106 protein-coding genes, 1 tRNA gene and 2 riboswitches (2 of these 109 running past the window's edge) are annotated in these 113,804 nt (G+C 69.7%); of the genes, 39 read left to right on the plus strand and 68 right to left on the minus strand.

Annotated elements, in window-relative coordinates; all coding sequences use genetic code 11:
• The 13 genes from Q9R13_RS02220 to Q9R13_RS02280 form a co-directional block, all read left to right on the plus strand.
• Positions 1-346, plus strand: the 3' portion of a protein-coding gene (locus Q9R13_RS02220; RefSeq protein ID WP_310963416.1) for a hypothetical protein. Its footprint begins 317 nt before the window's first position; only the last 346 of its 663 coding nucleotides appear in the window; the start codon falls outside the window, past its left edge; the stop codon is at positions 344-346.
• Between the two features lie 77 nt (positions 347-423).
• Positions 424-1,026, plus strand: a complete 603-nt coding sequence (locus tag Q9R13_RS02225; protein ID WP_310963417.1) for a CDP-alcohol phosphatidyltransferase family protein — start codon at positions 424-426, stop codon at positions 1,024-1,026.
• Positions 1,023-1,901: a DUF881 domain-containing protein gene (locus Q9R13_RS02230; protein WP_310963418.1), complete on the plus strand. Its 879-nt coding sequence runs from the start codon at positions 1,023-1,025 to the stop codon at positions 1,899-1,901. Before Q9R13_RS02225 ends, Q9R13_RS02230 begins: the two co-directional genes overlap by 4 nt.
• Complete coding sequence (locus Q9R13_RS02235; RefSeq protein WP_310963419.1) at positions 1,898-2,230, plus strand: small basic family protein; 333 nt, start codon at positions 1,898-1,900, stop codon at positions 2,228-2,230. Before Q9R13_RS02230 ends, Q9R13_RS02235 begins: the two co-directional genes overlap by 4 nt.
• The gene (locus Q9R13_RS02240) at positions 2,227-2,979 is read left to right on the plus strand and encodes a DUF881 domain-containing protein (protein WP_310963420.1); all 753 of its coding nucleotides are present in this window, start codon (positions 2,227-2,229) and stop codon (positions 2,977-2,979) included. Before Q9R13_RS02235 ends, Q9R13_RS02240 begins: the two co-directional genes overlap by 4 nt.
• Before the next feature lie 53 nt (positions 2,980-3,032).
• Positions 3,033-3,419, plus strand: coding sequence for a glycine cleavage system protein GcvH (gene gcvH / locus Q9R13_RS02245; protein ID WP_310963421.1), 387 nt, complete (start codon positions 3,033-3,035; stop codon positions 3,417-3,419).
• A 185-nt stretch (positions 3,420-3,604) separates the two neighbouring features.
• Positions 3,605-4,105: an FHA domain-containing protein gene (locus Q9R13_RS02250; protein WP_310963422.1), complete on the plus strand. Its 501-nt coding sequence runs from the start codon at positions 3,605-3,607 to the stop codon at positions 4,103-4,105.
• Between the two features lie 2 nt (positions 4,106-4,107).
• A complete protein-coding gene (ftsR, locus tag Q9R13_RS02255; RefSeq protein ID WP_310963423.1) occupies positions 4,108-4,836 on the plus strand; it encodes a transcriptional regulator FtsR in 729 nt (242 codons plus the stop codon).
• Positions 4,837-4,886: 50 nt separating this feature from the next.
• The gene (locus tag Q9R13_RS02260) at positions 4,887-5,369 is read left to right on the plus strand and encodes a bifunctional nuclease family protein (protein ID WP_310963424.1); all 483 of its coding nucleotides are present in this window, start codon (positions 4,887-4,889) and stop codon (positions 5,367-5,369) included.
• A gap of 245 nt (positions 5,370-5,614) precedes the next feature.
• Entirely contained in the window at positions 5,615-6,157 is a 543-nt protein-coding gene (locus tag Q9R13_RS02265) for a MerR family transcriptional regulator (RefSeq protein WP_310965017.1), read from the plus strand.
• A gap of 17 nt (positions 6,158-6,174) precedes the next feature.
• Positions 6,175-6,297, plus strand: a riboswitch (glycine riboswitch).
• 71 nt (positions 6,298-6,368) lie between these two features.
• Entirely contained in the window at positions 6,369-9,233 is a 2,865-nt protein-coding gene (gene gcvP, locus Q9R13_RS02270; RefSeq protein WP_310963426.1) for an aminomethyl-transferring glycine dehydrogenase, read from the plus strand.
• On the plus strand, positions 9,230-10,000 hold the full coding sequence (locus Q9R13_RS02275; RefSeq protein WP_310963427.1) for an alpha/beta fold hydrolase: 771 nt from the start codon (positions 9,230-9,232) through the stop codon (positions 9,998-10,000). The genes gcvP and Q9R13_RS02275 overlap by 4 nt, the downstream gene beginning before the upstream one ends.
• A gap of 20 nt (positions 10,001-10,020) precedes the next feature.
• Positions 10,021-11,322 (plus strand): serine hydrolase domain-containing protein, encoded by a 1,302-nt coding sequence (locus Q9R13_RS02280; protein WP_310963428.1) that lies wholly within the window; start codon positions 10,021-10,023, stop codon positions 11,320-11,322.
• Positions 11,323-11,545: 223 nt separating this feature from the next.
• On the opposite strand, the gene Q9R13_RS02285 is transcribed toward Q9R13_RS02280, so the two are convergent.
• From Q9R13_RS02285 to Q9R13_RS02305, 5 genes are all read right to left on the minus strand, one after another.
• Complete coding sequence (locus tag Q9R13_RS02285) at positions 11,546-12,925, minus strand: metallopeptidase TldD-related protein (protein ID WP_310963429.1); 1,380 nt, start codon at positions 12,923-12,925, stop codon at positions 11,546-11,548.
• 4 nt (positions 12,926-12,929) lie between these two features.
• Complete coding sequence (locus Q9R13_RS02290; protein ID WP_310963430.1) at positions 12,930-14,447, minus strand: TldD/PmbA family protein; 1,518 nt, start codon at positions 14,445-14,447, stop codon at positions 12,930-12,932.
• A 67-nt stretch (positions 14,448-14,514) separates the two neighbouring features.
• On the minus strand, positions 14,515-17,502 hold the full coding sequence (locus Q9R13_RS02295) for an SMC family ATPase (RefSeq protein WP_310963431.1): 2,988 nt from the start codon (positions 17,500-17,502) through the stop codon (positions 14,515-14,517).
• Complete coding sequence (locus tag Q9R13_RS02300) at positions 17,499-18,653, minus strand: exonuclease SbcCD subunit D (RefSeq protein WP_310963432.1); 1,155 nt, start codon at positions 18,651-18,653, stop codon at positions 17,499-17,501. The genes Q9R13_RS02295 and Q9R13_RS02300 overlap by 4 nt, the downstream gene beginning before the upstream one ends.
• 48 nt (positions 18,654-18,701) lie before the next feature.
• Positions 18,702-19,532 carry a formate dehydrogenase accessory sulfurtransferase FdhD gene (locus Q9R13_RS02305; RefSeq protein WP_310963433.1) on the minus strand — a complete coding sequence of 277 codons (831 nt, stop codon included), beginning with the start codon at positions 19,530-19,532 and terminating at the stop codon, positions 18,702-18,704.
• A 22-nt stretch (positions 19,533-19,554) separates the two neighbouring features.
• Here Q9R13_RS02305 and Q9R13_RS02310 point away from each other — a divergent pair, with 22 nt between their 5' ends.
• Positions 19,555-20,142 (plus strand): hypothetical protein, encoded by a 588-nt coding sequence (locus Q9R13_RS02310; RefSeq protein ID WP_310963434.1) that lies wholly within the window; start codon positions 19,555-19,557, stop codon positions 20,140-20,142.
• A gap of 35 nt (positions 20,143-20,177) precedes the next feature.
• Positions 20,178-20,609, plus strand: coding sequence for an OsmC family protein (locus Q9R13_RS02315; RefSeq protein WP_310963435.1), 432 nt, complete (start codon positions 20,178-20,180; stop codon positions 20,607-20,609).
• On the opposite strand, the gene Q9R13_RS02320 is transcribed toward Q9R13_RS02315, so the two are convergent.
• From Q9R13_RS02320 to Q9R13_RS02330, 3 genes are read right to left on the minus strand one after another with little or no spacing between them, the layout of a single operon-like run.
• Positions 20,593-21,324: a peptidylprolyl isomerase gene (locus Q9R13_RS02320; protein WP_310963436.1), complete on the minus strand. Its 732-nt coding sequence runs from the start codon at positions 21,322-21,324 to the stop codon at positions 20,593-20,595. The two genes, Q9R13_RS02315 and Q9R13_RS02320, sit on opposite strands and share 17 nt — an antisense overlap.
• Before the next feature lie 49 nt (positions 21,325-21,373).
• Entirely contained in the window at positions 21,374-21,697 is a 324-nt protein-coding gene (locus tag Q9R13_RS02325) for a lipopolysaccharide assembly protein LapA domain-containing protein (protein ID WP_310963437.1), read from the minus strand.
• Positions 21,698-21,740: 43 nt separating this feature from the next.
• Entirely contained in the window at positions 21,741-21,962 is a 222-nt protein-coding gene (locus Q9R13_RS02330) for a hypothetical protein (RefSeq protein WP_310963438.1), read from the minus strand.
• Between the two features lie 97 nt (positions 21,963-22,059).
• Between Q9R13_RS02330 and Q9R13_RS02335 the strand changes: the two genes are divergently transcribed.
• From Q9R13_RS02335 to Q9R13_RS02345, 3 genes are read left to right on the plus strand one after another with little or no spacing between them, the layout of a single operon-like run.
• Positions 22,060-22,377 (plus strand): ArsR/SmtB family transcription factor, encoded by a 318-nt coding sequence (locus Q9R13_RS02335; protein ID WP_310963439.1) that lies wholly within the window; start codon positions 22,060-22,062, stop codon positions 22,375-22,377.
• 14 nt (positions 22,378-22,391) lie between these two features.
• Positions 22,392-22,892, plus strand: a complete 501-nt coding sequence (locus Q9R13_RS02340) for an SRPBCC domain-containing protein (RefSeq protein WP_310963440.1) — start codon at positions 22,392-22,394, stop codon at positions 22,890-22,892.
• Positions 22,893-22,913: 21 nt separating this feature from the next.
• Entirely contained in the window at positions 22,914-23,690 is a 777-nt protein-coding gene (locus Q9R13_RS02345) for a class I SAM-dependent methyltransferase (protein WP_310963441.1), read from the plus strand.
• Between the two features lie 125 nt (positions 23,691-23,815).
• Here Q9R13_RS02345 and Q9R13_RS02350 read toward each other — a convergent pair whose 3' ends face one another.
• On the minus strand, positions 23,816-24,193 hold the full coding sequence (locus tag Q9R13_RS02350; protein WP_310963442.1) for a PNPOx family protein: 378 nt from the start codon (positions 24,191-24,193) through the stop codon (positions 23,816-23,818).
• Positions 24,154-24,861 (minus strand): GrpB family protein, encoded by a 708-nt coding sequence (locus Q9R13_RS02355; RefSeq protein WP_310963443.1) that lies wholly within the window; start codon positions 24,859-24,861, stop codon positions 24,154-24,156. The genes Q9R13_RS02350 and Q9R13_RS02355 overlap by 40 nt, the downstream gene beginning before the upstream one ends.
• A gap of 90 nt (positions 24,862-24,951) precedes the next feature.
• Between Q9R13_RS02355 and Q9R13_RS02360 the strand changes: the two genes are divergently transcribed.
• On the plus strand, positions 24,952-26,130 hold the full coding sequence (locus Q9R13_RS02360; protein ID WP_310963444.1) for a cyclopropane-fatty-acyl-phospholipid synthase family protein: 1,179 nt from the start codon (positions 24,952-24,954) through the stop codon (positions 26,128-26,130).
• A 125-nt stretch (positions 26,131-26,255) separates the two neighbouring features.
• On the opposite strand, the gene Q9R13_RS02365 is transcribed toward Q9R13_RS02360, so the two are convergent.
• The 4 genes from Q9R13_RS02365 to Q9R13_RS02380 are packed head-to-tail and all read right to left on the minus strand — an operon-like array spanning position 26,256 to position 30,034.
• Positions 26,256-28,673 (minus strand): excinuclease ABC subunit UvrA, encoded by a 2,418-nt coding sequence (locus Q9R13_RS02365; RefSeq protein WP_310963445.1) that lies wholly within the window; start codon positions 28,671-28,673, stop codon positions 26,256-26,258.
• Positions 28,674-28,714: 41 nt separating this feature from the next.
• On the minus strand, positions 28,715-29,167 hold the full coding sequence (locus Q9R13_RS02370; RefSeq protein ID WP_310963446.1) for a pyridoxamine 5'-phosphate oxidase family protein: 453 nt from the start codon (positions 29,165-29,167) through the stop codon (positions 28,715-28,717).
• Position 29,168: 1 nt separating this feature from the next.
• Positions 29,169-29,579 (minus strand): VOC family protein, encoded by a 411-nt coding sequence (locus Q9R13_RS02375; RefSeq protein WP_310963447.1) that lies wholly within the window; start codon positions 29,577-29,579, stop codon positions 29,169-29,171.
• A gap of 5 nt (positions 29,580-29,584) precedes the next feature.
• Positions 29,585-30,034, minus strand: coding sequence for a helix-turn-helix transcriptional regulator (locus Q9R13_RS02380; protein ID WP_310965018.1), 450 nt, complete (start codon positions 30,032-30,034; stop codon positions 29,585-29,587).
• 118 nt (positions 30,035-30,152) lie between these two features.
• Here Q9R13_RS02380 and Q9R13_RS02385 point away from each other — a divergent pair, with 118 nt between their 5' ends.
• A complete protein-coding gene (locus tag Q9R13_RS02385) occupies positions 30,153-31,619 on the plus strand; it encodes an MFS transporter (protein WP_310963448.1) in 1,467 nt (488 codons plus the stop codon).
• A 10-nt stretch (positions 31,620-31,629) separates the two neighbouring features.
• Here Q9R13_RS02385 and Q9R13_RS02390 read toward each other — a convergent pair whose 3' ends face one another.
• Both Q9R13_RS02390 and Q9R13_RS02395 read right to left on the minus strand, forming a co-directional pair.
• Positions 31,630-32,685 (minus strand): ROK family glucokinase, encoded by a 1,056-nt coding sequence (locus tag Q9R13_RS02390; RefSeq protein WP_310963449.1) that lies wholly within the window; start codon positions 32,683-32,685, stop codon positions 31,630-31,632.
• A 56-nt stretch (positions 32,686-32,741) separates the two neighbouring features.
• Positions 32,742-33,098: a DUF5709 domain-containing protein gene (locus Q9R13_RS02395; RefSeq protein WP_310963450.1), complete on the minus strand. Its 357-nt coding sequence runs from the start codon at positions 33,096-33,098 to the stop codon at positions 32,742-32,744.
• A 146-nt stretch (positions 33,099-33,244) separates the two neighbouring features.
• Here Q9R13_RS02395 and Q9R13_RS02400 point away from each other — a divergent pair, with 146 nt between their 5' ends.
• Positions 33,245-34,771 (plus strand): helix-turn-helix domain-containing protein, encoded by a 1,527-nt coding sequence (locus Q9R13_RS02400; protein ID WP_310963451.1) that lies wholly within the window; start codon positions 33,245-33,247, stop codon positions 34,769-34,771.
• A gap of 23 nt (positions 34,772-34,794) precedes the next feature.
• Here the strand turns inward: Q9R13_RS02400 and Q9R13_RS02405 are convergent, their stop codons facing one another.
• Positions 34,795-35,055, minus strand: a complete 261-nt coding sequence (locus Q9R13_RS02405; protein ID WP_310965019.1) for a TFIIB-type zinc ribbon-containing protein — start codon at positions 35,053-35,055, stop codon at positions 34,795-34,797.
• 42 nt (positions 35,056-35,097) lie between these two features.
• On the opposite strand from Q9R13_RS02405, the gene Q9R13_RS02410 reads away from it, so the two are divergent.
• The 3 genes from Q9R13_RS02410 to Q9R13_RS02420 all read left to right on the plus strand — a co-directional run bounded on the left by Q9R13_RS02410 (position 35,098) and on the right by Q9R13_RS02420 (position 37,878).
• Positions 35,098-35,925 (plus strand): glycerophosphodiester phosphodiesterase family protein, encoded by an 828-nt coding sequence (locus Q9R13_RS02410; protein WP_310963452.1) that lies wholly within the window; start codon positions 35,098-35,100, stop codon positions 35,923-35,925.
• Entirely contained in the window at positions 35,922-37,325 is a 1,404-nt protein-coding gene (locus Q9R13_RS02415) for an MFS transporter (protein WP_310963453.1), read from the plus strand. The genes Q9R13_RS02410 and Q9R13_RS02415 overlap by 4 nt, the downstream gene beginning before the upstream one ends.
• Positions 37,326-37,497: 172 nt before the next feature.
• Positions 37,498-37,878, plus strand: a complete 381-nt coding sequence (locus tag Q9R13_RS02420) for an RNA polymerase-binding protein RbpA (RefSeq protein ID WP_310963455.1) — start codon at positions 37,498-37,500, stop codon at positions 37,876-37,878.
• 44 nt (positions 37,879-37,922) lie between these two features.
• Here Q9R13_RS02420 and Q9R13_RS02425 read toward each other — a convergent pair whose 3' ends face one another.
• The 7 genes from Q9R13_RS02425 to kdd all read right to left on the minus strand — a co-directional run bounded on the left by Q9R13_RS02425 (position 37,923) and on the right by kdd (position 44,883).
• The gene (locus Q9R13_RS02425) at positions 37,923-38,372 is read right to left on the minus strand and encodes an FxsA family protein (protein ID WP_310963456.1); all 450 of its coding nucleotides are present in this window, start codon (positions 38,370-38,372) and stop codon (positions 37,923-37,925) included.
• 7 nt (positions 38,373-38,379) lie between these two features.
• The gene (locus Q9R13_RS02430) at positions 38,380-39,168 is read right to left on the minus strand and encodes a polyprenol monophosphomannose synthase (RefSeq protein ID WP_310963457.1); all 789 of its coding nucleotides are present in this window, start codon (positions 39,166-39,168) and stop codon (positions 38,380-38,382) included.
• 392 nt (positions 39,169-39,560) lie between these two features.
• On the minus strand, positions 39,561-39,968 hold the full coding sequence (gene kal, locus Q9R13_RS02435) for a 3-aminobutyryl-CoA ammonia lyase (protein ID WP_310963458.1): 408 nt from the start codon (positions 39,966-39,968) through the stop codon (positions 39,561-39,563).
• Positions 39,965-40,717 (minus strand): lysine 5,6-aminomutase subunit beta, encoded by a 753-nt coding sequence (kamE, locus tag Q9R13_RS02440; protein ID WP_310963459.1) that lies wholly within the window; start codon positions 40,715-40,717, stop codon positions 39,965-39,967. The genes kal and kamE overlap by 4 nt, the downstream gene beginning before the upstream one ends.
• Positions 40,714-42,288 (minus strand): lysine 5,6-aminomutase subunit alpha, encoded by a 1,575-nt coding sequence (gene kamD, locus Q9R13_RS02445; protein ID WP_310963460.1) that lies wholly within the window; start codon positions 42,286-42,288, stop codon positions 40,714-40,716. The genes kamE and kamD overlap by 4 nt, the downstream gene beginning before the upstream one ends.
• On the minus strand, positions 42,288-43,817 hold the full coding sequence (locus Q9R13_RS02450) for an amidohydrolase (RefSeq protein ID WP_310963461.1): 1,530 nt from the start codon (positions 43,815-43,817) through the stop codon (positions 42,288-42,290). The genes kamD and Q9R13_RS02450 overlap by 1 nt, the downstream gene beginning before the upstream one ends.
• A gap of 4 nt (positions 43,818-43,821) precedes the next feature.
• Positions 43,822-44,883, minus strand: coding sequence for an L-erythro-3,5-diaminohexanoate dehydrogenase (gene kdd, locus Q9R13_RS02455; protein ID WP_458295161.1), 1,062 nt, complete (start codon positions 44,881-44,883; stop codon positions 43,822-43,824).
• Between the two features lie 151 nt (positions 44,884-45,034).
• On the opposite strand from kdd, the gene Q9R13_RS02460 reads away from it, so the two are divergent.
• Both Q9R13_RS02460 and Q9R13_RS02465 read left to right on the plus strand, forming a co-directional pair.
• A complete protein-coding gene (locus Q9R13_RS02460; protein WP_310963464.1) occupies positions 45,035-46,441 on the plus strand; it encodes a KamA family radical SAM protein in 1,407 nt (468 codons plus the stop codon).
• An 88-nt stretch (positions 46,442-46,529) separates the two neighbouring features.
• Complete coding sequence (locus tag Q9R13_RS02465; RefSeq protein ID WP_310963465.1) at positions 46,530-47,564, plus strand: DNA topoisomerase IB; 1,035 nt, start codon at positions 46,530-46,532, stop codon at positions 47,562-47,564.
• Between the two features lie 7 nt (positions 47,565-47,571).
• Here Q9R13_RS02465 and Q9R13_RS02470 read toward each other — a convergent pair whose 3' ends face one another.
• Positions 47,572-48,009 (minus strand): Lrp/AsnC family transcriptional regulator, encoded by a 438-nt coding sequence (locus Q9R13_RS02470; protein WP_310963466.1) that lies wholly within the window; start codon positions 48,007-48,009, stop codon positions 47,572-47,574.
• Between the two features lie 53 nt (positions 48,010-48,062).
• Here Q9R13_RS02470 and Q9R13_RS02475 point away from each other — a divergent pair, with 53 nt between their 5' ends.
• Entirely contained in the window at positions 48,063-48,986 is a 924-nt protein-coding gene (locus tag Q9R13_RS02475; RefSeq protein ID WP_397218847.1) for a 5'-3' exonuclease, read from the plus strand.
• A 33-nt stretch (positions 48,987-49,019) separates the two neighbouring features.
• On the opposite strand, the gene Q9R13_RS02480 is transcribed toward Q9R13_RS02475, so the two are convergent.
• From Q9R13_RS02480 to Q9R13_RS02545, 14 genes are all read right to left on the minus strand, one after another.
• Positions 49,020-51,749, minus strand: a complete 2,730-nt coding sequence (locus tag Q9R13_RS02480) for a DEAD/DEAH box helicase (RefSeq protein WP_310963467.1) — start codon at positions 51,747-51,749, stop codon at positions 49,020-49,022.
• Entirely contained in the window at positions 51,746-52,621 is an 876-nt protein-coding gene (locus Q9R13_RS02485; protein ID WP_310963468.1) for a diacylglycerol/lipid kinase family protein, read from the minus strand. Before Q9R13_RS02485 ends, Q9R13_RS02480 begins: the two co-directional genes overlap by 4 nt.
• Positions 52,622-52,648: 27 nt before the next feature.
• Positions 52,649-53,428 carry a twin-arginine translocase subunit TatC gene (tatC, locus tag Q9R13_RS02490; RefSeq protein ID WP_310963469.1) on the minus strand — a complete coding sequence of 260 codons (780 nt, stop codon included), beginning with the start codon at positions 53,426-53,428 and terminating at the stop codon, positions 52,649-52,651.
• Positions 53,429-53,507: 79 nt separating this feature from the next.
• A complete protein-coding gene (tatA, locus tag Q9R13_RS02495; protein ID WP_310963470.1) occupies positions 53,508-53,765 on the minus strand; it encodes a Sec-independent protein translocase subunit TatA in 258 nt (85 codons plus the stop codon).
• Positions 53,766-53,849: 84 nt separating this feature from the next.
• Complete coding sequence (locus tag Q9R13_RS02500) at positions 53,850-54,827, minus strand: helix-turn-helix transcriptional regulator (protein ID WP_310963471.1); 978 nt, start codon at positions 54,825-54,827, stop codon at positions 53,850-53,852.
• Positions 54,824-55,792: a helix-turn-helix transcriptional regulator gene (locus Q9R13_RS02505; protein ID WP_310963472.1), complete on the minus strand. Its 969-nt coding sequence runs from the start codon at positions 55,790-55,792 to the stop codon at positions 54,824-54,826. The genes Q9R13_RS02500 and Q9R13_RS02505 overlap by 4 nt, the downstream gene beginning before the upstream one ends.
• Positions 55,793-55,861: 69 nt before the next feature.
• On the minus strand, positions 55,862-57,223 hold the full coding sequence (gene pafA / locus Q9R13_RS02510) for a Pup--protein ligase (protein WP_310963473.1): 1,362 nt from the start codon (positions 57,221-57,223) through the stop codon (positions 55,862-55,864).
• 25 nt (positions 57,224-57,248) lie between these two features.
• On the minus strand, positions 57,249-58,031 hold the full coding sequence (gene prcA, locus Q9R13_RS02515) for a proteasome subunit alpha (protein WP_310963475.1): 783 nt from the start codon (positions 58,029-58,031) through the stop codon (positions 57,249-57,251).
• 456 nt (positions 58,032-58,487) lie between these two features.
• A complete protein-coding gene (gene prcB / locus Q9R13_RS02520) occupies positions 58,488-59,351 on the minus strand; it encodes a proteasome subunit beta (RefSeq protein ID WP_310963476.1) in 864 nt (287 codons plus the stop codon).
• Positions 59,352-59,555 carry a ubiquitin-like protein Pup gene (locus Q9R13_RS02525; protein WP_310963477.1) on the minus strand — a complete coding sequence of 68 codons (204 nt, stop codon included), beginning with the start codon at positions 59,553-59,555 and terminating at the stop codon, positions 59,352-59,354.
• Between the two features lie 54 nt (positions 59,556-59,609).
• Positions 59,610-61,124, minus strand: coding sequence for a depupylase/deamidase Dop (dop, locus tag Q9R13_RS02530; RefSeq protein ID WP_397218853.1), 1,515 nt, complete (start codon positions 61,122-61,124; stop codon positions 59,610-59,612).
• A 44-nt stretch (positions 61,125-61,168) separates the two neighbouring features.
• The gene (locus tag Q9R13_RS02535) at positions 61,169-64,618 is read right to left on the minus strand and encodes a glycosyltransferase (protein ID WP_310963479.1); all 3,450 of its coding nucleotides are present in this window, start codon (positions 64,616-64,618) and stop codon (positions 61,169-61,171) included.
• A 19-nt stretch (positions 64,619-64,637) separates the two neighbouring features.
• The gene (locus tag Q9R13_RS02540; protein ID WP_310963480.1) at positions 64,638-65,423 is read right to left on the minus strand and encodes a glycosyltransferase family A protein; all 786 of its coding nucleotides are present in this window, start codon (positions 65,421-65,423) and stop codon (positions 64,638-64,640) included.
• Complete coding sequence (locus tag Q9R13_RS02545; RefSeq protein WP_310963481.1) at positions 65,420-67,123, minus strand: hypothetical protein; 1,704 nt, start codon at positions 67,121-67,123, stop codon at positions 65,420-65,422. Before Q9R13_RS02545 ends, Q9R13_RS02540 begins: the two co-directional genes overlap by 4 nt.
• Before the next feature lie 107 nt (positions 67,124-67,230).
• Here Q9R13_RS02545 and Q9R13_RS02550 point away from each other — a divergent pair, with 107 nt between their 5' ends.
• Positions 67,231-69,267 carry a phosphoadenylyl-sulfate reductase gene (locus tag Q9R13_RS02550; RefSeq protein WP_310963482.1) on the plus strand — a complete coding sequence of 679 codons (2,037 nt, stop codon included), beginning with the start codon at positions 67,231-67,233 and terminating at the stop codon, positions 69,265-69,267.
• 78 nt (positions 69,268-69,345) lie between these two features.
• On the opposite strand, the gene Q9R13_RS02555 is transcribed toward Q9R13_RS02550, so the two are convergent.
• From Q9R13_RS02555 to Q9R13_RS02570, 4 genes are all read right to left on the minus strand, one after another.
• Complete coding sequence (locus Q9R13_RS02555; RefSeq protein ID WP_310963483.1) at positions 69,346-70,785, minus strand: hypothetical protein; 1,440 nt, start codon at positions 70,783-70,785, stop codon at positions 69,346-69,348.
• 217 nt (positions 70,786-71,002) lie between these two features.
• Positions 71,003-71,758, minus strand: coding sequence for a glycosyltransferase family 2 protein (locus Q9R13_RS02560; protein WP_310963484.1), 756 nt, complete (start codon positions 71,756-71,758; stop codon positions 71,003-71,005).
• The gene (locus Q9R13_RS02565) at positions 71,755-74,745 is read right to left on the minus strand and encodes a hypothetical protein (protein WP_310963485.1); all 2,991 of its coding nucleotides are present in this window, start codon (positions 74,743-74,745) and stop codon (positions 71,755-71,757) included. Before Q9R13_RS02565 ends, Q9R13_RS02560 begins: the two co-directional genes overlap by 4 nt.
• On the minus strand, positions 74,732-75,679 hold the full coding sequence (locus Q9R13_RS02570; RefSeq protein ID WP_310963486.1) for an NAD-dependent epimerase/dehydratase family protein: 948 nt from the start codon (positions 75,677-75,679) through the stop codon (positions 74,732-74,734). Before Q9R13_RS02570 ends, Q9R13_RS02565 begins: the two co-directional genes overlap by 14 nt.
• On the opposite strand from Q9R13_RS02570, the gene Q9R13_RS02575 reads away from it, so the two are divergent.
• Complete coding sequence (locus Q9R13_RS02575) at positions 75,620-76,564, plus strand: methyltransferase domain-containing protein (protein ID WP_310963487.1); 945 nt, start codon at positions 75,620-75,622, stop codon at positions 76,562-76,564. The genes Q9R13_RS02570 and Q9R13_RS02575 overlap by 60 nt on opposite strands.
• A gap of 42 nt (positions 76,565-76,606) precedes the next feature.
• On the opposite strand, the gene arc is transcribed toward Q9R13_RS02575, so the two are convergent.
• The 5 genes from arc to metH form a co-directional block, all read right to left on the minus strand.
• Positions 76,607-78,349, minus strand: coding sequence for a proteasome ATPase (gene arc / locus Q9R13_RS02580; protein WP_310963488.1), 1,743 nt, complete (start codon positions 78,347-78,349; stop codon positions 76,607-76,609).
• A 168-nt stretch (positions 78,350-78,517) separates the two neighbouring features.
• The gene (locus Q9R13_RS02585; RefSeq protein WP_310963489.1) at positions 78,518-79,477 is read right to left on the minus strand and encodes a tRNA (adenine-N1)-methyltransferase; all 960 of its coding nucleotides are present in this window, start codon (positions 79,475-79,477) and stop codon (positions 78,518-78,520) included.
• A complete protein-coding gene (locus Q9R13_RS02590) occupies positions 79,474-80,634 on the minus strand; it encodes a site-2 protease family protein (protein WP_310963490.1) in 1,161 nt (386 codons plus the stop codon). Before Q9R13_RS02590 ends, Q9R13_RS02585 begins: the two co-directional genes overlap by 4 nt.
• 9 nt (positions 80,635-80,643) lie before the next feature.
• A complete protein-coding gene (locus Q9R13_RS02595) occupies positions 80,644-81,336 on the minus strand; it encodes an HAD family hydrolase (protein WP_310963491.1) in 693 nt (230 codons plus the stop codon).
• Positions 81,320-85,048, minus strand: coding sequence for a methionine synthase (metH, locus tag Q9R13_RS02600; protein ID WP_310963492.1), 3,729 nt, complete (start codon positions 85,046-85,048; stop codon positions 81,320-81,322). Before metH ends, Q9R13_RS02595 begins: the two co-directional genes overlap by 17 nt.
• A 14-nt stretch (positions 85,049-85,062) precedes the next feature.
• Positions 85,063-85,132, minus strand: a riboswitch (S-adenosyl-L-homocysteine riboswitch).
• Positions 85,133-85,214: 82 nt separating this feature from the next.
• Between metH and Q9R13_RS02605 the strand changes: the two genes are divergently transcribed.
• The gene (locus tag Q9R13_RS02605; protein WP_310963494.1) at positions 85,215-86,078 is read left to right on the plus strand and encodes a PAC2 family protein; all 864 of its coding nucleotides are present in this window, start codon (positions 85,215-85,217) and stop codon (positions 86,076-86,078) included.
• 12 nt (positions 86,079-86,090) lie between these two features.
• Here Q9R13_RS02605 and mshC read toward each other — a convergent pair whose 3' ends face one another.
• The 4 genes from mshC to Q9R13_RS02625 are packed head-to-tail and all read right to left on the minus strand — an operon-like array spanning position 86,091 to position 89,455.
• Complete coding sequence (gene mshC / locus Q9R13_RS02610) at positions 86,091-87,320, minus strand: cysteine--1-D-myo-inosityl 2-amino-2-deoxy-alpha-D-glucopyranoside ligase (RefSeq protein ID WP_310963496.1); 1,230 nt, start codon at positions 87,318-87,320, stop codon at positions 86,091-86,093.
• Positions 87,321-87,343: 23 nt separating this feature from the next.
• Positions 87,344-88,144 carry an SCO1664 family protein gene (locus Q9R13_RS02615; RefSeq protein ID WP_310963497.1) on the minus strand — a complete coding sequence of 267 codons (801 nt, stop codon included), beginning with the start codon at positions 88,142-88,144 and terminating at the stop codon, positions 87,344-87,346.
• Positions 88,108-88,725 (minus strand): DUF3090 family protein, encoded by a 618-nt coding sequence (locus Q9R13_RS02620; protein ID WP_310963498.1) that lies wholly within the window; start codon positions 88,723-88,725, stop codon positions 88,108-88,110. The genes Q9R13_RS02615 and Q9R13_RS02620 overlap by 37 nt, the downstream gene beginning before the upstream one ends.
• A 10-nt stretch (positions 88,726-88,735) precedes the next feature.
• Positions 88,736-89,455, minus strand: a complete 720-nt coding sequence (locus Q9R13_RS02625; protein ID WP_310963499.1) for a histidine phosphatase family protein — start codon at positions 89,453-89,455, stop codon at positions 88,736-88,738.
• Between the two features lie 50 nt (positions 89,456-89,505).
• Here Q9R13_RS02625 and corA point away from each other — a divergent pair, with 50 nt between their 5' ends.
• Positions 89,506-90,486, plus strand: coding sequence for a magnesium/cobalt transporter CorA (gene corA, locus Q9R13_RS02630; protein WP_310963500.1), 981 nt, complete (start codon positions 89,506-89,508; stop codon positions 90,484-90,486).
• A gap of 6 nt (positions 90,487-90,492) precedes the next feature.
• Here the strand turns inward: corA and Q9R13_RS02635 are convergent, their stop codons facing one another.
• The gene (locus Q9R13_RS02635; RefSeq protein ID WP_310963501.1) at positions 90,493-91,320 is read right to left on the minus strand and encodes an undecaprenyl-diphosphate phosphatase; all 828 of its coding nucleotides are present in this window, start codon (positions 91,318-91,320) and stop codon (positions 90,493-90,495) included.
• A 74-nt stretch (positions 91,321-91,394) separates the two neighbouring features.
• Between Q9R13_RS02635 and Q9R13_RS02640 the strand changes: the two genes are divergently transcribed.
• Entirely contained in the window at positions 91,395-92,351 is a 957-nt protein-coding gene (locus tag Q9R13_RS02640; protein ID WP_310963503.1) for an aldo/keto reductase, read from the plus strand.
• Positions 92,348-92,590 (plus strand): DUF5703 family protein, encoded by a 243-nt coding sequence (locus tag Q9R13_RS02645; RefSeq protein WP_310963504.1) that lies wholly within the window; start codon positions 92,348-92,350, stop codon positions 92,588-92,590. Before Q9R13_RS02640 ends, Q9R13_RS02645 begins: the two co-directional genes overlap by 4 nt.
• A 54-nt stretch (positions 92,591-92,644) precedes the next feature.
• Here Q9R13_RS02645 and Q9R13_RS02650 read toward each other — a convergent pair whose 3' ends face one another.
• On the minus strand, positions 92,645-93,964 hold the full coding sequence (locus Q9R13_RS02650; RefSeq protein ID WP_310963505.1) for a M20/M25/M40 family metallo-hydrolase: 1,320 nt from the start codon (positions 93,962-93,964) through the stop codon (positions 92,645-92,647).
• Positions 93,965-94,018: 54 nt separating this feature from the next.
• Here Q9R13_RS02650 and Q9R13_RS02655 point away from each other — a divergent pair, with 54 nt between their 5' ends.
• Together Q9R13_RS02655 and Q9R13_RS02660 are read left to right on the plus strand one after the other, a co-directional pair.
• Entirely contained in the window at positions 94,019-96,853 is a 2,835-nt protein-coding gene (locus Q9R13_RS02655; protein ID WP_310963506.1) for a penicillin acylase family protein, read from the plus strand.
• A gap of 174 nt (positions 96,854-97,027) precedes the next feature.
• Positions 97,028-97,591 carry a M23 family metallopeptidase gene (locus Q9R13_RS02660; RefSeq protein WP_310963507.1) on the plus strand — a complete coding sequence of 188 codons (564 nt, stop codon included), beginning with the start codon at positions 97,028-97,030 and terminating at the stop codon, positions 97,589-97,591.
• Between the two features lie 14 nt (positions 97,592-97,605).
• Here Q9R13_RS02660 and Q9R13_RS02665 read toward each other — a convergent pair whose 3' ends face one another.
• Genes Q9R13_RS02665 through Q9R13_RS02700 form a run of 8 tightly spaced genes read right to left on the minus strand, consistent with a single transcriptional unit; the run spans position 97,606 to position 105,775 of the window.
• On the minus strand, positions 97,606-98,604 hold the full coding sequence (locus Q9R13_RS02665; protein WP_310963508.1) for an NADPH:quinone reductase: 999 nt from the start codon (positions 98,602-98,604) through the stop codon (positions 97,606-97,608).
• 16 nt (positions 98,605-98,620) lie between these two features.
• On the minus strand, positions 98,621-99,373 hold the full coding sequence (locus Q9R13_RS02670; protein WP_310963509.1) for an SDR family oxidoreductase: 753 nt from the start codon (positions 99,371-99,373) through the stop codon (positions 98,621-98,623).
• 32 nt (positions 99,374-99,405) lie between these two features.
• Positions 99,406-100,866: an aldehyde dehydrogenase gene (locus Q9R13_RS02675; RefSeq protein ID WP_310963510.1), complete on the minus strand. Its 1,461-nt coding sequence runs from the start codon at positions 100,864-100,866 to the stop codon at positions 99,406-99,408.
• On the minus strand, positions 100,863-101,498 hold the full coding sequence (locus Q9R13_RS02680; protein WP_310963511.1) for a hypothetical protein: 636 nt from the start codon (positions 101,496-101,498) through the stop codon (positions 100,863-100,865). Before Q9R13_RS02680 ends, Q9R13_RS02675 begins: the two co-directional genes overlap by 4 nt.
• A complete protein-coding gene (locus tag Q9R13_RS02685; protein ID WP_310963512.1) occupies positions 101,495-103,177 on the minus strand; it encodes a cytochrome P450 in 1,683 nt (560 codons plus the stop codon). Before Q9R13_RS02685 ends, Q9R13_RS02680 begins: the two co-directional genes overlap by 4 nt.
• Positions 103,174-103,965, minus strand: a complete 792-nt coding sequence (locus tag Q9R13_RS02690) for an SDR family oxidoreductase (RefSeq protein WP_310963513.1) — start codon at positions 103,963-103,965, stop codon at positions 103,174-103,176. Before Q9R13_RS02690 ends, Q9R13_RS02685 begins: the two co-directional genes overlap by 4 nt.
• A complete protein-coding gene (locus Q9R13_RS02695; RefSeq protein ID WP_310963514.1) occupies positions 103,962-105,194 on the minus strand; it encodes a cytochrome P450 in 1,233 nt (410 codons plus the stop codon). The genes Q9R13_RS02690 and Q9R13_RS02695 overlap by 4 nt, the downstream gene beginning before the upstream one ends.
• 2 nt (positions 105,195-105,196) lie before the next feature.
• The gene (locus Q9R13_RS02700) at positions 105,197-105,775 is read right to left on the minus strand and encodes a TetR/AcrR family transcriptional regulator (protein ID WP_310963515.1); all 579 of its coding nucleotides are present in this window, start codon (positions 105,773-105,775) and stop codon (positions 105,197-105,199) included.
• 78 nt (positions 105,776-105,853) lie between these two features.
• Here Q9R13_RS02700 and Q9R13_RS02705 point away from each other — a divergent pair, with 78 nt between their 5' ends.
• On the plus strand, positions 105,854-106,702 hold the full coding sequence (locus Q9R13_RS02705; RefSeq protein ID WP_310963516.1) for an LLM class F420-dependent oxidoreductase: 849 nt from the start codon (positions 105,854-105,856) through the stop codon (positions 106,700-106,702).
• Between the two features lie 11 nt (positions 106,703-106,713).
• On the opposite strand, the gene Q9R13_RS02710 is transcribed toward Q9R13_RS02705, so the two are convergent.
• Complete coding sequence (locus Q9R13_RS02710) at positions 106,714-107,724, minus strand: aldo/keto reductase (protein WP_310963517.1); 1,011 nt, start codon at positions 107,722-107,724, stop codon at positions 106,714-106,716.
• A 9-nt stretch (positions 107,725-107,733) separates the two neighbouring features.
• Positions 107,734-107,880, minus strand: a complete 147-nt coding sequence (locus tag Q9R13_RS02715; RefSeq protein ID WP_310963518.1) for a hypothetical protein — start codon at positions 107,878-107,880, stop codon at positions 107,734-107,736.
• A gap of 29 nt (positions 107,881-107,909) precedes the next feature.
• Here Q9R13_RS02715 and Q9R13_RS02720 point away from each other — a divergent pair, with 29 nt between their 5' ends.
• The gene (locus tag Q9R13_RS02720) at positions 107,910-108,752 is read left to right on the plus strand and encodes a helix-turn-helix transcriptional regulator (protein WP_310963519.1); all 843 of its coding nucleotides are present in this window, start codon (positions 107,910-107,912) and stop codon (positions 108,750-108,752) included.
• A 13-nt stretch (positions 108,753-108,765) separates the two neighbouring features.
• On the opposite strand, the gene Q9R13_RS02725 is transcribed toward Q9R13_RS02720, so the two are convergent.
• Positions 108,766-109,665 (minus strand): aldo/keto reductase, encoded by a 900-nt coding sequence (locus Q9R13_RS02725; protein WP_310963520.1) that lies wholly within the window; start codon positions 109,663-109,665, stop codon positions 108,766-108,768.
• A gap of 776 nt (positions 109,666-110,441) precedes the next feature.
• Here Q9R13_RS02725 and istA point away from each other — a divergent pair.
• On the plus strand, positions 110,442-111,671 hold the full coding sequence (istA, locus tag Q9R13_RS02730; protein ID WP_310962791.1) for an IS21 family transposase: 1,230 nt from the start codon (positions 110,442-110,444) through the stop codon (positions 111,669-111,671).
• On the plus strand, positions 111,671-112,486 hold the full coding sequence (gene istB, locus Q9R13_RS02735; RefSeq protein WP_310961737.1) for an IS21-like element helper ATPase IstB: 816 nt from the start codon (positions 111,671-111,673) through the stop codon (positions 112,484-112,486). The genes istA and istB overlap by 1 nt, the downstream gene beginning before the upstream one ends.
• A gap of 101 nt (positions 112,487-112,587) precedes the next feature.
• Here the strand turns inward: istB and Q9R13_RS02740 are convergent, their stop codons facing one another.
• The 3 genes from Q9R13_RS02740 to Q9R13_RS02750 all read right to left on the minus strand — a co-directional run.
• Entirely contained in the window at positions 112,588-113,223 is a 636-nt protein-coding gene (locus Q9R13_RS02740) for a hypothetical protein (protein ID WP_310963521.1), read from the minus strand.
• Positions 113,224-113,640: 417 nt separating this feature from the next.
• Positions 113,641-113,725: transfer RNA gene (locus Q9R13_RS02745), tRNA-Leu, on the minus strand.
• A gap of 54 nt (positions 113,726-113,779) precedes the next feature.
• Positions 113,780-113,804 carry the 3' end of a nucleosidase gene (locus tag Q9R13_RS02750; protein WP_310963522.1) on the minus strand. It continues 518 nt past the right edge of the window, so the window shows 25 of its 543 coding nt (coding positions 519-543); its start codon lies beyond the right edge, outside the window — the gene reads right to left on this strand; the stop codon is at positions 113,780-113,782.

Below are 113,804 nucleotides of genomic sequence, written 5' to 3' on the forward strand. Positions count from 1 at the left end.
CTTCGGTGCCTGGCTGGCCCGCATCGCGGCGGACCAGAAGGACGCGTCCAAGCGTCTGGCCGACACGCTGCTCGTGCTCGCCGACGCGGTGTCGCACAATGCGGCGACCGCGGTGGTCGCCCAGAACGGTGGGTCCCTCGGCGGTCCGGTCCAGCCGTGGGCACAGGGCGCCGTACCCGCTGCGCAGCGGGACCCGGGCTCGATCCTGGTGGTGGCCGGATCGGGCACCACCGTGCACCGCGCCGACTGTGACCTGGTGGCCGGGAGGGACGACTTGCAGCCGGCCGGTCCGCACGCTCCCGGGCTCACCGCGTGCCGTTTGTGCCACCCCGGATCGGGACGCTGAGGACGGTCGCACCGGCTCGTTCGAGTCGCCCTCGGCGGGGGCGATGACCGCTGTGGGCGGCGGATAGGGTGCGCTCTGTGAGCACAGCGGCAGGGGTCCGGCGCCAGGCGGCGATCTGGACGATCCCGAACGTCGTCAGCATGCTCCGGCTGCTCGGAGTGCCGCTGTTCCTCTGGCTCGTGCTCGGTCCCGAGGCCGACGTCTGGGCCCTGATCGTGCTGATGGCGTCGGGGGTCACCGACTGGCTCGACGGCTACCTGGCCCGGCGCCTCGACCAGGCCTCGAAGTTGGGGGAGGTGCTCGATCCGGTCGCCGACCGCCTCTACATCCTGGCCGTGGTCATCGGACTGGCCTTCCGCGACATCATCCCCTGGTGGGTCGCGATCGTGCTTCCGCTGCGCGACGCCTTCCTGTGGTGCCTGGTGCCGTTCCTGCGCCGCCGCGGCTACAGCGCACTCCCGGTCCACTATCTCGGCAAGGCCGCGACCTTCAACCTGCTCTACGCGTTCCCGCTGCTGTTCGTCGGCGACGGCGACAGCGTGATCGCCCACCTCGCGAAGGTGTTCGGCTGGGCGATCGCAATCTGGGGCATCGGACTGTATTGGTGGGCGGGCCTCCTCTACGCATGGCAGGTACGCAAGCTGCTGGCCGACCCGGACGCCAGGGCGCCCGAGCGATGACCGACCCGACGAGTCAGCGGGCCGACGTGCGACCCGGCGAGACCGGCGAGGGCGCCGTACGGCTGCACGACAGCCCCGCGACGATGGGGCTGCTTCCATACCTCACCGCGCACGCCCTCGACGACGGGTACGCCGAGGTGAGTGCCCGGACTCGCGGCACCCCACCCCGACGGTCGACAGCGGTGTGGACGATCCTCGCGCTCGCCGCCTTCGTGGTGCTGCTGCTCATGGCGGCGAGCCAGACCTCGAGCAACGCCGCTACCGACCAGCGCGAGCGCAGCGATCTGATCCACCAGATCCAGGCGCGCAAGGCCGCCGTGGCCAGCCAGGGTCGGCTGCTCGACAGGCTCCGCACCCAGGTCAACCAGCTCCGGGCGCGGGCGGTCGACAACGGCAAGCTCTCCAGCGGAACCCGTGACCAGCTGCAGCGCCTCTCGGTCCTGTCGGGCACGGTCCCGGTGCGGGGACCGGGAGTCGAGGTCAGGGTCGACGATGCGCCGGATGCGCCGACCGAGCGCGACAAGGTGCTCGACACCGACCTCCAGCAGTTGGTCAACGGGCTGTGGCAGGCCGGGGCGGAGGCCATCGCCATCAACGGACAGCGGCTGACCAACCTCAGCGCGATCATGGAGGCCGGCAGCGCCATCACGGTGAACTTCCAATCGCTCGACCGGCCGTACGTCGTCCGCGCCGTCGGCGATCCCGCGGCCCTGCCCGCGCGCTTCGCCGAGACCGCGGGTGGAGCGACGTGGTTGGATCTGCACCAGCAGCTGGGCCTGCAGTTCAACATCCGGGCCCAGACATCGATGACGCTGCCGGCGGCCGAGCAGCCGGCGCTGCACTTCGCCAGGAGTGCGGAGGGGAGAGCCTCATGATCGCGATCATCGGCCTGGTCGTCGGCGTCGTACTGGGCCTCGTCCTCAACCCCGACGTACCGCTGTGGATGGAGCCCTACCTCCCGATCGCGGTCGTGGCTGCGATGGACGCCGTCTTCGGTGCGCTGCGTGCCTTCCTCGATGGGATCTTCTCCGACAAGGTCTTCGCCGTGTCGTTCGTCAGCAACGTCCTCATCGCGGCACTGATCGTCTTTCTCGGCGACAAGCTCGGGGTCGGGGCGCAACTGTCCACCGGCGTGATCGTGGTGCTCGGCATCCGGATTTTCTCCAACGTCGCCGCCATCCGCCGACACCTCTTCCACGCATGACCGACACCGACACCGACCCGACACCGGCCGCGAGCCCGCTCACGAGGCTCCGGAGGTCACTGCTGCACCCCTCGCGTGCCCAGCTCGGGGTCGCCGCACTACTCGGCGTGCTGATGTTCGCCGCGGTCACCCAGGTCCGGCTCTACGGACAGAGCAACGCCTACTCGGGACTGCGCCAGTCGGACCTCGTCCAGGCGCTGAACGGACTCTCAGCCGCGTCGGCGCGCTCGGACGCCGAGATCAGCCAGCTGGAGCGGACCCGTGACGCCCTGCGGAACAACAGTGAGCAGCGCACCGCCGCGCTCGCCCAGGCGCAGAAGGAGCTGACCACACTGGGCATCCTGGCCGGCACGCTGCCCGCGCACGGGCCCGGGCTGGAGATCGTGGTCTCCGACCCGAAGGGCCAGTACCGCGTGAACCACCTCCTCGACGGCATCGAGGCGCTGCGTGACGCTGGTGCGGAGGCGATGCAGATGAACGGACAGGTGCGCATCGTCGCCCAGACCTCCTTCGAGGATGCCGAGGGAGGAATCGACGTGGACGGACGGCTGCTCACACCGCCGTACACCATCGATGTGATCGGCGACCCGACCACGCTCGCGACCGCGCTGAACTTCCCCGGCGGCTTCAAGGACGACGTCGCGCTCGACGAGGGGACAACCAAGGTGACCCGCAAGAAGGACGTCGAGATCAACGTGACCCGCACGCCGACGAACCCGCACTACGCCACACCCCAGGTGAACCAGTGACCGCACGCAGTAGCCTGCCACCATTCCCGACCGGAGCGCGCTAGGAGACGACCATGATCCCCGACGACCTGCAGTACACCGCCGAGCACGAATGGGTGCGTCAGCCCGGTGAGGCCGAGGGCTCGGTCCGCATCGGGATCACCGACTTCGCCCAGGACGCCCTCGGCGACATCGTCTACGTGCAGCTGCCGGAGGTCGGCCTGACGGCAGCCGCGGGCGATGCCCTCGGCGAACTGGAGTCGACGAAGTCGGTCAGCGACGTCTACGCCCCGGTGGGTGGCGAGGTGGTCGCCCGCAACGAGGCGCTCGACGCGACCCCCGAGCTGGTGAACTCCGACCCCTACGGCGCCGGCTGGCTGTTCGAGATGGTGCCCTCGGACAGGACGGAGGTCGACGCGCTCTTGGACGCCGAGGCATACGGCGAGGCGATCGGTTCCTGACCGGTTGCCGGGCGGTTCCCGAGCCCTTCCGAGGCTCGTTCGTTTCCCGGCGAGATGTGCGGACGGCTCTGGTAGGTTGGCGACAACCGTCAACCTCCACTGGTGCTTGAAGGTTTCTGAGGTCGCCTCGGCACCCGGGATCGGCGGTGGCACGGACAGCGAAAACGTTGGGGAGGCCGGAACAGATGTCGCAGTGTTCCCAGTGCGGAAGTCAGAATCCCGAGACGGCCAAGTTCTGCTCCCAGTGCGGCAACCGACTCGGTGAGGCGAACGCCGCCGAGACCACGGCCACGATCCAGTTCGGGTCGCCGGCGCGGGCCGACGGGGAGGAGCTGACCACCCTCAACGACAGCGATGCCGCTGCGGTCGAGGCGCTTCCGGCCGGCAGCGCCCTGTTGGTGGTCCTGCGCGGTCCCGGTGCGGGCGGTCGGTACCTGCTCGACACCGATGTCGTGACCACCGGTCGGCATCCAGACAGCGACATCTTCCTCGACGACATCACCGTCTCCCGCCGACATGTCGAGTTCCGCCGTGACGAGAGCGGCTACACGGTCCACGACGTCGGCAGCCTCAACGGGACCTATCTCAACCGCGATCGGATCGACGATGCTCGACTCACCAACGGTGACGAGGTGCGCATCGGCAAGTTCCGGCTGAACTACTTCGACAACAGCGCGGGCAACTGACGGTGCGGCAGTCCGCGACGACCCCGAAGCTGACCATCGGGCAGGCCATCGCCGGCCTGAAGGGAGAGTTCCCCGACGAGGACATCCGGCAGTCCCGGTTGCGGTTCCTCGAGGCGGAGGGACTGATCAAGCCCGAGCGCACACCGTCCGGCTACCGGAAGTTCTCCACCGAGGACATGGATCGGCTGCGCTACATCATCACCATGCAGCGCCAGTTCCACCTGCCGCTGAAGGTGATCCAGGAGCACCTCGACGCGATGGAGCGCGGCCTCGAGCCGCCGCCGGTGTACGACGGCCCGACGGTGCCCCGCTCCGACGGGGCGACCACGCCCGGCGCCGAGACCTTCCGCGCGCCGCCCGCCGACGTGCGGATCTCCCGCAAGGAGCTGCTGAAGACCGCGGAGATCACCGAGGACGTCCTCGACCAGCTCGAGACCTACGGGCTGGTCCGGATGCGCAGCGGCGCCAAGCACTACGACTCCGACGCGCTCCAGGTCGCCCGGGCCGCCGGGGAGCTGGCCCGGTTCGGGATGGAGCCCCGTCACCTGCGGGCCTTCCGCACGGCCGCCGACCGTGAGATCGGCCTCGTCGAGCAGGTGGTCTCGCCGATCCGCAGGAGCCGTGAGGATGGTGCGGCAGGCCGAGCGAACCAGGCGATGGACGAGATCGCCGCGCTGTCGGTCCACCTGCACGCGACCCTGGTCCGGGCCGGTCTGCGGTCGCTGCGCTGACCCGACGACAGGCCCGTCCTGCGGTGGGTCCCGGGGCGTAGGCTGGTGCCGTGCGTGAGGTCGAGGTCGTCGGGGTCCGGGTCGAGATGCCGTCCAACAGCCCGATCGTGCTGCTGCGCGAGTCGGGGGGCGAGCGCTACCTGCCGATCTGGATCGGCGCGGTGGAGGCCACCGCGATCGCGTTCGCGCAGCAGGGCGTGGTGCCGCCGCGGCCGCTGACCCACGACCTGCTCAAGGACGTGGTGGAGGCCACCGGCAACGCGGTCGCGGAGATCCGGATCACCGAGATGCGCGAGGGCGTCTTCTACGCCACCTTGGTGCTGTCCTCGGGAGTCGAGGTGTCGGCCCGGCCGTCGGACTCGATCGCGCTGGCGCTGCGCACCGGCTCCCGCATCGTCTGCGCCGAAGAGGTGCTTGCCGAGGCTGGCATCGCCGTACCGGACGAGCAGGAGGAGACCGTGGAGCAGTTCCGCGAGTTCCTTGACCACGTGACGCCCGAGGACTTTGAGGACGAGCCGGGCAGCACCGGCTGAGCCACCTCGGGGGAGAGAAGTAACCTTGAAGTGGAAGTTTAAGGTTGCGACACGCCGCTGGCGTCTTTGACCAACCCTCAAGCCGAGGTTTACCGTTCCAAATGTCTTCGCTGTAACTCTGGCCTGTCAGGGCCACTCCCCGAGGGTTACGCTGAGCGAAGGAGACAACGGAGGTCGCAGTGGCAGACAAGAAGATCGACGGCGTGACAGCCGCCGGACCCGACCCCCGCGAGGTTGAGGCCGGCATGGCCGCCGACGAGCAGGGCCTGCTGTTCGATGACGACGTCTCGCCGCTGCCCAACGATCTGGGCTACCGCGGACCCACCGCCTGCAACGCGGCCGGCATCACCTACCGGCAGCTGGACTACTGGGCCCGCACCGGCCTGGTCGAGCCGACCGTCAGGGGAGCGACCGGTTCGGGCACCCAGCGGCTCTACAGCTTCCGCGACATCCTGCTGCTCAAGGTCATCAAGCGACTCCTGGACGCGGGCATCTCGCTCCAGCAGATTCGCACCGCGGTAGCACACCTGCACGCCCGCGGCACGGACGACCTCACCCGGGTGACCCTGATGAGCGACGGCGCATCGGTCTACGAGTGCACCAGCAACGACGAGGTCATCGACCTGCTCCAGGGCGGGCAGGGCGTCTTCGGCATCGCCATCGGGGGAGTGTGGCGCGAGATCGAGGGCTCGCTGGCTGCGCTTCCCTCCGAGCGCACCGCCGAGGCGGACGCACCGGTCAGCGGTGACGAGCTGGCGGCGCGCCGGCGCTCCCGCGCCACGGGCTGATAGATTCTGCTTGCTGACAACCCTGCACGGGAGAGTCTCCGCGCTGCCGCCGTACCGCACCGGTGCGACGACCGCGACGGAGCGCCGAAGGGGCAACTCCTCCCCGACAAGCTCTCAGGCGCCCGGACCGTGCAGGTGAGGCAACTCTGGAGGGCCCCCGCGTCCGACTGAGGGGGAGGCGACCTTGTGACGCCTAGCCCCAGGATGCGTGATGACCGACCAGCCCGATGCCCGCAGCGCTGCCCGGACGGCCTTCGTCGACCGTCACATCGGCCCGTCGTCCGACGAGATCCAGCGGATGCTCCAGCAGGTCGGCTTCGAGAGCCTCGATGCACTGATGGCCGCCGCGGTGCCGGACCGGATCGGGTGTGCACTGCCCACCGATGCGCTGCCCGCTGCGGCGGGGGAGCGGCATGCGGCCGCCGAACTGCGGACGCTGGCGGCCGACAACCATCCCCTCGAGCCGATGATCGGTCTGGGCTACCACGCGACGATCACTCCGCCGGTGATCCGACGCAACGTGCTCGAGGACCCGTCCTGGTACACCGCGTACACGCCGTACCAGCCGGAGATCAGCCAGGGCCGGCTCGAGGCGCTGCTGAACTTCCAGACGATGATCGGTGATCTGACCGGCCTGCCGACGGCGAACGCGTCACTGCTCGATGAGGGCACCGCGGCCGCCGAGGCGATGACGCTGGTGCGCCGGGCACAGCGCGGCGCGAGCGGGGCCTTCGTGGTGGACGCCGACGCGCTGCCGCAGACCATCGACGTGGTGCGCACCCGGGCAGCGGCGATGGGCATCGAGGTCCTCGTCGCCGACCTCGACAGTGGGCTGCCGGAGGGAGATCTCTGTGGTGTGCTCATCCAGTACCCCGGCGCGTCCGGACGGGTCTGGGACCCGCGCGCGGTGATCGACGAGGCGCATCAACGTGGCGCACTCGCTGTGGTGGCCGCCGACCTGCTTGCGCTGACCCTGCTGGAGTCGCCCGGGACGCTCGGGGCCGACGTCGCTGTGGGCTCCTCCCAGCGGCTCGGCGTCCCGCTCTTCTACGGGGGCCCGCATGCGGGCTACATGTCGGTGCGCAGCGGCCTCGAGCGGCACCTTCCGGGGCGCCTGGTCGGCGTCTCGAAGGACGCCGCGGGGAGGCCGGCCTACCGGCTGGCGCTGCAGACCCGCGAGCAGCACATCCGCCGCGACAAGGCGACGTCGAACATCTGCACCGCCCAGGTCCTGCTCGCGGTCACCGCCTCGATGTACGCCGTCTACCACGGCCCCGCGGGCCTGCGAGCGATCGCGGAGGGCATCAACAAGCGGGCCGCCGGGTTGGCCGCGTGGCTGCGCGCCGGTGGCGTCGACGTGGTGCATGACGCTTTCTTCGACACTGTGCTCGCGCGGGTGCCGGGGCGTGCCGCGGAGACCGTTGCCCGGGCGCACGAGGCGGGCGTGCATCTGCGGCTGGTCGACTCGGACCACGTCGGCGTCAGCGTGGGCGAGACCGCGACGAACGCCACCATCGGGGCAGTGGGGAAGGCCTTCGATCTGCCAGAGACTGGCTGGCTCGCGAGCCAGACGATCCCGCCGGCGCTGGCACGACGTACCTCCTTCCTCACGCACGAGGTGTTCAACTCGCACCACTCCGAGACGGCGATGCTGCGCTACCTGCGCAGGCTGGCCGCGCGCGACTACGCCCTCGACCGCGGGATGATCCCGCTCGGCTCGTGCACGATGAAGCTGAACGCCACCACCGAGATGGAGCCGATCAGCCTGCCCGGCTTCGCCGACCTGCACCCGTTCGCTCCCGCAGAGGACGCCGTCGGCTACGCCCGGCTGGTCGCCGACCTCGAGGGCTGGCTGGCGACCGTGACCGGCTACGACGAGGTGTCCATCCAGCCGAACGCCGGCTCCCAGGGTGAGCTGGCCGGGCTCCTCGCGATCCGTGGCTACCACCGAGCGCAGGGCGACGAGCAGCGCGACGTGTGCCTGATCCCTTCGTCGGCCCACGGCACCAACGCAGCCTCAGCGGTGATGGCCGGGATGAAGGTGGTGGTGGTCCGGTCCACCGACCATGGCGCCGTCGACCTGGACGACCTGCGGGCGAAGTGCACCGAACACGGTGATCGGCTGGCCGCGATCATGGTCACCTACCCGTCGACCCACGGGGCCTACGAGGACACGATCACGGACCTGTGCGAGATCGTGCACGCGGCCGGCGGCCAGGTGTACGTCGATGGCGCCAACCTGAACGCGTTGCTCGGCCACGCCAGGCCCGGCCAGTTCGGTGGCGACGTCTCGCACCTCAATCTGCACAAGACGTTCTGCATCCCGCATGGCGGTGGTGGTCCCGGAGTGGGTCCGGTCGCGGTGCGATCGCACCTGGCGCCGTACCTGCCGAGCCATGCCTTCCACCCGGACCCGAGCCGGCGGGTCGGGATCGGGCCGATCAGCGCCGCGCCCTACGGCTCGGCGGGGATCCTGCCGATCTCCTGGGCCTATGTCCGGATGATGGGCGCCGAGGGGCTCACCGCTGCAACCAGCGTCGCCGTACTGGCCGCCAACTACGTCGCGTCCCGGCTCGACCAACACTTCCCGGTCCTCTACCGCGGCCACAACGGACTGGTCGCGCACGAGTGCATCCTCGACCTGCGCGAGCTCACCAAGAGCAGCGGCGTCACCGTCGACGACGTCGCCAAGCGGCTCATCGACTACGGGTTCCACGCCCCGACGATGAGCTTCCCGGTCGCGGGGACATTGATGGTGGAGCCCACCGAGTCCGAGGACCTCGGCGAGCTGGACCGCTTCTGCGACGCGATGATCGCCATCCGGGCCGAGATCGACAAGGTCACGACGGGGGAGTGGAAGGCGGAGGAGTGCCCGCTCCGTGGAGCGCCGCACACGGCCGAGGTCCTCGCCTCCGCGGACTACGGCAGCGCCGAGATGCGCACCGCCGCTGTCTTTCCGACAGGTTTCGACCCGGACAGGTACTGGCCGCCGGTGCGCCGGGTCGACCAGGCGTACGGCGACCGCAACCTGGTCTGCGCCTGCCCGCCCCCCGAGTCGTTCGAGACGGTCTCGTGAGCGAGCCCGACCTCCCCATCCAGCATTTCCGCGGCGATGACGGCGCCGTGCTGGCCTACCGCGAGATCGGTGAGGGCCGGCCCCTGGTGCTGCTGCACGGGTTCGTCTCCACCGGCTACGTGAACTGGATCAAGTACGGCCACGCGCGCCGGCTCGCGGAAGCGGGCTATCGCGTGGTGATGCCCGACCTGCGTGGGCACGGCGCCTCGGACCGCTCCCACGATCCGGGCGCCTACCCGCCCGACGTGCTCGCCGACGACGGCCTCGCACTCCTGGCTCACCTCGGCCTGGACCTGGCGGCCGGGGGGTTCGACCTCGGCGGCTACTCGCTCGGCTCGCGGACCACCCTGCGGATGCTGGTCCGCGGCGTCCGACCGGACCGGGCCGTGCTGGCCGGGATGGGGCTCTCCCGGATGCTGGACATCTCCGGGGCCAGCGCCTGGTACCAGCGGGTGCTCGACCACCTCGGCAGCTATCGGCACGGCGATCCGGAGTTCATGACCCAGGCCTTCGTGAAGACGGTGGACGGCGACCCGGCGGCGCTCTCGCTCGTGATCGGCGCCAGCGTGCCGATGTCGCGCTCCGATGTTGCCGGCGTGCCGACGCCGGTGCTGGTGTTGATGGGCGACCGCGACGACGACCACGGGTCCGGCCAGGAGCTCGCCGAGCTGCTGCAGGCCGGCAGCTACCGGCAGGTGCCCGGCAGCCACATGGCCGCGGTGGCCCGACCGGAGCTGGGCCGCGCGATCGCGGAGTTCCTCGACTGAGCCCTGGCTACGCTCGGCTCATGACTGGGCGCGAGTCACATTTCCAGGCGGTGGCGGACGCCTACCAGGCGGTACGGCGGCTGCCGACCTTGGTCGTCGGGGTGCTGGCGGAGGGGACCCTGGTCTGGCGCGGACAGGCGGGGGCCGCCGCCGACCCGGCCACGCAGTACCGGATCGGGTCGATCACCAAGACCATGACCGGGGTGCTGGTCATGCAGTGCCGCGACGATGGACTGCTGACCCTCGAGGACCCGTTGGGTGACGTGGTGCCGGAGTCGGCGTATCGCGCAGCTTCGCTGCGGCAGCTGCTCTCGCACACCTCGGGGATGCAGAGCGAGCCGGTCGGGTCGTGGTGGGAGCGGTCACCCGGCGTCGACTTCGAGCAGCTCAGCGCCGCGAACGACGTGGACAGGTCGGTGTTCGCGCCCGGCACGACGTACCACTACAGCAACCTGGGGTTCGCGCTTCTCGGCGAGGTCGTGGCACGGCTGCGTGGCCGACCCTGGCAGCAGGTGCTCGCTGAACGGCTGCTCGGGCCGCTGGGGATGGCGCGGACGACGTACCTGCCGGCGCCGCCCTACGCCGAGGGCTGGAGCGTCCATCACCTTCGCGGCACCCTGACGGCCGAGCCGGCCCGGGACACGGGGGCGATGGCGCCCGCGGGCCAGCTGTGGAGCACGATCGACGACCTCGCGATCCTTGCCGGCTTCCTGCGGTCGGGGAACCCTGCCGTGCTGTCGTCGCCGTCCCTGGCGGAGATGCGCCGGCCGGTGCGGGACGGCTACGGCCTGGCCACGATGGTGGCAGCACACCCCGGCGGCCAGCTGGTCGGCCACCTCGGCTCGATGCCCGGCTTCCAGGGCTCGATGCTCGTCGACCCGCGGTCGGGCGATGGCGTCGTGGCCCTGACCAATGCGACGACGGGCCTCGATGGGGTCGACCTCACCCATCGGCTCCTCGGGTCCGTGACGCCCCGGCCGGGGCCGGCGTGGGTGCCGACCGCGGTGGTGCCGGAATGGGCCGAGGAGCTGCTCGGCTACTGGCACTGGGGCAACTCGGCCTTCGAGGTGCGCTGGCACAACGGGCTGCTCGAGTTCATCGACCTCGCCCGGGGGCGGCTGGCCGAGCAGTTCACCCGTCGCGACGGTCGGTTGGTCGGGGTCGCGGGCTATCACGCCGGCGAGCCCCTGCACGTCGTACGCCGTCCGGGGCCGGGCGATGGCGCCGACTCCGTCAGCCACCTCGAGTGCGCCACCTTCATCTACACCCGCACGCCGTACGACCCCGCCGCCCCGATCCCCGGCGGCCACCCCCACCCCTGACCCCCATCCCTGACTGACCCCGCCGAGTGGTCACAAATGGCCGCCGAGTGGTCCCATCCTGCGCGCGAGTGGTCGCAAATGGGCGCCGAGTGGTGCCTCATAGCGGTGCGGGAGGCGCCATCTGCGACCACTCGCGCCCCATATGCGACCACTCGCGCGTCAGAAGAGACCACTCGCGGCCCATATGTGACCAGTCGCGCGTCAAAAGGGACCACTCGGCGGGTCAGAGGGCCTGGGAGACCGAGCTCATGTTGAAGTCGGGGACGCGCAGCGCGGGGGTGGCGGTCCGGGAGAAGTAGTCGTCGCCCCACTCGCGGGAGAAGCTGGGCACGGTGGTCGATGCGGCGGTGAAGCGACGCAGCAGGTCGACGGGGCTCTCGTTGAAGCGGAAGTTGTTGACCACCCCGGTGACCTCGCCACCCTCGACACGGTAGACCCCGTCGCGGGTCAGCCCGGTCAGCAGCATCGTCTGCGGGTCGACCTCGCGGATGTACCACAGGCAGGTCAGCAGCAGGCCGTCGTCGACGCCTGCGACCAACTCGGACTCGTCATCGGTCGCGCCGGCGATCTCGAGTACCAGGTTGTCGATCGCCGGAGTGATCGGCTGGCCGGTCATCGCCGCGGTATGCCGAGTTTGCAGCAGTGCAGCCAGCCGCCCGTCCGCGATCCAGTCGGTCTTGGAGAGTGGCAGGCCGTTGTCGTAGACACTGCTGGTGTTCGAGGAGGTTGCGTCCACGACAAACGGGGCAGCCTGCAGCCCGGCGTACGACGGGTCGGAGTAGAGCCGGACGTGCTCGTCGACCATCAGCTCACCGATCCGGGTGCCCCCGCCTGGCCGGGAGTAGACCGACTGCCCCTCGTGAGCCACCCGAGCTCCGGCACCCCAGTAGGCGTCGATCATCAGGTCGGCCACCGCGGTCGGCGGCAGCACTGTGTCATAGCGACCTGCCGGCAGGTCGACCGAGCGACCCGCCCAGCCGAGGCGGGTAGTGAGCCGGTCGAACATGTCGAGCGCAGAGACGTCGCCGAAGTCGCGGGTCGCGCCGCCGACCCAGGCGCTGGCGCTGAGATCCGCTGGCTTGCCGGTGCAGCCGTAGTGGCCCGTCGGCTGCTCGTGGCGCAACCGGAGACCCGTGGACGAGGCGAGGTAGGTCGTGGTGACGTCGTGGCTGACGAATCCATAGAGGATCCGGCGCTGGGCCTCGGCGGACTCGAATGCCTGACCGAGCTCGGTGGCGAACCTCTCGAAGACGGCGATGCCGGTCTCACCCGGTGCATCGGTCCAGTCCTCCGCGGCGGCCCCTTCGACCAGGGGAGCGACGTCCTCGGCCGGGCTCGCGTCCCGTACGGCGGCATCGGCTGCACCCACCAGGTCCGCGACCTGGTCCGGATTCCATGCACTGCCGCTGACGGAGGCGCTGCGTGGCCCGTCCAACGCGATGACCGAGACCTGCATGCCGTGCATCACGCCGTTGGTGGTGAGCGTGTTGTTGGCCCAGCGCAGGTTGGCAGCGTGGGTGTCGTGCACGATCACGATGCACTGCTCGGAGGTGGGGACGGCGAGCGCCTGCTCGGCCAGGTCCTGGGGCGTCGTCTGTGCCATCGACTCAGATCTCCTCGCGTGTGTTGAGAATGCGCACGCCACGGAAGACTGCGGACGGGCATCCGTGACTGACCGACGCCACCTGGCCCGGTTGTGCCTTTCCGCAGTTGAAGGCACCACCCAGCTCGTAGGTCTGCGGGCCCCCGACGGCGGACATCGAGCGCCAGAAGTCGGTCGTGGTGGCCTGGTAGGCGACATCGCGCAACTGGCCGGTGAGCCGCCCGTGCTCGATCCGATAGAAGCGTTGGCCGGTGAACTGGAAGTTGTATCGCTGCATGTCGATCGACCACGACCGATCGCCCACGACGTAGATGCCGCGCTCCACCTGGTCGATGAGGCCATCGGTGTCCGGGCCGTCGGGTGCGGGCTGCAACGACACGTTCGCCATCCGCTGGATCGGAACGTGGCTGGGGCTGTCGGCATAGGCGCAGCCGTTGGAGCGCCCGTCGTTGAGCTGGGCACCGTAGCTGTGCGCCATCGACCGGTCCAGTTGGTAGCCGACCAGGACGCCGTCTCGGATGAGATCCCACGACTGGGCCTGGACGCCTTCGTCGTCGTAGCCGACCGTGGCCAAGCCGTGCTCGACGGTCCGATCGCCGGTGACGTGCATCAGCTCGGAGCCGTACTGCAGCGTCCCCAGCTGGTCCGGGGTGGCGAAGGACGTGCCGGCGTAGTTGGCCTCATAGCCGAGCGCCCGGTCGAGCTCGGTGGCGTGGCCGATCGACTCGTGGATCGTCAGCCAGAGGTTCGAGGGGTGAATGACCAGGTCGTAGCTGCCGGCTTCGACGCTGGGCGCGGCGAGCTTCTCCGCGAGCAGCTCGGGGATGGTCGCCAGCTCGGCGTCGAAGTCGAAGTGAGCGCCGGTGAGGTACTCCCAGCCACGTCCGGCCGGGGGCGCGAGGGTGCGCATCGAGTCGAAGGCGCCGGAGGTCGGGTGTGTGCCGAAGGCCTCGACGTACGGCTCGAGGCGGACTCGCTGCTGGGTCGCGCGGGTCCCCGCCAGGTCCGCGTAGAACTTGTTCTCCTGCACCTGCTGGAGCGATCCGGCAGCGTGGTCGACCCCCGGGGCGCCGATCAGCCGGGATGTCCAGCCTGCGAGGAGCTCGACCTTGTCTGCGAGCGCCACGTCGAACGGGTTGACGTCGTACGACGAGCACCAGGTCACGTCGTCGTACACCGGTTCGGGTGCGAGCTGGACCGGTCGGCGGGTCATCGGCGCGGCGACCCGCGCGACGTTGATCGCGGACTCGGCCACGCGAACCGCCTCGTCGGTGGTCAGCACCACGCCGGCAGCGAACCCCCAGGCACCGTCGAGGAGGACCCGCACCGCGAAACCGAGGTCGTCGGTGTCCTCGGCGCCCTGGAGCTGGCCGTCACGGACGGAGACGTGCTGGTAGCGCACCCGCTCGAACCGGAAGTCCGCATGATCGACGCCGAAGTCCTGACAGCGGGCGAGGGCCACATCGGCCAGCCGACGGTAGGGGAGCGCGGCGAACGCCGGATCGATCTCGTGAGATCCCATGGACAGGACAGTAGCGAGCGGAGTCCAGCGAAATCGCCCGACCGGTCGCCGGACGGAGGAGCGGCGACTATCCCGCCCCGGAGACGAGCTGCAGCTGCGAGCCCGCCCTGCCCTTGTGTACGTCGAGCCGGGTGGTGATCCGATCGCGCAGCTCCGCGACGTGGCTGACCACGCCGACCACGCGCCCGCCCTCACGGAGGGTGTCCAGGGTGTCCATCACGTCCTCGAGGGTGTCGGCGTCGAGGGACCCGAACCCCTCGTCGATGAACAACGTATCGATGTCCGTGCCGCCGGCCTCGTCGCTGACCGTGTCGGCCAGCCCGAGGGCGAGCGCGAGCGAGACCACGAACGTCTCGCCCCCGGACAGGGTGGCCGGATCGCGGAGCACTCCGCTCCAGTCGTCACGCACCATCAGGCTCAGACCGCCGCGGCGGTCGCCGACCCCGCGTGCGTCGGAGTGCTCGAGGGCGTACCGCGCTGCGCTCATCCGCTCGAGTCGGGCATTGGCGGCCGCGACGACCTGGCGCAGGCGTTCGCCGAGCACATAGGCGGACAGTCGCATCCGCAGCGGGTTGTCGGCGCCCTTGCCCTCGACGAAGGCGGACAATGAGCTCGCCAGTGTCACTGCCTCGCGCAGCGGGGCCCACGCGGCGAGCTCGGCGTCGAGCTCGACCGCAAGACGGTCGAGTCGCTCGTGGCACCGGGCGGCGGATCGCGCGGCCACCAGCGCCTCCCGTCGGGCTGCCTCGGCTGCCTGGAGGGCGGCTGTCGCAGCCTCCAGGTCGGGAGCGTCGCCGTCGAGGGCCGAGACGACCTCCGGCTCGGCCAGGGTCGCGGTCACGGCGGCCTCGACCCGGGCACGCTCCGCCAGGTCGTGCTCGGTGGCGGCGAGCTCCTCGGGGGCCAGCACCGCGTCGCGCACCGCGTGGAGGCTCTCGAAGCCGGCATCGGCGGCGGCCGACCGGGCATCGGCCAGATCCGCCTGCGCAGCCTGAGACGCGTGATGGTGCTCGCCGAGGGCGTGGACGAGCGTGGTCAGCCGCGAGATCTCGGCCTCGTGTGCTGCCACGAGCGCGTCGATCGAGTCGAAGTCGCCGAGGAGCTCGGCGAGCTCGGTCTCGAGCCTGCCGACCCGGTCGGCCGCGGAGCGGGCGGTTGACTCGGCACGGACCAGCTCGAGCCGCGCGGCGGACTCGACGTCGCGGAGCTCCGCGGTCTCGTCGTCGAGGGCGCGCACCTCCTCGGCCAGATCGTCGGTCAGCTGGGCCTCCGCGCGTGCCGCCGCCAGCGCGGTGGACACGTCCTCCAGCCGAGCGGTCCATGCCGCGACAGGCTCATCCGCGACCAGCTCCGTCAGCGACGGGAGCCGGGCCTCGAGCGCAGCCAGGGCCTCCGCGCGAACCATCCTGACCGTCTCTGCGTCCTCGTAGGCCCTGCGAGCCAGCTCCTCCTGCTCGCGACTGCCGGTCCCGCTCGGGTGTGCGGGTGCGGGGTGGTCGAGGCTGCCGCACACCGGGCAGGAGCAGCCACTGGCCAGCCCGCCGGCGAGCTCGGCAGCCATCGCGCCGATCCTGGCCTCCCGTGCGTCCTGGTAGCGATCGCGCAGAAGCTGTGCCTCGTCGATGGACGTGCCCAGCGCCGTCCGGGCCGCCTCGACTCGCGAGCGCAGCACGACGAGCTCGCCGGCCGCTCGCTTGCCGGCGGTGGCCCGCTGCATCTCGACCTCGAGCTCGGGGAGCCGCCGGGCCGCCTCGCTGGCCCGGTGTTGCCGCTCGAGAAGGCGGCTGTGTCGCTCGGGGACGTCGGCCAGCCGGCCGCTCGCCCGGGCGAGGTCCTGCTCCAGCTTCGCGATGCATCCCTGGGCATCGTGCAGGGCGCGCCGGGCCTGCTCGAGCACATCCTGCCGGGGACGGGCGGCCTCCGCGCGCGCGACGGCGTCCGCCGCCTCGCGGCAACGTCGTTCGACCTCGCTCGACGACACCTCGGGTCCGATGTCCGCCGCCTGCCGCGCTCGCGCCAACGACTGTGTGGCCTCTTCGAGCCGGGCCCGTGCCGCGACGGCACGCTCGACGCGCACCAGCACGGGCGCGGCGCGATGGTGACCGGCGATCCTCTCGCCCATCGCCCGACCCAGGTCCTCGGAGTCCGCCAGCGCGGCCAGCCGCTGGGCGGCGTCGTGGCCACGGAGGCGGTGCTCGTCACGACGTCGATCGCTCTCGGCCGACGTCTTCGCGGTCGCGAGCGCCGCCTCGGCGTCAGCCAGGGCGGCAGCTGCCTCGGCGGCATCGGACCCGGCCGATACGGTCAGCGTGGCCGCCCAGGCGGCGAGTGCTCCGTCGCCTGCAGGGCCGCTGAGGTCGTGCAGGTCCCAGTCGGCCGGGACCTGGCACGTCGCTGCCTCCTGGATGCGGTGCACGAGCCCGGCGATGCGCTCCTGGCGGACCTGGCTGTCTCGGCGCAGGGTGAGCCGATGGTCGACCAACCAGCGTTCGACGCGTTCGAAACGGTCGGTGCAGAACAACCTCTGGAGTACGGCGTGCCGCTCCGCCGAGCTTGCCCGGAGGAATGCCTGGAACCGACCCTGGGGGAGCAGAGCGACCTGGGTGAACTGCGTGCAGGTCATCCCGAGCAGGCGGCTGATCAGCAGGCCGGCGTCGTCAAGTCGGGTGGTCAGGCCGATCCACTGGCCGTCGACGCGTTCCTCGACGACCACCCGCGCGGGCTGGCGGGTGGTTCCGGTGCCCCGTCTCTTGGGCCGCTCCCAGGCCGGGGATCGGGTCAGCCGCAGGGTGCGTCCGGCCACACTGAAGGTGAGCACGATCTCGGGCGCAGCCTGCGGGTCGGCGTGGTCGCTGCGCAGGTGTCGAGCGTCGTTGCGGTCGCCCGGCACCTCGCCGAAGAGGCCGAAGCAGACGGCGTCGAGCACGCTGGACTTGCCTGCTCCCGTGACGCCGGTCAGCAGGAACAGCCCGGTCTCGCTGAGGGCGTCGAAGTCGACCTCGACCGATCCCGCGAAGGGGCCGAAGGCGGTGATCGTCAGGCGGTGCAGTCTCATCGCACGCTCGTCAGGGTGTCGGCCTCGACGTCGTGGCAGCAGGAGTCGACCGCACGCTGGAGCAGCGCGGCCTCTGCGGCGTCGGCAGGCGTGCCCCGGACGGCCGCGAGGAACTCGAGGGCGAGGTCATGGTCGCTGCGGCCCGAGCTGCTCCCACGGACCGCGGCGGTCGGGCGGTCGGCGGGGGAGTAGCTCAGCGCGAGGGCATGCGGGAACCGCGCACGGAGCCGGTCCATCGCCTGGAGGGGCCGGACGGTGTCGGTCAGGGTGGCCTGTACCCAGCTGTGCTCGTGCACGGCGAGTGCGGCGTCGGTCAGCAGGGTCTCGAGGCTGCCGTTGAGCCGCGCGAGCGGCCGCGGCACCGGGGCCGCCACGAACTGTGCGGTGCATCCGGTCGCGCCGAGCTCCACCAGCCAGGAGCCCTTGGTGTGGCTCGCCTCGGAGAACGAGTAGGCCAGCGGAGATCCCGAGTAGCGGACCGACTCGCTGAGGGTCTGGGCGCCGTGCAGGTGGCCGAGTGCGGTGTAGTCGATCCGGTCGAACAGCGCGGTGGGCACCACCGAGATGCCGCCGACGGCGATGTCCCGCTCACTGTCGCTGGGCGCGCCACCGGCGACGAAGGCGTGGGCCAGCAGCACCGAGCGGGTGCCCGGCCGGGTGGCGAGGTCGGCCTCGACCCGCTGGAGGGCGGCTGAGAGCGCGGCATGATGCGAGCGGGTGGGAAGGTCCCAGGCGCGCCGGGCCAGGTCCGGGTCGAGGTAGGGGATGCCGTAGACGGCGACAGCGCCGTGCGCGTCCTCCAGCAGCACCGGCCGGCCGACGTCGCCGGCATCGGTGCGCAGGTGCACGCCCGCGTGGTCGATCAGCCCGGCGGCGAAGCCGAGTCTGCGCGCGGAGTCGTGGTTGCCGCTGGTCACCACCACCCGGGCGCGCGATGCGGCCAACCGACCGAGAGCCTCGTTGGCCAGCGCGACCGCGTCGACGGGCGGCAGCCCGCGGTCGTACACGTCGCCGGCGACGACCACCAGGTCGACCGACTCCTGCTCGACCACCTCGAGCAGGTGGTCGAGCCAGGCAGCCTGGTGGGTGAGCATCCCGACCCCGTGGAAGGCACGTCCCAGGTGCCAGTCGGACGTGTGCAGGATGCGCATGACGACAACGTATGAGAGCGCGCCGACACAACCTCCCGGCACACGCCGTCAGTCGATGAGCCGTTCGGCGCCGGCGTACACCACACACCTGTCGGGGCGGGTGAAGCCGATCACGGTCAGGCCCGCCTCGCGTCCCAGGCGTACGGCGAGCGAGGTGGGCGCGCCGACGGCCACTAGCACCGACACCCCCGAGACGGTCGCCTTCTGCACCAGCTCGAAGCCGATCCGCCCGCTCAGCACCAGCACCGGCGGGACCGGTGCGGAGGCGAGGATCCGGGACCCGACGACCTTGTCGACCGCGTTGTGCCGGCCGACGTCCTCGCGGACCACGACCGTGGTGCCGTCGGCCTCGAACAGGCCCGCTGCATGCAGCCCGCCGGTCCGGTCGAAGCCGCGCTGCTGGGCACGGAGCCGCTCGGGCAGCTCATGGACGAGGTTGCGGGCGATGCTCACCTCGACATCCGTGGTGTGACCCTCCAGCGCCTCCGACACGCTCTCCGCCCCACACACCCCGCAGGCGGAGCTGACCATCCGGGCCGCGGGCAGCCGCAGCGGCGGGGCCGCCAGCTCGACCGTCACGACGTTGAACTCCTGCTCGGGCGTCAGGTCGGCGTCGGTGCAGTAGCGCACCGTCCGGATCGTGTCAGGGGCGCAGATCCCCTCATGCACGAGCCACCCCGCGGCGAGCTCGAAGTCGTGGCCCGGCGTGCGCATCGTGACCGACAGCCGCTGTGCAGCCAGCGCCGGGGCGGCGAGCCGGATCTCCAGCGGCTCCTCGACGGCCAGGCGGTCCTCGTGCTCGAGCATCCGTCCGTCGCGAAGCTCGGTGACCCGCCCGCGGACGGACACGCCGGGACGGCGCGGCAGCGAGGTGGTCACCGTGCCACCGTATCCTCGCGAGGTGCGGGAACCACAGGCCCACGGCGTACGTCGAAGCGGTATGCGCACCGTTCTCGGCGTGACCCTCCTGCTCGTGCTCGGCGTAGTCGTCGCCGGTTGCGGTGACCGCGGCGCGCGCGGCCAGGCTTCCGCGGGACACGCGGCGCGATCCAGCGCCGTGCACGGGCACCCGGTGGCGCGCGCGGCTGTCCCCGGGGGAGGCGAGCGGCTACTGCTCACCCGGCAGCGGCACCCACGCGGCGGGCTGCAGTACCACCTGTACGCCGTCACCGGCTCCGGCGACGTCGAGCTGACCGACGCCGAGCACAACCCGGTGGTGCCGTTCATCGCGACGGACACCCGGCCCACGACGCGGGTCAGCGTCGACTGCACCGACGGCGGATTCGAGGTCACCGAGGCCGAGCCGACGAAGCCGTCCGGAGTGATGTTCGGCTGGGACGTCTACCGCACCAGCTACCGCCTCGATGCCGGCCAGGCCGTTCCGCTGCGCCACCAGAAGCTGCGCAGCAGCCTGCCGGACAAGAGCCTCGTGCGCGAGTTCCCGGTGCTGGACCGCGGCCGGATGCTCGCCTCCTGCGCCAAGCCCTGAGACTGCCCGTCGCCGCGCTCTGCGACAGTGGTGCCATGACCATCAGCGAGACCTTCCGCTCCGTCGAGCTCACCCGCATCGGCCGCACCCGCTACAAGGCGACCAACGTCCGTGGGGGAGTGCTCCCGATCGGCAGCGGTGACGATCCGGATTTCACCCCGGTCGAGCTGCTTCTCGCCGCCATCGCCGGATGCTCGGCGATCGACGTCGACCTGATCACCGGCAAGCGGGCGCAGCCGGAGGCCTTCGACGTACACGTCGAGGGCGACAAGGTCCGCGACGAGGGCGGCAACCACATGACCAACCTCAAGCTCGTCTTCGACGTCCGGTTCCCGGAGGGGGAGTCCGGCGACGCTGCGCGCGCGGTGCTCCAGCGCGCCATCGAGCAGTCCCGCGACCGGCTGTGCACAGTCAGTCGCACGGTCGCGCTGGGCGCTCCGGTGGCGATGACTACTTCACCGAGGTGATGGTCACCGGGCTCTTGGGTGCTCCGTCGCCCTGGGCGCCGTTCGCCAGTCCTGCTGCGGCGATCGAGCGTACGGTCTTCAGGCCGCTGGCATCCATCCGGCCGAACACGGTGTAGGCGTTCGGCAGGGGAGAGTCCTTGTAGACCAGGAAGAACTGCGAGCCGTTCGTGTCCGGCCCGCTGTTCGCCATCGCCACCGTGCCGGCGGCGTAGGTGCAGATCTGCTGTTTGCCGGTGGCGGTCTTGACCTTCTTGCACGGCTGCACGCGGGGGTCGTCCTTGATCAGCTCGTCGGCGAAGGTGTAGCCCGGCGTGCCGGTCCCGGTGCCCGAGGGGTCGCCGCACTGGAGGACGAAGATCCCGGCAGTCGTCAACCGGTGGCACGGCGTGTCGTTGAAGTAGCCCTGGCTGGCCAGCGACTGGAACGAGTTGACCGTGCACGGCGCCTTGTCCGCCTCCAGGGTCACGTTGATGGCGCCCTTGTTGGTGGTGATCGTGACCGGTGTCGGCTTCGTCGTGGTCGGGGTGGCGGGCGGCGTCTTGATGTCCTTGCGCGCGGCCGGTTGGTCGGAGCTCGGATAGGCGCACGGTCCGCTTGCCGCCTGGGTCGGTGACGACGAGCCCGAGGGCTTCGTGGTGGGGTTGCTGCTTCCGCAGGCCGCAGCGAGGACCAGGAGCGGGATCAGGGCGATGGCGGCGACGAAGGACCTCTTCACCCGGCCGAGGATAGCCAGTCGCGGATGATCCCTCGTCGTACGCCGCGCGTCAGCGTCGGCGGCGATTGTCCCGGGTCACCCTCCGACGCAGCTGGAGGATGCGCAGCGTCCCGGCCACAGCGGTGATCAGGATGGCGGCTGCGGCCGCGATCAGGAGGGCCACCGCCAGGGGAGCGTGCCCGGACCAGCCGAGGAAGGAGACCTGGACGGTCTGGGTGTTCTGGGCGATGAAGATGATCAGCAGCACCAGGATCACGCCGAACGCGAAGAGCGCGGCCCAGGTGCGGCTGGTGCGTGAGTGGCGAAGTGGGTCGTGGCGCACGCCGTGATCGGGCGCGTCGGTCGTTGCGTCGGTGCCTGGGTTCTCGCTCATGTTCGGATGCATACCCGCTTTCCGACGCGCTGTCACCCGCTGCTCAGCGCGAGTCGCTGAGGACGTCCTCGGCGAACACCCGGCCATGGGCGTCCTCGATGGCGTCGGCCAGGCGCGCGATGTCGGCGTCCGACAGGGTGAGGTCCGCCTCGGTCAGCCCACGCCGCAACTCGTCGGCGACGGTTCCCTCGGTGGCGCCGTCCTGGTACGACGTCACTCGGTCGACAACGGCCTGCAGCGTCTCGCTGGTGTCCTCGTGAGTCATGCGGGCGACGTACCCGGGCGCTACGAGGGGATGCATAGAGGGTCGCCCCTGTGCGTACCCTTGCGGATACGTACCCGTGTGGGTACATTGAGGTCTTGTGGACGCCGTACTCCAAGCGTTGGCCGACCCGAGCCGCCGCACCGTGCTCGAGATCCTCCGTGACCACCCGGCCACGGCGGGAGAGCTCGCGGCGGCGTTGCCGATCGCTCGACCCGGAGTGTCGCGGCACCTCAGGGTGCTGCGCGAGGCCGGGCTGGTCGACGTACGGCAGGAGGCTCAGCGTCGGATCTACAGCCTCCGCCCGGAGTCGCTCATCGAGCTGGACGAGTGGCTGGGGGAGTACCGCGCGTTGTGGCGCAACCGTCTCGACGCCTTGCACACCGAGATCGCCCGAGGAAGGAAGGCACCCAGATGAATGTCATCGGAGACATGAGAGCGCTCGACGAGACCCGCGGTGCGGTCCGCGTCGAGGACATCTACGACACCGACATCGAGGACCTGTGGGATGCGTGTACCCGGCCGGAGCGGCTGGCACGCTGGATTGCGCAGGTGGCGGGGGAGCCGCGGGTGGGTGACACCGTCGAGGCCGTGTTCACCAGCACCTGGTCCGGACCGGTGCGCGTGGAGGCGTGCGACGCGCCGACCCATCTGCTTCTGACGATGGGTCCGGAGACCGACGACGAGACCGTGCTCGAGGCGTGGCTCACCGAGGGGGCCTCCGGCACCAGGCTGGTGGTGGAGGAGCGGGGACTGCCCGTGGAGCGGCTCCACTTCTACGGCGCCGGCTGGCAGGTGCACCTCGAGGACCTCGCGCGCTCGTTCGTCGGTGACGCGCACCCTGAGGGCTGGTCGGAGTCGACACCGTCGACCGCATGGCATGCACGCTGGATCGCCCTCACGCCGACGTACGAGGAGGCCGCGGTCGGCTGATGGACGGCTAGGTTCTGTCTCGTGGCGGCCGACGTGCAGAAGACGACGAGTTCCCACGCGAGCAGCTCTGCCGATCCGAGCGCTGCGTGGCCGGAGCTCGCCTCGGACTACGAGCGCGCCCGAGGCAGGGAGGACTCGCTGGACCGGCTCGTCGAGTGGCCCGCGCAGCGCGACCTCCTGGGTGATGTCGCCGGACTGACCGTGCTGGACCTCGGTTGCGGCAACGGAAGCAAGATCGCCGAACTTGTGGATGCGGGTGCGACCGGCGCCGTGGGCGTGGACGTCAGCGGCAACTTCCTCGGCGCTCGGCCCGCCGGGTTGGAGCTGATCCAAGGCGATCTGAACGAGGTGGACGCCATGCCCGGGCTTGCGGGCCGCGCGTTCGACCGGATCTTGTTCCTGCAGTCGTTCGGCTACGCGAGGGATCCGGTCCGAGTCCTGCAAGCGGCACGCGCGATGCTCGCCGACGACGGGTTCATCCTGCTGACCCGGACCCAGCCGATCCGGTACGCCGTCGAACGGGCCGAGCGCAACGGCACTTCGTTGGGCGAGGAGTACTTCTCCAGGGCGTCGTACACCTACCGCACCAGTTGGAACGAGGAGATCGCCCTCACGAAGCGGACCTACACCATCTCGGACCTGCTGAACGTGTTCACCGCCGCCGGGCTGTGGGTGGAGACCGCGATCGAGCCACAGTTGTCCGAAGACGCCCGACGTCGCTACCCGCACAAGCAGGAATGGATGAACAAGTATCTCGGCATCCTGATCTTCAAGCTCAGGCCTCATCGCCGCCGTTGAGAGCGGGGTCCCGTGACTGCGTCAGGGGTCAGGTGGCGATGGGAAGCGTCCGGTGATTGACATAATGTATGTTATCGGCGGTTAACCGAGAGGCGGGGCTTTCCACGGAAACCGCCTGCCCCGGGCTACACCCGCGGACCGATGGTCGCCACCAGCGCCTTCGGCGCGGCGCGGACGTATCGCGCGCCGATCCCGGTGATGGCGATGAGCGCGCTGTCCACGACTCGCGGGTCCTGCAGCTCGTACGTGCGGCCCCGCCGCTCGATGATCCCACCGTCGGCGGCGAGGATGTTGCGGGCCCAGTCGGACCGCTCGCCGTAGAGCAGCGGGACGACGAACCCGTCCGCACAGACGAATCCCACGACAGGCGTCCGGAAAACGGTGCCGCTCCTGCGACCCGTGTGGCGCAGGATGGCCCACGGCGGCAGGACCCACGCCCACAGGCGCTGGACGCGGTTGTTGATCAGCTTGTTGAAGACAGCCACCGCGCGCGGGATCTGCATGATGCGAGGCTAGACCCTTTCGACCCTTTCACCACCCCGCGAGAGCAACGCTCCCCGCAGCCTTGGGTGCTCGCCTCTCGGCGTGCCAGCCGAGCCCGTGCGCGCCGCTTGATGTCCTCGATCACCTCTGTCTTGGCGTCGGCGTAGGCGTTCATGTCCGGCCAGTCCCGTGCGACCAGGTCCCGCTTGGTCGCCTCGTAGCGCTCACGGTCCGCAGCGTTGCCCCGTAGGTAGTCCCGTAGGAGCAGATAGTCCGCCGCAGCGGGATCGTCGGTCCCCAGGACATGGACATGCACGTCACGCTCCGCCGTACGGACCATCCGATGGCCGGGTTCGCGCACCCGCAGCACGTAGCCGGCCCGGACCAACGGGTCCAGATGGTCTTCCTCGGCTGTGATGTCGGGGACCGTGACGAGGATGTCGATGATCGGCTTGGCAGCGAGGCCGGGAACGGCGGTGGAGCCGATATGCTCCACGCCGATCGCAGCGCTCCCGATCGCAGCGCTCCCGAGCGCCGCGCGGATGCGGCGCTCGTGCTCGCGGTACCGGGTCGCCCAGGCTGGATCGTGCTCCACCAGCACCAGCGTGCGCTTCTCGACCCCGCCGATGAGCTCTGGTTCCTTGACGTCGTCGCGGCGGGGTACCCGGGTCTGGTGGGGCTCGTGCACCGATCGAGCCTACGTGGCGGTCTTTCCAGGGTCTGGTCGGGCGGGCACGCGGGTTCCTAGACTGGTTGACGGAGGCAAGGAGTGGACAAGATGGTGGTCGACCGGCTGCTGAGCCGGTTGGAGTTCGGACGCGTCGAGCTCACGTTCTGGGACGGCGAGACCCGCCGCTACGGCCGCGGTGGCCCCGAGGCCCACCTCAGGCTGACCGACCCTGCCGTCGTACGGCGTGCCCTGCGCAGCGCCAGCCTCGCGGTCGGTGAGGCCTACGTCGACGGCGACATCCAGATCCCCGAGGACGACCTGGACACACTCTTCTGGATCCTGGCGAGCAACCGCGCCCGGTTCCGCGCTCTGCGGCCGCTGCGGCTGCTGCACCGCACCGAGCCGAACCGGCGCTCGACCCAGCGCGGCCAGATCAGTCGGCACTATGACGTCGGCAACGCCTACTACCGACTGTTCCTCGACGACACGCTCAGCTACTTCTGTGCCTACTTCACCTCCGACGACGACACCCTCGAGACGGCCCAACGGCAGAAGATCGACCACACACTGGCCAAGCTGCGGCCCCTCCCTGGTCATCGCATCCTGGACATCGGCTGTGGGTGGGGCCATCTCCTGGTCGGCGCCGCCAAGGCGCACGAGGTCACCGGCGTCGGGATCACCCTGAGCAGCGAGCAACTCGCCGAGGCCAGGACGCTCGCCGAGCGCGAAGGGGTGGCCGACCGGGTCCGCTTCGAGCTGATGAACTTCCAGGACCTGGCGACGTGCAGCGACCCGGCACTGCGGGGGCCCTTCGACCGGGTCGTCAGCGTCGGCATGTTCGAGCACGTGGGCCGCCGGCTCCATCCGGTGTTCTTCGCGGCGGTGCGGGACCTGCTCGTCACCCACGGCATCGCGGTGATGAACACGATCACCGACCAGCGTGACCAGCAGGTCGACGCGTGGGTGGACCGGTACGTCTTCCCCGGCGGCCACCTGCCTACCGTGGCCAGGATCGAGCGGTTGCTCGCCGCGTCGGGCCTGTGGTCGGTGGACCGGGAGAACCTGTGGCGCCACTACGGGCGGACCGTCGGGCTGTGGCGGGAGCGACATCGTGCGCACCGCGCCGAGATCGTGGCGATGTACGACGAGCGCTTCTACCGCATCCGTGATCTCTGGTTGGCCGGGTCCAAGGCGGGGTTCGACTACGGCAGTCTCGGCCTGACCCAGCTCGTCTTCACCAAGGGCAAGCCCGCCGACTGGCCGTGGGTGCGTCCCGATGCAGGCTGACCCGCACGCGGTCGGATGTCGGCGTACTGGTCGGCGTACTGCCCGAGGCCTTCACACAGCAACGGACTCCTTCACACACCGACTCTCCTGTGTGAACGTGACCCTTGGGTGCTGAACCTGGGAAACTACCCCCCGACGTACGCCGCCAGGTGCTCGCCGGTCAGGGTCGAGCGGGCCTCCACCAGGGCGGCGGGGGTGCCCTCGAAGACGACCCGGCCGCCGTCGTGGCCGGCGCCGGGGCCGAGGTCGATGATCCAGTCGGCGTGGGCCATCACGGCTTGGTGGTGCTCGATCACGATCACCGACTTCCCGCCGTCGACGAGGCGGTCCAGCAACCCCAGCAGGTTGTCCACGTCGGCCAGGTGCAGTCCGGTCGTCGGCTCATCGAGGACGTAGACAGCAGGATCAGCAGAGCCCTTCTCTCCAAGGCGAGTGGCCAGCTTGAGCCGCTGCCGCTCCCCGCCGGAGAGGGTGGTCAGCGGCTGGCCCAGCTTGACATAACCGACGCCTACATCGACGAGGTGCTCCAGGATCCGCTGGGCCGCCGGGATCCGGGCCGCGCCCTCTCCGAACATCGCGAGTGCCTCCGAGGCCGGCATCTCGAGGACCTCGGCAATGGTGCGCCCGGCCAGCGTGAACTCCAGCACGGCGGCCTGAAAGCGACGCCCCTCGCACTCCTCGCACGGCGTCTCGACGGTGTCCATGATCCCGAGGTCGGTGTAGACCACGCCCGCGCCACGGCAGGTCGGGCAGGCGCCCTCCGAGTTGGAGCTGAACAGCGCCGGCTTCACCCCGTTGGCCTTCGCGAAGGCCTTCCGGATCGGCTCCAGCAGTCCGGTGTACGTCGCCGGGTTGCTCCGCCGGGAGCCCTTGATCGCCCCTTGGTCGACCAGCACGACGCCCTCCCTCCCGGCGAGCGCCTGCTTCGTCGGGACCGCGGACGAGGCGTCCCGGTGGGCTCCGTTGACCAGTGAGCTCTTGCCCGACCCGGCCACGCCCGTCAGCACGCAGAGCACGCCCAGCGGAATGTCGACGTCGACGTCACGCAGGTTGTGGGCCGAGGCGCCGCGAATCTCGAGCACGCCCGACGAGGGACGCACCGAGTCCTTGAGCCGGGCCCGGTCGTCGAGGTGGCGGCCGGTCACCGTGTCGCTGGCCCGCAGGCCCTCGATCGTGCCCTCGAAGCAGACCTCTCCCCCGGCGGTCCCCGCGCCCGGCCCGAGATCCACGACATGGTCGGCGATCGCGATCGTCTCCGGCTTGTGCTCGACCACGAGCACCGTGTTGCCCTTGTCCCGCAGCTGGCGCAGCAGCCCGTTCATCCGCTCGATGTCGTGCGGGTGCAGCCCGATGGTCGGCTCGTCGAAGACGTAGGTGACGTCGGTCAGCGACGACCCGAGGTGCCGGATCATCTTGGCCCGCTGTGCCTCGCCGCCCGACAGCGTGCCGGAGGGCCGGTCGAGCGACAGGTAGCCGAGGCCGATCTCGGTGAAGGAGTCCATCAGGTGCTGCAGTCCGCCGAGCAGCGGGCCGACCGCCGGCTCGTCGAGCGCGCGGAGCCAGTCGGCCAGGTCACTGATCTGCATCGCGCACAGGTCGGCGATGTTCTTGCCGGCGATCCGCGACGACCGCGCCTCCGCGGTCAGCCGGGTGCCTTCGCAGTCCGGGCAGGTCTGGAAGGTGACGGCCCGCTCGACGAAGCGGCGCACGTGCGGCTGCATCGCCTCCGGATCCTTCGACAGCATCGACTTCTGGATCTTGGGGATGACTCCCTCGAAGGTGAGGTTGACGCCCTCGACCTTGATCCGGGTCGGCTCGGCGTAGAGCATCGTGTCGAGCTGCTTCTTCGTGAACGAGGCGATCGGCCTGTCCATCGGCAGCCCCATCCCGGCGAAGAGCCGGCCGTACCAGCCGTCCATGGAGTAGCCCGGGACCGTGAGCGCGCCCTCCGAGAGGGACTTGGAGTCGTCGTACAACGCACTCCGGTCGATGTCGCTCACGCTGCCCATCCCCTCGCAGCGCGGGCACATCCCGCCCAGGTAGACAGCGTCCTTGACCACCTTCTTCTCGACCCGGCCGCCCTTCTCCGTGGTCATCACACCGCCGGCTCTGCGGGTCGGCACGTTGAAGGAGTACGCCGTCGGCGGACCGACATGGGGCTCCCCCAGCCGGCTGAACAGGATCCGCAGCATCGCGTTCGCATCGGTCACCGTGCCGACGGTCGACCGCGGGTTGGCGCCCATCCGCTCCTGGTCGACGATGATCGCGGTCGTCAGCCCCGCGAGCACATCGACCTCGGGGCGCGCCAGCGTGGGCATGAACCCCTGCACGAAGGCGCTGTAGGTCTCGTTGATCATCCGCTGCGACTCCGCTGCGATGGTGCTGAAGACCAAGGAGCTCTTCCCCGAGCCGGACACGCCGGTGAACACCGTCAGCCGACGCTTCGGAAGGTCGACGTCGACGTTCTTGAGGTTGTTCTCCCGGGCTCCGCGGACACGGATCAGATCGTGGGCGTCGGCGACGTGTGTCGTCGGGCTGGACATCGGGCTTCTCCTCACGGCGGCTTCCACGGGCACGCTCGACGCTAGACCAGCCACGTTCCGTCCCGCATCAGAGTGCGTCCGGCGAGCTCGTTGGCCTCGCGCCACGCCTGCACGCGTGTCGGACGCAGGACGTGGAAGAGGTAGCCGGTGTCCTCGCGCGGGTCCCAGTCGGCCTGGGCGGCGTACGCCGACCCCAGCTCGTCGTCGTCCTCCACCGGAACCACGCGCTCGAGCCGCGCATCGATCATCACCACGTCACGGGTGGGCCCCACCGCGAGCCGGGCGCGGCCCGACCCGGAGAGGTGGCGGGCAGTGACCGAGGCTGCCGGCACAGCGATCACGGCCCGCTGCGCCACCCACGCCAGCGAGAGCGGCACCAGGTGCGCCTCCCCCGCCGCTGACGCGGTGGCGACCCAGACGTCGATCCCCGGTGTGGCGAGCATCGCGAGCGCGTCCGCCTTGCGTCGGTGCGGGTCGCGTGCTGGGGCGACCAACTCACTGCGCCTGGTTGATGCGGATCATGTTGCCGGCCGGGTCGCGGACGGCGCAGTCACGCAGCCCGTAGGGCTGGTCGGTCGGCTCTTGGACGACCTCGACATCGCGGGCCTGCAGGGCGTCGAAGGTCGCATCGAGGTCGGCAGTGGTGAGCACGAGCATCGCGTAGGTGCCCTTCGCCATCATCTCCTGCACGGTGCGGCGCTCCTCGTCGGTGATCCCCGGGTCGACGGCCGGCGGGTGCAGCACGATCGAGGTGTCCGGCTGGCCCGGCGGGCCTACGGTGATCCACCGCATCGTCCCCTGTCCCACATCGAGGCGGATGTCGAAGCCGAGCGCGTCCCGATAGAACGCCAGAGACGCCTCGGGGTCCTCGTGGGGCAGGAAGCTGGAGTGAATGCGCAGGTCCATGGCGGTCACGCTAGCTGGCCGACCGGGACGGCCGCTTCTCGATTCCTGACCGGTCTGGTCACCTGCTTGACGACACAGCTGGGCAGCCCTGCGGCACCGCTGGCCGCCAGGTCCCGGTAGGCGCTCGGCGACATCCCGACCAGTTCGGAGAAGCGGGTGCTGAAGGTGCCGAGCGAGCCGTAGCCGACCGCGAAGCAGACCTCCGTCACGGATCGGTCGCCGCGCCGGAGCAGGGCCATCGCACGCTCGACCCGTCGCGTCATCAGGTAGGAGTACGGCGCCTCGCCGTACGCGATTCGGAACTGGCGACTGAGGTGGCCCGCGGACATGTGCACGTGACGTGCCAGCGCCTCCACGTCGAGTGGCTGCGCGTACTCGCGGTCTATCCGGTCGCGCACCCGACGCAGTCGGGCAAGGTCCGCGAGGCGCTGCGGATCGGCCGACCCGCTGCGCACCGCGTTGCTCCCCGCACTCCTCTCGGCACTGCCCACGGGGGCATCGTGCCACGGGGCACCACGCCCCCGGGAGCAGTGCCGGACGTTAGCGGGCACACATGGTCGGGCACGGGCAGGTGTGATCGCGCCGTGGCAGACCGTACGCACCCGGCTCACGGAGACCGTGGGTGGGCGGGCCCGGTTGCGCGTGATCGCCCTGCTGGCCGCGGTGCTCGCCCTGGACAGCGCCGACAAGGCGACCGTCGGCGCGGTCGCCGGGGAGCTAGAGGCCAGCCTGCACATCGGTAACACCGAGATCGGCCTGCTCGCCTCGGTCTCCACGGCGATCGCGATGATCTGCACCCTGCCCCTCGGCATCGTCGCGGACCGGGGCAACCGGTCCCGGCTGCTCGCCGTTGCGGTCCTGGTCTGGTCCGCGGCGATGGCGGTCGCCGGCGTCTCGACGTCCTACCTGATGCTGCTGCTGTGCCAGGTGGCGATGGGCGGCATCGCGGCAGCGGCCGGGCCCACGATCGCGTCCTTGACCGGTGACCTCTTCCCGGCGGGCGAACGGGGTCGGATCTACGGCTTCGTGCTCTCGGGCGAGCTGATCGGGGCGGGGGTCGGCTTCCTCGTTTCGGGCGACGTCGCGGCGGTGCTGTCGTGGCGATGGTCGTTCTGGGTGCTGGCCGTGCCGGGGATGGCCCTCGCTGCGGCGGTGTGGCGTGGCCTGCCGGAGCCGGCACGCGGCGGCCAGGAGCCGCTGCCGATCGAGGCGCCCGACGGTGCCGATGCCGAGCCCGAGCCGACCGAGGACCGGATCCGGGAGGCCGTCGACGAGAGCGACGTCGAGCCGCGGGGCACCGACGTACTGACCCGGGACCCGACCGGCCGTTCGCTGTGGTGGGCCGTGCGGTACGTGCTGTCCATCCGGACCAACCGGGTGCTGATCTTGTCCTCGGCGCTCGGCTACTTCTTCTTCTCCGGCGTGCGAACCTTCGCCGTGGTCTTCATGCGAGGCAAGTTCGGGCTCGACCAGGGCGTCGCGAGCAGCCTGCTCGTGCTGATCGGCTGCGGGGCGATCGTCGGGGTCCTGCTCACCGGACGGCTGGCCGACCGGCTGGTGGCACGGCACCACCTGACCGCTCGGCCGGTGCTCGCCGGCGCGGCCTACCTGCTCGCCGTGGTGATGTTCGTCCCGGGCCTGCTCGCCGGCAGCCTGCTGCTCACCGGTGCCCTCTTCTTCTTCGCCGCCGCGGGGGTCGGCGGTTCGAACCCGCCGCTCGACGCCGCTCGGCTGGACGTCGTCCACTTCGCGCTCTGGGGGCGGGCCGAGGCGGTCCGGAGTGTGTTCCGCTCGTTGCTCGAAGCAGTCGCGCCGCTGCTGTTCGGCTACGTGTCCACGCTCTTCGGCAGCAGTACGGCGAGCCTTGGCAGTTCCGGCGGCGTGACCTCCAGCAACGGCGTCGGCCTCCAGCAGACCTTCCTGGTGATGCTGGTCCCGCTGCTCGCCTCCGGGCTGCTGCTGTGCCTGCGCGCCCGTCGCAGCTACCCCGCGGATGTCGCAGCCGCGGTCGCCTCGGAGCGGTCGACGCCCGCGAGGTGAGCTCGAAGCGTCACGGCGAGGCGCGGAACCGGCGTACCGGTCGGTCGGGACGACGTCGCCGGGTCCGCCGGGACCGCCGCGCGGCGGAGCGAGCCATGTCGGCAGCACCGATGAAGCCCGCGTCCGGTCCGAGCCGGGCCAACAGCACCGGAGGCTCGGGACGGTGACCTCGGCCGGTCAAGGTGCGCGCGAAGGCCCTCCGCGTCGGCTCGAGCAGCAGGTCCCCTGCGGCGGAGACCCCACCGCCCACGATGACGCAGCTCGGGTCGAAGGCGGCGGCCATGCCGGCGAGGCCCACCCCGAGCCACTCCCCCACGTCGCCGATCAGCTCGATCGACAGCGGGTCGCCGTCACGCGCCGCCTGGGTGATCTGCGGACCGGTCAGCAGGCCGGGGTCCCCGCCGACGAGGTCACGCAGGTGGTGGGCGACCGGTGAGTTGGCACGGACGAGCTCGCGGGCCTCGCGAACCAGCGCGTTGCCCGAGGCGTACTGCTCCCAGCAGCCACGGTTTCCACACTCGCAGCGGTGCCCATCACGGACCACCTGGATATGGCCGAACTCGCCGGCCATCCCGTTGGCCCCGCGATAGACGCGGTTGTCGATGACCAGCGCTCCCCCAATGCCGGTCCCCAGCGTGGCGCAGAGCACGAAGCGCTGCCCGACCCCGGCGCCGAACCGGCACTCGGCCAGCGCCGCTGTGTTGGCGTCGTTGTCGACGACCACCGGGATCCGGACCCGGTCCGCGACCCGCGCCCGAAGCGGCTCGCGCCGCCAGTCCAGGTGCGGGGAGAACATCACCACTGAGCGGGACGAGTCCACGAAGCCGGCGGCGCCGATCCCCACGGCCGCGATGTCGTGTCGCCGCGCGAGGTCGTTGACGAGCTCGACAATGGTGTCCTCGACGAGGCGTACGTCGTGACCGATGGTCGGTCGGCGCTCGACATGGAGCACCTGACCGGTCGAGTCGACCACCCCGGCGAGCACTTTGGTGCCACCGATGTCGATGCCCACGGTCAGCGGATCCCACCGCATCATCCGCGTTCGACGCGGGGCGATCTCCGGCATGCTCCGAGACTAATGCCCGGCGTCTGCCCGACGGCGCAGGCAGACGAGATGCAAGGTCAGGACTCCTCGTCGATCACATGCACCGCGGCCTCCTCGGCGCTGGCCCCCGCGCCGTCGATGCCCTCGTCCTCGGCGTACATCTCGGAGTCGATGTCCTCGTGCCTGCCCTCGTCGGGTGCCATCAGCCGGCCCGCGCGGCGGTCGCCCACCTCGTTGTCGTCCAGGTCCTCGGCACCCTCGTCGGGCTGCTGGTCCCAGACCTCGGGCTCCTCGTCGGCGAGCCGCTCATCGAGGGTCTCGGGCCCGTCGCTGATCCTGGGCTCCCGGTCCGGCGGCGAGTACCCCTCGTCGAGGACATCCTCGACGCCGCGGTCATCGAGCGTGTCCTCCGGCTGCAACTGGTCCGAGCTCATCGGTCTCACTCCTTCGCCTTCGCGATCGCGTCCGGGGTGCATACCCGGGTCGCATCGTCGTACACCTCGACGCTACTCCGCCCCCCCGGCGCACCTCCTCCATCGCGGATCGCCGGCTATCTCATATGTGAGATACCGTGTCACCCATGGACTACCTCGGTCGGATCGGTCACCTCATCCGCGATGCACGCAAGCACCGTGGTTGGACGCAGGCGCAACTGGCGGAAGTGCTCAGCACCAGCCAGAGCGCCGTCAACCGCATCGAGCGGGGGCACCAGAACCTCTCCTTGGACATGCTCGCCCGGATCGGCGAGGCGCTGGACTCCCAGATCGTCAGCATCGGTTCAGGGCCCGCCCACCTGCGCGTGCATGGTCCGACCACGCTGCACGGGAGCATCGAGGTCAAGACCTCCAAGAACGCCGGTGTCGCCCTGCTCTGCGCCGCGCTGCTCAACCGCGGGCGAACGACGCTGCGCCGGGTCGCCCGGATCGAGGAGGTGAACCGACTGCTCGAGGTCCTCGACAGCATCGGGGTCGTCACCCGCTGGCTCAACGACGACAACGACCTCGAGATCATCCCGCCCGAGAACTTCGACCTCGACTCGATCGACGCCGATGCCGCACGTCGTACCCGTTCGATCATCATGTTCCTCGGCCCCCTGATGCACCGGCTGCCGGCCTTCGCCCTCCCGTACGCCGGTGGCTGCGACCTCGGCACCCGCACCGTCGAGCCGCACATGACGGCACTGCGCCGGTTCGGACTCGAGGTCAAGGCGACCGAGGGCAGCTACCAGGCAGAGGTCCACTCCGGCGTCTCGCCGACCCGGCCGATCGTGCTGACCGAGCGCGGGGACACCGTCACCGAGAACGCCCTGATGGCGGCGGCCCTCTCCCCCGGGACGACCGTGATCCGCAACGCGAGCTCGAACTACATGGTCCAGGACCTCTGCTTCTTCCTGCAGCGTCTCGGCGTGGGGGTCGAGGGCATCGGCACCACGACCCTCCGGGTCACCGGCAGGGACAGCATCGACGTCGACGTCGACTACGCCCCCAGCGAGGACCCGATCGAGGCGATGTCGCTGCTTGCCGCGGCGATCGTGACCGACTCCGAGATCACGATCCGCAAGGTGCCGATCGAGTTCCTTGAGATCGAGCTCGCCGTGCTGGAGGAGATGGGGTTCCGCTACGAGCTGTCCGAGGAGTACCTCGCCCAGAACGGTCACACCCGGCTGGTCGACCTCAGCACCCAGCGATCGGTGCTGCACTCCCCGATCGACAAGATCCACCCGATGCCCTTCCCTGGTCTGAACATCGACAACCTGCCGTTCTTCGCGGTGATCGCCGCCGCCGCTCAGGGCAAGACGATGCTGCACGACTGGGTCTACGAGAACCGCGCCATCTACCTGACCGAGTTGAACAAGCTCGGTGGCCGGGTCACCCTGATGGACCCGCACCGGGTGATGATCGAGGGTCCCACGCACTGGTCCGGCGCCGAGGTGATCTGCCCGCCGGCGCTGCGGCCCGCGGTCGTCGTGCTGCTCGCGATGCTGGCCTCGAAGGGCACCTCGGTGCTTCGCTCGACCTACGTCATCCACCGCGGTTACGAGGGCCTTGCCGAGCGCCTCAACGAGCTCGGCGCGAGCATCGAGACCTTCTACGACCACGGGGTCTGACCCCGGCCCTCGAGCCGTCTGGGTCAGCGGGCCTGCTTGAACAGGCTGTCCAGGAAGGACCGGCTGGACGGACGCGCGGGCGGCGGCTCGGTCATGTCCGCGGTGATCCGCGGCATCGGCTGGGTGTGGCTCGAGCGGTGGGCGTGCCAGTCGTTCTCGGCCTCGACCAGTGCGCCGAGATCGGCTCGGTCGAGGAACAGCCCCTGACAGGACTCACACTGCGCCACGGTGACGTCGGCGTAGGGGCGGCGCGTCATCGCGCCCTGGCACTTCGGGCACGTCATCTCGTCCACGATCCGACGTTACTCCAGTGGTTGACTGCAGGGATGCACGACACCCGAAGCGAGACCCCCAGCACCGGCTTCGCGTACCTCGACGAGGCACTGACCCCGCCCGGACCGCCCCTGGCGATGGCGCACCGCGGCGGGGGCAAGCACCCCGATGTGGTCGGGCTGGAGAACACGATGGCGGCCTTCCGGCACGCCGTCGGGCTGGGCTACCGCTACCTGGAGACCGACGTGCACGCCACCTCCGACGGGGTTCTGGTCGTCAACCACGACGCGAGTCTCAACCGGGTGGCCAAGCTCCCGGGGCGGATCGTGGAGATGACGGCGAAAGAGGTCGCCGGCGCCAAGATCGCGGGCCGCGAGCTGGTGCCGACCATGGCCGACCTGCTCGAGGAGTTCCCCGACTGCAGGTTCAACATCGACATCAAGGCTCCCGCCGCCGTCGAGCCGCTGGCCGCCCTCGTCGCGGCGACCGGCGCCCACGAGCGGGTGTGCGTGGGCGCCTTCGACCTGAGCCGCATCGAGTGGTTCCGCAGGCTCACCGGGGGTCGGGTGGCGACGTCGGCCTCGAAGACCGAGGCGATCCGGTTCCTGTCGATGCGGGACCGCGAGCGGGCCAGGGCGTATGCCCGGGGCAGGTTCGCCGTGCTCCAGCTGCCCCGGGTGCGCGGTCCGATCCCCGTGGTCACCGACTCCGTCGTACGCCGTGCACACGGGTCGGGCGTCCAGGTGCACGCCTGGACCGTCGACCGACCCCGGCACATGCGGACGATGATCGACCGCGGAGTCGACGGAATCTTCACCGACCGGACCGATTTGCTGAAGGATGTGCTCCGGGAGCGGGGACTGTGGAGGGAGCATGGATGAGCGCGGGAACGATTCCTGGGGGAGCCGGACCGGCTGACGGGTTCGCCGATCTGACGGCGGTCGACCGACGACGCCAGCAGCGGGCGTGGAACTGGTACGACTGGGCGAACTCCGCCTACTACACGACGGTGCTGTCGGTCATGTTCGGGCCGTACCTGGCGACCGTCGCCGGTCGGGCGGCCGGGTGTGCGAGCGGTGAGGACCCGTGCAGCCGGACCGTGTCGGTGCTCGGCATACCGCTCGCCGCGGGCTCGCTGCCGCTCTACGTGACGACGTTCGCCACCATCGTGAGCGCGTTCCTGCTGCCGGTGGTCGGGGCATTCGTCGACCGCTCGCCACGCAAGAAGATGCACATGGCCTGGACCGCCTGGGCCGGGGCGTTCTTCTGTGCGTTGCTGTTCTTCGTCAAGGGCGACGACTGGCAGCTCGGCGTGGTGACCGTGGTGCTGAGCAGTGTTCTTGCCGGCTGCTCGCTGGTCAGCTACTACGCGATCCTGGTGGACATCTCCACCGAGGAGGAGCGCGACGGTGCCTCCTCCCGCGGCTGGGCGTGGGGCTACCTGGGCGGCGGCATCCTGCTCGCCCTGAACCTGGTCCTCTTCCTGGGGCACCGCAGCTTCGGGGTCTCCGAGGGGATGGCGGTGCGGGTGTCGCTGCTGTCGGCCGGCCTGTGGTGGGCGGGCTTCACCATCATCCCGGTGCTGCGGCTGCGCAACTACGCGCCGCGCGGCGTGGTGCCCGCGCGGGGCACGCTGGTCGAGCGCAGCTTCGGGCAGCTGATCACCACGCTGCGCGAGCTGCGCGCCTTCCCGATGACCCTGACGTTCCTGGTCGCCTACCTCTTCTACAACGACGGCATCCAGACGGTCCTGTACGCGGCCGCCATCTACGGCGACAAGCAGCTGCACCTGTCCCAGACGGTGCTGATCGCGACGATCCTGATGATCCAGTTCGTCGCCTTCGGCGGGGCGCTGTTCTTCGGCCGGATGGCCGCCCGGCACGGCGCCTACCGGCTGATCCTGACCGGGGTGCTCATCTGGATGGTGGTGGTGATCGCGGCGATGTTCCTGCCGGCCCGGAACGCGGTGTTGTTCGCGATCCTGGCCATCGTCATCGGCGTGGTGATGGGAGGGACCCAGGCTCTGTCCCGGTCCTTCTTCAGCTTGCTGATCCCGCGTGGCCGCGAGGGCGAGTACTTCGCGCTCTACAACGCCGCCGAACGGGGCACGTCCTGGTTCGGGATGCTGCTGTTCGGGCTGGTCTTCCAGTTCAGCGGATCCTATCGGCCCGCGGTCGCGGCGCTGGTCGTATTCTTCGTGCTCGGCGCGGTGTTCCTCCGGCGGCTGGACCCCGAGCAGGGCATCCGCGAGGCGGGCAACGCCGTACCCGGAGCGGCGTGAGTCACATCGGGAATCCTCGGGGCTGCTGGATCGTTGTGCAGTCAACCGTCGTTTTCGCGTCACGATGCACTTGCCCACGCGTCCCTACGGTTGTACGCATGAGGTGAACGACGTCGGCTGTCGGGCCGGTGAGTTCCGCAGAATGACGACGCACGAGCCATGGAGGTGCTCAATGGGAGACCGGACGCTGCGCGGGGCCCGACTGGGAGGTCAGAGCTTCGAGGACGAGCGCGGGATAGAGTTCGCGGCTCGTCAGCAGGTGGGCTACGCCTGCCCCCAGGGTCACACGTTCGAGATCACGATGTCGGTCGAGGCCGACGTACCCGCGCTGTGGGAGTGTCCCCGCTGTGGCGCTGAGGCGCGGGCCACCTCCGGGATCGAGCCGGAGCAGAAGGCGGAGAAGCCCGTACGCACGCACTGGGACATGCTCCTGGAGCGTCGATCGATCAGCGAGCTGGAGGACATCCTCTCCGAGCGGCTGGAGCTGCTCCGGGGCGGCGAGATCGGGCCGGCGCACCTGCACAGGGCCCGCAAGAAGAAGTCCAAGGTCTGATGCGGGCGTCGGCTGACTGCCGGGTGTGATCGACGACTGTGCAGTCAGTCGACGACGGTCCCCCGGACGACGTCCTCGCCCGGCTGACGGGGCCCGGGAGACTGCGGCCCTCGCATGACCAGCCGCCGGCTGACGAAACCTGCCAGCAGACGTCGGCCCACGGGCCGGGTGAACGGCAGGATGCACAGCATCCCGAAGACGTCGCTGACGAATCCGGGACTGATCATCAGCGTCCCGCCGATCAGGATCAGGATGCCGTCGGCCAGCTCGCGCGCCGGCATCCGGCCCGCCTGGAGCGTCATGCGCAGCGCCGTCCAGGCCCGCCGGCCCTCGTGCTTGACCAGCCAGGAGCCGAACACGCCATCGGCGATCAGCAACAGGATCGTCCACCAGGCGCCGATCACCTCGCCGACCTGGATGATCACCCAGATCTCCAGCACGGGTACGGCGATGAAGGCGGCGACCAGCAGCCACCAGGGCAGACGACGTCTCATGACTGGTTCAACGCCCGGGAGCGACGCGTTGTTTCCACCGGCGACCGCGCTCGGCGACTCCCCACGCTGTGATCCTGCGCAGTGACTCCGCGGCCACGGTCGGCGTCATCTTCGACTCGCCGCGCACCCGCTCGACGAACTCGATCGGCACCTCGACGACACGCAGGCCCGCCCGGACCGCGCGGTAGGCCAGGTCCGCCTGGAACACATAGCCCAGCGAGGCGACCCCCTCCAAGGCGAGCTCCTCGAGGGCGGTGCGGCGGTAGAGCCGGAATCCGGCAGTGACGTCGCGGATGTCCAAGCCGAGCATCGCCCGGGTGTAGGCGTTCCCGGCGCGCGAGAGCCACTCCCGGCGACGTGGCCAGTTCACGATCGAGCCGCCGGGGACCCAGCGGGAGCCGATCGCCACGTCCGCATCGGCCAACGCCGCACGCAGCAGGGCCAGCTGCTCCGGCTGGTGGGACCCGTCGGCGTCCATCTCGCCGATCACGTCGTACTCCTGCTCCAGCGCCCGGGCGAACCCGGCGAGGTAGGCCGCGCCGAGGCCCTGCTTGGCGCCGCGGTGCAGCACCGACACGCGCTCGTCCGCCGTCGCGAGCGCGTCGGCCAACGCTCCGGTGCCGTCCGGCGACGCATCGTCGACGACCAGCACGTGCACGTCCGGCTCGGCACGGTGCAGCCTGCTCAGCAGGGCTTCGAGGTTCTCCGCCTCGTTGTACGTCGGCACCACCATCACGGTCCGTGGGCCGGTGCCCGAGCCGGGCCGCGTGACCTGGTCGGGCGACGGCACGGTCATGGCGTCACGCTACGGCGCGACCCGTGTACATGGCAGGGCGGGGGGAGCGTCGACGCCCTTCGGACCGCCGCGGCACGGGCTGGCTGCTCGTGACGTCGACGTTGTCTACTGGGTGCCGCTCTCCCCCCGTGTTCTCCCATCGCGCAGACACCGTGCAATCCGCCACCGTCCGCCCGACGCCGTGGTCGCCGGCGGGGCACGATGGTTCGCCACACGATGCGCACCGCGATGATCTGCCTGGAGGAACGCAGCACACCCTGCGACCTGAGAGGCGCCTCTGTCAACCCTCCGCTGACCTGCGGTGACACTGCAACGCTGCAGGTCAGCGCGCTAGGCACGAACCCTCAAAAAACCAAGGGATTTCAGGTTCCTCGGCGTGTCGCAGGACCGGCTCAGCGTGGCGGCCCGGGGACAACGACTGTGCCTCTCGCGGTGGTCGCCACCACCGGTTCGGCGAGCATCTCCGCTGCGGATGTGGAGAGGTCCGGCCGGCCCCGTCCGACCACGACGACGGTGAAGTCGATCACCCGGGAACGCGTCCCGACCCGCACCAGCTCGGCGGTGACCTCGAGCACGTCCCCGGCCCGCACCGGGGCGCGGAACTGCACGTCGTCGTACGACGCGAACAGGCCCTCGTCACCGTCGGTGCGGATGCACATCTCGGTGGCGACGTCCCCGAACAGGCCGAGGCTGTAGGCGCCGTCGACGAGGCTCCCGGCGTAGTGCGCGTGGGAGTAGGGCACGTACCGACGGTGGGTCACGCTGAGGCCCGGCTCGGGCGGAACGGTGGGCTGAGTCATGACGCCATCCTCTCGGTGACCAGCCGATGGACCAGGTAGCTGGCCACGTCGCCCGGCGTGGCGCCGCGGGTGAAGATCCGGTCGACCCCGAGCTCGGCGGCCATCGTCTCTTCGAACCGCGGACCGCCGACCACGAGCAGCGGCCGGTGTGCTTCGTCGAAGGCCTCGCGGAACGCGGCCGACATCTCCTTGGTGTTCAGCACGTGTGCGTCTCGCTGGGTGACGACCTGGGAGACCAGAACGGCGTCGGCCGCCTCCTCGACGGCTCGGTTGACCAGCTCCGGGACCGACACCTGCGCTCCGAGATTCACCACCTTCAGCTCGCGGTAGTACTCCAGGCCCTTCTCGCCGGCGAAGCCCTTGATGTTCAAGATGGCGTCGATGCCCACCGTGTGGGCGTCGGTGCCGATGCAGCCGCCGACGACCACCAGCCGCCGTCGCAGACCCGCCTTGACGGCGGCGTTCACCTCCTTGGGGGTGAGCAGGGGGTAGTCGCGCTCGATGACCCGGACGGCCGTGGGATCGACGAGGTGGTTGACCCGGCCGTAGACGACGAAGAACGTGAAGCCCTCCCCGATCGCCCGCGCGTGCACCACCAGGGCAGGATCCATGCCCATCTTGTTGGCGAGCTGGACCGCGGCCCCCTCCGCAAGCTTGTCGTGCGCCAGGGGCAGCGTGAACGACAGCTGCACCATGCCGTCGCCGGTGGTGTCGCCGTACGGCCTGATCGGGCCCGTTCGGGTGCTCATCGTTCCATCGCCTCGCTCGCCGGGTTGAAGTAGTCGTCGGCCTTCTCCGCCACTCCGTCCAGTCCGCGGCCGCCGTCGGCCGGTCGTCTCATGAGGCCGAAGGTGCCGTCGGCGATGGCGTCGAGCAGGCCGCCCCCGGTGGACGACGGAGGATGGGCGAGGATCTGCTCCATCAGATCGAGGCTCTCGCGCAGCACCCGGGTCGCTCGCTGGGCGATGAACCCGTCCGGGGCGGGGTGGAAGTCCTCGTGCAGGTTGCCGGCGGCGTTGAGCACGTACCGGACGTTCTGCAGCGCGAGGTCGCGGTCCGATAGCCACGGCGTCACCACGGCCTCGGTCATCATCCCGACCAGCAGGATCCCCTGCCCGGTGAGCGCGCCGGCCAGGTTGAAGAACCCGTCGAGCAGGTAGCCGCGGAAGACGTCTCCGGTCATGTGCCGGGTCGGCGGCATCCACTTCAGTGGGGCCTTCGGGAACAGTGCCCGGGCCAGCAGCGCGTGCGCCAGCTCGAGACGGAAGGAGTCGGGCAGGGTCGGGTCGATCTCGAACGCATGACCCAGGCCGAGCTGCCAGTCCTCGAGGCCCGCCTCCTTGGCGAAGTACTCGTTGAGCAGCTGGCTCGTGGTGACCGTGTGTGCCGCGTCGACCGCGTCCGCGGTGGTGAGGTAGTTGTCCTCGCCGGTGTTGATGATGATCCCGGCGCGCGCGTGCACCTGCCGGCTGAACCGCTGGTCGACGAAGGTGCGGACCGGGTTGATGTCGCGGAACAGGATCCCGTACATCGAGTCGTTCAGCATCATGTCCAGACGCTCCAGTCCGGCCATCACGGCGATCTCGGGCATGCACAGCCCGCTCGCGTAGTTGGTGAGCCGGACGTAGCGGCCGAGCTCCCGGCTGGTCTCGTCGAGCGCGGCCCGCATCAGCCGGAAGTTCTCCTGGGTGGCGTAGGTGCCGGCGAACCCCTCACGGGTGGCGCCCTCGGGGACGTAGTCGAGCAGCGACTGACCGGTCGAGCGGATCACCGCGATCACGTCGGCGCCCTCCCGCGCGGCCAGCTGTGCCTGAGGGATGTCCTCGTAGATGTCGCCGGTCGCGACGATCAGGTAGATCCACGGCTTGCTCGGGGCGTCTCCCACGCGCTGCACGAGCCGCTCCCGCTCGCGCCGACGGCGGTCGATCTGCCGCAGGCCCGCTCCCACCTGACGCCGCGCCAGGCTGCTGGCCCGCTGCAGGTCGCGTCCGGTCGGGACGCGCATCGTCACCGAGCCCGCGGCGGCCTTCTGGGCCAGGGTGAGCAGGTCCTCTGCCTCACCGCGCACCAGCGCGTCCCACACCGGGAGCGCCACGCCGTGCTCGAGACCGACGTCGGCGCGCACCACGTCGGCGAGGCGGTTCGCCCACGGGATGCCGTCGGTGTCGGCCCCGGACAGGCCGGCCAGGCGCAGCGTGGCGCGCTCGACTGACACGGTCGTGTGTGACTGGGCAAGCCGGACGATCGGCCGGCCGACCCTGCGGGCCAGCGTCCGGGCACGGCGTACGTCGGCGGCGTCCAACTGCAGCACCGGCTTCATCAGGCCTCCCTCCCCACGGCACGGCCGTGGACGTAGAGCGTGCGGAGCGCGGGAGCCGGGACGTCCTCGGCGAGCAGAGGGAGGGTGCCCTCCAGCCCGCCGGCGCAGTCCCAGACAGCCAGGTGGGCCGGCGCTCCGGTCCGGACCCTGCCGACGCCGTCCTGGCGCGCGGCGTGCCAGCCCCCGGCGGTGTGCGCCTCGAACGCGGCCGTGGGGGTGATCCGCTGGGTCACGTCGCGGTGCTCGATGGCGGACCGCACCGCACCCCACGGGTCGATCGGAGTGACCGGGGTATCGGACCCGAAGGCCATCGCCACCCCCGCCCGGTGCATGGATCCGAGCGGGTTCATGTCGTGCCAGCGTTCGCCCAGGCGCGTCGCATACATCTGGTCGGGGCCGCCCCACAGCGCGTCGAACGCGGGCTGCATGCTGGCCACGATCCCGAGCTCGGCCAGGCGTGCGATCAGCTCGGGCGAGGGCATCTCGACGTGCTCGAGACGGTGCCGGGCCGCACGGACGGCATCAGCGCCGACCCTCTCGACGAGGAGCGTCAGACCGACGACGACCGCGTCCAGGCCGGCCTCGCCGATGCAGTGGAACCCGCCTTGGACGCCCGCCCGGGTGCACGCCTCCAGATGCTCGGCGATCTCCTCCGGGCTGAGGAAGGTGTGGCCGTGGTTGTCCGGGTCGTCGTCGTACCCGTGGTGCAGCGCTGCCGTGCGGGAGCCGATCGCGCCGTCCACGTTGAGGTCGCCGGCCAGGCCCGCCGCGCCCAGCTCGGCAAGCCGGTCGAACGCGTCTCGCTGACCCCAGTAGAACGTCGGCAGCAGGCCGGTGAGCTCGGCGGCGTGCCGCACCAGGTCCAGCTCGTAGGCAGGACCGATGTGCGGCGCGGCGGCCTCGTGGAATCCGGCGATGCCGGCGGCAGCCATCGCCTGCACGGCGGCACGGGCCGCGACGAGTCGCTGCTCGGGGCCGACCAGCGTGCCCAGCGCCTCGCTGGCGGCCTGACGTGCGTCGCGCTCGAGCCGGCCGGAGGCGTCGAAGCCGTCGGTGCCCGCCAGCACCGGCACCACGTCGAGCAACGACGGGGAGACGATGCACGAGTGGCAGTCGCGTCGTTCGAGCAGCACGAGACGCCCCGGGGCCGCGCGGTCGAGCTCGGCTGCGGTCGGGGGCCGGCCCTCCGGCCAGGCATGCTCCTCCCAGCCGGTCCCGACCAGGACGCCGGTGGGCTGCATCCGGGCGAGCGTGGCGACCGCGTCGAGGGCCTCCGCCAGCGATCTGGTTGCCCTCAGGTCGAGCCGGGTCAGACCGAACCCGGTGAGCACCGAGTGCACGTGGGCGTCGACGAACGCGGGCGCCAGCAGCGCGCCACGCAGGTCGACCAGCTCATCGGCGTCGTCGTACGCGGCCGTGTCGGCGCCGACGTGAACGATGATGCCGTCCTGGACCGCCACGAAGCTCGCCTCGACGGCATCGCCCGTGTGTACGACGCCGTTGCGGAACACGATGCGGTGCGATGTCATCTGCTCAGCCTCGCGCCTCGAACAGCGTGCGGACCCCAGGCTCCGCGCGCAGCAGGTCGAGCGCGGTCTCGGCGTGGCCGGGCACGAAGCCGTTGCCGATCAGCATGGTCACGTCGGCGGCCAGCCCCTCGGCCCCGAGAGCGGCGGCGCTGAACGACGTCGCCATGGAGAAGAAGATCACTGTGCCGCTCGCGGCGGTGGCCAGGACCGCTCCCCCTTCACAGCCGGGAACGTCCACGCAGACCACGGTGATGTCCGCGGGTCCCCCGGCCTCGGTGACCGCATCGCGCAGCGCGAGCGGGTCTCGGGCGTCCGCGATCGTCACGCAGTCGGCGAGCCCGGCCGCGCGCAGCAGCGCTGCCTCCTGCTCGTGCGGGACCACGCCGATGGTCCGGGCGGCGCCGCTGCGGCGCGCGGCCGCGAGGCAGAGCGAGCCCGACTTCCCCGCCGCTCCGATCACGGCGACGACCGGGGCGTGTCCCGACTCCCTGTATCGCGCGACATGGCGGGCGGTCAGGGCAGGTGCGCCGCAGACGTCCATCACCGAGAGCGCGAGCTGGGTCGGGATGTCGTCGGGTAGCCGGGCGGCGATGCTGCGCCCGAAGAGTACGGCGTAGCCGTCCGTGGGGACCTGCTCGCTCGACCCGTCCCAGTGCGCCAGCGCGTCCTCGATCACCAGCGGGGTCAACGTCAGCGAGACCAGCGTGGCGACGTGGTCGCCGACGTCCAGACCGAGTGGCGAGCGGTCCCCGACCTCCTCGACGGTGCCGACGAGCATCCCGCCGGATCCGGTCTCGGGGTTCTGCATCTTCCCGCGGGTGCGGACGATCTCCAGGACCTCGGCGCGGATCGCGTCGCCGTCCCCGCCGTGCTTGCGGTGCAGCTGGCGGTAGGAGGCGGCATCGAGATTGAGCCGCTCGACCCTGATCCGCACCTCGTCGGGCCACAGCTCTGCGCGGGTGTCGAGGCGCAGGGCCTGCTGAGGCAGCACCCCGGCAGGCTCCAGGACACGGTGCAGACCGACCGGGTCGGCAGCAACATCGCGTAGTGCAGACTCAGGTGCCACGTATGATCTCCGTTAGAAGCGTAATCGAACAGGACATCTTCCGGCATGTGGTTGGACTTGCCGGACAAGATGCTCCTACTCTAGTCAGAAGAGGGTTACGTCACACAATGCGGCGCGCCCCGGACCACGTCCCCACGACCTGGGAGCACTGATGAGCATCGAGACGTCGATCGGCGGCCTGATCGAGGCCGAGACCGGCCAGCCCTACCCCTACCGTCGGGTCGAGCTGGTGGAGCCGGACTGGACCCGGTTCCCGGGATGGCGCGAGGTGACCGCCGCGCAGTGGTCCTCGGCCCAGTGGCAGCGGGCGCACTGCGTCAAGAACGTCGCGCAGCTGCGCGAGGTCGTTGGCGATCTCGTGGCCGATGCGTTCTACGCGGATCTCGAGCGCGACCAGCGCGAGCGGGCCACCATGTCGATGCTGCTTCCCCCGCAGATGCTCAACACGATCGCGCCCCGAGACCTGCCGACCGGGCCCGGCTCGCTCACCGAGGCGTTCTACGCCGACCCGGTGCGCCACTACATGCTGCCGGTGTTCTCCGACCGGCGTACCGACTGGGCCTCGCACCCCTTCGCCAGTCGGGACTCCCTGCACGAGCACGACATGTGGCAGGTCGAGGGCCTGACCCACCGCTACCCCACGAAGGTGCTCGCCGAGCTGCTGTCGACCTGCCCGCAGTACTGCGGCCACTGCACCCGGATGGACCTGGTCGGCAACTCGACGCCCTCGGTCGACAAGCTTCGGTTCGACCTCAAGCCCGTGGACCGACTCGACGCCATGCTCGACTACCTGCGCCGCACCCCACAGGTGCGCGACGTGGTCGTCTCCGGCGGTGACGTCGCGAACCTGCCGATCGCCCGGCTCGAGGACTTCCTGACCCGGCTGCTCGAGATCGAGAACATCCGCGACATCCGGCTGGCGACCAAGGCTCTGATGGGCCTGCCCCAGCACTGGCTGCAGGACGATGTCCGCGCCGGGATCGAGCGGGTCTGCCGGATCGCGCGGGCGCGAGGCGTCTCGATCGCGGTGCACACCCACGTCAACCACGCGAACTCCGTGACTCCCCTGGTGGCCGACGCTGCGCGAGCCATGTTCGACGCCGGCGTCCGGGATGTGCGCAACCAGGGCGTGCTGATGAACGGCGTGAACGCGGACCCGCACGCGTTGCTCGACCTCTGCTTCAGGCTGCTCGACGGCGCCCAGATCATGCCCTACTACTTCTACATGTGCGACATGATCCCCGCCTCGGAACACTGGCGGATCTCGGTGGCCGATGCACAACGGCTGCAGCACCACATCATGGGCTACCTCCCCGGCTTCGCCACCCCGCGCATCGTCTGCGACGTCCCGTTCGTCGGCAAGCGGTGGGTGCACCAGGTCGCGGACTACGACACCGAGCGCGGGATCTCGTACTGGACCAAGAACTACCGCACGTCCATCGAGGCCGACGACCCGGAGGCGCTGAGCCGTCGCTACGAGTACTACGACCCGATCCACACGCTGCCCGAGGCAGGACGGCGCTGGTGGGCCGAGCGGACGGCGGGCGCCACCGTCTGATCCGACGGCGGCGGGGTGGGTCGCCGCCCGAGGGTGACGTGGGCCACGGCCATGCATCGACCGCACGTCCGCGGGGCACCACCGGGACATGCCACGCCTGCGCAGGGTATCGCCCGACTCGCCCGGCTGGACCCGCAGGCGCGCCGGTGCCGGCTTCGTCTATCTGGACGAGGACGGGGAGCGCCTCGGAGCGGATGCCGTGCGCAGGATCAAGGAGCTGGTCATCCCACCCGCCTGGGAGGAGGTCTGGATCTGTCCCCTGCCCCATGGGCACATCCAGGTCGTCGGCACCGACGACGCCGGCCGGCGCCAGTACCTCTACCACCCGGCGTGGCGGGCTCGGAGGGACCGGATGAAGTTCGATCGGGTCAAGGATGCTGCGCCCTCCCTGCCTCGGGTGCGCCGCGCGCTCGACCGACACCTTGCGCTGGAGGGCATGCCCCGCGAACGGGCCGGCGCGGCTGCGGTGCGGCTGCTGGACCTGGGCTGCTTCCGGATCGGCAGTGACGTCTATGCCGATGCGAACGGCTCCTTCGGCCTCACCACGCTTCAAAGGCAGCACGTGCGCCGTCGGGGTGAGGAGATGGTCTTCCTCTTCCCGGGCAAGTCCGGCAAGGAGCACGAGGTGGTGATCGACGATGGGCGCGTCCTCCCGGTACTCGAGGAGATGCGGCGTCGCCGCGGTGGCTCCGACCGGTTGCTCGCCTACCGTCACGGACGACGGTGGCTTGACCTGGATGCGTCGGCGGTCAACGAGTACCTCGCCGAGCTCCTCGACAGCGACCTCACCGCCAAGGACTTCCGCACCTGGCACGCAACGGTGCTGGCCGCGGTCGCCCTGGCGGAGTCCGACGAGACCGGCGTGAGCAAGGCGTCCCGCAAGCGTGCGGTGCGCGCTGCCGTGGTCGAGGTCGCCGACTACCTCGGGAACACTCCCGCCGTCGCTCGCGGGTCCTACATCGACCCGCAGGTCCTCGAGAGGTACGACGACGGGCTCGTCCTCGACCCGGCCCGTTGGGCGCGCTGCCGCTCCCCGGAGAGCCGCCAGCACCAGCGGGAGCTCGGCGTGCTCGACCTGCTCGGCGACGACCCCGCCGGGAGCGATCGGGTCCGACGACGGTGATGGCGGCTCAGGGAACCGGTCGGTTCTCGTACGGCGTGGACAGCACGATGGTCGTCCGGGTAGCGACGTTGGCCAGCGCTCTGATCCTGCCCAGTGTCTCCTCCAGATCGGCGGGCGTGCCGACCCGGACCTTCAGGATGTAGGACTCCTCCCCCGCGACCGACCAGCACGACTCGATCTCCGCCAGACCGCGGAGCCGGTCGGGATAGTCGTCGGGTTGGGACATGTCGAACGGGGTGATGGAGATGAACGCCGTCAGCGGTCGACCGGCCGCGGCATGGTCGACGGTCGCGCCGTACCCGGTGATCAGGCCGCGCTGCTCGAGCCGCTTCACCCGCTGGTGCACCGCCGAGGTGGACAGCCCGGTGGCCTTGCCCAGGTCGGTGTAGGACATCCGGCCGTCAGCCGCCAGCAGCCGCAGAATCTCCCGGTCCTTCTTCTCCACGGCGAGAACGATAGTGCCTCGAACCCGCCGGGGCGGTCTGCCAGACTCGCCGCGTGACCGAACGACTGATGCTCCTCGACACGGCGTCGTTGTACTTCCGCGCCTACTTCGGCGTCCCGGACTCGGTGCGCGCGCCCGACGGCACGCCCGTCAACGCGGTGCGCGGACTGCTCGACTTCATCAGCCGCCTGGTCGAGGACTACCGCCCGACCCACCTCGCCTGCTGCTGGGACAACGACTGGCGGCCACAGTGGCGGGTCGACCTGATCCCGACGTACAAGGCGCATCGAGTGGTCGAGGTGACGCCCGCCGAACGACCCGATGTCGAGGAGGTGCCTGACTCCCTCGAGACGCAGGTGCCGGTGATCGCCGAGGTGCTGGCCGCGATTGGCATCGCCGTGGTCGGGGCCGATCACCACGAGGCGGACGACGTGATCGGCACCCTGGCGACCGGCGCCGGGATGCCTGTCGACATCGTCACCGGCGACCGCGACCTCTTCCAGCTCGTCTCGGATGTGGACGAGGTGCGGGTCCTCTACACCGCGCGCGGCGTCGGCCGCCACGAGCGCGTGACCGACGAGGTGGTGGTCGGAAAGTACGGCGTGCTTCCCAGCCAGTACGCCGACTTCGCGACCCTGCGCGGAGACAGCTCCGACGGGCTGCCCGGCGTAGCGGGTGTCGGCGAGAAGACAGCCGCGTCGCTGCTGCTGAAGTACGGCGACCTCCGTGGGATCATCGACGCCGCCACCGACCACGCGTCAGGCATGGCACCGGGGCCACGGTCGAAGGTCACCGCTGCGCTCGCCTACCTGGAGGTGGCGCCGAAGGTCGTCGCGGTGGTGCGCGACCTCGACCTCGGGAGCCCCGACCTGACCCTGCCCCGAGCGCCGGCCGATCCGGACGCGCTTGCCCGGCTGACCGAGCGGTGGGGGCTCGGCTCGTCGGCCACCCGCGTCCTGCACGCCCTCGTCGGCTGAGCCGGGCACCGCGTCCGCCCGGCGCTCGGAGGCTCAGTCAGAGACCGAGGAGTAGGCGACCACGCCGCGGCGCAGCCGGGCGGCGCACTCCCGCGCAACCTGACGCAGCGGCGTCCCCGAAGCGGCGTCGGCGACCTGATCGGTGACATCGAGGAGCTGCTTCATCCAGCGCACGAAGTCGCCGGCCGCAAGCCCGACGGCGTCCAGGACACTGTCGAGGTCGTCGCCCTCCGCCCAGCGGTGCGCGGCCCAGCAGAAGCCGAGATCGGGCTCGCGGAGCTGGTCGACCGCATGCTCACGCTCGAGGGCGTCGAGGTCGGCCCACAGCGACACCATCTCGCCGAGCACGTCACGTACCCGGCCGGCGGGCAGCCGCGGGCGCTCCGCGGCGTCGTCGGGCCGACGCGACTCGAAGACCAGCGCGGCCAGCGCCGCGGCGAGCTCGCTGGGGTCCAGATCGGCCCAGAGCCCGCTGCGGAGGGCCTCGGCAGCCACCAGGTCCATGTCGTTGTAGATCCGCATCAGAGTCCGGCCACGGTCGGTGACCTGATCGCCGTCGACGTACTCGAGCGCCGTGAGCACCTCGCAGACGCGGTCGAACTGACGGGCGATGGTGTTCGTCCGCTGCTCGATCCGCCGCCGCAGGGTGCCGGCGTCGCGGTCGAGCTTGTGCCAGCGCTCCGCCCAGCGGGCGTGGTCCTCCCGGTCGGGGCACTCGTGGCACGGGTGGGCGCGCAGCTGTGCGCGGAGGTCGGCGATCCGGCCGTCCTCCGCGGGCGCCGGTCCGTCGGTGCGCCGTGGCGGCGGTGGGGTCAGCCCGTGGGTGCGATGCTTCAGCGTCGAGGCCAGGTCGCGACGCGACTGCGGATTGCGGCCGTTGAAGTCCTTGGGGATCCGCATCCGGGTGAACGCGGTGACAGGGGTGGCGAAGTCCGCGAGGCTCAGCCGGCGGGCGTGCCGGTCGGCGGTCAGCACGAAGGGCCGCGGGCCGTCCCGATCGGCCCGGGTGCCCGGGTCGATGACGACCGCCAGCCCGGCGAAGCGCCCGGTCGGCACCTCGATGACGTCGCCCGGCCGGAGCGCCTCCAGCGAGTCCAGCACCTCGCGGCGGCGGTCGGCGCGCCGCGACTTCGCCATCGTGCTCTCGGTGTCCGAGAGCCGTCGACGCAAGCCGGCGTACTCCATGAAGTCGCCGCGGGCGCAGGTGGCCGCATCGGCGTACCCGGTCAGGGCCTCGTCGGCCTTGCGCAGCTGCCTGGCCAGGCCGACCACGGCCTTGTCCGCCTGGAACTGGGCGAACGACGACTCCAGCAGCTCGCGGGCGCGCTCCCGACCGACCTGGTGGACCAGGTTGACCGCCATGTTGTACGACGGCCGGAAGGAGGACCGCAACGGGTACGTCCGGGTCCCGGCGAGCCCGGCCACCGAGCGAGGATCGATGCCGGGCTGCCAGAGGACGACGGCGTGCCCCTCGACGTCGATGCCACGCCGGCCGGCCCGCCCGGTGAGCTGGGTGTACTCGGCCGGGGTGATGTCGGCGTGGGTCTCACCGTTCCACTTGGACAGCTTCTCCAGGACGACGGTGCGCGCCGGCATGTTGATCCCCAGAGCAAGGGTCTCGGTGGCGAAGACGACCTTGCACAGGCCCTGCAGGAACAGCTCCTCGACGCACTCCTTGAAGGTGGGCAGCATCCCGGCGTGGTGCGCGGCCACGCCGCGGCTCAGCGCGTCCAGGAAGTCGTGATAGCCGAGCACTGCCAGGTCCTCGTCGGGCAGGTGCGCACAGCGCTCCTCGACGAAGTCGTGGATCCGGTCGCGCTCGGCGGGGGTGGTCAGCCGGAGGTTGGCGTCCAGGCACTGCTGGACCGCGCTGTCGCAGCCCAGTCGGCTGAAGATGAACACGATCGCCGGGAGGAGCCCACTGCGCTCGAGACGGTCGACGACCTCGAACCGCGAGGGGATCCACACCCGCCGGCCGTTGCCGACGCGTCGCCCCGACTTGGGGCCGCCGCCGGTTCCCCGCGGCGCCCGGCGGTCGCGCATCCGACTGCTCGCCCAGTCGTCGCGTGCCACCCGGAGCAGCTCCGGGTTGACCTTCTGCTCGCGTCGGTCGGCCGGGTCGGTGGCCTCCTCGTCGGCGAAGAGGTCATACATCTGGCGGCCGACCAGCATGTGCTGGAACAGCGGGACCGGGCGGTGCTCCTCGAGGACCGTGCGGGTCTCCCCCCGCACGGTGCCGAGCCACTCGCCGAACTCCTCGGCGTTGCTCACCGTCGCCGACAGCGAGACCAGTGCGACCGACTCCGGCAGGTGGATGATCACCTCCTCCCAGACCGCACCCCGCATCCGGTCGGCCAGGTAGTGCACCTCGTCCATCACCACGAACCCGAGGTCGACGAGCGTGCGCGACCCGGCGTACAGCATGTTGCGGAGCACCTCGGTGGTCATCACCACGACCGGTGCCTCGCCGTTGATGGTGTTGTCCCCGGTCAGCAGGCCGACCCGGTCGGCGCCGTACCGCTCGACGAGGTCATGGAACTTCTGGTTCGACAACGCCTTGATCGGCGTCGTGTAGAAGCACTTGCGGCCGGACTCGAGCGCGAGGTGTACCGCGAACTCGCCGACGATCGTCTTCCCGGAGCCGGTGGGCGCGGCTACCAGGACCGACTGCCCTGCCTCCAGCGCCCGGCACGCGCGTTCCTGGAAGGCGTCCAGGGGGAACGGGAGCAGCGAGGTGAACCCCACGAGCTGCGACGTGGTCATGGCACCAGCACCCGCAGCGCAGTCGGCTGCACCTCGACGGTCAGTGGAAGGGGTGCGATCCGCTCACCGTCGGCGTACGCCGTGATGCCCGACGCAGCGATCGTGATCCGTTTGCCTGCGTAGTGCCGGTACTCCGGGCGCTGCACATGGGTCCCTTTGAACAAGGTCGGGTAGGTCGCCACCAGCTGGCGCTTCCTCATCGGACCGATCACCACCACGTCGAGCAGGCCGTCGTCGAGCAGGGCGCCCTCGGTGATCCGCAGGCCACCCCCGAAGGAGGGGCCGTTCCCGATCGCGACCAGCATCGCCTCGAACCTCTCCTCGGTGCCGTCGATGTCCATCACGTAGGAGATCGGGCGGAAGACCCGTAGCTCGGCGAGGGTGGCCAGGTTGTAGCGCATCTGACCACGGGGCCAGGTCATCCGGTTCGCCCGTTCATTGACGATCGCGTCGAACCCCGCTGCCAGCACGGTCACGAAGTAGCGGTGGCCGGCCCGGGCCAGGTCGATGGTGCGCTCCCGCCCTGCGGCGACCACGGCTGCGGCCATCAGCGGATCGGTGCGCGACACACCGAGGTAGCGCGCCACGTCGTTCCCGGTGCCCACGGGGATCACGGCGAGCCGGGTGCTGCTGTGCGCCAGCGCCTGGATCGCAAGGTGCACCATGCCGTCTCCGCCGACCACGACGAGGGTGTCGACACCGTCGGCGACGCATTGCTGGGCGAGCCGCATCGCCTCATCCGGGTCGGTTCCCTGCAAGTTGCGGACCACGTGCCCGGCCGAGCGCAGCCCGGGCAGCACCTGGGACACCACCTGGCGGCCACGCCCCCTGCCCGCATGCGGGTTCGTCAGGAGCGCGATCTCACGGGACACGACAGAACCCTATCCAGACGTGGTCGCTCAGCCCTCCAGCGGTGACGCCTCGTCGTCGCTCCACCGGGGCTGCTCCGCCCGGGCCCGACCCCGTCGGCTGTCGACGATCCGCGCGATGATCTCGGAGACGAAGAAGAGGGCGGTCATGGGGATAGCGAGGAAGAGCATCGAGAAGGGGTCGGTGGACGGCGTGGCCACCGCGGCGAACACGAAGGTGCCGATGATGATCCACGGTCGATGCCGGCCGAGCGCCTTGCCGCTGACCACTCCGGCCAGGTTGAGCATGATCACGAACAGGGGGATCTCGAAGGCGATCCCGAAGACCAGCAGCATCCGTGAGGTGAACGAGAAGAAGTGGTCGAAGTCGTTCAGGTTCTCCACCCCGTGCGGGGTGAAGTTGATGAGCACTGACAGCGCCTTGGGCAGCACGTAGTAGCCGATCCCGACGCCGGCCACGAAGAGCGGCCCGGCCGCGGCGACGAAGATCAGGCTCCAGCGCTTCTCGGTGGGTCGTAGCCCGGGCATGATGAACGCCCAGATCTGGTACAGCCAGATCGGGCTGCTCGCGACCAGGCCGGCCACACCGCAGAGCTTGAGCTGGAGCATCAAGCCGCCGCCGATGCCGGAGACGTAGATCCGGCTCTGGGTCTGCGGGTTGAGCATCTTCTGGGCGTTGGTGAACGGCCCGGTGATGAGGTCGAGCAGCTGGTGGTAGAAGAAGAACGCCGCGATCACCGCGACCAGCAGGGCCAGCAACGCGCGCATCAGCCGCGCGCGAAGCTCCCGGAAATGGTCGATCAGGGCCATCCGGCCGTCCTCCCCCGTGGGACCGGTGGGCCCGCGGAAGAGGTCGAGAACGCCGGCGAGCGACATACCCGCCGCCCGCTCAGTCGGTCGGGTGGCTGCGGCGCTCGCCCTCGGTGCGCTCGCCGGTCTGCTCGGTGCCGGGGTCGATCTCGTGCTTCTGGGCCGACGGCTTGTCGTCGTCGTCGAGCAGTCCCTTCGTCTCCGCCTTGAAGATGCGGATCGCACGGCCGCTGCCGCGGGCCAGGTCAGGCAGCTTGCTCGCGCCGAACAGCAGCACCAGCACCGCGAGAATGATGAGCAGCTCGGGGGTACCGAGGCTGCCGATGAGCGGAATCACGCTGAGCTCCTCTACCGGAAACGAACCAGACAGTTCCTCGCCCGACCCTCGACGCGGCTGCGCCCCGGGCGGCAGGGACGCTGCTCAGTCTACGCCGTCGGTGTACAGGGCGAGTGCACGGCGAGCGCGCGCCGAGACCTCCTCGGCATACGACGCCGGACTGAGCACCTGCACGTCCGGGGCCTGCCCCAGGACGAGCTGGACCAACCAGCGCCCGTCACCGACCCTCAGGGTCACGTCGAGGGCGCCGTCGGGCGCCTCCTCGACCCGGTCGACCGGGTAGTAGTCGGCAAGCCAGCGCGCAGGCGGCCGCAGCCGGAGGATCGCCACCTCATCGTCGGCGGAGGCCTGGAAGAGCTCCTCACCGAGATCGCGCGGAGCCTCGTCGGGATGGGCCCGGGACTGCGCAAGGACCTCGGCCGCGTCGATCCGATCCAGGCGGAAGGTACGGCGGCCCTGGGCAAGGTGGCACCACGCGTCCAGATAGGCGTTCCCGTCCCGCTCGATCACTGCGATCGGGTCGACCACGCGTTCGGTCGTCTCGTCGCGCGAGGGCACGTAGTACTCCAACCGAACCTGTCGGTCCTCCCCCACCGCACGTGTCAGCAGCGTGCGTGTGCCGGCGTCGTCGGCTCTGGTCCGGACCACGTGGGCGGGCACCGTGGGCGTGGCGTCCGCGGTGGCGTCCTCGAGCTTGACCAGGACCCGGTCGATCACGGCGCGCGACTCGTCCGGGCTTCCCTCGCGCAACACGCGCAAGGCGACCATGAGCGCGGAGGCCTCGCTGCTCCCGAGCCGCAGCGGGCGGGTCAGGAAGTCCGCGTTCCAGATCTGCACCCGACCGTCGGGGTCGTCCTCGAAGCTCTCCATGTTGAAGTCGATGAGCTCCCCCGGCCCGAGCCCCGGCAGGCCGCAGTACCAGAGCACCTTGAGGTCCTTGACGATCTGCTCGGGCCGCACCCCGAAGTCGTCGGCCACCTTGCGCAGCGGTACGCCCTGGTTGTGCTGAAGGTAGGGCACCAGTGCCAACATCCGGGTGACCTGCTCCTTGGCGCCACTCATCGTCCCGCCTCCACCAGGCGGGCCAGTCGAGTGCGCACGGTCTCGCGCAGGTCCTCGGGCGACTCCACCAGCACCGCGTCGCCGAAGCGGAGCAGAGCGGCGGCGAGCGAGCCGCCGTCGCGGTGCCTGAGCCGGGCGCGGTCCCACCCGGGCCGTACGTCGTGCTGCACGTCCTCGGCCCACCTCCGCAGCCCGTGTGCCTGACCGCTGCGGATCAGCACGACGGCCTCGTCGGCGTCCGTGCGCGGCGCCAGGCTGTGACTGAGCTCGCGCAGGTCCGTACCAGGGGGCACCTCGAAGGAGCCCGGGGGTCCGGCGACCTGTACCGGACCGACGATCCGGCCGAGCCGGAACATCCTGGGCTCGCCACGGTCGGTGTCCATGCCGACGACGTACCACCGCTCGTCCGCGGTGATCACGCCCCAGGGCTGCAGGTGGCGGTGGGTGCTCTCGAGGTCGCCGGGTCGCCGGTAGTCGAATTCGACCGGGGTGCGGCCCAGGGTGGCCTGCCACAGCGGCTCGAAGGCCGGGTCGTCGGCGGCGAGGGTGGGATGCACGGCGTCGATCGCTCGACGGTCGACGTCGAGGCCGGCCGACTTGAGCTTGACCAACGCGTCCGAGGTCGTCGCCGCCAACCCGGCGTGCTGCCAGACCCGCGCCGCCAGGCCGAGGACCGCGACCTCGTCCGGCTCGAAGTCGATCTCGGGGAGCTCGAAGGCATCGCGGGCGATCCGGTAGCCCTGGTCGTCGTCGAAGAACTTGTCGAGGTGCCCGACCTCGATCGGGATGCCGAGGGCGCGTAGCTCGTCCTTGTCGCGCTCGAACTTCTTCTCGAACGCATCGGTCGACGTCGCCTCGCGGTATTCCGGGATGCTCTCCCGGATGCGCTCCTTGCTCACGTAGTTCTTGGACACGAGCAGGAGGATGACGAGGTTGACCAGGCGCTCGGACTTCGTCGCCGTCATGCGGGGTCCCCGCCCGGCGAGCGCGGCGAGTTGCGTGGTGGGGTGCTCACGCGGGTGACCCTACCTGCGTCACATGCCCTCGATCAGTCGCTCCACACGCTCGTCGTGGGCGCGGAACGGGTCCTTGCAGAGCACCGTGCGCTGGGCCTGGTCGTTGAGCTTCAGATGCACCCAGTCGACCGTGAAGTCGCGTCGGCGCTCCTGGGCCCGCTTGATGAAGTCGCCGCGCAGCCGTGCCCGGGTGGACTGCGGCGGGATCGACTTGGCTTGGAAGATCGCCAGATCGCTGGTCGCTCGCGCTACCGCGCCGCGACGCTCAAGCAGGTAGTAGAGCCCTCGGTCACGGTGGATGTCGTGGTAGGCGAGGTCCAGCTGCTGGATCCGGGGGTGCCCCAGCGGCAGTCCGTGCTGTTGGCGGTACCGCTCGATGAGCCGCCACTTGATCACCCAGTCGATCTCGCGCTCGACCAGGCTGAGGTCGCCGGACTCGACCGCCTTGAGGCTGCGCTCCCACAGATCGAGGGTGCGTGCGATCACGGGGGTGTGCAGCTCGCGCCGGTCGACGAAGTCGCGGACCCGGGTGAGGTACTCGCCCTGGATCTCCAGGACGCTGGCCTCGCGGCCGTTCGCCAGCCGGATCTTCCGCCGTCCGGTCAGGTCGTGGGCGATCTCCCGGATGGCCCGGATCGGGTTCTCCATCGTGAGGTCGCGCATCACCACGCCCTCCTCGATCATCCGCAGGACCAGGTCGCAGCTGGCCACCTTGAGCATCGTGGTGGTCTCGGACATGTTCGAGTCGCCGACGATCACGTGCAGCCGGCGGAACCGCTCGGCGTCGGCATGCGGCTCGTCACGGGTGTTGATGATCGGCCGGCTGCGCGTGGTCGCGCTGGAGACGCCCTCCCAGATGTGCTCCGCACGCTGGCTGATGCTGTACGACGCCCCGCGCGGGGTCTGGATCACCTTGCCAGCGCCGCAGATCACCTGACGGGTGACCAGGAACGGGATGAGGACGTCGGCCAGCTTGCTGAATTCGCCGTTGCGGCCGACCAGGTAGTTCTCGTGGCAGCCGTAGGAGTTCCCGGCCGAGTCGGTGTTGTTCTTGAACAGGTAGACGTCGCCGGAGATGCCCTCGTCGTGCAGCCGCCGCTCCGCGTCGATCAGCAGACCCTCGAGGATCCGCTCCCCCGCCTTGTCGTGGGTGACGAGCTCGGTGATGTCGTCGCACTCCGGAGTGGCGTACTCGGGGTGACTGCCGACGTCGAGGTAGAGGCGTGCCCCGTTGCGCAGGAACACGTTGCTGCTGCGTCCCCAGCTGACCACCTTGCGGAACAGGTAGCGGGCGACCTCGTCCGGCGACAGTCGCCGCTGACCCTTGAAGGTGCAGGTGACGCCGTACTCGTTCTCGATCCCGAAGATCCGCCGGTCCACGCCTCCCACACTAGGACCTGGGCGGCTACGAGGGAGGTGCGACCGGCGGCTCGTCGCCACTTTCCGTCGGCGGCTGATCGGCCTCGACCCCTGCGGGGTCGGGCGACGACGGCGCATCGCCGAGCAGGGCGACAAGATCGGCGGCCGAAATCCGTCTGAACTTGCGTGCCAGCGTGCGGGTGCGGTCCAGGGCGGCGACCTCGAGGTCCCGCGCGGAGATGGTCCGGTCGCCGCTGTCGCTGTGGCCCAGCGCCGCGACGGCGAGCTTGATCGCCTCATCGCGGGACAGGCCCGGGGCGTATCGGTCCTTCAGGTACGCCGTCACCGAGTCCGCTGCGCCGCCCATCACCGCGAAGCCGTGCTCGTCGGCCACCTGGCCGTCGAACGTCAGCCGAAACACCTGGTCGTCCTGGGGGTCGTCTGCGACCTCGGCGACGAAGATCTCGACCTCGTACGGCTTCTCGCCGCCGCTGGAGAAGATCGTCCCGAGCGTCTGCGCGTACGCGTTGGCCAGGCCCCGGCCAGTGACGTCACGCCGGTCGTAGGCGTAGCCGCGCATGTCGGCCAGCCGGACGCCGGCGATGCGCAGGTTCTCGAACTCGTTGTAGCGGCCCACCGCTGCGAACGCGATCCGGTCGTAGATCTCGCTGACCTTGTGCAGCGCCTGTGAGGGGTTCTCCGAGACGAACAGCACGCCATCGGCGTACTGCACCACCGCGACCGAGCGGCCACGAGCGATCCCCTTGCGCGCGAAGTCGGCCCGGTCCTTCATCAGCTGCTCGGGCGAGACGTAGAACGGCATCGTCATGCGTGGTCACCCCCCCGACCGACAACGTCGGCCCCGTCACGGTGCAGATCTCTGGTCAGCTGCTCGGGCGAGACGTAGAACGGCATCGTCATGCGTGGTCACCCCCCCGACCGACAACGTCGGCCCGGTCACGGTGCAGATCTCTGGTCAGCTGCTCGGGCGAGACGTAGAACGGCATCGTCATGCGTGGTCACCCCCCCGACCGACAACGTCGGCCCGGTCACGGTGCAGATCTCTGGTCAGCTGCTCGGGCGAGACGTAGAACGGCATCGTCATGCGTGGTCACCCCCCCGACCGACAACGTCGGCCCGGTCACGGTGCAGATCTCTGGTCAACTGCTCGGGCGAGACGTAGAACGGCATCGTCATGCGTGGTCACCCCCCCGACCGACAACGTCGGCCCGGTCACGGTGCAGATCTCTGGTCAACTGCTCGGGCGAGACGTAGAACGGCATCGTCATGCCTGGTCACCTCCGTTCGCCGAGGCCGGCGGGTCCAGTGGCGCGGCAGGGCCGTCCGGTCGCGCCATCCGCCCGGCGACGACATGATCGGCCACGGCGGCGACCTCCTCCTGGGTCAGCCGGCGATGGCCGTCGGCGGTGATCACGCTGACGATCGGGAAGATCCGGCGCGCGAGGTCCGGCCCCCCGGTTGCGGAGTCGTCGTCTGCGGCGTCGTACAGCGCCTGGACGACGGCCGTGACGCACGACCCCATGTCCAGGTCGTCACGGTAGAGCTTCTTCAGCGCGCCACGGGCGAACATCGAACCCGATCCCACCGAGTGGAATGCAGTCTCCTCGTAGCGACCGCCGGTGACGTCGTAGCTGTAGATCCGGCCGTGCCCGACGCTCAGGTCGAAGCCGGCGAACAGCGGCACGACCGCGAGTCCCTGCATGGCCATCCCCAGGTTGCTGCGGATCAGGGTCGAGAGTCGGTTGGCCTTGCCGTCCATCGACAGCGTGGTGCCCTCGATCTTCTCGTAGTGCTCGAGCTCGGTCTGGAAGAGCCGGACCATCTCGACCGCGAGCCCGGCGGTGCCGGCGATCCCCACCACCGAGAACTCGTCGGCGGGGAAGACCTTCTCGATGTCGCGCTGGGCGATCACGTTGCCCATCGTGGCGCGCCGGTCCCCCGCCATCACCACGCCTCCGGGGAAGGTGGCCGCCACGATGGTGGTGCCGTGCGGGGCGAGCTCGGCGGCGGAGCCGGGCGGCAGCGTGCGCCGGGACGGGAGCATCTCCGGCGCGACCTGGCCCAGGAAGTCCGCGAACGACGACGAGCCCGGCGTCAGGTAGGCGTCGGGCAGGCGCGAGTCAGCCACTTACTGCCCGCCCTTCTGGATGAACGACTTCACGAAGTCCTCGGCGTTGGTCTCGAGCACGTCGTCGATCTCACCGAGGATCGCGTCGATGTCCTCGTCGAGCTGCTCCTTGCGCTCGGCGACGGTGTCCTCGGCTGCCGGGGCGGCGTCTGCCGGCTCCTCGGACTCCTGGGACTTGCGAGGTTGCTTCTGTTCCTGGGCCATACCCAGAACCTACGCGATGGAGCGAGGCCGAATCGAGCCTGCTCGGATTTGGGATCAGCGGGTCAGTGCCTCGAAGAGGCCTAGTGCGGTGTCGTGCTGGTCCAGCAGATCGCCGACGTGGGCCCGGCTGCCCCGCAGTGGGTCGATCGTCGGGACCCGTTGCAACGACTCGCGGCCGGGCAGGTCGAAGATGACCGAATCCCAGGATGCGGCCGCGATGCTGTCGGGGAACTTGCTCAGGCACCTGCCGCGGAAGTAGGCGCGGGTGTCCTCAGGCGGCTCGTGCATGGCGTGGGTGACGGTCTCGTCGTCGACGAGGCGGTCGATGCGACCGAGCTGGACCAGCCGGTTGTACAGGCCCTTGCCCGGTCGCAGGTCGGAGTACTGCAGGTCGATCAGGTGCAGCTTGGCGTCCGACCAGGTCAACCCGTCGCGGTCGCGATAGGAGTTCAGCAGCTGGAGCTTGGCGACCCAGTCCAGCTCCCGGGCGCACTCGAAGGGGTCCCGCTCAAGGCGGTTGAGCACGGACTCCCACCGGGCCAGTACGTCGAGGGTCTGCGGATCGGCGTCCGCGCCGTACTTGTCCGCGACGTACTTCGCGGCGGCGTTGTAGAACTCCCACTGCATCTGTACGGCGGTCAGGGCGCGACCGTTCTGCAGCTCGACGAGCTGGGTCAGTGAGGGGTCGTGCGAGACCGCGCGCAGCGCGGCGATCGGGGTGGCGGGCGCCAGGTCCCACGTGCTCGGGTCGAAGGCGCGGTCCTCGATCATCGCCAGCACCAGGGCCGTCGTACCGACCTTGAGATAGGTCGAGATCTCAGCGAGGTTGGCGTCGCCGATGATGACGTGCAGCCGGCGGTACTTCTCGGGGTCGGCGTGCGGCTCGTCACGGGTGTTGATGATCGGTCGCTTCAGGGTGGTCTCGAGGCCCACCTCGACCTCGAAGAAGTCGGCCCGCTGGGTGAGCTGGAAGCCCTCGCCACGGCCGTCCTGGCCGATCCCTACGCGTCCGGAGCCGCAGATCACCTGCCGGCTGACGAAGAACGGCACCAGATGCTTCACGATGTCGGCGAACGGCGTCGACCGTCGGACCAGATAGTTCTCATGGGAGCCGTAGGAGGCACCCTTGTTGTCGGTGTTGTTCTTGTAGAGAAGCAGCTCACCCTCGCCGGGCGTCGAGGCGAACCGGCTCGCGTCCAAGGCGATCTGCTCGCCCGCCTTGTCCCACCGGACGACGTCCAGCGGGTTGGTGCACTCGGGGGTGGAGTACTCAGGGTGCGCATGGTCGACGTACAGCCGGGCGCCGTTGGTGAGGATGACGTTGGCCAGGCCGAGGTCCTCGTCGGTGAGCTGGGTGGGGTCGGCGACCTGGCGCGCCATGTCGAACCCGCGGGCGTCACGCAGCGGGGACTCCTCCTCGAAGTCCCAGCGCGCCCGACGGGCCTTGTGGGTGCTCGAGGCGTAGGCGTTGACCAGCCGCGTGCTCGCCACCATCGGGTTGGCATGCGGCTGGCCCTGGACCGAGATGCCGAACTCGGTCTCGGTCCCCATCACTCGTCGCACGCTCACACCTCCAGCGTAATGGTGTGGGGTGAGACCGGGCGGCGTTCACCCTAGGTACGGCGCTGCGGAGCATCACCGCGCGGAACGAACACCGCGTCAACCAGTCGCGAGGATGCCGAGATCCCAGCGAACTCGCTTCCAGGCAGGCAGGCTGAACGCAGGTCGGCGCGCGCGCGGGCATGTGAGCTGCCCAGTGCCGGGAGATCGCCCAGCAGTGCGACGACCTCCTCCACACTCGTCGCCCGGGGCCCGGGCTCGGACGAGGTCGAGTCGGCCGAGCCCGGCGTGGCGACAAGTGCGGCACCCGGTGCGAAGAACACCATCGGAAGGTCAACGACGGCGCAGGCGGGACCGAGCGTGGAGACGCGGGCCGGGTGAGCGAGGACTGCGGCGTCGCCTCCGAGGAGAAGCTCGTTGACGCAGGGATGGTCGGACGCGTCGACGATCCCGTCCTGCCCACCTCTCCTGACGGCGCCTGCGCGACCAGCCGGCCGGCGAAGCAGGAACACGTATTCGTCACCGAGTGCCCGACGTGCCTCGGCGACGTCGAGAAGACCGTCATCGGCGCACAGGACCACGTGCTGTCCGGCGTCGATGCCGAGCATCTCCCTGGTGTGGTCGCGGATCCGGGCTGCGTCGGCGGAACGCAGCAGGTCGTGGCTCGGACAGCCGACCCGTAGGACCGTAGGCGCGCCAGCAGCGCCGTACGACGCGCCGGACCGCCCGCCCGGCCCTGAGCAGGACAGCACGTAGTCGCAGCCGGACGGATCCCCGCTCGCACCGCATGCACCGCGCACCACGACCTGCCCGGCGGGCTTGGCCGGCCAGCCCGGAGGAATGGCGTCCACGACGAGGTAGCGGGATGCCGCGACGACACCGTGCCACTCCGCAGTGCCCTCCACTAGACCACGCGCTTCGCGTGGGAGCACCACCGATCGGTCGCGCACCGACCACAACAACTCGAGGTCGGCCGAGCGCCGGACCAGCTCCTGCTGCACGGCCAGCGCGTCGCCGTCGGCCAGCTCGCCCCCGCAGGCACGGAAGACGACCGCGGGTCGCGCAGCGACGGCCACCGCCGCCTGCTCGCGGAGCATCCTTTGCGCCCTGGCCGAACGGTGCGCGAGCGGAACGGGTGGCTCGACCCGGAAACGAAGCGTCGGCCGGCGACCGCCGGTGACAACGACGGTGAAGGAGAGGTCCCGGAGCTCGATGTGGTGTGGCAGCGCGTCGAGCACGGTCGTCACGGGCGAGGGATGCAGGACACTGCCGTCCGCGAGGTCGAGCTGCAGCTTGTAGGAGCCGGGTGGCAGTGCAAGTCCGTCCCGGCCCCAGCGGGAGCGTTGGAGCGGGAAGCGGACGCGGTGGAGTCCTTCGGAGCGGTCCCAGGTGCCCCGCACCTGCATGGACCGGCTATTCAGATGGGGCTGGACGGCGGCTGCGTCCACTCCGAGCAGCTCGAGGTCGACCGTGAGCTGCCCGTCGTCGGCCGCGAAGCCGAGCGTCCGGGCGGCCATCCGTCGCCTCTGCACCGACACCTGGCCCGAGCTGCTGGCCACCAGCTCGAGGCCGTCCCCTCCCCCGGCCGGGACCGGGTCTGAGCCGAGCGGGGTGCCGGGCGCCGCCGCCACCGGAGCCACCCGCTCGTCGGGGAGCTCGGCCCACAGCGCGCACGCGGCGATAGCCCGGTCCGACGCCAGGAGCGGTGCGATCCGGTCGCGAGGGAGCCGAGCGCGGACGATGCCTCCCGCGACCGGATCATGCTCGAGCTCGAGCGCGGTCCCTCCTTGCCCGGAGATCCCCAGACGCAAGCGACTCCCCGGCGGAGCGTGCAGGTCGAGCACCAGTCCGTCTGCGTCGAGGCCGTTCGCGACGGCGTACACGTCGGGGCGATCGACCTCCAGCGCCGCCTCACCGGTGTCGGTCTCTCCTAGCGACCTCAGCACTCCCCGCTCAGCCGGCACCGTACGCTCGAGCGTTGCTCGGACGTCTCGCGACAGATCGACGCCACCGGTCCTGGTGAGCCCGGCGACCGACACGGAAGCCTCCAGCACGTGGGTGCCCGGGGTCGAGGGCAGCAGGTGCTCCGGCAGGTCCACGGCGAAGCCGCCTGCGCGCTGGTCGCAGTACTCGTGGCCGCCCAGGATGTCCACCTCGGGATCCTCGACGGTCCGGACGGGTAGGTCGATCCGGTCGCCGGTCGGCGAGACGAGGGCCAGGGTGATGCGCACGCCGTCCCCACTCAGATCGACGTTTCGCACGAATGCATACCCTCGAAGACGCAGCTCACCGCCCGATCCCCACGACGCCCAGAGCAGACCTGCGCGCAGTCGCGTCTGCCGGTCGGACAGGAGCAGGCAGTCGTCGGGAAGTCCGGGGATGTCCAGGTGAGCGGTCACCCCGCCGGCACCGACCGAGGTCGGCGTACGCCGTTCGATCCGCGGTGCCTCGCCCAGGAACCGGACGAGCTCTGCGGTCCGCCCCTGCAGGACGAGCTCATGGAGCACCTTGCTCCGCACCCCCACGGTGCGCACATAGTCAGCCCGGGCAACGCGGTCGAGGAGCATCTGCAGGGCCTCACGGAACGCCGCGCGGAAGTCGTCGTCCGCTGCCGCGAGCGCGGGCGTGAAGTAGGAGAGATTGTGCGTGACGAGCTGCAGCGCGCGCACCTCCTCGGCACGGTGCTGACCGGCACTGGTGAGCTCGCTGAGGGAGAGCCTGACGGCCTCGTTGTGGTCGCGGAGGTTCTCAGCGGTGGTGGTCTGCTGGGACAGGGACGTGCGATCCTCACGGACCCGCCACCTGACGCCGATCTCGGGATGTACGTCGAAGCCACGGGCTCTGGCGTAGGCGCGGGAGGAGACCGGCTGGTCCTCGTACACGAGCCCTTCGGGGAAGCGGAGCGCGGCGGCCTCCCAGAACGTGCGCCGGTAGACCTTGCTCCAGGCCACCGCGTTGACCTGGATCTGCGGGAACGCCTCGAGGGTGCACCCCAGCCGCCGCTGCGCGTGGACCTCCCGGATCCACCAGCCGGCGTCCCGGGTGCCCTCCGGGCCGAGTCGCTCATAGCCGGTGACGGAGAAGTCGGAGCCGGACCGAACCAGCCCCTCGAGCGGGACGCTGAACACGTCTCGGGTCACCACGTCGTCGGAGTCGATGAACGCCAGGAACTCCCCCCTGGCCGCATCGATGCCGGTGTTCCGCGCTGCGCCGAGTCCCCCGTTGAGCCGAGTCAGCACTCGCACCCGCCGATCCTCGCGTGCGTGCCTCTCAGCGACGTCTCTGCTGCCGTCCGGACTGCCGTCGTCGACCACAATGATCTCGACGTCGTCGTAGTCCTGCTCGCGCAGGGACGTCAGACACTCGTCGACGAACGCCTCGACGTTGTAGATGGGAACGACGACGCTGAGCAGACCCTGGGTGTACCGCGGCGACCGAAGCCGACGGGCAGCCCGCTCGGCCGGCCGGGCGACGGCGCGACGCAACGAACGGTGCAAGCTCACCTCTCCTCCGTGCCCGGCGTCAGTCCGCGCTCCGGACGTCCCCGACGGCGTGGGGCCGTCCGGAGTCCTCGTGCTGCCGCAGCCATTCGTAGTCCATGATCGGGGTCGCCCGCGGCAGCGACTTGTTGGCACTCGCGGCGGCGAACTGGGAGCCCGCCCTGCGTCGCTTGAAGTGGATCGTGTCGGGCGCCACCCGGTGAACGTAGCCGGCCACCAGAGTCTCCATGTTCCAGTGCCAGTCATCGAAGGCGAAGCCCTCGGCGAGCGAGCGCTTGATGTGGGCGATGTCCTGGTACGCGGCGACCGGTGCCATGCAGAGGGCGTCCCACGGGTTGGCGACCCGGATATAGGAGTAGACGTCGAACTCGGGATCGGTCTGGTCGGGCAGGAAGTAGAGATAGGTGCTCTGGTCGAAGTACCAGTTCACCTCGGGATGGGCGATCACCCGCCCAGGATCGGTCTCGCACAGGCGGTGGGCCTCGACGAGCCAGTTCTCCCCCCAGAGGTCGTCGCCGTCGAGGAATGCGATGTAGCCCCGCGACACCTGAGCAGCCGCGTGGTTGCGCACCAGCGGGTGGTCCCCGTAGGAGACCTGCTCCACCCGTACGCCATACCTCTCGGCCGCCCCGAAGGCCTCGGCCGTTGCCGCGTCGGGATTGTCGAGAAGCACGAGCGTCTCGACGATGAGCCCGGCCTCGCGGGCGTGCGCCACCGCGTCGAGCAGGCTGTGGAAGGCCGGACCGGCCATCGGGCCCTCGGCATGGGCGAGCATGATCGCCGTGACGTCGACCGCCTGCTCAGTCATCCGCGTCTCCTCGGCAGATCGAGAAGGGTGGTGACGGTGTCCGCGGATGCCGCCCAACGGCCGTCGGTCGTCGCCTCACCAACCCTCAGCGGAGCATGCACCAATCGTCGGGCGGACGCGTCCGACATCACATAGCGGTCGACCAGGTCGCCGCGCAGCTCCGGGCTGTCGACAACCACCCAGTCGAGATGGGCGAAGCAGTCCTCGAACGCCCCCGCCGGAAAGCCAGTTCGGTTGCCTGCCTCGTCGTGCACGTAGCCGAAGAGGTACGCGCCCAGACTGGCGCGAGCAGCCAACTGCCGCGCATACGACGTGAACAGTTCCCAGCCCAGGCGGCTCTCCACGGTGACCACCCGATCCGCGCCCAGCCCGCGGACCACGTCGAGCAGCAGGTCGGTGCGCAGCTCAGCACCGATCCCGGCGGCGTACGACGCCACGTCGACCACACAAGCCGTGCCCTCCAGGAAGGCCGCGGGCTCCACGCCGGGGTTGTCGGTCGCCAGCACCATCAGGCTCGCCGCGGGTTGGAGAGCGGCGAAGCCCCCGGCGAGCGCAGCGGCGGCGCGAACGGCGGGGCTGTCGGCAGCATCGGGAACGAGCAAGAGGGTGTCGACATGCGTCCGGCCGAGCGCGTGCCGAAGGCGTTCCATCTGCTCGACCGGGTGGAGGCGGTGGTGCCGCCGGGGAGGCCAACCCGCGGCGCGCCGCAACGGGGTGCTGCTGGTCACGAGCGGCTCGAGCGCTGCAGCCTTGTCGATCATGGTCCGCATCGTCGGCGAGCCCAGCCGGTCGAGCTTCGACAACGCCGCCCGGCAGCCTTCCTCGAGCCAGCTCGTCCGGCTCAGGTCGTACTCGTCGCTGCGGTGCAGCATCTCCCGGAGCAGCAGTGGACGCTGCTCCTGTCGCGCAGTGGGGTCCTCCTCGCCGCTGTGGTGTGGCCCGAGGGGGCTCGGTCGGAACCGCGCCTGGTAGCAGCCGGTGGCGAGGTAGTGGGGAAACGCCCACGCGCCCCGCACTCCGGCGTGCCGATCACGGTAGTACGCCTCGTCGAACAACGGGGTCGGCACGATCTGCTCGTTCCAGCCGACCGTGAGCCAATGGAACATCGGCACGGCGTCGGGGTCCATGGTGATGCCCCGGACCGCCAGCTGTGCGGCGTACCAGCCGGGGTTGAACAGCGCACTCACCCGAAGGCCCGCGCGCGCGCCGTGGGCGAGGAAGTGCGTCGTCGCAGCATCGACGTCGAGGGGTCCTCCGAACGTGCCGCGCGTCTCGAGGTCGAGCTGGGCCGCGTAGAGGTCCGGATGGACGCACGAACGCAACCTCTCCCACAGCCCTGCGTCGCGGGCCCGGTCGCGCTGACCGACCGGCAGGAGGGTGAGCAGATCGGCCATCGGGGTCTGCGAGGTCCTGGCTCGGGACCGGATCGCGTCGGCAAGGTACGTCGCCCCGGCGGACGGGGCGTGGCCGGCTGCCCGTCCCGTCCGGGCGAAGTGCTCGCGCGGGCTGACGCCCAGATCGACGATCTGGGGATAGTGCTTGCGGTAGAAGCGACCGTCGAAGAGCTCGTCGGGGACCGGCTCGCCGCCGGCCTCCGCGGGGATGCCGCCGAATGGGCGCGGAAGCGGTGGTGCCGGTGTCAGGGCAGGGCCAGAAGGGTCGCCCGGGCGGCCGTGCGTCGACCTTTTGGTCCACTTCATCGGCGTCGATTACCTCTTCTGGTCGGCGCTGCGCCTTCGGTCGCGACCGGGCGCCAATGCTAGCATCGCGGCGCGACACGGTGACCGCAGTAATGGGAGGAGGTCGGGTGGCTGACTACCGCGAAGTCCTTGCGGCGACGCGGGCCTTGCTCGAGAAGATTGCCACCGACTATCGGCCCGCCGTCCTGGCCAACGCATTCGGTCCGGAGAGCATGGTGATGACCGACATCATCGCGGTCAACGAGCTCGACATCTCGATCGTGAGCATCGACACCGGCCGGCTGCCCGACGAGACCCACGCTCTGGCGCATAGCGTCCACCAACGCTATGGCCCGATCATCTCGATGATCAACCCCGACCCCGAGCAGGTCGGCGCCTGGACCGCCGAACACGGGCAGAACGGCTTCTACGACGCTGTCGAGCTGCGACACGGATGCTGCAACGTGCGCAAGGTCGAGCCGCTGCGCCGGATCCTGGCCGACAAGTGCGCGTGGCTGACCGGCCTGCGCCGTGAGCAGGCCCTGACCCGTCGCGACCTGAGCGAGCAGTCATGGGACGACAACTACGGGCTGCACAAGTTCAACCCGATGTTGGAGTGGACGACCGATCAGGTCTGGGCCTACATTCGCGACCAGCGGGTGCCTTACAACAAGCTCCACGACCACGGTTACACCAGCATCGGTTGCGCGCCGTGTACGCGCGCGATCTCCCCCGGCGAGGACGTCCGCGCCGGGCGCTGGTGGTGGGAGCTCGACGAGGCCAAGGAGTGCGGCCTCCACGTCAACCCGGCGACGGGGCGGCTTGAGCGCGCCAAGCCCACGATCACGACACCGGAGACCGGTGGCGAGGGTGCGTCCGACGATGCATCCAAGAGCAACTTCGAGAAGACCGGACCGCTCGGCGCGGGACCGGCGAACAGGGAAGGAAAGACAATGCGGGTACTCATCCTCGGAGGGGACGGCTTCTGTGGCTGGCCCACCGCGCTGCACCTGTCGGCCCAGGGACATGAGGTCGCGATCGTCGACAACCTCTCCCGCCGCAAGATCGACATCGAGCTCGAGGTCTCCTCGCTGACCCCGATCCGCCCGATGGGCGAGCGGCTGCGTGTCTGGAAGGAGGTCTCGGGCAAGGACATCGCGTTCCACGACATCGACGTCGCGATCAACTACCAGCGGCTGCTGGATCTGCTCGAGGACTGGCAGCCCCAAGCGCTGGTCCACTTCGCCGAGCAGCGGGCGGCGCCGTACTCCATGAAGAGCAGCCGCCACAAGCGGTACACGGTCACCAACAACCTCAACGCGACCAACAACGTCCTCTCCGCCGTGGTCGAGAGCGGTCTGGACATCCACGTCGTGCACCTGGGCACCATGGGCGTCTACGGCTACGGCACCGCCGGGATGAAGATCCCCGAGGGCTACCTCACCGTCCAGGTGACCACCGACGAGGGCAAGGTCATCGAGCAGGAGATCCTCTACCCCGCGAACCCCGGGTCGATCTACCACATGACCAAGACCCAGGACCAGCTGCTGTTCTCGTTCTACAACAAGAACGATCGTGTCCGGGTCACCGACCTGCACCAGGGCATCGTCTGGGGCACCCAGACCGAGCAGACGAAGCTCGACGAGCGGCTGATCAACCGATTCGACTACGACGGCGACTACGGGACCGTGCTGAACCGGTTCTTGATGCAGGCCGCGATCGACTACCCGCTCACCGTGCACGGAAGCGGTGGCCAGACGCGTGCCTTCATCCACATCCAGGACACCGTCAAGTGCATCGAGCTGGCACTCGAGAACCCGCCCGCGAAGGACGACCGCGTCTCCGTCTTCAACCAGATGACCGAGACGCACCGCGTGCGTGACCTGGCGAAGATGATCTCCGACCGCACCGGCGTGCGCATCCACAACCAGGCCAACCCGCGCAACGAGGCCGACGAGAACGAGCTGCACGTGGCCAACGACCGATTTCTCCACCTCGGGCTCACACCGATCACCCTGAGCGAGGGCCTGATGGAGGAGGTCACCGAGATCACGAAGAAGTACGCGGACCGCTGCGACCTCTCGAAGATCCCCGCCCTCTCGGCCTGGAACGACGCCCACAAGGTCGAGGCACCTACCGACTCCGCGGCGTCGTCACCTGCCTGACGAGCGCTGGAGCTGCTCAACGAGCCGACGGGTCGCCACCGAACATGGGGGCGGCCCGTCGGCTCGTAGCGTTGCGCCTCAGCGCCGCGGCGTCTTGAACTTCCTGCTGGTCGCGGCGGGGTAGTCCCCGGACTTCGCCACGTGGAACCTATATCTCCCCTTGGCCTTGCCACGGAGCGTGACCACTCCCCTGGCGCTGCTCCTGAGCTGGTCGGCGACGACCCAGCGCGAACGGCGGTTGGCCTGCACCGTCACCTTGCGGTGCGACCACGGCTTGCCGTTCCGGGTGAGCTTGCTCTTGACGGTCCAGCGGTGTCGGGAGACCTTCTTGTGCGGGGCGGAGAAGCTGACCTTGTAGGTGACGTCACCAGTGCTGACCCTTGGCTTCGGATAGGTGGCGAGATTCTCGTCTAAGGCGACCTGTCGCCGCACGAGGTAGCGCTCGGAGAAGCACTTTCCCTTCGGCTTGATCATGTAGTAGACCCAGAACCGTCGACCCGTGGCGGTCGACGAGCCGGTCCAGCCGATGGTGGCGCCGTACCCGACCGCGACCGGGAAGCTCGGGGTCTTCTCGGGGATACAGGCCTTCCCGAACGGCGAGGCGGTTCCGTATGACGGCACGATCTGCTTCAGCGGCTTCCACCGGGTGAAGTCGGTGCCCTCGGACCGGTAGAGCCTGATGCCGTCCTGAGAAGCCCGGACCGAGATGTAGGAGCCGAGGTAGCTGTTCCACGAGATGCCTCGTGCCGTTGCGGGAAGGCCCTGGATGGCGCTCTGTTGGCCGCCGAGGCCCGGCTGGCTGAACGACGCCTTCGGGTGGGGGTTCAGAAGCGTCGGTTGGGGGGCGAAGTACTTCTTCCAGGCGCCTGGCTTCCCGAGGCTGGCCATGGTGGCGCGGGCGACCGACATCTGCCACACGTTGCGCGACTGACGGTTCATCGCGCGGTAGAACAGGTAGAGGTGGTCTCCGTGGATGACGAGCCGCGGACTGCCGACGTCGTCCCGGTTGGAGGCCGGCGGCGGATTGGTGTTCCAGCTCGAGAGCTCGGAGTCCTGGGTGATCACTCGCCCGCCCTTGTGCCAGGTCCGACCCGCGTCGAAGGTCTGCATCTGGATGATCGACCAGCGGGTGTAGTTGCGCTTGCCCGGCCCGAGGTAGCAGTTGCCGCCGTACTGGTGCGGGTTGGCCTGCTCGCCGTGGTAGAAGGTGACCCAGTGCGTGGCCGTCGCCTTGTAGACCGCTCCGACCGGATGCACGCCGCACTGGTCGGGCGAGCCCTTGGCGCCGACCCTGAGGATGACGCGAGGATGGGTCAGGGTGCCGTCGGGGAGCTGGTCGTACCAGATCGTCTGCGCGTTCGACATGTAGGCGTGCAGACCTTTGGAGTCGCGCACGGTCGCATACAGCGAGTCGATGTTTCCCGACGGGCCCAGGACCGTCTGCTGCGGGCCGGTGACGATCCGGGTTGGCGTTCCTGCCGCTGCAGGGTCTCCGGCGGGCGTCAGCGACAGCGCCACGCCGGCACAAGCAGCCGCAGCGATGAGCGCAGACGCCGGCCTCCGCCAATGGAGCAGCCTGGTGCGGCCGCGAGTTGACAAGCCAGTCAGGATCCCACGTGACATCGGGTGAACCCGAGCCTTCCTCTTCCTCACAACGCCCCCGCGACGTCGCAGGGAAAAATTTATGGGACGGCTGGGTACCTGTACGGGTTATCGAAAATTTGTGTCGCTGATCTCATCGATAGGCGCGGGGCCTGGCCAGGTCGCGCACCCGATCGATCGCCATCTCGGGCAGCCGTCGCACGATCGACTTGCGACTGCTGCTCTCGACGACGAGGGAGAAGTCACGCCGGCGCTTGAAGATGATGGTGTCCGGGACCACCACGTGCCGCCATCCGTGGGTCATCGTCTCGATGGCGAACTGCCAGTCCTGGAACGACAGCCCGTTCGGGATGTCGCGGTGCACGTAGGGCACCTCGAGGTGGGCCTCCCGTGGCGCCATGCAGAGCGAGTCGTAGTAGTTGCGCAGGTACAGGAAGTGCGGCGTGAACAGCGGGGAGTCCTGGTCGACGTTCACCAGCACCACCTTGGCGCCGTCGAACTGCACGTTCAGCTCAGGATGGACGATGACCTTCTCGCCGCCCTCGGTAGCTGTGTCGAGGGCCGCGACTCCCTCGGCAAGCCAATTCTCGCTGAACAGGTCGTCGGCGTCGAGGAAGGCGATGTAGCGCCCGTCGGTGTCGGGAAGGAGTGCGTTCCGGACGCGTCCGAGGTCGCCCTGGTTCATGATCCGTCGCTCCCAGTGGTCGAAGCGAGGCTGGTGGAAGTAGTCGGAGGTCGCCTCGGTCGCGGCGTCCAGCGCGATGATCGGCTGCACGACGTACCCACGAGCGCGGGCCTCGGCAACCGCGAGGTCGGCCGAGCGCATGGTCGGGCCACACACCGCGGTCTCGTCGTGGGCCGTCACGATCAGGGTCAGGTCGGTGGTCACCGGGCTGTCTCCTCTGGGCCGTCGGGGATGAGGAGCATCCGGGCGACGTGGTCGCCGAAGGCCCGCTCGGTGCGGTCCGCGAGAAGCCGGTCGCGCAGACCGCGTGCCTTGCTGCGTGCGGCCTGACGATCGGCGAGGATCTCTCGAAGGGCGGCCTCATAGGCGGCTGGATCTTCGATCTCAGCGACCGGCCACGCGTACTCGGCATCGAGGACCTCCTCCGTGCCGCCGACGAGGCTCCCCGCCAGCGGGAGACCGGTCATCGCGACCTCAAGTAGGAGGCTCGGCACGCCGTCCCAGCCGGAGGTGTAGAGCCACGCGTCCGCTGCCGAGAGGTCGAGCTCAGAGAAGTGCGTATAGGGGGGCCGCAGCTCGACGTTCTCGGGTACGTCGGGAACGGGGCCGGCGTAGAGCACCGGCTCACCCCACAGCCGGAAGTCGACGTCGGGCATCCGCCGGGCGACCTCCAAGACCAGGTCGACCCGTTTCTGTCGGTCCCACCGGCCAGCCCAGAACACCATCGGCCGACGGTCGCCATCGGCCGTCGGACAAGCAGCGAGGGGAATGGCCGGATCGACCGGGGCGCGCAGCACGTGCAACCGTTCCACGTCATTCCCACCGAGCTGGTAGGTGTCCACGAGCCAGCGCCGCATGCTGTCGCTATCGGTGATCACGCCCTCGACCTGGTCGAACGACCGGTAGAACTGCCGCAGTCCCCAGCCGACCCAGTTGCCCATGGCGAGCTGCTCGTTGCAGAAGAACATCAAGAACAGGCGCTCGGAGGCAGCCAGTGCCCGCCCGTAGGGACGCATCGCATGATGCAGCAGGCGAGAGTTGATGTTGACCACGGCGTCGGCCTCGAACGATCGGAGCAACGCCACGAGCGTCTGCCCGGCAAGCGTCTCTGACATGCCCGCGGTGTGGCCGGCGAAGTCGATCTCTCGAACGCCGTCGGGAAACCGACCTCGCGGACTGTGACCGCTGACGTCGGTGTGGATGACGACGATCTCTCGCGGGTCGATGTGTTTGGACAGGGCGTGCGTGATGTTTCCCTCGGCGCGACGGCCACCGCCCCAACGGGGCCGATTGGTGACGAGCACGACCCGCGCCCTGCGGAAGTCGGCCTCCTGCTGACTGGCGTACAACGCCACGGTCTGGGCGACCACCGGTGCCGAGCCGACCGGCAGCAGCCGGGGTCGGCAGGTCTCGGTCCACGCCTCACCAACGAGTGGCTCGACCTCTGCCGCACGGGCGAACATCTCCCCCAGCTTCCCGTGCCGCAGCCGGTCCTGGAGATCGAGCCGCTTCGCGGCGAGCATGTCGATCAGCTCGTGTTCGCCGAGGCCCAGGATGGGAGCCATCCGCTCGACACCCGCGATGGGGTCGGCAATCTCACCCGCTGCGCGTCCGCGCTTCAACCAATCCAGGTAGGGGCTGGCCGCGGCTCCCCGTCGCCTCTCCGGGTGGCGCTCGAGATAGGCAGCCGTGGAGAAGTTGATGTCGGGACTGTGCTTCAGTTTCGCGCCGCGCCGCAGGACCAGCTCGATCGGGTCCTCCTCCTCAGGCGCATCGTGCAACCGGGTGGCGCTGAGCAGGAAGTTCAGGTAGTCGAAGTTGTCCCGAACGAGGTCGTAGTCGGCATCGAGCCCCATCGGCTTCTGGGTGCGCTTCGCCCGGGCGACAACCGCGTCCATCAGCGGACCCAAGTTGGTCGGCGCCGTGACGAGCTCCGCAGCCCCGAAGCCCAGCGGAGCCAGTGCCGGTGCCTCCCCATCCGGCGTGGTGCCGCGAACCGATTCCCCGGGCCGGATGGAGGGGGGCGGCACGGCCCTTCCACCGACGCGACCCCGCACGCGTGCGGTGGCATCTCGGAGTCGCGTACGGGGTCGGACGCTGGCACGCACCCGCTCGAGGACCGGTCGGTTCGGCACGGCACTCCGCCCGGGTGTCGGCTCGCTGACCGGATCGGCCGGAGCGGAGGGGTTCTCGGGCCGCGAGCCCCGCTCGCGGAACTGCCTCCGCAGCCAGATCCAAGCCTGGTCCGCCTCGACGTTAAAGGCGTCGTAGCGCACCGGACCCCTCAACCGATCCGCACCCAGGAGCTGCCGTTGGCCACGAATGAGCACCACGGTCGGGCTGACCACCGACCGACACAACGCGAACCGATTACGCCAGGTGGTGAGCAGCGCCTCGTCGTCAGGGCGCACGTCGTCCTCAGTCCAGCGATGCAGGAGCTCCACGATCGGTCGCACCAAGGCGACCGGCTGGCGCTCACCACCGGCCCTGGCAGGGTCGACGAACGCATCGACCTCGGCGGCCACGTCATCGGCGTCCCTCGGCCAGTCGATCTGGAGCGCGCGACCAATCCGGTCGACCTCGTGTCGCCAGTCGGCCCCGAGCTGCTCCAGCGACACGAAGACCCGCGGCTGGTCGCGGGTGTAGAGCTCTGCATCCAGGTTGTGGGCCAGCCAGCCCAGCATGGACGCCCTGCTGCTGAGGTTGTCGCGGCGGCGCAAGGAACGCGCCACCCGGCTGGGATGGCGCAGCGCGACGACGTGCACACAGCGGTAGCCCTCGGCCTCGAGGCCCTCGATCCACAACGGCAGCAGCCGCGACACTCGCGGGTCCTTGACAACCACCAGCCGAGCACCGCCGAGCTCGTCGCGTACGACGCTGCGGATCCGATCGATCCACTGCTCTCGCTCGGGGATGGCCGAGCCGTCGATCGACTGCCACCCGCCCCACCACGTGCCGGATGCCTCGAGGAGCTCCTCGTTGAGGTCGACGATGGGGCGCGACTCCCAGTAGTCGTCGTCGCCCTTCTCCGCACGTCCGGGGATCAGGTGCTCGGGGAGCTCGCTTCCCATCAGCGACAGCACCCGCGTGAGTGCCGACGTGCCCGATCGGTGCATGCCGCTGACCACGATCACCGTAGGCGCTGGTTCGGTGTCGACGACCGAGCCGGCCTGCGGGTCAGCGTCCGCCATGAACTTCCTCCGGCGACCGGTCCTGGGAGGCGAACCACTGCCACGTGCGGTCGATGCCGTCAGAGAGCGGCGTCACGGGTTCGAAGCCGAAGCCCTCCCGAGCCTTGTCGATCTCGCACCACGTCTCGCGAACCTCACCCGGCCGGAAGTCCTCGTAGACGACCTCCAACTCGCGGCCCGTCGCCGTGCGAATCAGGTCAAGAAGCTCGTTGACCGTCGTCGGCCGTCCGCTCCCGAGCTGGAACGCACCCGTGGCGTCGCTCTCGATGGCTGACCGGATGCCGCTGACGAGGTCGCCGACGTAGAGGAAGTCCCGCGCCTGGCTGCCGTCGCCGTAGACGATGAGGGGCTGGTCGGCGAGCAGACGCTTGAAGAAGTGCGCCACCACCGAACCTTTGTGGAATGACCGCGGACCGTAGATGTTGGAGAACCTCAGTGCGCAGCCACTCATCCCGAAGGCACCGCTGTAAGCGCTCAGGTAGCCCTCGAGCATCAGCTTCGAGGCGCCGTACGGCGAGGTCGGCTGCGCCGCCATCCTCTCGTGCACCGGCGGCGGGACGTCGCCCACGATGGCCCCGCCGGTCGACGCCGCGACGATCCGGTTCACGCCCAGATCACGGCAGGCCTCGAGCAGGTTGAAGGTGCCGACCACGTTGTTGTCGAAGTTGTGGACGGGGTTCTCGATGCTGTCCATCACGCGCGTGTCGGCAGCGAGGTGCACCACGGCGTCCTGGCCCTGCAACGCGCCCCGCACGTCGTCCGGGCGACGCAGGTCACCCGCGAGGAAGTTCACCTTCTCGAGGTCGAGGTTGCGCCGGTCGCCGAGGGATTCGTTGTCCAGCACGGTCACCGCGTAATTGCCGGTGCTCAGCAGGTGGTCGACGAGATGCACCCCGACGAACCCGGCTCCTCCGGTGATCAGGACCTTCTTCATGGCTTGTCGGATCTCCTCGATCGTCGGTGCGGCATCGCCGCCACAGTCTATGCATCGGCGGCCGCGATGCCCGGTGCAACCCACCGGCACCGCGGCCCCGCGGCGTTTGCCATCACCGTTGCTGCGGTAACTTCCTCTCGAACCCTCAGCCGACCAAGGAGAGCGATGTCCACGACGAGTCCAGTGAACAAGCGCAGGCTGATCCAGGACCACGTGGCCGGGAAGTCGTTCGTCGACATCGGCGGACTGTGGGGCACCAAGGGCGAGATGGTGACCACCGCTGCCGCTGGAGGCGCCGAGCGGCTGATGATGGCGGACATCCAGGCGCCGGGCAACACCTGGTGGCAGAAGTTCGAAGCTCGCTGCGCAGAGAAGGGTGTCGACAATTGTGAGCAGCTGCAGGTCGACATCTGTGCTCCTGATGCCCCCTCGAGGCTGGGACAGTTCGACGTCGTGCACTGTGCCGGCGTGATGTACCACGTCGCCGATCTCTTCCAGTTCGTGGGCAATCTCGTCTCGGTCACGCGCGAGCACCTTGTGCTCTCCAGCGTCGTCATGCCCGATGAGATCCAAGGGCCGGCAGGCGCATTGTCGTTCGGGCCGGACCACGCATATCTAGCACCGGTCTTGTCTGAACAGAACCGCAACGTCGTCCTGGGGCACCTGAGGGCGCACGATCTCAAGGCGGCAGGGCTCACCGACAGTGCGGCCTACTTCGACCAGGGGCGGACCCGCTTCGGCCCCTGGTGGTGGCTGTTCTCCGGAACCTTCATGAGTGCCCTGGTCCGTCTCCACGGCCTGGACGTCATCGCCGAGGGCCCATCTCGCGGCGGCCACGCATACACCGTCTTCGCCAAGGTGGCTGCCGATACCCACCGCGCCTGACCCCCATCACCGACGGGGCCGCCAGGCGCCGTTCACCCCTTATCAGAGGTACTGGCCGGTGTTTGCCACGGTGTCGATGGACCGTCCCGGCTCGGTGCCCTGCTTGCCGGTGATGAGCGTGCGGATGAACACGATCCGCTCGCCCTTCTTCCCGGAGATCCGGGCCCAGTCGTCGGGGTTCGTGGTGTTCGGGAGGTCCTCGTTCTCCTTGAACTCGTCGACGCAGGCTTGGAGCATGTGCTGGACCCTCAGGCCGCGCTGGTCGTGGTCGATCAACTCCTTGATCGCCATCTTCTTCGCGCGGTCGACGATGTTCTGGATCATCGCGCCGGAGTTGAAGTCCTTGAAGTAGAGGACCTCCTTGTCCCCGTTGGCGTAGGTGACCTCGAGGAACCGGTTCTCCTCGGACTCGGTGTACATCCGCTCGACCGTCGCGCGGATCATCGCGTCGACGCATGCCTGCCGGTCACCATTGAACTCGGCAAGGTCGTCGGCGTGCAGCGGCAGCGTGGGCACGAGGTACTTGCTGAAGATGTCGCGTGCGGACTCGGCATCGGGCCGCTCGATCTTGATCTTCACGTCCAGGCGGCCCGGACGGAGGATGGCCGGGTCGATCATGTCCTCACGGTTCGACGCTCCGATGACGAGCACGTTCTCCAGCGCCTCGACGCCGTCGATCTCGCTGAGCAGCTGCGGAACGATGGTGTTCTCGACGTCGGAGGAGACGCCCGACCCGCGGGTGCGGAACAGCGAGTCCATCTCGTCGAAGAACACGATCACCGGTGTGCCGCTGCTGGCCTTCTCGCGAGCCCGCTGGAACACCAGCCGGATGTGCCGCTCGGTCTCCCCGACGTACTTGTTCAGCAGCTCGGGGCCCTTGATGTTCAAGAAGTACGACTTCACCTCGGCGCCTGCGCCGGTGCGCCCCGCGCGCGCCGCGACCTTCTTCGCGAGCGAGTTGGCCACGGCCTTGGCGATCAGGGTCTTGCCGCAGCCCGGAGGGCCATAGAGCAGCACGCCCTTGGGTGGCTTGAGCTGGTGCTCGCGGAACAGCTCCGGGTAGAGGTACGGCAGCTCGACGGCGTCCTGGATCTGCTCGATCTGGCCGGTCAGACCACCGATCGACTCGTAGGCGATGTCGGGGACCTCCTCGAGGATCAGCTCCTCGACCTCCGACTTCGGCACCCGCTCGTAGACGTGTCCGGACTTGCTGTCCAGGAGCAGCGAGTCGCCGGCGCGGAGCATCGATCCGCGCAGCGGCTCGGCGAGGCGTACGACGCGCTCCTCGTCGGCGTTGGCGATGATCAGTGCCCGCTCGCCGTCGGCCAGCAGCTCCTTGAACATCACCACCTCCCCCACCGTCTCGTACTCGAGGGCGGCCACCACGTTGAGCGCCTCGTTGAGCATCACCTCTTGGCCGCGGCGCAGCTCGTCGACGTCGACCGACGGGCTGACGTTCACGCGGAGCTTGCGGCCCGCGGTGAACACATCGATCGAGCCGTCGTCGTTGCGCGCGAGGAAGGTGCCGAAGCCGGTCGGCGGCTGAGCCAGCCGGTCGACCTCTTCCTTGAGGGTTATGATCTGCTCGCGCGCCTCGCGCAGCGTCTCGGCGAGGCGCTCGTTCTGGGAGGTCACCGCGGCGAGCGAGCGCTGGGTGTCGATCAGCCGCTGGTCGATGGACCGCGCCGAGCCGGGAAGGTCGACCAGCCGACGGCGCAACTCGGAGACCTCGGCCTCCAGGAACGAGATCTGGCTGCGCAACTGCGCGGGATCCTGCTCAGGCATCACTGACCACCTCCGTCGAGGACGTACCCCTCGTTTTCGACCCTACCCGCGCCGACACGAAACGGAACGGTTTGTCGAAGACCTGTGCCCAGCGTGTTCCGGACGGGCCCAGAGACCGGCCCAGAGACGGGCCCAGAGACCGGCCCAGAGACCGGCCCTGCCGCCGGGTCAGGTCTCCTCGTCGAGCGGCTCCTCGAGCACGGCGGGAGGCAGGTCGGCGGGTCGGGGCCCGACGTAGTCGACGCCGTACGCACCTGGCGCAGGGCGACGCTTCTTGCGAGGGGCGGGGTTCCCCGGGGCCATCCGGCGAGAGGTCACCAGGAACCCGGTGTGGCCGTTCATCTTGTGGCCGGGCCGGATCGCGAGTCCTTCGACATGCCAGTCCCGGACGAGGGTCTCCCACGGCTGCGGCTCGGTGAACTCGCCGTGGGCGCGAAGCGTCTCGACGAACCTGCCCAGCTGGGTCGTCGTGGCGACGTACCCGACCACCATGCCGCCCGCGGCGAGTGCGTGCGCGACGGCGTCGACGCAGGCCCACGGAGCCAGCATGTCGAGGACGACGCGGTCCACGGAGCCGGCCGGGACCTTCGGCAGCTCTGTGGCGAGGTCACCCACGGTCAGCGTCCATGCGGGGTGCTCGGCACCGAAGAACTGGGTGACGTTGCGCCGGGCGACCTCCGCGAACTCGGGGCGGCGTTCGAACGACAGCAGCCGCCCGGTCGGGCCGACGGCCCGGAGCAGCGAGCACGTCAATGCCCCGGAGCCGGCACCGGCCTCCACCACGGAGGCGCCGGGGAAGATGTCCGCCATCGCCACGATCTGGGCGGCGTCCTTGGGGTAGACCACCGCGGCACCGCGTGGCATCGACACCACGAACTCGCTGAGCAGCGGACGGAAGACGAGGTACTCCCCTCCGCCCGAGGACCCGACCGTGAAGCCCTCGTCCCGACCGATCAGGTCGTCGTGGGAGATGCCGCCCTTGTTGGTGTGGAAGATCCGGCCCTGCTCGAGGCAGAGGTTGTGCTTGCGGCCCTTGCCGTCGATGAGCCGCACCCACTCCCCTGCCCCCAGCGGACCACGGCGTACGCCGGACCACTCGGCCGCGTCGCGACTCGCCTCCGTACTCATTGTCGTCGCCCTCCCTCGGCGAAGGCCCGGTCGACGTCAGCCGTGCTCAGCAAGCCGAAGATGGTGCCGTCGGGCTCGACCAGGACATATTCAGCGGCCGGGGTGCGGGTGATCGCCCGGACCAGGTCCTCGCCGGCGATGTCGGCGGGGAGCACCAGTCCGTCCTCGATGCTGCGGGCCACCGAGCTCACCGGCTGCCAGGGGCGCCGCTCGGGCGGGGTGGCCATCAGCGCGGCCTCGCTCACCACGCCGGTCAGGCTGTCGTCGCCGGCGTGCACGACGATCCCGCCGGCTCCTGCCTCCTGGGCCCGACGGACCGCCTCCGCGACCGAGAGGTCCGCTGGCACGGCGATCGCCCGTCGTGCCAGCTCGCGGGCCCGGAGCGCCGGCAGTCGCCGACGGAGCCGGACGTTGGCCAGCGACGCGGTCGCACCTGACCACAGGAAGGCGGCCACGACCCAAGCCAGCAGGTAGTCCAGGAAGTCGGCCCGGCGACCGGTGGCCACCAGGTAGAACAACGGCCACATGAGTGCGAGCACGGCGACGACGCGGCCCCCCCATGCAGCGACGACGGTGCCGCGGTAGCTGCTGCCGGTGCTCTTCCAGACGGCCGACTGGAGCACCCGGCCGCCGTCGAGCGGGAGCCCGGGCACCAGGTTCAGCGCGCCGATGATGATGTTGGCGAAGGCGACGCCCTCCACGGCCATCCCAATCAACCCACCGGGCAGCACCTGGGCGAGCGCGAAGGCGACCGCACCGACCACCAACGACGTGACCGGCCCGACGACGGCGACCCGGAACTCCTCGCCGGGGGTCCGCGACTCTCCGTCGATCGCGGTCATCCCACCCAGGAAGCTGAGCGTGATCCAGCGGACCTGGAGACCGTGGTGCTTGGCCATCAGCGCGTGGGACATCTCGTGCAGCAGCACGGTCAGGTAGAGCAGCACGGCGTAGGCCAGGCCGGCGACGTACTTCCAGGCCCCGAGGCCGGGCTCGACCCGGTCGACCTGGGGCGCGAGCAGGTAGGCGAGCAGGAGGGCCACCAGGATCCATGACGACCGGACGAGTACGGCGATGCCGCCGACCGACCCGACCCGGAAGGTGCCGGGCGGGTACGCGGGCTGCGGCATATGGTCGCCGTCCAGGTCTGGGTCCACGTCGCAACGCTATCCGAGCGCCAGCAGCGCGTCGGTGTCCAGGCCAGCCAGCGACTCGAGGAACCGGAACCCGGGCCGGGGCTCGACGACGACATGGTTGGGGACCACGACGACACGGCAGCCCGCAGCCGCGGCGGAGGCGGCACCGGTGTTGGAGTCCTCGACCGCTACGCAGTCCGCTGGAGCCACCCCGAGAGCGTCGGCCGCGGCGACGTATGGCTCCGGGTGCGGCTTGCCACGCGAGACCACCTCACCGGTGATCACGTGCGCGAAGGTACCCGGCGGCAGCGCGGTCAGCGCGGGCTCGACGAACCGACGGTAGGACATGGTCACCAGCCCACACGGCACCCCGGCGCGGCGCAGGGCGGCCAGCAGGTCGACGGCGCCGGGCTGCCAGGGCACGCTGCGGCGCATGTGGACCACGACGCCGTCCAGGAGTCGGTCGACGACCTGGGCGGGACTCAGCGGGATGCCGGTCTGCTGCACGATGCTGCGCCCCGACTCGAGCAGGTCGTTGCCGACGAGCTCGAGAGCCTGCTGGTGGCTCCAGCGGGCACCGAACGACTCGATGAGGGCGTACTCCTCCTCGATCCAGTAGGGCTCCGTGTCGACCAAGGTGCCGTCGAAGTCGAACAGCACCGCTCGGGCGCGCCGTACGTCGGCGGCGGCAGTCAGCGGGCCCGGCTCAGTCCTCGGGGTCATAGGCCAGGTTGGACGACAGCCAGCGCTCGGCCTCGACGAGGCTCCAGCCCTTCCGCTCGGCGTACTCCGCCACCTGGTCGCGCCCGAGCCGGCCGACGACGAAGTACTGCGACTGGGGGTGAGAGAAGTACCAGCCGCTCACGGCGGCGCCCGGCCACATGGCCATCCCGTCGGTCAACTCGATCCCGGTGTTCGCGGTCACGTCCAGCAGCTCCCACAGGGTGCGCTTCTCGGTGTGCTCCGGACAGGCAGGGTACCCGGGTGCGGGGCGGATGCCACGATACTTCTCCGCGATCAGGGCTTCGTTGTCGAGCTCCTCGTCTGGCACGTAGCCCCACAGCTCCCTGCGGACCCGCTGGTGCATCCGCTCGGCGAAGGCCTCTGCCAGGCGGTCCGCCACGGACTCGAGCAGGATGGCCGAGTAGTCGTCCAGCGCCTCCTTGAACTCCATGATCTTCTCCACGGCGCCCAGACCGGCGGTCACCGCGAAGGCACCGACGTGGTCGGGCAGACCCGTCGACCGCGGCGCGACGAAGTCGCCGAGGGACTTGTTCGCGACCCCCTCGCGGTGCTCGCCCTGCTGGCGCAGGTGGTGCAGCACGGTGAGCACCTCGGTGCGCGAGTCGTCGGTGTAGACCTCGACGTCGTCGGAGCCGTCGACCGCGTTCGCCGGAAAGAATCCGATCACCGCGTTGGCAGTCAGCCACTTCTCCTTGATGAGACGGTCGAGCATGTCGTTGGCCTCGTCGTACAGCTTGCGAGCGGTCTCGCCGGTGGTCGGGTTGTTCAGGATGTCGGGGAACTTGCCCTTCATCTCCCACGCGTTGAAGAACGGCTGCCAGTCGATGAACTCCCGCAGCTCGGCGAGGTCGTAGTCCGCGAACACCCGAACCCCGGTGAACGACGGGGCAGGCGGCTGGTAGTCGGTCCAGTCGATCGGGGTGCGGTTCTGACGCGCCTGCTCGAGCGAGAGGATCGGCCGGTCGTGCTTTGCTGCGTGCCGCTCCCGCAGGGACTGGTAGTCGGCCTCGATCGACGCGAGCAGCGCCGGCCGCTGCTCGTCCGACAGCAGCGCCGCGGCGACGGGCACCGAGCGCGACGCGTCCTTGACCCACACCGTCGGCCCTGCCTTGTAACGAGGCGCGACCTTGACGGCGGTGTGCGCCCGGGACGTGGTCGCGCCGCCGATCAGCAGCGGGATGTCCAGGCCCTGGCGCTCCAGCTCTGCAGCGAAGCCGGCCATCTCGTCGAGCGACGGGGTGATCAGCCCGGAGAGCCCGACCATGTCGGCGTCCACCTCGCGCACCTTGTCGATGATCGTCTGTGCGGGAACCATCACGCCGAGGTCGATCACCTCGTAGTTGTTGCACTGCAGGACCACGCCCACGATGTTCTTGCCGATGTCGTGCACGTCGCCCTTGACGGTGGCCATCACGATCGTGCCGTTCTTCGTCTCGGCGTCGCCGGGCTGCTTCTCGGCCTCGATGAACGGCAGCAGGTAGGCGACCGCCTTCTTCATCACCCGGGCGCTCTTGACGACCTGGGGAAGGAACATCTTCCCCGAGCCGAAGAGGTCGCCGACAACGTTCATCCCGTCCATCAGCGGACCCTCGATCACCTCGATCGGGCGGCCTCCCGCCTCGGAGATCTCCTTGCGCAGCTCCTCGGTGTCTTCCTGGACGTGGGCGTCGAGCCCCTTGACGAGCGCATGGGTGATCCGCTCGCGGATCGGCAGGCTGCGCCACTCGGCCGCGGCCTTCTCCTCGGCGGCATCGGTGGTGCGGTACTTCTCGGCGATCTCCAGGAGTCGCTCGGCCGCGTCCGGACGGCGATTGAGCACGACGTCCTCGATCCGCTCCCGCAGCTCGGGCTCGATCTCGTCGTAGACGACGAGCGCACCGGCGTTCACGATTCCCATCGTGAGGCCCGCACGGATCGCGTGGTAGAGGAAGACTGCGTGGATCGCCTCGCGCACCTTGTTGTTCCCGCGGAACGAGAAGGACACGTTGGAGATGCCCCCGGAGACCATGGCCCCAGGAAGGTTCTGCTTGATCCACCGGGTGGCCTCGATGAAGTCGACGCCGTAGTTGGCGTGCTCCTCGATGCCGGTCGCGAGGGCGAAGCAGTTGGGGTCGAAGATGATGTCCTCGGCGGGGAATCCCACCTCGTCGACCAGGATGTCGTAGGCGCGCTGGCAGATCTGCTTGCGGCGCTCGAGGTTGTCGGCCTGGCCGTCCTCGTCGAACGCCATCACCACGACGGCGGTGCCGTACTTGCGGCACAGGCGGGCCTGCTCGACGAACTTGTCGACACCCTCCTTCATGGAGATGGAGTTCACGATCGGCTTGCCCTGGAGGCACTTCAACCCGGTCTCGATGACCTCCCACTTCGAGGAGTCCACCATCACCGGCACCCGGCTGATGTCCGGCTCGCTCGCGACCAGCTTGAGGAAGCGATCCATCGCGGCGACACCGTCGATCATGCCCTCGTCCATGTTGACGTCGATCACCTGGGCGCCGCTCTCGACCTGCTGGACCGCGACCGTGAGCGCGGTGTCGTAGTCGCCGGCCTTGATCAGGTTCCGGAAGCGCGCCGATCCGGTGATGTTGGTGCGCTCACCGACGTTGACGAACAGCGAGTCGGCGTCGATGGTCAGCGGCTCGAGGCCGGCGAGCCTGGCGGCTGCGGCGCGCTCGCTCGGCACCCGGGGCTTCTTGCCGGCCACTGCCTGAGCGATGGCGTTGATGTGCGCCGGTGTCGTTCCGCAGCAGCCGCCGACCAGGTTGACCAGTCCGCTCTCGGCGAACTCGGAGATGATCGTGGCTGTCTCGGCGGCGGCCTCGTCGTACTCCCCGAACGCGTTGGGCAGGCCGGCGTTCGGGTAACAGGAGACGAACGTGTCCGCGATGCGGGCGAGCTCGGCCAGGTAGGGCCGCATCTCCTTGGCCCCCAGCGCGCAGTTCAGCCCGACCAGCAGCGGGCGGGCGTGCCGGACGGAGTTCCAGAACGCCTCGGTGGTCTGCCCCGAGAGGGTGCGCCCCGACGCGTCGGTGATCGTCCCAGAGATCACGATCGGCCACCGACGGCCCAGCTCCTCGAACACCGTCTCGACGGCGAAGATCGCGGCCTTCGCGTTGAGCGTGTCGAAGATCGTCTCGATGAAGATCAGGTCGGCTCCGCCGTCGAGGAGACCGCGGGTCGCGGTGGCGTAGGCCTCGACGAGCTGGTCGTAGGAGACGTTGCGCGCGGCCGGGTCGTTCACGTCCGGCGAGATGGATGCGGTCCGCGTGGTCGGGCCCAGGGCGCCGCCGACGTACCGGGGCTTTTCAGGGGTCGCGACCGCGTCGCACTCGCGACGAGCCAGCCGTGCGGACTCCAGGTTGAGCTCGTAGGCGAGCTCCTGCATGCCGTAGTCGGATAGCGAGATCGCGTTCGCGTTGAAGGTGTTGGTCTCGATGATGTCCGCGCCGGCGTCGAGGTACTCGCGGTGGATGCCGGCGATGATGTCGGGCTGGGTGAGGGTCAGCAGGTCGTTGTTGCCCTGCACGTCGGAGGGCCAGTCGGCGAACCGCTCACCGCGATAGCCGGCCTCGTCGGGGCGATCGCGCTGGATGGCGGTCCCCATCGCGCCGTCCACGACAAGGATCCGCTCCCGCAGCGCACGCGCGAGCTCGTCGGTGCAGTCGGGGCGGTGGGAGCTGGATTCCGGCACGATCTCTCCTTCCAGTACGGAAGGCGTCCTTGTGCATTGCCGAGCGTGGCGGGCCGATGACCCGTTGCAACGCCTCTCGGCTCCGTCCAGTCTACGCGGGCGGCCAGACGACGCGAGGCCGTTCCGGCGGCTGGACGGCTCCTGCCCACAGCCTAGGCTTGACCGTGTGATCGAGTTCGAGGACGTTCCCGACCTGGTGGAGCCGACGCTGGTGTGCGCCTTCGAGGGGTGGAACGACGCCGCGGGCGCGGCCACCGGAGTCATCGACCATCTCCTCGAGGTCTGGAGCGCTCGACTGATCGGGGCGATCGATCCCGACGACTTCTACGACTTCCAGGTCAACCGTCCGATGGTGTCCACCGATGACGCCGGGATGCGCAGCATCGTCTGGCCGAGCACCCAGCTGTACGTCGCCCGACCGCCGGACGCCCACCGTGACGTCGTGCTGGTCAGGGGCATCGAGCCGAACATGCGGTGGCGACAGTTCTGCGCGGAGCTGCTCGCGGCCGCCGATGATCTTGGCGTCGGGCTGGTCTGCACCCTGGGCGCGATGCTGGCCGAGATTCCGCACACCCGCCCCATCCAGGTGTCCGGGTCGGCCACCGAGCTCGATCTCGAGGACCGGCTCAAGCTCGAGCGGTCCAGCTACGAGGGGCCTACCGGCATCGTCGGCGTCGTGCAGGACGCGTGCGTTCGTCTCGACCTGCCGTCGGTCTCGTTCTGGGCGGCGGTGCCGCACTATCTCCCCCAACCACCGTGCCCGAAGGCCACCCTCGCCCTGATCGGCCAGGTCGAGGACCTCCTCCAGGTCAACGTCCCGCTCGGCGACCTGCCCGAGGACAGCCGGGCGTGGGAGCGCGGTGTCGCCGAGCTCACCGAGGAGGACGAGGACATCGCCGAATACGTCCGCAGCCTGGAGCAGGCGGCCGACGCCGCCGACCTGCCGGAGGCCAGCGGCGAGGCGATCGCCCGCGAGTTCGAGCGCTACCTCAAGCGCCGCGAGCGCGGCCCGGGCAGCTCTGACCGCTGACCGCGCGGCTTCTCAGAGGGCCAGCCCGAGCGCCGCGTCGAGCACCGTCGCCAGCCGTGCCGGGGACCCGTCGTCACTCGTGTCGCCGCCGAGGGTGGCGGTGACCCAGTCGTGCACACGGGCGACCGCACGCGGGGCGTCGAGGTCGTCGGCGAGCGCGGACAGCACGTCGGTGATCACCGGCTCGGCCGACGCCCCGGCTGGCGCGGTGAGGGCCTTGCGCCAGGTTGCCAGTCTGGCCTCGGCGTCGGTCAGGTCGGCAGCCGTCCACTCCCAGTCGGAGCGGTAGTGGTGTCCGAGGATGGCCAACCGGATCGCCATCGGGTCCACCCCCTCGCCGCGCAGCGTCGAGACCAGGACGAGGTTGCCACGGGACTTCGACATCTTCTCGCCGTCCAGGCCGACCATCCCGGCGTGCACGTAGGCGCGGGCGAACGGGCTGCCGTCGACGACCTGGGCCTCTGATGCACTCATCTCGTGGTGCGGGAAGACCAGGTCGCTGCCGCCGCCCTGCACGTCGACCGGTCCACCGAGGTGGGCCCGTGCGATCGCGGAGCACTCGACGTGCCACCCTGGCCGGCCACGTCCGAGGGCGGTGTCCCAGGCTGGCTCGCCGGGACGCTCCCCCTGCCAGAGCAGGCAGTCCAGCGCGTCCTGCTTGCCGGGTCGGTCGGGGTCACCGCCGCGATCCGCGAACACGGCGAGCATCTGGTCACGGTTCCAGCCGGAGACCGTGCCGAAGTCGGGGTCGGTCGCGACCCGGAAGTACAGGTCCTGGTCCACGGCATAGGCCGCACCCGCGGCGTCCAGCTCCTGGACCATGCTGACCACCAGCGGGATCGACTCGACGGCGCCGACGTACGCGTCGGGTGGGAGGACCCGCAGCGCCACCATGTCGTCGCGGAACAGCTGCGTCTCGCGCTCTGCCAGGGCCTCCCAGTCCTCGCCCGTGGCAGCCGCCCGCTCGAGCAAGGGGTCGTCGACATCGGTGACGTTCTGGACATAGCGGACGGGGTGGCCGGCGCTCCGCCAGGCCCGGTTGAGCAGGTCGAAGGCGACGTAGGTGGCGGCATGGCCCAGGTGGGTCGCGTCGTACGGCGTGATGCCGCAGACGTACATCCGCGCAGTGCCGGTCGGGACCACGTCGAGAAGGTCAGCGGTGTGCGACGAGCGCACCCGCAGCTGGGGTCCACGGATCCCGTCCGGAAGAGCCGGAACCTCGGGGCTGGGCCAGGCACGCATGCGCGACAGCGTAGCCAGCGTGCTCAGAACGGCGGCCACGGGATGGCAGGCCAGCCACCGACCGGCTCGGGGAGGCGACCGGTACGCAACAGCCGGTCGCACCGGCGGCGCATCGCACGGATCTCGGCGCCGGTGAGGTGCTCTGCGAGAGTCGCCGCGAGGTCGCGGTCCGCCAGCACCGCCCCGATGCCTGTCGTCTCCTCCGGTGCGAGCGGCTGGCCGGCCCATCCCCAGAGGACCGTCCGCAACTTGTCGTCGACATGGAAGCACACCCCGTGGTCGACGCCGTACCGGTGTCCGTCGGGCATCGCGAGCACGTGCCCGCCCTTGCGATCGGTGTTGTTCACGATCGCGTCGAAGACGGCCATCCTGCGTAGCGCCGAGCTGTTCTCATGCACCAGCGAGACCGGCTCGTCGTCGCTGCCCACGGCGTCGAGGACGTGCAGCATCCCGTCCGGGACGGCACCCGCCGGCACGACGTCCACCGGCTGCTGGTCGGGATCGGGCTCGCGCCACAGTTGGACCATCCCCCACCCGTGCGGCCCCTCACGGAGGGCGGTCGGGGGCACGACCTGCCAGCCGAGCGACTCCGAGACCAGCCAGGCGGCGTACTCGCGGTCCGCCAGGGTGCCCTCGGTGAAGTCCCAGAGGGGTCGCTCCCCCGCGACCGGCTTGTAGACCGCCCGGGGCCCGCCCGCTCCCAGGTCGCAGAGGAAGGTGTGGTTCGAGGCCGGCATCACTCTGCCGAGGAGGACCAGGTCCGCGCCGGACAGCAGATCGGCGGCGTTCACCGACTCCGCCGGAAGCCGTTCGCGCGAGGGCATAGGTGCCCGTCGGGGTCGATCGGTCCACCGCAGAACTGGCACTGCTCGCGACCCGCCGCGACCACCGAGGCGGTCCGGGTGGCGAACGCCCGCGCCATCGGGGCCGGCAGCCGGACGAGGAAGACCTCGTCGGGCTCGGGCTCGGCGAGGGGGAGCTCGAGGAGCTGCTCCTCATCGGTCTCGATGGGAACCTCGGCATCGGTGACCGGGAAGACCTCGATGACGACCCGTGCGTCCTCGGGGTCCCAGGACAGGGTGATGGTGCCGGCCCGGAACTCCTCCTCGATCGGCTGGTCGAGGGGCGCGGAGTCGACCAGCTCCGCGGGCGTCAGGGCCGGGATGATGGGAGGTCGCGACGGGTCACCCCCCGGGGCGCCCGCGCCCGGGTCGGCCTGCATGAGCTCGTCAAGCAGCTCGTCGACCCGTTCGCCCAGGATCTCGACCTGCTGCTTCTCCAGCGCGACACTGGTCAACCGGGTTCCCGCGCGGGCCTGGAGGAAGAAGGTGCGCTGCCCCGGCGGGCCGACCGTGCCCGCCACGAACCTGTCGGGCGGGTCATAGCTGTGGATCACCGGCGGCATGGAGATGAGCCTACGAGGTGTGCTCGCCGGTTCCCGTGCCGCCACCGAGCGCCGCGTCGGCTCGGGGACGGTGCCGGCCGCGACTGTGACCACGTGGTGCGGGCCTGAGGTGCTCGAGCGAGCCCGAGGTGGAGTTCATCGTCAGCACGAACGTGCGTCCGGACGTGTAGCGGACCACCGACAGGCTCGCGGGGTCGACGACGATCCGCTGGAACTGGTCGAGGTGCATGCCCAGCGCATCGGCCAGCACCGCCTTGATCACGTCACCGTGGGATACCGCGAGCCACACCGCGCCGTCGCCATGCTCGGCGGCGACGGCAGTGTCACGGTCCCGGATCGCGGCGATCGCACGCGCGGACACCTCAGGCAGCGACTCGCCGCCGGGGAACCGCGCCGCCGACGGCTGCCCCTGCACGACCTTCCACAGCGGCTTGCGGGCCAGCTCGGACAGCTTCTGAGCCGTCCACTCGCCGTAGTCACACTCGGTGAGCCGCTTGTCCGGCCGCACCCGCAGGCCGCGGTCGCCTACGAGCAGCCGCGCAGTCTCCCGGCAGCGCTCCAGCGGGCTGGTGACGACGGTGGCCAGCGGCAGCCCCGCGAGGCGGTCGGCGGCCGCGCGCGCCTGATCGCGCCCGCGTTCGTCGAGCCGTACGCCCGGGGTCCGGCCGGCGAGCAGGCCCGTCGCGTTCGCCTCGGTGCGTCCGTGCCGCGCCAGGATCACGATCGACATGCGGTGAGCCTACGCAGGCGGACGCGGTTCGGCTCCTACCGTGGGGTCCGATGATCGTGGACAACGCCCTCTACCGGCAGGGGCGACGGGTCGACTCCGGCCTGTCGACGGAGGATCTCGCCGGCGTGCGCGCCCAGGCCGTCGAAGCCGACGACTTCGTGTGGGTGGGGCTGTTCGAGCCCACCGAGGCGGAGCTCGAGGCCGTCGCGGACCTCTACGACCTGCATCCGTTGGCCGTCGAGGACGCCTTGCGCGCTCACCAGCGCCCCAAGCTCGAGCGCTACGACGAGTCGATCTTCCTCACGGTCAAGACGCTGTGGTACGTCGACGCCGACGACCAGGTCGAGACCGGCGAGGTGAACATATTCGTCGGACCTCGCTTCGTGATCACGGTGCGGCACGGCGAGGGCAGCGCCCTGCACGAGGCGAGGGTGACCCTCGAGCGCACCGAGAACGTCCTCGCGCACGGTCCCTCCGCGGTGATCTACGCCGTGTGCGACACGATCGTGGACCGCTACGAGGACGTCGCCGCCTCCCTCGTCGAGGACGTGGACGAGGTGGAGGCATCGGTCTTCTCCACCGATCGGACCAAGGACGCCGAGCGGATCTACGTCCTCAAGCGCGAGCTGGCCGAGATGCGCCGCGCGGTGATGCCCCTGCGTGACCCGATCAACCGCTTCATCTCCGGCACAGTCCGTGGCGTCGACCCGGCCGCAGGGCCGTACTTCCGCGATGTCGGCGACCACCTCGCCCGCGTGGCGGACACGATCGAGTCGCTCGACTCCCTGCTGTCGTCGGCCTTCGACGCCCACATCGCGCAGATCTCCATCCAGCAGAACGACGACATGCGGAAGATCTCCGCCGCCGTGGGACTGGTGGCGGGGCCGACCCTGATCGCCGGCATCTACGGCATGAACTTCGACAGGATGCCCGAGCTGCACTGGCCGCTCGGCTATGCCTACGCCCTGATCCTGATGGCGACGAGCTCACTGACCGTGTGGATCATCTGCAAGCGCGCCGGTTGGCTGTAGTCGGGCTCAGGTCGCGGACATCACGCCGGTGGCGAGCAGCACGATCACGACGAGGCCCAGCGCCACCCGGTAGGGCACGAACTTCCCGATGCTGTGGTGCGCGACGAACCTCAGCAGCCACGCGATCGACGCGTAGGCCACGACGAAGCTGACCACCGTGCCCACGAGCAGCTGGCCGGCCACGATGTTGCCACTGAGGGCGTCCTTGAGCTCGAAGAGCCCGGCCGCGATCAACGCCGGGATGGACAGGAAGAAACTGAGTCTGGTCGCGGTCACACGATCGAGGTCGCGCAGCAGCCCGGCGGAGATGGTGGCACCGGAGCGGGACACCCCCGGCACCAGCGCGATGCACTGCACCACGCCCACCACCAGAGCATCGCGCATGTTGAGCTCGGGCTCGTGGCGTCGCTGGCGACCCATCCGCTCGGCGTACAGCATCACCGCGCTCCAGAGGATCAGTGCGACGGCCACCACCCACAGCGAGCGCAGGTCGTTGGTGATGAAGTCCTTGAACACCAGTCCAACGATGCCGATCGGGATGGTGCCGACGATGACGTACCAGCCCATCCGGTGGTCGAGAGTGCCGCGGTACTCCGCCTGGACGAGTCCCCGCAGCCACGCCACCGCGATCCGCCAGATGTCCTTGGCGAAGAACAGGATCACCGCGGCGATGGCGCCCATCTGGATCACCGCGGTGTAGCCGGTCACGTCCTTGGCCGCCACGTCGAGGCCGAGCCACTTCTCGACGATGGTCAGGTGGCCGGTGCTCGAGACGGGCAGGAACTCGGTGAGTCCCTCCACGATCCCGAGGATGACGGCGTCCAGGTAGTTCATGGCCGCGAAGCCTACGGGCCCGTGGGCGGCGTGCCGGACCCGACGCCCCGACGGGCACTGGATAACGTGTGCCCATGCAGCAACGGCTCCTGGGCCACACCGGGCTGAAGGTCTCCCGGCTGGGTCTGGGCACGATGACGTGGGGACGCGACACCGACGAGCACGAGGCACGCGACCAGTTGCGCGCGTTCGTCGAGGCCGGCGGCAACCTGGTCGACACCGCAGCCGGCTACACCGAGGGCGACTCCGAGCGCCTGATCGGCAGCCTCATCGGCGACATCGTCCACCGGGACGAGGTCGTGATCGCCACCAAGGCCGGCATCGGCCGGCGCAGCGGTGGCACGCGGGTCACCAACGCGTCTCGGGGATTCCTGATCAGCAGCCTCGACCAGTCCCTGCACCGCCTGGGTGTCGACCACGTCGACCTCTGGCAGGTGCACACCTGGGTGGACGACGCGCCGCTCGAGGAGACCCTTGGCGCGCTCGACTACGCGGTGAGCACCGGGCGTGCGGCGTACGTCGGGATCTCGAACTACACAGGCTGGCAGACCGCCCAGGCGGCGACCTGGCAGCGGGCGGTCCCCGGCCGTGCGCGGCTCGCCTCTACCCAGATGGAGTACTCCCTGCTCAACCGGAGCATCGAGGCCGAGGTGCTCCCGGCTGCGCAGGCGCTCGGGCTGGGCGTGCTGCCCTGGTCGCCGCTGGGTCGTGGCGTGCTGACCGGCAAGTACCGCGGCGGGGTCCCGGCCGACTCCCGGGCGGCCTCGCCGCACTTCGCGTCCTTCGTCACCAACGTGCTCGGCGAACGATCCGAGCGGATCGTGGAGGCCGTCGTCCGAGCCGCCGAGGGGTTGGACTGGACCCCGCTGGAGGTAGCGCTCGCCTGGGTCAGGGACCGTCCCGGAGTCACCGCCCCGATCGTCGGTGCGCGCACCGCAGCACAGTTGAAGGCATCCCTGCTCGTGGAGGAGTGCGAGCTGCCGACCGAGCTGGTGGCGGCCCTGGACGACGTCTCGGGGACGCCCAGATGAGCTCGGCGAAGGAGCGCAACCTGCAGCGTCGGGCCCTGCGGCCCGGCGTCGAGTACGAGTTCGACCAGATCACCCTGGGTCCCGAGCTGTCCCGCAACGTGGTGACCCGGCTGCTCGTGGACCGGGCCGAGCACGGCGGCTGGGAGCTCGACCGCCTGAGGCTGGCCCCCGACGGCACCCGACGGGTCGTCCTGCGCCGTAGGGTCATCCGGCAGCGGCAGCTGTTCTACGCGATCTAGTCAGGACAGCCACGGCTCACGCAGCAATGCTTCGGCGAGGGGAGCGCGTGACCCTCAGATCTTCCCGAGGAACCGGTCGAAGACCCGGGCGCCGAACTCGAGGGCGTCCACCGGCACCCGCTCGTCGACCCCGTGGAACAGGGCGGTGAAGTCGAGGTCGGCGGGCAGGCGGAGCGGGGTGAACCCGAACGACTTCATCCCGATTCCGGTCCAGTACTTGGCGTCCGTGCCGCCGCTCATCAGGTACGGCGCGACCAGCGCGTCAGGGTCCTCGTCGAGGATCGACGCGGTGATCGCGTCGGCCACGGCGCCGTCGTACGACGTCTCCAGACCGGGCATCCGGACCTCGTGGTCGATCGTGACGTCAGGTCCGGCGAGCTCGGCGAGGGTGGCGAAGAACTCGTCTTCGTAACCCGGCAGGAAGCGTCCATCGACCCAGCCGTTCGCCTCCCCGGGCACGACGTTCACCTTGTACCCCGCTTCGAGGCGGGTCGGGTTGGTCGTGTTGCGGATGACGGCTCCGAGCATCCTCGCCGCCGAGCCGAACTCCTCGACGAGCCGTTCGGCATTCTCAGGTGTGGCCTCCGTGCCGGCGAGCTCGGCGACCGAGGCGAGCAGTACCTGCATCGTCGGGGTCAGCCGCACCGGCCACTGGTGCTGTCCGATCCGTGCCACCGCGCCCGCGAGGGTCGAGACGGCGTTGTCGGGGTGCACCATCGACCCGTGGCCGGCGTGACCACGGGCCGTGAGGCGCATCCAGGCCATCCCCTTCTCGGCCGCCTCGATCAGGTACAGCCGTCGTCCACGCACGGTCGTGCTGAAGCCGCCGACCTCCCCCACCGCACTCGTACAGCCGTCGAAGTGCGCGCGTTGGTGCTCGACGAGCCAGCCGGCGCCCTTCGCTCCCCCCGCCTCCTCGTCGGCGGTGAAGCAGAGCACCAGCGGACGGGCGGGAACCGCGCCGGCGCGCGCACGGGCGCGCACTGTCGAGAGCAGCATCGCGTCGAAGTCCTTCATGTCGACGGCACCGCGGCCCCAGATCTGCCCGTCGACGACCTCGCCGGAGAACGGGTCGTGGGTCCAGTCCGAGGCCTGGGCCGGGACGACGTCGAGGTGCCCGTGCAGCAGCATCGGCTCGCCGGTCTCACCACCCCAGTGGGCGACCACGGAGGTGCGGCCCGGCTCCGACTCATACAGGCGCGGCTCGATGCCGACGTCGTCGAGGAGCTGCGCGACGTGCTCGGCGGCCTTCCGCTCGCCCGGTCCGGCCGCGTCGCCGTAGTTGCTGGTGTCGATCCGGATCAGGTCACGACAGATCTCGACGACCTCGGCGGCCGGGTCGTGGGCACGGTCATCGGGGGCGGTGGCGCTCATCGGTCCACGGTAACGGTCCGTCACCCGAGGACCGAGTGCGTCGTTGGAGAAGTCATGCCCCCACGTCGTGTCGCGCTCGCGGCTGCCTGCCTGCTCTCCTCCGCAGCACTGGTGGTCGCGGCACTCCCCCAAGCCACCGCTGCCGAGCAGGACGGGCCCGGCTACCGGGTGCACGACTACGCCGACGGCCAGGCGATGAGCATCCTCCCGCCCGGCGAGAACGGTCTGGTCAACGCCACGGACCTGCTCACCTTCGAGACCATGAAGAAGCGACCGCCGTACAGCGACGACCAGCTGTCGAAGTACGCGAACCTGCTCTACGGCTACCACTCGCTGACGGACGGCACGCTGGGCCGCTACTACGACGACGAGTCGTTCGGGGTACGGCCCGGGGACGTGACGCGCACGGAGAAGCCCGAGACGGGCGTCACCGTCTACCGCGATCAGCACGACGTCCCGCACATCTACGGGTCCACCGATGCGGCGGCGGCGTTCGGCGCCGGCTACACCCAGGCCGAGGATCGACTCTTCCTCATGGACGTGCTGCGCCACTATGGAGAGGGCACCCTTGCCTCCTTCCTCGGCAGCAGCTGCGAGTTCGAGCAGATGGACCACGACGAGCTGCTCCTCGCGCCCTACACCAAGGCACGGGCCGAGAAGCAGATCCAGGCCATGGCGGCCTCCCACGGCACCACTGGCCGGCGCGCGAAGACGATGCTGGACAACTACGTCGCCGGGGTGAACGCCTACATCTCCAAAGCGACGCTCGACCCCAGCCTTCTGCCGGCGGACTACGGTGCTGCCGTCGGGCTGCCGCAGAAGTGGTCGACGTACGACGTGGTCGCGATCGCCGGTCTCATCGGCGGCATCTTCGGTCGGGGCGGCGGGGCGGAGATGGCCGACGCCAACCTGCTGGAGTACCTCCAGCACCGGTACGGCGACCACAGGGGCGCCCGGATGTACCGCGAGATCAACCACCAGGACGACCCGTCCGCTCCGACGACCGTCACGGATCGGGTGTTCCGCTACGACCTGCCGACGGCTGCGGTGCACCGCTCGTTGACCGCCCTGCCGGACTACCGCAAGGCGCTGACCGGCGGACCTGTCTCGACGTCGCCGTCCTGCACCAGTGCCGCGCCCAGTGCCCCGACGCTGAGCGCGAAGGCGACGCGGGCCGAGAAGGCGCAGGTGCTGGCGAGCAACATCGTGCACGCCCTGGACGCGATGCCCCAGCACATGAGCAACGCTCTGGTCGTCAACGGCAGCCACACCCGCTCCGGCCACCCGATCGCCGTGTTCGGACCACAGGTGTCCTACTTCGCCCCGGAGATCTTGTCGTTGGAGGAGATCCAGTCGCCGCACTACTCCGCCGAGGGTGCGTCCTTCCCTGGTACCGGACTCGTTGAGCTGGGTCGCGGCCGAGACTATGCGTGGTCGGCCACGTCCGCCGGCAGCGATGTCATCGACCAGCGGGTCGAGAAGGTCTGCAACCCGACGGGCGGCGCGCCGGCGGCCCAGGGCACGTTCTACCTCTACAAGGGTCGTTGCCGTGCGATGGTCCACGAGACCTACTCCGAGACCGCGGTCCCGAAGCCAGGCGGGATCGGTGCCCCGGTGACGCTGCGACACGACATCTACCGCACCCGGCACGGCGTCGTGCAGGGCTGGACGACGGTGCGCGGCAAGCCGGTCGCGATCGTCAACCAGCGGTCGACGTACAACCACGACATCGACTCGGTGATCGGCTTCCTCCAGTACGGCGAGCCGGGGTACGTCCACGACGTCCACTCCTGGATGCGGGCCGCGAGCCACATCAACTACACGTTCAACTGGTTCTACGTGGACAACCGGGACACCGGCTACTTCGTGAGCGGCGCCGACCCGAGGCGCAATCCCCATGCGGACACGTCATTGCCCACCTGGGGCACGGGTGCGGCGGAGTGGCGAGGCTTTCTGCGCCCGCGCGAGCACGTTCACGAGGTCGACCCGAAGCAGGGCTTTTTCGTCAGCTGGAACAACAAGCCGGCTCCCGGGCAGGCCGACGATGGTGGCTACGCCTATGGTCAGACCTATCGGTCCGTGCTGCTGGTCAAGCAGCTGAGGAAGCAGCTACGACGCACCCACGACAAGGTGACGCGCGCCGACGTCGTCAAGGCGATGGAGACGGCCGCGAGCCAGGATCTCGACGGGGTCGAGGTGATGCCGTTGCTGCTGAAATACGTGCACGGACACCACCACACGGTCGGAGTGGCGAGCATGCTCCATCAGCTGAGGTCCTGGGCGACCGCCGGGGCGCATCGGCTCAAGGCACACGCCGGTGACGCCGAGTACGCCCACCACGCTGCGATCGCGATCAGCGACGAGCTGATGCCAGACCTGATCACGCGGCTCTACGGTCGCATCCTGGGCGGCCAGGGCACAGGTGGGGTCGCCTCCACCGGGGGCGCCACCGTCAACGGGTTCGCCACGGTCCCGATGCAGTGGGTGAACACCCCCAACTCGGGCGGGTCGCACCTCGGCTCGGCGTACGACGGCGGCTTCGAGGGCTATGTCATGTCGACCCTCCAGCAGCTGCTCGGCAGGCATCCGCGGGACGGCTTCAGCGCGGTGCTGCGCAGGCATGAGTGCGACGGCGGCGCCTCGACCTGTCGGCGTGCGGTCGAGGGAGCCCTGAACGAGGCGTACCAGGCGCTGGTCAAGGCCAACGGCACCACGGATGTGAGCGCCTGGAGCGCGTCCTCCGAGTCTGCGGCGGCCAAGGAGAGCATGCCGGTGCACGACTCGATCGCCTTCCGTGCGCTCGGCATCGTGGGCCAGCCGAACATCGACTGGCAGAACCGGCCGACCTTCCAGCAGGTGGTGGAGTTCCCCCGGCACCGTGCACGCTGATGGCTGCTCCCGGCATGTGATTCCGGTCGCGTTCCCCGCGAGGACCCGGCCGCTCGACGTGACCGCGGTTACGGAATTCGCGGCCTCGACTTGAGCCGCGCCGGGACCGCATGGCTCACTGGTGCGCAGTCTGCTTGCAAAAGTTAGCAGATTGCGAGCAGAAGGAGTCATCCGATGTCCAGACGTCATCGCGGCCTGCGCGCCGTGGGCCGCACGGTGGCTGGAGTGCCGCTCGTCGTCGGGCTTGGCCTGTTGCTGCCGGCCCACGCCGCGGCCCACGCGGGCACCACTATCCCGCCGTTCCGCACCGTCGCCGGCGACGTGCTGCGCCCGAACCCGGCGCGGTGGGTGCTCCCCACCGAGGGCTACCACCTGACCGGCCGCTTCGGTGATGTCAGCGGCCTCTGGCACACCGTGCACACCGGGCTCGACTTCGCCGCGCCCTACGGCACCCCGATCCGCGCGGTCTCGGGCGGCGTGATCGTGTCGACGGCGTACGACGGCTCATACGGCAACAAGACCGTCGAGCGGCTGCCGGACGGGACCGACCTCTGGTACGCCCACCAGAGTGCGTTCGCGGTGCAGCCCGGCACTCAGGTCGTCCCCGGTCAGCTGATCGGATACATCGGCACGACCGGCAACACCACCGGCCCCCATGTGCACCTCGAGGTCCGTCCGGACGGCGGCGCGCCCATCGATCCGTTCACCGCGCTCGAGGCCCACGGCCTGCACCCCTGAGGGGTCCCGGGCGCTCAGGGCAGCAGCACGAGCCGTCGTCCCGCCAGATCGCCTGCCTCGATCCGTCGATGTGCCGTCTGTGCCGCCGAGAGCGGCAGGACGTCCTCGATGCGGGCACTGATCCGTCCCTCGGGAAGAAGGGTGTTGATCGCGTCGGCCGCCGCCGAGAGGTCGTCGACGCCTGCGTTGCTGATCGCGAACCCGACCAGCCGGCCGTCGCGGGTGTAGAGATCCCCCACCGGAAGCGCAGGGCGGGCATCCATGCCGGCGGCGAGAACGATCCGGCCCCCGTGCGCGAGCATCGCGACGGCGGCGTCGAGGTCGTGGTGCCCGGAGGTGTCCCAGTGGACGTCGACGCCGGCCGGTGCGAGCGCGCGGACCTGGTCGGTCAGGTCCGCGGCACGGTAGTCCACTACCGCGTCCGCCCCGGCGGCCCGGCAGTGGTCGAAGTCTCGGGGCCGTGCGCTGGCGAGCACCCGGGCGCCTGCCGCCGCCGCGAGCTCGATCGCGGCGGTTCCCACGTTGCCGGCTCCGCCACCGACGAGCACGGTCTCCCCCACCCTGGTGGCTGCCTCTCGGAAGAGGCCGAGGTGCGCTGTCGCCGCCGGATGGACGACGGCCACTGCGGTGACCGGGTCCACCCCGTCGGGCAGCCGGTAGAGCCGATCCACGGCGACCACCGCGTACTGCGAGGCCGCGCCCTGCCGGCCGTCGTGACCCAGGCTGTTGGACCAGACCCGCTGCCCCACCGCGAAGGCGTCGACGCCGGCGCCGCGGTCGACGACGGTGCCGACCAGGTCGCGTCCGATCACGAACGGGAACGGGGTCGGCGTTGGGTAGGCCCCCGAGCGAACGAACGTGTCGACGTGGTTCACCGACACCGCCTCGACCGCCACCAGGACGTCCGTCGGCCCGGGGCGTGGCACCGGCAGCTCGCCGTACCGGATGTGGTCGGCAGGGCCGAGCTCCTCGATGTAGGCCGCTGCCATCGTCGGGGGGACGAGAGGTGCCATGTGGCCAGTATCGCGGCTACAACCGGAAGGTCTGCCCGCCGTCGACCGCCAGCACCTGGCCAGTCACCCAGGACGCGTCGTCGGAGAGCAGGAACTTCGCTGCGCCGAGCATGTCGGTAGGTGTCCCGAGGCGCTTGAGAGCGAGCCCCTTCACCAGCTCCTTGGCGGCCTCGCCGGCCTGGATCCGGGTGGCCTCGGTGTCCGTGGGGCCCGGTGCGATCGCGTTGACGCGGATGTTCATCCCGCCGAGCTCGTGGGCCAGCTGCTGGGTGAGCCCGTTGATGCCCACCTTCGCCAGGCCGTAGAACCCCGAGTAGAGGTAGGCCGCGGTGCTGGACTGGTTGACGATCGAGCCGCCGCCCCGCTGCTGGAGGTGCGGATACACGGCGCGGGTCATCAACAGGGCGCCGTTGAGGTTCACCGCCATGAACTGCTGGTAGTAGTCCCAGTCGACGCTGATCAGCAGGTCGAACTTCATCGCGCCATAGATCGCGGCGTTGTTGATGAGCCCGTCGATGCCGCCGTACGTCGAGACCGCGGCGATGGCCAGTGCGGCCGTGGACTCCGGCGACGACACGTCGACGGTCACGAACGACGCCTCTCCGCCGTCGGCGCGGATCTTCTCGGCGACCTGCTCCCCGAGCTCGGCGTTGAGGTCGGCGACGATGACCGACGCCCCTTCGGCGGCCAGCCCCCGGGCATAGACCTCGCCGATTCCCTGGGCGGCGCCGGTGATGATGATGACCTTGTCCTGGAAGCGCATCCGCATTCTCTCCTCGTCCGTTGGAGTGGTCCGGCCGGTCAGGCGGGCTCGGCGATGGTCTTCGTCTCGAGGTACTCCTCGAATCCGGCGACGCCCATCTCGCGGCCGAGACCGGAGTGCTTGTAGCCGCCGAACGGCACGTCGGGGCTGAACCACACCCCGCCGTTGACGGCCATCGTCCCGGTCCTGATCCGTGCTGCCACCGCCCGCGCGCGCACGGGATCGGCGGAGTCCACCGAGCCCGAGAGGCCGTAGGCGGAGTCATTGGCGATCCGGACGGCATCGTCGTCCCCGTCGTGCGGGATCACCACGAGCACCGGCCCGAAGATCTCCTCCTGGGCCAGCCGGGAGGAGTTGTCCAGCCCCGCGACCACCGTGGGCTCGACCCACCAGCCGTCGCGCTCGATCACGTGACCGCCGGTGGCGAACGTGCCGCCCTCCTCCTCCGCCAGGCGCAGATAGGAGGCGACCCGGTCGCGCTGCACCTGCGAGATCACCGGGCCACAGACAGCGCCGGGATCGGACGGGTCCTTGACTCCGATCGACTCCATCGTCGCCGCGGCGGAGCGCACCGCCTCATCGTACCGATCGCGGGGGACGACCAGCCTGGTGGTCAGCGCACAGCCCTGCCCGGCGTGGATGCACGCCGCGAACGCGGTCGCCGCTGCCGCGGCGGCGACGTCCGCATCGTCGAGCACGATCGCCGCCGACTTGCCGCCGAGCTCGAGGAACACCCGCTTCAGCGTGGTCGCTGCCGCGGCCATGATCGCCTTGCCGGTCGCTGTCGAGCCGGTGAAGGAGACCATGTCCACGCGGGGGTCCGTGGTCAGCATCGCGGCGACGTCGTTGCTGTGCGGCGTCACCACGTTGAACACGCCTGCGGGGATGTCGGTGCGCTCGGCCACCAGCCGGCCGAGCTCGCAGGCCACCCACGGCGTGTCCGGCGCCGGCTTCAGCACGACCGTGCACCCCGCCGCCAGGGCAGGACCGACCTTGGCCAGATTGATCTGGGTCGGCACGTTCCACGGTGTGATGGCAGCGACGACGCCCACCGGCTCGCGTCGTACCGTGCGACGCGAGGCGATTCCCATCGGCGACGCGGTCCCCAGGTCGGACTCGAACGCATAGCCTGCAGCGAGGTCGGTCACCCATCTCAGGCCCTCGACGGGTACGTCGAAGCCCGCCGCGCCCATCATGAACGCCGGCATCCCCACCTCGGCCGTGGTGAGCGCGCGGAACGACTCGGCGTGGTCGAGCAGCGCCTGGCGGAGCTGGCGCAGGCAGCGGACCCGCAGCTCGCGGTCCGTGCACCACGACGATTCGTCGAATGCGCGACGTGCCGCCGCGATCGCCGTATCGACGTCGGAGCGGCTGGCGTCTGGGGCGCGCCCGATCTCGGTGCCGTCAGCCGGATTGTGGATCGGAAACGTCGCAGCGTCGCTCGCGCCGACGAGCTTGCCATCGACCAGCATCTGCGGCACCGGGGTGTCCAGCGTCATCGTGCACCACCGGACGTGGCGGGCTGATCAGTGTGCAGACCTGCGTCGACGGGCGGCGGCCACACGGTCGAGGGCAGGTCGGCCAGCCGGTAGTGGCCGGGCAGGTCCATGCCGTTCTGCGCCATCCGGTCGAGTAGGCCCTGGGGTGCATTCCCCGAGCCCGCGAGGGCGAGGAAGGTGTGTGCCGTCGAGCCGAGGTCGAACCAGTCGCGCTGCCAGCCGATCGAGACGCCGGTGCGGGCGTCTGGGTCGTCCACGAGCCCGAACCAGCTCCCACCGATGCCGAGGATCTCGTACTCGTGGCCGGTGGCGTCGTCGACGATGCCGGCACGCTGCCGCCAGAAGCCGACGACCATGCCGTTGCTCTCGTCCATCACGGTGGCGACGTAGTCGTAGTGCCAGCCGTCGAGTCCGTCCATCTCGGTGCCGAGGGCGCGCTCCCGGATCTCCTCACGGCCCACGGCCATGAAGTGCTCGTCGGGGGTGTACATCCATCCGTAGGTCGCGTCCAGGGAGTAGCGATCGGCGAGCAGTGCCCAGTCGTTGCGCTGCTCCGCCTCACGGTTGGCGTTCAGCCAGTCCTCCCAGAACGCCTCCATCCGGGCGCGGTCGAGGGTCACGGCTTCTGTCATCGGTCCTCCATGGTCAGGGCCATTGCAGGGCAGTACTTGACCGCGCGCTCCACCTGGGCGCGCTGGTCGTCGGACGGATGCTCGTCGAGGACGACGACGTTGTCGGCAACCTCGTCGAAGCCGAACACACCCGGCGCCTCGGGCTGGCACATCTGATGGGCCTGGCACAGATCCCGGTCGGCGCGCACGCGCAGCCCGGCCGGGGCGTCGATCGGGGTCGCCTCCCCCGCCGCCGGGTGCGGTCCGCTTCGCCCGCCAGTGGTACGCCGGCGGTAGGCGACCCGGCAGGGCTGCTCCAGTTGGATCACCATCTTGGAGGTGTCGTCACGGTAGGACTCCGACGGCTGCACCATCGCGAACTCGAAGTCGCGCAGCAGCACCGAGAAGATCGCCTTGAGCTGCATCATCGCGAAGGCGTTTCCCACACAGCGGTGTCGGCCGGCACCGAACGGGATCCACGTCCATCGGTTGGCCAGGTCCTCCTGGCGGGGGTCGAGGTAGCGCGCCGGGTCGAAGCGCTCCGGGTCGGGGAAGTCCTCGGGTATCCGGTTCGACACCCGGGGTGTGGCACCGACCATGGCGCCGGCGGGCACGGTGTGGCCGCCGATCTCGATGTCCTGCTGGGCCACCCGCAGCAACAGCACCAGCGGCGGGTGCAGGCGCAGCGTCTCCTTCAGCGCCGCCTCCAGCCGCGGGATCGAGCGGAGTGCCTGGAACGACACTTCGACGGACCCGGTTCCGTCGGGATCGGCGTAGAGCTCGTCGAGTTCGGCGGTGATGCCGGCCAGCACGTCGGGGTGGCGGAGCAGCTCGATCAGCGTCCAGGCCGCGGTCCCCGAGCTCGTGTGGTGTCCCGCGAACATCATCGAGATGAACATGCCGGTGATCTCGTCCGCGCTGAAGTGCTGGCTGCCGTCCGGATTCCTCAGCGCCATCAACACATCGAGCAGGTCCCGCTCGTCTTTGGGCAGGCCACCCTCGATCGTCGCCCCCTCCGCGAGCCGCCGGTCCATGATGCCCTGCACCAGTGCGACCAGGGCCAGCCTTGCGGCGTCGCGCTTGTGGAAGCTGTCGATGTCGGCGTAGGGGTCGACGAACGCGATCGCGTCGGTGCCCCGCTCGAGGTCGTGGTAGAGCCGGGCGAAGCTGCCGTCGAGCTCCTCCCGGAACCGCTGGCCGATGAGACAGGCCGAGGTGGTGTAGATGGTCAGCTCGGCGAAGAAGTCCAGCAGGTCGATCTCGCGCCATCCGTCGGCGGAGTCTCCCCAGTCGGCGACCATCCGGCGGATCTCGCGTTCGATCGTGGTCGCGTGACCGCGCATCATCTCGCCGCGGAGCGCCTGGTTCTTCAGCGCCTCCTTACGCTTCTCCGGCGTGGTGTCGAAGACGACGCCCTTGCCGAAGATCGGTGTCATGAAGGGGTACGCCGCCGCCTGGTCGAGGATCTCGTCGGGCGCCCGGAAGAAGACCTCGTTCACCTCTGCGCCGCTGACCAGCACGACGTCCTTGTCAGCGAGACGGAACCTGCCCACGTCGCCGCACTCCTGCCGGACCCGGGTGAGCAGCCCGATCGGATCGTGGCGAAGGTCCTCCAGATGGCCGTGCTCGTGCTCGGGGAACCGGCTGGAGACCTCCGGGATCCCGGCGAGGCCGGTGGAACGGTCCCTCACGTCTGTCATGGCGTCTCCTCGGTCGGGGTGAGATCTGGTTCGGGGTTGACCTCGACGAGCGGGATCGTGGTCCCCCTCGGCAGGTCGAGGACGTAGGCGATCACGTCGGCGACCGCGCCCGGCTTCATGAAGTGTCCGTTGCGGGTGAGCCCGAAGCGGCTCCAGCCGTCGAGGACCATGGCCGTGTCCGCTGTGCTCCAGTCCATGCCCATGCCGGTCATCGTGGGACCGGGCCGCACCACCGAGACGCGTACGCCGGTGCCCTCCAGCTCGAGCCTCAGCGACCGGGCCAGGCCTTCCACGGCCCACTTGCCGGTGGCGTAGGACGACATGAACGGACGGACGGTGTCGACGACGTCGGAAGACACCAGCAGGACGTCCCCACGACGCCGCTCGACCATTGCCGGCACGAATGCCCGCACCAACCGGTGCACGCCCAGCACGTTGACGTCGATCTCCCCCGCGAACTCGGCGGTGTCGACCTCGTGCACGCGGCCGGGGACGAGTCGCGCAGCGCTCGAGACCACCGCCTCCACGTCTCCGAGGTCGGCGGTCACCTTGGCGGCGAACGCCGCGACGGACTCGGCGTCCGTCACGTCGAGCGCATGCGCGACCGCCGTACCGCCGGCGTATCGGATCTGATCGACGACCTGCTCGCACTCGGTGGTCCGGCGCGCCCCGAGCGCGACCGGGAATCCGCGTGCCGCCAGGGCGACGGCAGTGGCCGACCCGATGCCCGAGGACGCGCCCGCGACCACGGTGGGGCGCCGGTCCGGCTGTGGGAGCCGTCGACTCATCGCGGCACCACCGAGATCGGCAGCTCGGCGAAGCCGCGGACGTTGGTCGAGTGCACCCGAACGGCTCGGTCGGCGTGGACATCGAAGGAGGAGAACCGACGGACAAACTCGGCGAGCACGACGCGCGCCTCGAGGCGGGCAAGGTTGGCGCCGAGGCAGTAGTGCTTGCCGGCGCCGAAGCTGAGGATCTGGGACAGCTCGTCGCGGTCGCGGCGCACGTCGTAGCGGTTCGGGTCGGTGAACACGCGCTCGTCTCGGTTGGCCGAGCCCACCAGCAGCAGCACCTTCGCTCCCCGGGGCGCCACCCGCCCGTGCAGCGACACGTCGGCACGCAGGTGCCGGGCCAGCATCTGGCTGGAGGTGTCGTGACGCAGCGTCTCCTCCACCCATGGCACGACCATTCCTGCGGTGCCCGCGGTCGGGTCCGCGAAGACGTCACGCACCTGGTCCGGGCGGGACCCGAGGTGGAAGAGCGCGTTGCCCAGCAGCTTGGTCGTCGTCTCGTTGCCCGCCACCACCATGAGGAACAGGAACGCAATGATCTCGTCATCGTCCAGCCGGTCGCCGTCCAGCTCGGCGGCCAGCAGCGCCGAGGTCAGGTCGTCGGTCGGCTGCCTGCGCCGCTGCGCGATCATGTCGGCGTAGTAGCCGACGAGCTCCAGCGAGGCAGCCATCCCTGCCGGGGGCACATCCTGGAGGCCGTCCTCACGGTGCACGACGAGGTCGGCGAGCCGGCGCACCTCGGCACGGTCCGCCGGCGGCACGCCCATCATCTGCGAGATCACGTCCATCGGGAGGAGACCGGCAAGCTGGCTGATCCACTCCAGGTCGATGTCCTGTGCGAGAGCGGCGTCGAGGTAGGTCTCGGTGAGCCGCTGGATCTCCGGTTCCAGCTCGCGGACCCGGCGTGGGGTGAAGGCACGCGACACCAGTTTGCGCAGCCGGATCTGCCGGGGCGGATCCATCGCGAGGAACGACATCACCTTGTGCGCGTCGGGCGTCCAGGCGCTCTTGTCGATGGAGACACCCATCGCGTTGGAGAACACCTCGTCGTTTCGCAGAGCGGCTCCGACGTCCTCGTGGCGGGAGATCACCCATAGGTCGTACGCCGCGCTGTGGTGGAACGGGTCCTCGGTCCGTAGTCGCGCATAGACCGGATAGGGATCCTCATGGAGGTGGTAGTCGTAGGGGTCGAAGACCAGCGGTGCGGAGGTTGCTGCGGTCGGCATGCTCAGTTGCCCCTCATGATCACTGCCACGACCGCGTCGAGGCGATCCGTCATCTCGTCGTAGGTCATCAAGCCCATCCCCGCCTGCAGCAGCGCACCGGAGAACGCCAGCACGAGGGTGTCGACCACGTCCGGGTCCGCGCTATCACCGAGGGCTCGCTGGAACCGGCGCACGAACTCGGCGCCGATCCGCAGCCGGAGCCGGTCGACGTCCGGATCGCTGCCCAGCAGGGCCGGCGTCACCGCGGCCGCGAGGGCGGGCTCCTTGGCGATCTGTCTTGCCAGCGCGCGCACCTCGGCACGAACTCGATCGGTCTCGTCCCGTGCGGGTCGCGGCGCGGGGACGTCGAGGGTGACGTGCCGCCAGAACAGCTCGGCGTAGAGGTGGTTCTTCGAGGCCAGGTAGGTGTACGCCGTGGCCGGTGACACGCCTGCTCGTTGGGCGACGGTCCGCACCGTCAGGGCCTCGTGGCCCACTGCTCTCAGCTCGTCCATCCCGGCAGCGAGCAACCGCTCGACCGTCTCCGCCTGGCGCGAGTTCAAGCCTCGCCGCGGAGATTCGCTGAGCACCTGACTGGACATCTGTCCAGGTTAAGCGGCCAGGTGTGCCACGACAAGCCCTTCTGCCGATCTTCTAGAACGCGTTCTATCGTTCGGTCCATGCGCAACGGAATCGTCCTGTTCAGCTCTGATCGAGGCATTGCTCCAGCGGACCTCGCCCGAGCCGCCGAGGAACGCGGCTTCGACACCATCTATGTGCCCGAGCACACCCACATCCCGGTGCGTCGTGACGCGCTGCATCCGACCGGGGGCGAGCAGCTGCCAGACGATCGCTACCTGCGCACGCTGGATCCATGGACGTCCCTGGCCACCTGCGCTGCGGTGACCCAGCGGATCGGGCTGTCGACCGCAGTCTGCCTGCCGGTGGAGTCGGACCCGATCACGCTCGCAAAGACGGTGGCCACCCTCGACCACCTCTCGGCCGGCCGCGTCACCATCGGCGCGGGATTCGGTTGGAACACCGACGAGCTCGGTGACCACGGCGTTCCCGCCGATCGGCGCCGTACCGTGCTCAAGGAGTACCTCGAGGCGATGCGCGCGCTGTGGACCGAGGAGGAGGCGGCCTACCACGGCGAGTTCGTGTCCTTCGGTCCGAGCTGGGCCTACCCCAAGCCACCGCAGGGCAGGGTCCCGGTCATCATCGGCGCGGGAGGCGGGCCGAAGACGATGAGATGGATCGCCCGGCACGCCGACGGCTGGATGACCACCCCCATCGAGACCGACGTCGCCGCACGAGCAAAGCTGCTGCGCGAGGAGTGGGCCGAAGCGGGCCGGGAGGGGCAGCCCGACATCCGCGTCCTGGTGGCCAAGAAGCCCACGGCCGAGGACCACGCCGACTGGGCCGCAGCCGGGGCGTCCGAGCTGATCTGGGGCGTGCCCGACGCCGACGAGTCCACGGTGCTTGCCCACCTGGACCGATTGTCCGCCCGCCTCGGCTCGGCCGGATAGGGCCGCAGACGTCAGGCGTCGATGTGGCTCATGTCGCCGTACCTGTTTCCGGCGACCGCACCGCGCGGCACGGCTCGCTCCACCGCCTCGAGGTCGTCCGGCGTCAGCTCGACCGCCAGTGCTCCGAGATTCTGCTCCAGGTAGCGCACCCGCCGGGTACCGGGGATCGGCACCACGCCGAGTCCCTCATCGCCCTGGGCGAGAACCCACGCGAGCGCCAGCTGGGCGGGCGTGCACCCCTTCTCGTCAGCCAGTCCGCGCACCCTCTCGACGAGCTCGAGGTTGGTGGCCAGGTTCTCGCCTTGGAACCGTGGGAAGGAGGCCGAGGCACGCCCGTCGCCCTGCTCGTGGCTGGCCCACTCCTGCTTGCCGGTGAGCATCCCCCGCCCGAGCGGCGAATACGGGACCAGGCCGATGCCGAGCTCGCGGATGGTCGGCAAGATCTCGTCCTCGAGGTCGCGGGTGAACAGTGAGTACTCGGTCTGCAGCGCCGTGATCGTGTGCTCCGCGTGGGCACGACGAATCGTGGCGGCCGATGCCTCGGAGAGACCCAGGTGCCGGACCTTGCCCGCCTCGACGAGCTCCTTCATCGCGCCGGCGGTCTCCTCGATCGGCACGGTCTTGTCGACGCGATGCTGGTAATACAGGTCGATGTGGTCGACACCGAGCCGCTGGAGCGATGCGTCGCAGGCCTTGCGCACGTAGTCGGGACTGCCGTTGATGCCGACCCGAGTTCCGTCCGGCAGCCGTTCGTTGCCGAACTTGGTTGCGAGCTGGACCTCGTCGCGACGGCCGGCGATGGCCTTGCCGACAAGCTGCTCGTTGGTGAACGGGCCGTACATGTCAGCGGTGTCGAGGAAGGTGACTCCGACATCGAGGGCGCGCTGGATGGTCTCGATGCCGCCACGCTCGTCGGGCGTGCCATAGAACTCCGACATGCCCATGCAGCCGAGGCCAAGTGCGGACACGGTGAGCGGCGCGGCGTTGCCGAGGACCGTCCGAGAAACCGAGGTGTTCGTCATGACGCTCAGTCAACTCCTCAGGCCAAGCCGCTGGGCCGCCCCACCCTCATCGACGACATCGACGCCGGCGTACGGCGTCCAGTGAGCAGACAGGCCCCCGAGCAGCGACCAGGACCGGTCCGCCCTTGCTGCGCCGGCCACGGCGACGCCGTGCATCTCCTCCTCGCAGGGAGTTGGATCGGGGGATGTCCTCCAGCGAGCTCGGGACCCAGTTGCGGATGTGGCGCGACCGCCTCACACCGAGCGCGGTCGGGTTGCCGACCCAGCCACGACGTCGCGCGCCGGGGCTGCGGCGCGAGGAGGTAGCCCAGCTGGCCGGCCTCTCGGGTGACTACCTGGTGCGGTTGGAGCAGGGACGCGCTCGGCATCCGTCCGCCCAGGTGGTGCAGGCGCTGGCGCGGGCGCTGCGGTTCGATGACGAGGAGCGCGACCGGCTCTACCGGATGGCCGGGCAGCCGCCGCCCGGGTCGGACCTGATGGACCGGCACCTCTCGCCGAGCATTGCCAGGATCGTGGACCGGCTCGGCGAGATCCCGGTGACGGTGATCGATGCCGCGTGGCAGACCGTCGTACAGAACCGTGCGGCCGACGCCCTCTTCGGAGACGTCTCGGCCGAGACGGGACGCGGGCGCAACCGTGCCTGGCGAACCTTCATGGACGTCCCCGGCATGGGCCGCCTCGAGCCGCAGACCAGGTCGATGGTCGAGCGCGACGTCGTGGCCGACCTGCAGGCGGCGCTGATCCGGCTCCCGAAGGACCCCGACCTTGCCTCACTTGTGGCCGACCTACGCGCGCAGAGCCCGCGGTTCGCAGAGCTGTGGAGCACCACGCCCGCGCGGGTGCGAGGTGCGCAGCGCAAGACGCTCGAACATCCAGTCGTAGGGCGGATGACCGTCGACTGCGACGTACTGACCGTGCACGGCAGCGACCTGCAGATCGTCGTGTTCACCGCTGAGCCAGGGTCGCCCGACGCCGACGCCCTCGCGATGGCCATCGTCGTCGGGCTCCAGGACATGTCGGTGCCCTGAGTCGGTCAGTCAGTCAGTGGCCGACGTGCACGGGCTCGACCTTGTCGAGCGCGGTCAGGTCGTCGTCGTCCAGGGTGATGTCCAGGACGGCCATGTTCTGCTCGAGGTGGGCGATCGAGCTGGTGCCGGGGATCAGCAGGAGCTGGTCGTACTGCGCGAGCAGCCAGGCCAGCGCGATCTGGCTGGGGGACGCGCCGTGCCTCGTCGCGACCGCGCTGACATGTGGATCGGCGGCCAGCGCGTTGGGCCCGCCGCCTCCGAAGGCGGAGCCGAGCGGGAAGTACGGCACGTAGGGCACGCCGTGCTCGCGGCAGAGGTCGAGCACGGCCGAGTCCGAGCGGTCGAGGATGCTGAACGAGTTCTGCACCTCCCCGATGCCTACGGACTCGATCGCGGTCCGCACCGTTGCTGCGGTGACGCTGGAGACGCCGATCATGCCGATCTTGCCCTCGTCGCGGAGCTCGGCGAGTGCGCCCAGCTGGTCGGCAAGCGGCGGGGATGGACGCTCGGGATCGTCGACCTCGAAGCGGCGAAGGTTCACCAGGTCGATCCGCTCGACGCACAGTGAACGGAGGTTCTGCTCGACCTGGGACTTCAGCTGGGCGGGCTCCGCGCCCGGCAACCAGCCGCCCTGCGCGTCGCGGGTGGCGCCCACCTTGGTCACCAGCCGCAGGTCCTCCGGGTAGGGGTGCAGTGCTTCACGGATCAGCTCGTTGACGACGTCGGGGCCGTAGAACTGGGCGGTGTCGATGTGGTCGACACCGAGCTCGACCGCCCGACGCAACACCGACCGCGCGCCCTCGGGATCAGCGGGTGGCCCGAAGACCCCGGGACCGGCGAGCTGCATCGCGCCGAAGCCGATGCGGCGGACGGGCTTGCCCGCGAGGAAGGACATCTGGGTGGAATCACTCATGCCTCTACTGTGCGTCGGGCGCGATCACGGCACCAGTGGACGCCTTGTCATGGGAGTCGGAGTACCACCCTGCGAGGAGCGCCCCGCGAGGGCGACACGTGGCTTGTCCCGGTCATCGCCTGAGGGCTGCCACGTCGGGTGCGGTGATCGTGCCCAGCTGGATGCGGGCGCCGTACTCGTCGTGGACGCCCCAGATCTCGGCGAGTCGATCGCCCTCGGTCCGGTAGATGTGCGTTCATCTGGAGGTCGGCGCTCAAGCGCGCCGGTGTCGCTGCGTGGCGGGACTGCGGGCTCCTCGACCACCGGCCGCACGAAGCCCATCCCCTTCACCCATCCTTCGGCCAGCGCTGGCCGGCGGCGTCGACCATCTGCTTGAAGCCTTCGGCTCGGGCGAGATCCTGGGTGTCGCTGCGGCGCTGAACGTCTCGATCTGAAACGGCGCACCCCGGCGTGCCCCCCTGGTGCTCCCATGAGCAGAAAAGCGCTGTGGCCCCTGCTGCGTTTCAGGTCAGGGACCACATCGCGTTGGTGTCCGAGGGGGACTTGAACCAGAAGAATCCACGCTCAGAATCGCCACATCCGGGGTTCTGAGCGTGAAATCGTGCCCGCTGGATCCCGTTCGCCACCGTTGAAACGCGTGATGTGCCCCCACAGGGGTGCACCGACGATCGACTTGTTCGACGAGTCTATGTCTTGGATCCTTGGCCTAAGCTGTCGGCGGCGCTCGAAAATTGAACAGTTTCGGCGGTGAAAAGTGAACACTCAACGATTGGAGTGTGATCACTTTGGAGGACTGGGCGCTGATCAGGAGGCTGGCTGCTGAGGGGGTGCCGAAGGCACGGATCGCGGCACGGTTGGGGATCTCGCGGACCACGGTCATCAAGGCGGTGAACTCTGAGGCGCCGCCCCGCTATGAGCGGACGCCGAAGGCGTCGTCGTTCGCGGTGTTCGAGCCGCGGGTGCGGGAGTTGCTCGAGGTGACGCCGGATATGCCTGCCACGGTGTTGGCCGAGCGGGTCGGCTGGACGGGATCGATCCGCTGGTTCTCCGAGAACGTGAAGCGGCTGCGTCCCGAGCATCGGCCGGTGGATCCGGCGGATCGGCTCGTCTGGGCGCCGGGTGATGCGGCGCAGTGTGATCTGTGGTTCCCGCCGAGGCGGATCCCGCTGGAGGACGGCACCACCAAGCTGTTGCCGGTGCTGGTGATCACCGCCGCGCACTCGAGGTTCATCACCGCGAAGATGATCCCTACCCGCAAGACTGAGGACCTGCTGCTGGGTTCGTGGGAGTTGATCCAGCAACTGGGACGGGTGCCACGACGCCTGATCTGGGACAACGAGCCTGGCATCGGCCGCGGACACCGCCGCGCCGAAGGCGTCGAGCAGTTCATGGGCACCTTGGCCACCAAGCTGGTCTTGCTGCCGCCCAGGGATCCGGAATCCAAGGGATTGGTGGAACGCCGCAATGGCTGGTTCGAGACCTCCTTCATGCCCGGACGCACCTTCGGCTCCCCGGTCGACTTCAACGACCAGTTCGGCGACTGGCTGCTGAAGGCGAACGCGCGGACGGTGCGCACCATCAAGGCATCCCCGGTTGATCTGGTCGAGGCCGACCGGGCCGCGATGCTGCCGCTGCCACCAATCCCGTTGCATCTGGGTTGGCGCAACCGGATCCGACTGGGCCGCGACTACTACGTGCGTCTGGACACCAACGACTACTCCGTGGACCCGACCCTGATCGGCCGCCTCGTCGACGTGTCCGCCGACCTGGAGCACGTCCGGGTCCACGCCGAGGGACGGCTGGTCACCGAGCACACCCGAATCTGGGCCAGGGGCGCTACCGTCACCGACCCCGCCCATGTCGAGACCGCTGCCTGGCTGCGCAAACGGTTCCAGCAACCACGCCCAGTCAGTGCAGCGACAACTGGCGATGACCTTCTGCGCGATCTGAGTGACTACGACCGCGCCTTCGGTCTGCTCGGCAACGACGAGGGAGCGATGAGCTGATGGCCACCGCGAAGAACACCAAGGCTGCCGCGAGCACCGAAGCACTCAAGCAGATCACCTACCTGGCTTCGGCGTTAAAGGCACCCAGGATCACCGAAGCAGCAGGACGGCTTGCCGACCAAGCCCGTGACGCCGGCTGGACCCATGAGGACTACCTCGCCGCCGTCCTGGAACGCGAAGTCGCAGCCAGGAACGCTTCCGGAGCCCACCTGCGGATCCGGGCTGCCGGGTTCGGGACCGTCAAGACCATCGAGGACTTCGACTTCGACGCCCAACCCGGCATCCGGCAACAGATCGCAGCACTGGCCTCAGGCGGCTTTCTGGCCGAGGCCCGCAACGTTGTTCTGCTGGGACCGCCCGGCACCGGGAAGACCCACCTGGCCACCGCCCTGGGCGTCACCGCCGCCCAGACCGGGCATCGGGTCCTGTTCGCGACCGCCACCGACTGGGTCACCCGACTCACCGAGGCCCACCGGCAGGGACGACTGCCCCAAGAGCTCGCCCGGCTACGCCGTTACGGGCTGATTGTGGTCGACGAGGTCGGCTACCTGCCCTTCGAACAAGACGCCGCGAACCTCTTCTTCCAGCTGGTCTCATCCCGCTACGAACACGCCTCGCTCGTGCTCACCTCGAATCTGCCGTTCTCCAGCTGGGGTGGCGTGTTCGGAGACCAAGCCGTCGCCGCGGCCATGATCGACCGCATCGTCCACCACGCCGACGTCCTCACATTGAAGGGCGCCAGCTACAGGCTCCGCGGACGCGGCATCGACAGCCTCCCCAGCATCCGCACCACCACAGCAGAAGACGAGTCCTAGACTCACCCAAACCGTTCACTTTTCAGGCGCCGGAATCGACCAGTTTTGGAGCGCCGCCGACATAAGCCATCAGCGACGCCCCTCGGCCGCCACGGTCGTCCCTAGCAACCATCCAAATCCGCAATGCCTGATGCGACCGCGTTGCCGAAGATGTCGATCCCAAATGCGCGCAGTCCATATCCCTTGGCGTCGCAATACAACCCGCCGTCGCTAACCGACACACGCCCGTCTGAATCCACGACATATTCATTCAATAGACGGTCGCACACGCCATCGTTCTGGGGGCATATGTCCACCTTGACCGTCGTACCCGGCTTCAGATTCGTGCCGGTGACCTGCCAAGTGAATTGTTCGGGCGCATCGGGATTCAGGAATGCCAGGGTCAGCCTCAAGTGAGCCGTATGGATGGCGGCCAGCGCGTCGAGCTTTGCCTGGACGGCGCCAAGGCTTTTGCTTTGGTTCTGAAGTGCCAGCTCATCGGATGCGATCGCGTCCTCGGCGTTGTTTAACCTGTCCGACAACGCTCGGGCGTCGTCTCCAGAGGCCACCTCGATGGCGGTTTGCGACTTTGCGCATTGGCCGTCGCTGTCTGGTGCGTTCACATGCGCGCCCGGTTTCCCGACACACAGGGTGATCGGGTGGATGGTCACTTCGGTGGTGGCAAGGGCCGCGCCGGTGACTGCCGAGCCGAGGACGATCACACCGACGGTCAGGCTCAGCTTCCATGAGCGCTTCATGGGTTCCCCCGCTTCGTGAGGCCAGGCCTGCCGTGGCCACTGTGGCCCACAGTGGCACAGGTCCCGGGCCGCCGCAGGCGATTCGCAGGATTCGCCTTCGGATCGGTTGCTGGCCGTCCCGGAAGTTGCCGAGCGGTAACGCTGCCCTAGTTAAGGACATAGGCAAGTCGGCAAGGCCCGATGCTCGATGCTCGGCGGTGTCGCGCACAGGAGACGGCATCGGACCCAGGGCGTATCCATCACCTAGACCTCTGCACGTCGGATTCACGCGGGTCCCCCGCCTGGTCCCCTGGGATAAAACCCCCGGTGTGCACCCTGGGGAGCACACCGTGTCGGCGGGCCGCAGATCTTCCCTGAAAATGGTCTGAGAAAAACAAGAACCCTGGCTGGGCCAAGGGTTCTTGTCTCGTAGTTCAGTGTCCGAGGGGGGACTTGAACCCCCACCCCCTATACGGGGACTAGCACCTCAAGCTAGCGCGTCTGCCTATTCCGCCACCCGGACGAGCGGGCCAACCCTAGCAAAGCACCAGGCCCGGCAACGAATCGGCGCGGTAGGTCAGTCGGTCACGTTCGCCACGAGC

This window comes from Nocardioides marmorisolisilvae, from assembly GCF_031656915.1.
GTDB lineage: Bacteria > Actinomycetota > Actinomycetes > Propionibacteriales > Nocardioidaceae > Marmoricola > Marmoricola terrisoli.

Bases quoted from the DNA above. Each gene is read 5' to 3' on its own strand.
- Q9R13_RS02230 (WP_310963418.1), top strand. From the start codon at position 1,023: ATGACCGACCCGACGAGTCAGCGGGCCGACGTGCGACCCGGCGAGACC.
- Q9R13_RS02235 (WP_310963419.1), top strand. From the start codon at position 1,898: ATGATCGCGATCATCGGCCTGGTCGTCGGCGTCGTACTGGGCCTCGTC.
- Q9R13_RS02240 (WP_310963420.1), top strand. From the start codon at position 2,227: ATGACCGACACCGACACCGACCCGACACCGGCCGCGAGCCCGCTCACG.
- gcvH (WP_310963421.1), top strand. From the start codon at position 3,033: ATGATCCCCGACGACCTGCAGTACACCGCCGAGCACGAATGGGTGCGT.
- Q9R13_RS02250 (WP_310963422.1), top strand. From the start codon at position 3,605: ATGTCGCAGTGTTCCCAGTGCGGAAGTCAGAATCCCGAGACGGCCAAG.
- Q9R13_RS02265 (WP_310965017.1), top strand. From the start codon at position 5,615: ATGGCCGCCGACGAGCAGGGCCTGCTGTTCGATGACGACGTCTCGCCG.
- gcvP (WP_310963426.1), top strand. From the start codon at position 6,369: ATGACCGACCAGCCCGATGCCCGCAGCGCTGCCCGGACGGCCTTCGTC.
- Q9R13_RS02280 (WP_310963428.1), top strand. From the start codon at position 10,021: ATGACTGGGCGCGAGTCACATTTCCAGGCGGTGGCGGACGCCTACCAG.
- Q9R13_RS02285 (WP_310963429.1), bottom strand. From the start codon at position 12,925: ATGGCACAGACGACGCCCCAGGACCTGGCCGAGCAGGCGCTCGCCGTC.
- Q9R13_RS02290 (WP_310963430.1), bottom strand. From the start codon at position 14,447: ATGGGATCTCACGAGATCGATCCGGCGTTCGCCGCGCTCCCCTACCGT.
- Q9R13_RS02295 (WP_310963431.1), bottom strand. From the start codon at position 17,502: ATGAGACTGCACCGCCTGACGATCACCGCCTTCGGCCCCTTCGCGGGA.
- Q9R13_RS02300 (WP_310963432.1), bottom strand. From the start codon at position 18,653: ATGCGCATCCTGCACACGTCCGACTGGCACCTGGGACGTGCCTTCCAC.
- Q9R13_RS02315 (WP_310963435.1), top strand. From the start codon at position 20,178: ATGACCATCAGCGAGACCTTCCGCTCCGTCGAGCTCACCCGCATCGGC.
- Q9R13_RS02325 (WP_310963437.1), bottom strand. From the start codon at position 21,697: ATGAGCGAGAACCCAGGCACCGACGCAACGACCGACGCGCCCGATCAC.
- Q9R13_RS02330 (WP_310963438.1), bottom strand. From the start codon at position 21,962: ATGACTCACGAGGACACCAGCGAGACGCTGCAGGCCGTTGTCGACCGA.
- Q9R13_RS02340 (WP_310963440.1), top strand. From the start codon at position 22,392: ATGAGAGCGCTCGACGAGACCCGCGGTGCGGTCCGCGTCGAGGACATC.
- Q9R13_RS02350 (WP_310963442.1), bottom strand. From the start codon at position 24,193: ATGCAGATCCCGCGCGCGGTGGCTGTCTTCAACAAGCTGATCAACAAC.
- Q9R13_RS02360 (WP_310963444.1), top strand. From the start codon at position 24,952: ATGGTGGTCGACCGGCTGCTGAGCCGGTTGGAGTTCGGACGCGTCGAG.
- Q9R13_RS02365 (WP_310963445.1), bottom strand. From the start codon at position 28,673: ATGTCCAGCCCGACGACACACGTCGCCGACGCCCACGATCTGATCCGT.
- Q9R13_RS02375 (WP_310963447.1), bottom strand. From the start codon at position 29,579: ATGGACCTGCGCATTCACTCCAGCTTCCTGCCCCACGAGGACCCCGAG.
- Q9R13_RS02390 (WP_310963449.1), bottom strand. From the start codon at position 32,685: ATGCCGGAGATCGCCCCGCGTCGAACGCGGATGATGCGGTGGGATCCG.
- Q9R13_RS02395 (WP_310963450.1), bottom strand. From the start codon at position 33,098: ATGAGCTCGGACCAGTTGCAGCCGGAGGACACGCTCGATGACCGCGGC.
- Q9R13_RS02400 (WP_310963451.1), top strand. From the start codon at position 33,245: ATGGACTACCTCGGTCGGATCGGTCACCTCATCCGCGATGCACGCAAG.
- Q9R13_RS02405 (WP_310965019.1), bottom strand. From the start codon at position 35,055: ATGACGTGCCCGAAGTGCCAGGGCGCGATGACGCGCCGCCCCTACGCC.
- Q9R13_RS02410 (WP_310963452.1), top strand. From the start codon at position 35,098: ATGCACGACACCCGAAGCGAGACCCCCAGCACCGGCTTCGCGTACCTC.
- Q9R13_RS02415 (WP_310963453.1), top strand. From the start codon at position 35,922: ATGAGCGCGGGAACGATTCCTGGGGGAGCCGGACCGGCTGACGGGTTC.
- Q9R13_RS02420 (WP_310963455.1), top strand. From the start codon at position 37,498: ATGGGAGACCGGACGCTGCGCGGGGCCCGACTGGGAGGTCAGAGCTTC.
- Q9R13_RS02425 (WP_310963456.1), bottom strand. From the start codon at position 38,372: ATGAGACGTCGTCTGCCCTGGTGGCTGCTGGTCGCCGCCTTCATCGCC.
- Q9R13_RS02430 (WP_310963457.1), bottom strand. From the start codon at position 39,168: ATGACCGTGCCGTCGCCCGACCAGGTCACGCGGCCCGGCTCGGGCACC.
- kal (WP_310963458.1), bottom strand. From the start codon at position 39,968: ATGACTCAGCCCACCGTTCCGCCCGAGCCGGGCCTCAGCGTGACCCAC.
- kamE (WP_310963459.1), bottom strand. From the start codon at position 40,717: ATGAGCACCCGAACGGGCCCGATCAGGCCGTACGGCGACACCACCGGC.
- kamD (WP_310963460.1), bottom strand. From the start codon at position 42,288: ATGAAGCCGGTGCTGCAGTTGGACGCCGCCGACGTACGCCGTGCCCGG.
- Q9R13_RS02450 (WP_310963461.1), bottom strand. From the start codon at position 43,817: ATGACATCGCACCGCATCGTGTTCCGCAACGGCGTCGTACACACGGGC.
- Q9R13_RS02460 (WP_310963464.1), top strand. From the start codon at position 45,035: ATGAGCATCGAGACGTCGATCGGCGGCCTGATCGAGGCCGAGACCGGC.
- Q9R13_RS02465 (WP_310963465.1), top strand. From the start codon at position 46,530: ATGCCACGCCTGCGCAGGGTATCGCCCGACTCGCCCGGCTGGACCCGC.
- Q9R13_RS02480 (WP_310963467.1), bottom strand. From the start codon at position 51,749: ATGACCACGTCGCAGCTCGTGGGGTTCACCTCGCTGCTCCCGTTCCCC.
- tatC (WP_310963469.1), bottom strand. From the start codon at position 53,428: ATGGCCCTGATCGACCATTTCCGGGAGCTTCGCGCGCGGCTGATGCGC.
- Q9R13_RS02500 (WP_310963471.1), bottom strand. From the start codon at position 54,827: ATGAGTGGCGCCAAGGAGCAGGTCACCCGGATGTTGGCACTGGTGCCC.
- Q9R13_RS02505 (WP_310963472.1), bottom strand. From the start codon at position 55,792: ATGACGGCGACGAAGTCCGAGCGCCTGGTCAACCTCGTCATCCTCCTG.
- prcA (WP_310963475.1), bottom strand. From the start codon at position 58,031: ATGACGATGCCGTTCTACGTCTCGCCCGAGCAGCTGATGAAGGACCGG.
- Q9R13_RS02525 (WP_310963477.1), bottom strand. From the start codon at position 59,555: ATGGCCCAGGAACAGAAGCAACCTCGCAAGTCCCAGGAGTCCGAGGAG.
- Q9R13_RS02540 (WP_310963480.1), bottom strand. From the start codon at position 65,423: ATGACTGAGCAGGCGGTCGACGTCACGGCGATCATGCTCGCCCATGCC.
- Q9R13_RS02545 (WP_310963481.1), bottom strand. From the start codon at position 67,123: ATGAAGTGGACCAAAAGGTCGACGCACGGCCGCCCGGGCGACCCTTCT.
- Q9R13_RS02565 (WP_310963485.1), bottom strand. From the start codon at position 74,745: ATGGCGGACGCTGACCCGCAGGCCGGCTCGGTCGTCGACACCGAACCA.
- Q9R13_RS02570 (WP_310963486.1), bottom strand. From the start codon at position 75,679: ATGAAGAAGGTCCTGATCACCGGAGGAGCCGGGTTCGTCGGGGTGCAT.
- arc (WP_310963488.1), bottom strand. From the start codon at position 78,349: ATGCCTGAGCAGGATCCCGCGCAGTTGCGCAGCCAGATCTCGTTCCTG.
- Q9R13_RS02585 (WP_310963489.1), bottom strand. From the start codon at position 79,477: ATGAGTACGGAGGCGAGTCGCGACGCGGCCGAGTGGTCCGGCGTACGC.
- Q9R13_RS02595 (WP_310963491.1), bottom strand. From the start codon at position 81,336: ATGACCCCGAGGACTGAGCCGGGCCCGCTGACTGCCGCCGCCGACGTA.
- mshC (WP_310963496.1), bottom strand. From the start codon at position 87,320: ATGCGTGCCTGGCCCAGCCCCGAGGTTCCGGCTCTTCCGGACGGGATC.
- Q9R13_RS02615 (WP_310963497.1), bottom strand. From the start codon at position 88,144: ATGCCCTCGCGCGAACGGCTTCCGGCGGAGTCGGTGAACGCCGCCGAT.
- Q9R13_RS02620 (WP_310963498.1), bottom strand. From the start codon at position 88,725: ATGCCGCCGGTGATCCACAGCTATGACCCGCCCGACAGGTTCGTGGCG.
- Q9R13_RS02625 (WP_310963499.1), bottom strand. From the start codon at position 89,455: ATGTCGATCGTGATCCTGGCGCGGCACGGACGCACCGAGGCGAACGCG.
- corA (WP_310963500.1), top strand. From the start codon at position 89,506: ATGATCGTGGACAACGCCCTCTACCGGCAGGGGCGACGGGTCGACTCC.
- Q9R13_RS02635 (WP_310963501.1), bottom strand. From the start codon at position 91,320: ATGAACTACCTGGACGCCGTCATCCTCGGGATCGTGGAGGGACTCACC.
- Q9R13_RS02640 (WP_310963503.1), top strand. From the start codon at position 91,395: ATGCAGCAACGGCTCCTGGGCCACACCGGGCTGAAGGTCTCCCGGCTG.
- Q9R13_RS02645 (WP_310963504.1), top strand. From the start codon at position 92,348: ATGAGCTCGGCGAAGGAGCGCAACCTGCAGCGTCGGGCCCTGCGGCCC.
- Q9R13_RS02650 (WP_310963505.1), bottom strand. From the start codon at position 93,964: ATGAGCGCCACCGCCCCCGATGACCGTGCCCACGACCCGGCCGCCGAG.
- Q9R13_RS02655 (WP_310963506.1), top strand. From the start codon at position 94,019: ATGCCCCCACGTCGTGTCGCGCTCGCGGCTGCCTGCCTGCTCTCCTCC.
- Q9R13_RS02660 (WP_310963507.1), top strand. From the start codon at position 97,028: ATGTCCAGACGTCATCGCGGCCTGCGCGCCGTGGGCCGCACGGTGGCT.
- Q9R13_RS02665 (WP_310963508.1), bottom strand. From the start codon at position 98,604: ATGGCACCTCTCGTCCCCCCGACGATGGCAGCGGCCTACATCGAGGAG.
- Q9R13_RS02670 (WP_310963509.1), bottom strand. From the start codon at position 99,373: ATGCGGATGCGCTTCCAGGACAAGGTCATCATCATCACCGGCGCCGCC.
- Q9R13_RS02675 (WP_310963510.1), bottom strand. From the start codon at position 100,866: ATGACGCTGGACACCCCGGTGCCGCAGATGCTGGTCGATGGCAAGCTC.
- Q9R13_RS02680 (WP_310963511.1), bottom strand. From the start codon at position 101,498: ATGACAGAAGCCGTGACCCTCGACCGCGCCCGGATGGAGGCGTTCTGG.
- Q9R13_RS02685 (WP_310963512.1), bottom strand. From the start codon at position 103,177: ATGACAGACGTGAGGGACCGTTCCACCGGCCTCGCCGGGATCCCGGAG.
- Q9R13_RS02690 (WP_310963513.1), bottom strand. From the start codon at position 103,965: ATGAGTCGACGGCTCCCACAGCCGGACCGGCGCCCCACCGTGGTCGCG.
- Q9R13_RS02695 (WP_310963514.1), bottom strand. From the start codon at position 105,194: ATGCCGACCGCAGCAACCTCCGCACCGCTGGTCTTCGACCCCTACGAC.
- Q9R13_RS02700 (WP_310963515.1), bottom strand. From the start codon at position 105,775: ATGTCCAGTCAGGTGCTCAGCGAATCTCCGCGGCGAGGCTTGAACTCG.
- Q9R13_RS02705 (WP_310963516.1), top strand. From the start codon at position 105,854: ATGCGCAACGGAATCGTCCTGTTCAGCTCTGATCGAGGCATTGCTCCA.
- Q9R13_RS02710 (WP_310963517.1), bottom strand. From the start codon at position 107,724: ATGACGAACACCTCGGTTTCTCGGACGGTCCTCGGCAACGCCGCGCCG.
- Q9R13_RS02715 (WP_310963518.1), bottom strand. From the start codon at position 107,880: ATGCACGGCGTCGCCGTGGCCGGCGCAGCAAGGGCGGACCGGTCCTGG.
- Q9R13_RS02720 (WP_310963519.1), top strand. From the start codon at position 107,910: ATGTCCTCCAGCGAGCTCGGGACCCAGTTGCGGATGTGGCGCGACCGC.
- Q9R13_RS02725 (WP_310963520.1), bottom strand. From the start codon at position 109,665: ATGAGTGATTCCACCCAGATGTCCTTCCTCGCGGGCAAGCCCGTCCGC.
- istB (WP_310961737.1), top strand. From the start codon at position 111,671: ATGGCCACCGCGAAGAACACCAAGGCTGCCGCGAGCACCGAAGCACTC.
- Q9R13_RS02740 (WP_310963521.1), bottom strand. From the start codon at position 113,223: ATGAAGCGCTCATGGAAGCTGAGCCTGACCGTCGGTGTGATCGTCCTC.